The organism is Streptomyces sp. CS113 (assembly GCF_002188365.1).
GTDB lineage: Bacteria > Actinomycetota > Actinomycetes > Streptomycetales > Streptomycetaceae > Streptomyces > Streptomyces tendae.
In genome coordinates this window covers 5475298-5588848 of the sequence record NZ_KZ195574.1, presented here as the reverse complement: position 1 = coordinate 5588848, position 113551 = coordinate 5475298, and the positions used below count along the sequence as shown (strand labels likewise).

At 72.5% G+C, this 113551-nt stretch carries 99 protein-coding genes, 1 tRNA gene and 1 pseudogene (2 of these 101 running past the window's edge); 57 read left to right on the top strand and 44 right to left on the bottom strand.

The features are described 5' to 3' along the window. Together B9W62_RS40300 and B9W62_RS25000 are read left to right on the top strand one after the other, a co-directional pair. On the top strand, window positions 1-16 hold the 3' portion of the coding sequence (locus tag B9W62_RS40300; RefSeq protein WP_133885645.1) for a helix-turn-helix transcriptional regulator. 176 nt of this gene lie to the left of the window's left edge; 16 of the gene's 192 nt are visible here — the last part of the coding sequence; its start codon lies beyond the left edge, outside the window; the stop codon is at window positions 14-16. 54 nt (window positions 17-70) lie between these two features. Next, entirely contained in the window at window positions 71-691 is a 621-nt protein-coding gene (locus B9W62_RS25000; protein WP_087809252.1) for a GNAT family N-acetyltransferase, read from the top strand. On the opposite strand, the gene B9W62_RS24995 is transcribed toward B9W62_RS25000, so the two are convergent. Then, the gene (locus tag B9W62_RS24995) at window positions 678-1715 is read right to left on the bottom strand and encodes a zinc-dependent alcohol dehydrogenase family protein (protein ID WP_087809251.1); all 1038 of its coding nucleotides are present in this window, start codon (window positions 1713-1715) and stop codon (window positions 678-680) included. The two genes, B9W62_RS25000 and B9W62_RS24995, sit on opposite strands and share 14 nt — an antisense overlap. Before the next feature lie 344 nt (window positions 1716-2059). Here B9W62_RS24995 and B9W62_RS24990 point away from each other — a divergent pair, with 344 nt between their 5' ends. Together B9W62_RS24990 and B9W62_RS24985 are read left to right on the top strand one after the other, a co-directional pair. After that, window positions 2060-2302, top strand: a complete 243-nt coding sequence (locus B9W62_RS24990; RefSeq protein WP_087809250.1) for a heavy-metal-associated domain-containing protein — start codon at window positions 2060-2062, stop codon at window positions 2300-2302. Between the two features lie 36 nt (window positions 2303-2338). Continuing rightward, a complete protein-coding gene (locus B9W62_RS24985; RefSeq protein ID WP_087809249.1) occupies window positions 2339-4642 on the top strand; it encodes a heavy metal translocating P-type ATPase in 2304 nt (767 codons plus the stop codon). 655 nt (window positions 4643-5297) lie between these two features. Here the strand turns inward: B9W62_RS24985 and B9W62_RS24980 are convergent. After that, the gene (locus B9W62_RS24980; protein WP_087809248.1) at window positions 5298-6596 is read right to left on the bottom strand and encodes a citrate synthase; all 1299 of its coding nucleotides are present in this window, start codon (window positions 6594-6596) and stop codon (window positions 5298-5300) included. Between the two features lie 237 nt (window positions 6597-6833). After that, a complete protein-coding gene (locus tag B9W62_RS24970; protein WP_087809246.1) occupies window positions 6834-9095 on the bottom strand; it encodes an SF1B family DNA helicase RecD2 in 2262 nt (753 codons plus the stop codon). Window positions 9096-9191: 96 nt separating this feature from the next. On the opposite strand from B9W62_RS24970, the gene B9W62_RS24965 reads away from it, so the two are divergent. Then, on the top strand, window positions 9192-9743 hold the full coding sequence (locus B9W62_RS24965; RefSeq protein WP_087809245.1) for a hypothetical protein: 552 nt from the start codon (window positions 9192-9194) through the stop codon (window positions 9741-9743). Window positions 9744-9787: 44 nt separating this feature from the next. On the opposite strand, the pseudogene tgmC reads toward B9W62_RS24965, so the two are convergent. From tgmC to B9W62_RS24935, 5 genes and pseudogenes are all read right to left on the bottom strand, one after another. Continuing rightward, a pseudogene (gene tgmC / locus B9W62_RS24960) lies at window positions 9788-10800 on the bottom strand (ATP-grasp peptide maturase system methyltransferase); the annotation flags it as partial. 54 nt (window positions 10801-10854) lie between these two features. After that, a complete protein-coding gene (locus B9W62_RS24955) occupies window positions 10855-11763 on the bottom strand; it encodes a barstar family protein (RefSeq protein WP_256976571.1) in 909 nt (302 codons plus the stop codon). 931 nt (window positions 11764-12694) lie between these two features. Continuing rightward, window positions 12695-13270: a DUF6193 family natural product biosynthesis protein gene (locus B9W62_RS24945; protein ID WP_087809244.1), complete on the bottom strand. Its 576-nt coding sequence runs from the start codon at window positions 13268-13270 to the stop codon at window positions 12695-12697. A gap of 25 nt (window positions 13271-13295) precedes the next feature. After that, window positions 13296-13484 (bottom strand): DUF397 domain-containing protein, encoded by a 189-nt coding sequence (locus tag B9W62_RS24940; protein ID WP_373433702.1) that lies wholly within the window; start codon window positions 13482-13484, stop codon window positions 13296-13298. Window positions 13485-13489: 5 nt separating this feature from the next. Next, window positions 13490-14326: a helix-turn-helix domain-containing protein gene (locus B9W62_RS24935; RefSeq protein WP_087809242.1), complete on the bottom strand. Its 837-nt coding sequence runs from the start codon at window positions 14324-14326 to the stop codon at window positions 13490-13492. 222 nt (window positions 14327-14548) lie between these two features. Between B9W62_RS24935 and B9W62_RS24930 the strand changes: the two genes are divergently transcribed. From B9W62_RS24930 to B9W62_RS24920, 3 genes are all read left to right on the top strand, one after another. Continuing rightward, window positions 14549-14959 carry an ATP-binding protein gene (locus tag B9W62_RS24930; protein WP_087812083.1) on the top strand — a complete coding sequence of 137 codons (411 nt, stop codon included), beginning with the start codon at window positions 14549-14551 and terminating at the stop codon, window positions 14957-14959. A 57-nt stretch (window positions 14960-15016) separates the two neighbouring features. Then, on the top strand, window positions 15017-16387 hold the full coding sequence (locus B9W62_RS24925) for a hypothetical protein (protein ID WP_087809241.1): 1371 nt from the start codon (window positions 15017-15019) through the stop codon (window positions 16385-16387). 78 nt (window positions 16388-16465) lie between these two features. Next, on the top strand, window positions 16466-17260 hold the full coding sequence (locus tag B9W62_RS24920) for an ArsR/SmtB family transcription factor (protein WP_087809240.1): 795 nt from the start codon (window positions 16466-16468) through the stop codon (window positions 17258-17260). Between the two features lie 9 nt (window positions 17261-17269). Here B9W62_RS24920 and B9W62_RS24915 read toward each other — a convergent pair whose 3' ends face one another. Continuing rightward, window positions 17270-18217, bottom strand: a complete 948-nt coding sequence (locus B9W62_RS24915) for an RNA polymerase sigma-70 factor (RefSeq protein WP_087809239.1) — start codon at window positions 18215-18217, stop codon at window positions 17270-17272. A 136-nt stretch (window positions 18218-18353) separates the two neighbouring features. Between B9W62_RS24915 and B9W62_RS24910 the strand changes: the two genes are divergently transcribed. The 6 genes from B9W62_RS24910 to rbsD all read left to right on the top strand — a co-directional run bounded on the left by B9W62_RS24910 (window position 18354) and on the right by rbsD (window position 24937). Then, window positions 18354-18839, top strand: coding sequence for a carboxymuconolactone decarboxylase family protein (locus tag B9W62_RS24910; protein WP_087812082.1), 486 nt, complete (start codon window positions 18354-18356; stop codon window positions 18837-18839). A gap of 196 nt (window positions 18840-19035) precedes the next feature. Continuing rightward, a complete protein-coding gene (locus B9W62_RS24905) occupies window positions 19036-20076 on the top strand; it encodes a LacI family DNA-binding transcriptional regulator (RefSeq protein ID WP_087809238.1) in 1041 nt (346 codons plus the stop codon). Beyond that, window positions 20073-21626, top strand: coding sequence for a sugar ABC transporter ATP-binding protein (locus B9W62_RS24900; protein ID WP_087809237.1), 1554 nt, complete (start codon window positions 20073-20075; stop codon window positions 21624-21626). Before B9W62_RS24905 ends, B9W62_RS24900 begins: the two co-directional genes overlap by 4 nt. After that, window positions 21616-23571 carry an ABC transporter permease/substrate-binding protein gene (locus B9W62_RS24895; RefSeq protein ID WP_087809236.1) on the top strand — a complete coding sequence of 652 codons (1956 nt, stop codon included), beginning with the start codon at window positions 21616-21618 and terminating at the stop codon, window positions 23569-23571. Before B9W62_RS24900 ends, B9W62_RS24895 begins: the two co-directional genes overlap by 11 nt. 59 nt (window positions 23572-23630) lie before the next feature. Further along, complete coding sequence (locus B9W62_RS24890; protein ID WP_087809235.1) at window positions 23631-24551, top strand: ribokinase; 921 nt, start codon at window positions 23631-23633, stop codon at window positions 24549-24551. After that, window positions 24548-24937: a D-ribose pyranase gene (rbsD, locus tag B9W62_RS24885; RefSeq protein ID WP_087809234.1), complete on the top strand. Its 390-nt coding sequence runs from the start codon at window positions 24548-24550 to the stop codon at window positions 24935-24937. The genes B9W62_RS24890 and rbsD overlap by 4 nt, the downstream gene beginning before the upstream one ends. A gap of 177 nt (window positions 24938-25114) precedes the next feature. Here rbsD and B9W62_RS24880 read toward each other — a convergent pair whose 3' ends face one another. The 3 genes from B9W62_RS24880 to B9W62_RS24870 are packed head-to-tail and all read right to left on the bottom strand — an operon-like array spanning window position 25115 to window position 28283. After that, window positions 25115-25969: a sugar phosphate isomerase/epimerase family protein gene (locus tag B9W62_RS24880; RefSeq protein WP_087809233.1), complete on the bottom strand. Its 855-nt coding sequence runs from the start codon at window positions 25967-25969 to the stop codon at window positions 25115-25117. After that, window positions 25966-27135 carry a dihydrodipicolinate synthase family protein gene (locus B9W62_RS24875; RefSeq protein WP_087809232.1) on the bottom strand — a complete coding sequence of 390 codons (1170 nt, stop codon included), beginning with the start codon at window positions 27133-27135 and terminating at the stop codon, window positions 25966-25968. Before B9W62_RS24875 ends, B9W62_RS24880 begins: the two co-directional genes overlap by 4 nt. Continuing rightward, complete coding sequence (locus tag B9W62_RS24870) at window positions 27132-28283, bottom strand: Gfo/Idh/MocA family protein (RefSeq protein ID WP_179235654.1); 1152 nt, start codon at window positions 28281-28283, stop codon at window positions 27132-27134. Before B9W62_RS24870 ends, B9W62_RS24875 begins: the two co-directional genes overlap by 4 nt. Before the next feature lie 217 nt (window positions 28284-28500). Between B9W62_RS24870 and B9W62_RS24865 the strand changes: the two genes are divergently transcribed. Continuing rightward, the gene (locus B9W62_RS24865; RefSeq protein WP_087809231.1) at window positions 28501-29547 is read left to right on the top strand and encodes a LacI family DNA-binding transcriptional regulator; all 1047 of its coding nucleotides are present in this window, start codon (window positions 28501-28503) and stop codon (window positions 29545-29547) included. A gap of 221 nt (window positions 29548-29768) precedes the next feature. Continuing rightward, a complete protein-coding gene (locus B9W62_RS24860; RefSeq protein ID WP_179235653.1) occupies window positions 29769-30569 on the top strand; it encodes a sugar phosphate isomerase/epimerase family protein in 801 nt (266 codons plus the stop codon). Here the strand turns inward: B9W62_RS24860 and B9W62_RS24855 are convergent. Both B9W62_RS24855 and B9W62_RS24850 read right to left on the bottom strand, forming a co-directional pair. Beyond that, window positions 30553-31206 carry a GNAT family N-acetyltransferase gene (locus tag B9W62_RS24855; protein WP_087809229.1) on the bottom strand — a complete coding sequence of 218 codons (654 nt, stop codon included), beginning with the start codon at window positions 31204-31206 and terminating at the stop codon, window positions 30553-30555. The two genes, B9W62_RS24860 and B9W62_RS24855, sit on opposite strands and share 17 nt — an antisense overlap. Next, complete coding sequence (locus B9W62_RS24850; RefSeq protein WP_087809228.1) at window positions 31203-32141, bottom strand: EamA family transporter; 939 nt, start codon at window positions 32139-32141, stop codon at window positions 31203-31205. The genes B9W62_RS24855 and B9W62_RS24850 overlap by 4 nt, the downstream gene beginning before the upstream one ends. 108 nt (window positions 32142-32249) lie before the next feature. On the opposite strand from B9W62_RS24850, the gene B9W62_RS24845 reads away from it, so the two are divergent. The 3 genes from B9W62_RS24845 to B9W62_RS24835 all read left to right on the top strand — a co-directional run bounded on the left by B9W62_RS24845 (window position 32250) and on the right by B9W62_RS24835 (window position 36102). Then, window positions 32250-33191 (top strand): LysR family transcriptional regulator, encoded by a 942-nt coding sequence (locus tag B9W62_RS24845; RefSeq protein WP_087809227.1) that lies wholly within the window; start codon window positions 32250-32252, stop codon window positions 33189-33191. Between the two features lie 193 nt (window positions 33192-33384). Further along, the gene (locus tag B9W62_RS24840) at window positions 33385-35232 is read left to right on the top strand and encodes a glycoside hydrolase family 3 protein (protein ID WP_087809226.1); all 1848 of its coding nucleotides are present in this window, start codon (window positions 33385-33387) and stop codon (window positions 35230-35232) included. 255 nt (window positions 35233-35487) lie between these two features. Then, window positions 35488-36102, top strand: coding sequence for a hypothetical protein (locus B9W62_RS24835; RefSeq protein WP_087809225.1), 615 nt, complete (start codon window positions 35488-35490; stop codon window positions 36100-36102). A 41-nt stretch (window positions 36103-36143) separates the two neighbouring features. Here the strand turns inward: B9W62_RS24835 and B9W62_RS24830 are convergent, their stop codons facing one another. From B9W62_RS24830 to B9W62_RS24815, 4 genes are all read right to left on the bottom strand, one after another. Further along, entirely contained in the window at window positions 36144-37568 is a 1425-nt protein-coding gene (locus tag B9W62_RS24830) for a S28 family serine protease (protein ID WP_087809224.1), read from the bottom strand. Between the two features lie 64 nt (window positions 37569-37632). Beyond that, window positions 37633-38025 carry a hypothetical protein gene (locus B9W62_RS24825; protein ID WP_087809223.1) on the bottom strand — a complete coding sequence of 131 codons (393 nt, stop codon included), beginning with the start codon at window positions 38023-38025 and terminating at the stop codon, window positions 37633-37635. Window positions 38026-38108: 83 nt separating this feature from the next. Next, window positions 38109-41840 carry an ABC transporter ATP-binding protein gene (locus B9W62_RS24820; RefSeq protein ID WP_087809222.1) on the bottom strand — a complete coding sequence of 1244 codons (3732 nt, stop codon included), beginning with the start codon at window positions 41838-41840 and terminating at the stop codon, window positions 38109-38111. A gap of 123 nt (window positions 41841-41963) precedes the next feature. Next, window positions 41964-43001 (bottom strand): esterase-like activity of phytase family protein, encoded by a 1038-nt coding sequence (locus B9W62_RS24815; RefSeq protein ID WP_087809221.1) that lies wholly within the window; start codon window positions 42999-43001, stop codon window positions 41964-41966. Window positions 43002-43190: 189 nt separating this feature from the next. Between B9W62_RS24815 and B9W62_RS24810 the strand changes: the two genes are divergently transcribed. The 3 genes from B9W62_RS24810 to B9W62_RS24800 all read left to right on the top strand — a co-directional run bounded on the left by B9W62_RS24810 (window position 43191) and on the right by B9W62_RS24800 (window position 45940). Then, complete coding sequence (locus B9W62_RS24810; protein ID WP_087809220.1) at window positions 43191-43997, top strand: SDR family oxidoreductase; 807 nt, start codon at window positions 43191-43193, stop codon at window positions 43995-43997. Between the two features lie 26 nt (window positions 43998-44023). Continuing rightward, window positions 44024-44911 (top strand): helix-turn-helix transcriptional regulator, encoded by an 888-nt coding sequence (locus B9W62_RS24805; protein ID WP_087809219.1) that lies wholly within the window; start codon window positions 44024-44026, stop codon window positions 44909-44911. A gap of 186 nt (window positions 44912-45097) precedes the next feature. Next, window positions 45098-45940 (top strand): endonuclease I family protein, encoded by an 843-nt coding sequence (locus B9W62_RS24800; RefSeq protein WP_087809218.1) that lies wholly within the window; start codon window positions 45098-45100, stop codon window positions 45938-45940. A gap of 4 nt (window positions 45941-45944) precedes the next feature. Here B9W62_RS24800 and B9W62_RS24795 read toward each other — a convergent pair whose 3' ends face one another. The 7 genes from B9W62_RS24795 to B9W62_RS24765 form a co-directional block, all read right to left on the bottom strand. Continuing rightward, window positions 45945-46571: a class F sortase gene (locus B9W62_RS24795; protein WP_087809217.1), complete on the bottom strand. Its 627-nt coding sequence runs from the start codon at window positions 46569-46571 to the stop codon at window positions 45945-45947. Between the two features lie 62 nt (window positions 46572-46633). Further along, window positions 46634-47425 (bottom strand): hypothetical protein, encoded by a 792-nt coding sequence (locus B9W62_RS24790; protein WP_087809216.1) that lies wholly within the window; start codon window positions 47423-47425, stop codon window positions 46634-46636. A gap of 153 nt (window positions 47426-47578) precedes the next feature. Beyond that, the gene (locus B9W62_RS24785) at window positions 47579-49801 is read right to left on the bottom strand and encodes a tetratricopeptide repeat protein (RefSeq protein WP_087809215.1); all 2223 of its coding nucleotides are present in this window, start codon (window positions 49799-49801) and stop codon (window positions 47579-47581) included. Continuing rightward, a complete protein-coding gene (locus B9W62_RS24780; RefSeq protein ID WP_087809214.1) occupies window positions 49798-50217 on the bottom strand; it encodes a hypothetical protein in 420 nt (139 codons plus the stop codon). Before B9W62_RS24780 ends, B9W62_RS24785 begins: the two co-directional genes overlap by 4 nt. 59 nt (window positions 50218-50276) lie before the next feature. After that, the gene (locus B9W62_RS24775) at window positions 50277-51962 is read right to left on the bottom strand and encodes a thiamine pyrophosphate-binding protein (RefSeq protein WP_087809213.1); all 1686 of its coding nucleotides are present in this window, start codon (window positions 51960-51962) and stop codon (window positions 50277-50279) included. Further along, entirely contained in the window at window positions 51959-52930 is a 972-nt protein-coding gene (speB, locus tag B9W62_RS24770) for an agmatinase (protein ID WP_087809212.1), read from the bottom strand. Before speB ends, B9W62_RS24775 begins: the two co-directional genes overlap by 4 nt. A 52-nt stretch (window positions 52931-52982) precedes the next feature. Next, window positions 52983-54452 carry a sodium:solute symporter family protein gene (locus B9W62_RS24765; RefSeq protein WP_087809211.1) on the bottom strand — a complete coding sequence of 490 codons (1470 nt, stop codon included), beginning with the start codon at window positions 54450-54452 and terminating at the stop codon, window positions 52983-52985. 196 nt (window positions 54453-54648) lie between these two features. Here B9W62_RS24765 and B9W62_RS24760 point away from each other — a divergent pair, with 196 nt between their 5' ends. Beyond that, window positions 54649-56169: a PucR family transcriptional regulator gene (locus B9W62_RS24760; protein ID WP_256976568.1), complete on the top strand. Its 1521-nt coding sequence runs from the start codon at window positions 54649-54651 to the stop codon at window positions 56167-56169. 61 nt (window positions 56170-56230) lie between these two features. Further along, on the top strand, window positions 56231-57019 hold the full coding sequence (locus B9W62_RS24755; RefSeq protein ID WP_087809209.1) for a phosphatase: 789 nt from the start codon (window positions 56231-56233) through the stop codon (window positions 57017-57019). Between the two features lie 29 nt (window positions 57020-57048). On the opposite strand, the gene B9W62_RS24750 is transcribed toward B9W62_RS24755, so the two are convergent. From B9W62_RS24750 to B9W62_RS24735, 4 genes are all read right to left on the bottom strand, one after another. Then, entirely contained in the window at window positions 57049-58032 is a 984-nt protein-coding gene (locus B9W62_RS24750) for a cation diffusion facilitator family transporter (protein ID WP_087809208.1), read from the bottom strand. Between the two features lie 5 nt (window positions 58033-58037). Next, the gene (locus B9W62_RS24745) at window positions 58038-58910 is read right to left on the bottom strand and encodes an acyl-CoA thioesterase (protein ID WP_087809207.1); all 873 of its coding nucleotides are present in this window, start codon (window positions 58908-58910) and stop codon (window positions 58038-58040) included. Between the two features lie 10 nt (window positions 58911-58920). Further along, window positions 58921-60078 (bottom strand): acyl-CoA dehydrogenase family protein, encoded by a 1158-nt coding sequence (locus B9W62_RS24740; RefSeq protein WP_007449784.1) that lies wholly within the window; start codon window positions 60076-60078, stop codon window positions 58921-58923. Between the two features lie 130 nt (window positions 60079-60208). Next, window positions 60209-60835 carry an SACE_7040 family transcriptional regulator gene (locus B9W62_RS24735; RefSeq protein ID WP_087809206.1) on the bottom strand — a complete coding sequence of 209 codons (627 nt, stop codon included), beginning with the start codon at window positions 60833-60835 and terminating at the stop codon, window positions 60209-60211. Between the two features lie 106 nt (window positions 60836-60941). Between B9W62_RS24735 and B9W62_RS24730 the strand changes: the two genes are divergently transcribed. The 10 genes from B9W62_RS24730 to desD all read left to right on the top strand — a co-directional run bounded on the left by B9W62_RS24730 (window position 60942) and on the right by desD (window position 73966). Continuing rightward, window positions 60942-62558: a carboxyl transferase domain-containing protein gene (locus tag B9W62_RS24730; RefSeq protein ID WP_087809205.1), complete on the top strand. Its 1617-nt coding sequence runs from the start codon at window positions 60942-60944 to the stop codon at window positions 62556-62558. A 38-nt stretch (window positions 62559-62596) separates the two neighbouring features. Then, window positions 62597-64549 (top strand): acetyl/propionyl/methylcrotonyl-CoA carboxylase subunit alpha, encoded by a 1953-nt coding sequence (locus B9W62_RS24725; protein WP_087809204.1) that lies wholly within the window; start codon window positions 62597-62599, stop codon window positions 64547-64549. Continuing rightward, complete coding sequence (locus B9W62_RS24720; RefSeq protein WP_087809203.1) at window positions 64546-65499, top strand: hydroxymethylglutaryl-CoA lyase; 954 nt, start codon at window positions 64546-64548, stop codon at window positions 65497-65499. Before B9W62_RS24725 ends, B9W62_RS24720 begins: the two co-directional genes overlap by 4 nt. Before the next feature lie 5 nt (window positions 65500-65504). After that, entirely contained in the window at window positions 65505-66665 is a 1161-nt protein-coding gene (locus B9W62_RS24715) for an acyl-CoA dehydrogenase family protein (protein ID WP_087812080.1), read from the top strand. 129 nt (window positions 66666-66794) lie between these two features. Next, on the top strand, window positions 66795-67844 hold the full coding sequence (gene desE / locus B9W62_RS24710; RefSeq protein ID WP_087809202.1) for a siderophore-binding protein DesE: 1050 nt from the start codon (window positions 66795-66797) through the stop codon (window positions 67842-67844). A gap of 38 nt (window positions 67845-67882) precedes the next feature. Beyond that, a complete protein-coding gene (locus B9W62_RS24705) occupies window positions 67883-68779 on the top strand; it encodes a siderophore-interacting protein (protein WP_179235652.1) in 897 nt (298 codons plus the stop codon). Window positions 68780-68924: 145 nt separating this feature from the next. Further along, window positions 68925-70367, top strand: a complete 1443-nt coding sequence (desA, locus tag B9W62_RS24700; protein ID WP_087809201.1) for a lysine decarboxylase DesA — start codon at window positions 68925-68927, stop codon at window positions 70365-70367. Next, window positions 70351-71631, top strand: coding sequence for a lysine N(6)-hydroxylase/L-ornithine N(5)-oxygenase family protein (locus B9W62_RS24695; protein ID WP_179235651.1), 1281 nt, complete (start codon window positions 70351-70353; stop codon window positions 71629-71631). Before desA ends, B9W62_RS24695 begins: the two co-directional genes overlap by 17 nt. Further along, window positions 71628-72185, top strand: coding sequence for a GNAT family N-acetyltransferase (locus B9W62_RS24690; RefSeq protein ID WP_087809200.1), 558 nt, complete (start codon window positions 71628-71630; stop codon window positions 72183-72185). The genes B9W62_RS24695 and B9W62_RS24690 overlap by 4 nt, the downstream gene beginning before the upstream one ends. Next, window positions 72182-73966 (top strand): desferrioxamine E synthetase DesD, encoded by a 1785-nt coding sequence (gene desD / locus B9W62_RS24685; RefSeq protein WP_087809199.1) that lies wholly within the window; start codon window positions 72182-72184, stop codon window positions 73964-73966. The genes B9W62_RS24690 and desD overlap by 4 nt, the downstream gene beginning before the upstream one ends. Before the next feature lie 68 nt (window positions 73967-74034). Here the strand turns inward: desD and B9W62_RS24680 are convergent, their stop codons facing one another. Next, a complete protein-coding gene (locus B9W62_RS24680) occupies window positions 74035-75642 on the bottom strand; it encodes a beta-N-acetylhexosaminidase (protein WP_087809198.1) in 1608 nt (535 codons plus the stop codon). Between the two features lie 114 nt (window positions 75643-75756). Between B9W62_RS24680 and B9W62_RS24675 the strand changes: the two genes are divergently transcribed. The 3 genes from B9W62_RS24675 to glmS all read left to right on the top strand — a co-directional run bounded on the left by B9W62_RS24675 (window position 75757) and on the right by glmS (window position 78898). After that, complete coding sequence (locus tag B9W62_RS24675) at window positions 75757-76665, top strand: DUF4429 domain-containing protein (protein ID WP_087809197.1); 909 nt, start codon at window positions 75757-75759, stop codon at window positions 76663-76665. A gap of 88 nt (window positions 76666-76753) precedes the next feature. After that, complete coding sequence (locus B9W62_RS24670) at window positions 76754-77011, top strand: hypothetical protein (RefSeq protein WP_003976012.1); 258 nt, start codon at window positions 76754-76756, stop codon at window positions 77009-77011. A 69-nt stretch (window positions 77012-77080) separates the two neighbouring features. Further along, entirely contained in the window at window positions 77081-78898 is a 1818-nt protein-coding gene (glmS, locus tag B9W62_RS24665; RefSeq protein ID WP_087809196.1) for a glutamine--fructose-6-phosphate transaminase (isomerizing), read from the top strand. Window positions 78899-78928: 30 nt separating this feature from the next. Here the strand turns inward: glmS and B9W62_RS24660 are convergent, their stop codons facing one another. Next, entirely contained in the window at window positions 78929-79456 is a 528-nt protein-coding gene (locus B9W62_RS24660; RefSeq protein WP_052838015.1) for a universal stress protein, read from the bottom strand. 280 nt (window positions 79457-79736) lie between these two features. Here B9W62_RS24660 and B9W62_RS40295 point away from each other — a divergent pair, with 280 nt between their 5' ends. The 4 genes from B9W62_RS40295 to B9W62_RS24640 all read left to right on the top strand — a co-directional run bounded on the left by B9W62_RS40295 (window position 79737) and on the right by B9W62_RS24640 (window position 82588). After that, window positions 79737-80039: a hypothetical protein gene (locus tag B9W62_RS40295; protein WP_256976786.1), complete on the top strand. Its 303-nt coding sequence runs from the start codon at window positions 79737-79739 to the stop codon at window positions 80037-80039. A gap of 386 nt (window positions 80040-80425) precedes the next feature. Continuing rightward, window positions 80426-81619, top strand: coding sequence for a helix-turn-helix domain-containing protein (locus B9W62_RS24650; protein WP_087809195.1), 1194 nt, complete (start codon window positions 80426-80428; stop codon window positions 81617-81619). 171 nt (window positions 81620-81790) lie between these two features. Next, complete coding sequence (gene orn, locus B9W62_RS24645; RefSeq protein ID WP_003976007.1) at window positions 81791-82393, top strand: oligoribonuclease; 603 nt, start codon at window positions 81791-81793, stop codon at window positions 82391-82393. Window positions 82394-82515: 122 nt separating this feature from the next. Continuing rightward, window positions 82516-82588 (top strand) — tRNA-His (locus B9W62_RS24640). A gap of 121 nt (window positions 82589-82709) precedes the next feature. Here B9W62_RS24640 and B9W62_RS24635 read toward each other — a convergent pair. Next, window positions 82710-83765 (bottom strand): LacI family DNA-binding transcriptional regulator, encoded by a 1056-nt coding sequence (locus tag B9W62_RS24635; protein ID WP_087809194.1) that lies wholly within the window; start codon window positions 83763-83765, stop codon window positions 82710-82712. A 365-nt stretch (window positions 83766-84130) separates the two neighbouring features. Between B9W62_RS24635 and B9W62_RS24630 the strand changes: the two genes are divergently transcribed. From B9W62_RS24630 to B9W62_RS24615, 4 genes are all read left to right on the top strand, one after another. After that, on the top strand, window positions 84131-85456 hold the full coding sequence (locus B9W62_RS24630; protein WP_087809193.1) for an ABC transporter substrate-binding protein: 1326 nt from the start codon (window positions 84131-84133) through the stop codon (window positions 85454-85456). A gap of 5 nt (window positions 85457-85461) precedes the next feature. Next, window positions 85462-86475 (top strand): carbohydrate ABC transporter permease, encoded by a 1014-nt coding sequence (locus B9W62_RS24625; RefSeq protein WP_087809192.1) that lies wholly within the window; start codon window positions 85462-85464, stop codon window positions 86473-86475. 12 nt (window positions 86476-86487) lie between these two features. Then, window positions 86488-87405 (top strand): carbohydrate ABC transporter permease, encoded by a 918-nt coding sequence (locus B9W62_RS24620; protein ID WP_087809191.1) that lies wholly within the window; start codon window positions 86488-86490, stop codon window positions 87403-87405. Window positions 87406-87519: 114 nt separating this feature from the next. Further along, complete coding sequence (locus B9W62_RS24615) at window positions 87520-88959, top strand: GH1 family beta-glucosidase (RefSeq protein ID WP_087809190.1); 1440 nt, start codon at window positions 87520-87522, stop codon at window positions 88957-88959. Window positions 88960-89074: 115 nt separating this feature from the next. Here the strand turns inward: B9W62_RS24615 and B9W62_RS24610 are convergent, their stop codons facing one another. The 3 genes from B9W62_RS24610 to B9W62_RS24600 form a co-directional block, all read right to left on the bottom strand. Next, complete coding sequence (locus tag B9W62_RS24610) at window positions 89075-90544, bottom strand: glycoside hydrolase family 18 protein (protein WP_087812077.1); 1470 nt, start codon at window positions 90542-90544, stop codon at window positions 89075-89077. A 175-nt stretch (window positions 90545-90719) separates the two neighbouring features. Further along, window positions 90720-92162 carry a sensor histidine kinase gene (locus B9W62_RS24605; protein WP_256976567.1) on the bottom strand — a complete coding sequence of 481 codons (1443 nt, stop codon included), beginning with the start codon at window positions 92160-92162 and terminating at the stop codon, window positions 90720-90722. Beyond that, window positions 92159-92863 carry a response regulator transcription factor gene (locus tag B9W62_RS24600; RefSeq protein WP_179235649.1) on the bottom strand — a complete coding sequence of 235 codons (705 nt, stop codon included), beginning with the start codon at window positions 92861-92863 and terminating at the stop codon, window positions 92159-92161. Before B9W62_RS24600 ends, B9W62_RS24605 begins: the two co-directional genes overlap by 4 nt. 119 nt (window positions 92864-92982) lie before the next feature. On the opposite strand from B9W62_RS24600, the gene B9W62_RS24595 reads away from it, so the two are divergent. Further along, a complete protein-coding gene (locus B9W62_RS24595) occupies window positions 92983-93561 on the top strand; it encodes a hypothetical protein (protein WP_179235648.1) in 579 nt (192 codons plus the stop codon). 28 nt (window positions 93562-93589) lie between these two features. On the opposite strand, the gene B9W62_RS24590 is transcribed toward B9W62_RS24595, so the two are convergent. Next, window positions 93590-94459, bottom strand: coding sequence for a spermidine synthase (locus tag B9W62_RS24590; RefSeq protein ID WP_087809187.1), 870 nt, complete (start codon window positions 94457-94459; stop codon window positions 93590-93592). A gap of 44 nt (window positions 94460-94503) precedes the next feature. Further along, window positions 94504-94884 carry a hypothetical protein gene (locus B9W62_RS24585; protein ID WP_179235647.1) on the bottom strand — a complete coding sequence of 127 codons (381 nt, stop codon included), beginning with the start codon at window positions 94882-94884 and terminating at the stop codon, window positions 94504-94506. Window positions 94885-95168: 284 nt separating this feature from the next. Here B9W62_RS24585 and B9W62_RS24580 point away from each other — a divergent pair, with 284 nt between their 5' ends. Beyond that, window positions 95169-96617 (top strand): NsdA family TPR-like regulatory protein, encoded by a 1449-nt coding sequence (locus B9W62_RS24580; RefSeq protein ID WP_087809185.1) that lies wholly within the window; start codon window positions 95169-95171, stop codon window positions 96615-96617. A 76-nt stretch (window positions 96618-96693) separates the two neighbouring features. Here B9W62_RS24580 and B9W62_RS24575 read toward each other — a convergent pair whose 3' ends face one another. After that, window positions 96694-97290, bottom strand: coding sequence for a histidine phosphatase family protein (locus tag B9W62_RS24575; protein WP_087809184.1), 597 nt, complete (start codon window positions 97288-97290; stop codon window positions 96694-96696). 213 nt (window positions 97291-97503) lie between these two features. Between B9W62_RS24575 and B9W62_RS24570 the strand changes: the two genes are divergently transcribed. From B9W62_RS24570 to B9W62_RS24555, 4 genes are read left to right on the top strand one after another with little or no spacing between them, the layout of a single operon-like run. Further along, window positions 97504-98493: a phosphatase PAP2 family protein gene (locus tag B9W62_RS24570; RefSeq protein ID WP_087809183.1), complete on the top strand. Its 990-nt coding sequence runs from the start codon at window positions 97504-97506 to the stop codon at window positions 98491-98493. Then, window positions 98390-99646 (top strand): hypothetical protein, encoded by a 1257-nt coding sequence (locus B9W62_RS24565; RefSeq protein ID WP_373433701.1) that lies wholly within the window; start codon window positions 98390-98392, stop codon window positions 99644-99646. The genes B9W62_RS24570 and B9W62_RS24565 overlap by 104 nt, the downstream gene beginning before the upstream one ends. Continuing rightward, window positions 99637-101310: a hypothetical protein gene (locus tag B9W62_RS24560; protein ID WP_179235646.1), complete on the top strand. Its 1674-nt coding sequence runs from the start codon at window positions 99637-99639 to the stop codon at window positions 101308-101310. The genes B9W62_RS24565 and B9W62_RS24560 overlap by 10 nt, the downstream gene beginning before the upstream one ends. Further along, on the top strand, window positions 101307-102668 hold the full coding sequence (locus B9W62_RS24555) for an AAA family ATPase (protein ID WP_087809181.1): 1362 nt from the start codon (window positions 101307-101309) through the stop codon (window positions 102666-102668). Before B9W62_RS24560 ends, B9W62_RS24555 begins: the two co-directional genes overlap by 4 nt. A 107-nt stretch (window positions 102669-102775) precedes the next feature. On the opposite strand, the gene B9W62_RS24550 is transcribed toward B9W62_RS24555, so the two are convergent. Continuing rightward, window positions 102776-103762, bottom strand: coding sequence for a helix-turn-helix transcriptional regulator (locus B9W62_RS24550; RefSeq protein WP_087809180.1), 987 nt, complete (start codon window positions 103760-103762; stop codon window positions 102776-102778). A 130-nt stretch (window positions 103763-103892) separates the two neighbouring features. On the opposite strand from B9W62_RS24550, the gene B9W62_RS24545 reads away from it, so the two are divergent. Further along, complete coding sequence (locus B9W62_RS24545; protein ID WP_087809179.1) at window positions 103893-104258, top strand: VOC family protein; 366 nt, start codon at window positions 103893-103895, stop codon at window positions 104256-104258. A 182-nt stretch (window positions 104259-104440) separates the two neighbouring features. Here B9W62_RS24545 and B9W62_RS24535 read toward each other — a convergent pair whose 3' ends face one another. Beyond that, complete coding sequence (locus B9W62_RS24535) at window positions 104441-105037, bottom strand: TetR/AcrR family transcriptional regulator (protein ID WP_087809178.1); 597 nt, start codon at window positions 105035-105037, stop codon at window positions 104441-104443. Between the two features lie 119 nt (window positions 105038-105156). Between B9W62_RS24535 and B9W62_RS24530 the strand changes: the two genes are divergently transcribed. Further along, the gene (locus tag B9W62_RS24530; RefSeq protein WP_087809177.1) at window positions 105157-106011 is read left to right on the top strand and encodes an NAD(P)H-binding protein; all 855 of its coding nucleotides are present in this window, start codon (window positions 105157-105159) and stop codon (window positions 106009-106011) included. Window positions 106012-106021: 10 nt separating this feature from the next. Here B9W62_RS24530 and B9W62_RS24525 read toward each other — a convergent pair whose 3' ends face one another. Then, on the bottom strand, window positions 106022-106906 hold the full coding sequence (locus tag B9W62_RS24525) for an SDR family NAD(P)-dependent oxidoreductase (RefSeq protein ID WP_087809176.1): 885 nt from the start codon (window positions 106904-106906) through the stop codon (window positions 106022-106024). 195 nt (window positions 106907-107101) lie between these two features. On the opposite strand from B9W62_RS24525, the gene B9W62_RS24520 reads away from it, so the two are divergent. Further along, window positions 107102-107980 carry a helix-turn-helix transcriptional regulator gene (locus tag B9W62_RS24520; RefSeq protein WP_087809175.1) on the top strand — a complete coding sequence of 293 codons (879 nt, stop codon included), beginning with the start codon at window positions 107102-107104 and terminating at the stop codon, window positions 107978-107980. Window positions 107981-108049: 69 nt separating this feature from the next. On the opposite strand, the gene B9W62_RS24515 is transcribed toward B9W62_RS24520, so the two are convergent. Beyond that, window positions 108050-108376 (bottom strand): ArsR/SmtB family transcription factor, encoded by a 327-nt coding sequence (locus B9W62_RS24515; protein ID WP_087809174.1) that lies wholly within the window; start codon window positions 108374-108376, stop codon window positions 108050-108052. 92 nt (window positions 108377-108468) lie between these two features. Here B9W62_RS24515 and B9W62_RS24510 point away from each other — a divergent pair, with 92 nt between their 5' ends. Then, complete coding sequence (locus B9W62_RS24510) at window positions 108469-109719, top strand: MFS transporter (protein ID WP_087809173.1); 1251 nt, start codon at window positions 108469-108471, stop codon at window positions 109717-109719. 61 nt (window positions 109720-109780) lie between these two features. After that, window positions 109781-110347, top strand: a complete 567-nt coding sequence (locus B9W62_RS24505) for a dihydrofolate reductase family protein (RefSeq protein ID WP_087809172.1) — start codon at window positions 109781-109783, stop codon at window positions 110345-110347. Window positions 110348-110373: 26 nt separating this feature from the next. Here B9W62_RS24505 and B9W62_RS40835 read toward each other — a convergent pair whose 3' ends face one another. Next, the gene (locus B9W62_RS40835) at window positions 110374-110817 is read right to left on the bottom strand and encodes an alkyl sulfatase C-terminal domain-containing protein (RefSeq protein ID WP_087809171.1); all 444 of its coding nucleotides are present in this window, start codon (window positions 110815-110817) and stop codon (window positions 110374-110376) included. A gap of 169 nt (window positions 110818-110986) precedes the next feature. Here B9W62_RS40835 and B9W62_RS24495 point away from each other — a divergent pair, with 169 nt between their 5' ends. Beyond that, window positions 110987-112087: an LLM class flavin-dependent oxidoreductase gene (locus tag B9W62_RS24495; RefSeq protein WP_087809170.1), complete on the top strand. Its 1101-nt coding sequence runs from the start codon at window positions 110987-110989 to the stop codon at window positions 112085-112087. Here the strand turns inward: B9W62_RS24495 and B9W62_RS24490 are convergent. Beyond that, window positions 112063-113551: the 3' portion of a putative bifunctional diguanylate cyclase/phosphodiesterase gene (locus B9W62_RS24490; protein ID WP_087809169.1), read on the bottom strand. The gene runs 428 nt beyond the window's last position; only the last 1489 of its 1917 coding nucleotides appear in the window; its start codon lies off the right edge, out of view — the gene reads right to left on this strand; it ends in the stop codon at window positions 112063-112065. The two genes, B9W62_RS24495 and B9W62_RS24490, sit on opposite strands and share 25 nt — an antisense overlap.

Genomic DNA, 113551 nt, shown 5'->3' with positions numbered 1-113551 from the left:
CAACCGGAACAAGTAGGGGCGGCCGGAAAACCGTTCGGTGCCCCCGGCGGCGTGGGGCACAGTTCGGGCCATGGACTTCTCCGTCAAACCCCTGCTGACCGGTGACAAGACCGTGCTGCGGCCGTTCACCGAGGCGGACGCCGAGCGCATGTGGGAGATCGTCAACGATCCCGAGGTCACGCGCTTCACCGGCTCCCCGCCGCGCGAACTCACCCCTCAGGTGCTGCGCGACTGGTACGGCACCCGCGGCGCCCGGCCCGACCGCCTGGACCTCGCCGTCACCGACCTCGCCGACGGGGAACTGCTCGGCGAGGTCGTGCTGTACGACTGGGAGCCCGAGAACCGTTCCTGCACCTTCCGCACCCTGATCGGCCCGCGCGGACGCGGCCGCGGCGTCGGCACCGAGGCGACCCGGCTGATCGTCGGCCACGCCTTCGAGGAACTCGGCCTGCACCGCGTCCAGCTGGAGGCCTACGCCCACAACCACCGGGCGCTGCGGGTCTACGAGAAGACCGGCTTCGTACGCGAGGGCGTGCGGCGCGAGGTGGAGCGGCGGGACGGGGTGTGGGTGGACGAGGTCCTGATGGCCGTCCTCGACCACGAGTGGGCCGTGCACCGCGGGCACCCCGCCGCGCACCGGCACGGCGACTCCGTCCCCGGGCGCCCCGGGGCAGCCGTCACGGCTCGATGACCGTCACCCCGGCGCCGGGCGCCGTCCCCATCGCCGCGAGGGCCGCCGGGACCGCCTCGAGGCCGATGGTGGACGTCACCAGCAGGTCGGGCCGGAGCACGCCGGCGCGGACCAGCTCCAGCATCGGCGGGTAGGTGTGCGCGGCCATCCCGTGGCTGCCCAGGAGCTCCAGCTCCAGGGCGACCGCGCGGGCCATCGGCACCGGTGTGGTGCCGTCCGCCGAGGGCAGCAGCCCGACCTGGACGTGCCGGCCGCGGCGGCGCAGGCCGGCCACGGACGCGGCGCAGGTGACGGGCGAGCCGAGGGCGTCCAGCGAGAGGTGGGCGCCGGAGCCGGTGAGGTCGCGGACGGCCGCCGCCGTGTCCGGCGTCCGGGAGGCGTCCACGCACTCCGCCGCGCCGAAGGCGCGCGCCAGCTCCAGCGCGCGGGCCGACACGTCCACGGCGACCACGCGCGCGCCCGCCGCCGCGGCGATCATCACCGCGGACAGCCCGACGCCCCCGCAGCCGTGCACCGCGACCCACTCCCCCGCCGCGACGCGCCCCTGCTGCACCACGGCCCGGAACGCGGTGGCGAACCGGCAGCCGAGCGAGGCGGCCGTGGCGTACGACATGCCGTCGGGCACCGCGACGAGGTTGACGTCGGCGTGGTCGAGCGCCACGTACTCGGCGAAGGAACCCCAGTGGGTGAAGCCCGGCTGGGTCTGGCGCTCGCACACCTGCTGGTCCCCCGCCGCGCACGCCCCGCAGCTCCCGCAGGCGCAGACGAAGGGCACGGTCACCCGGTCACCGGGCCGCCACCCGGTCACCCGGTCACCGACCGCCTCGACGACACCGGCGAGTTCGTGACCGGGCACGTGCGGCAGCACGATGTCCGGGTCGTGGCCCTGCCAGCCGTGCCAGTCGCTGCGGCACAGCCCGGTGGCCTCGACGCGCACCACGACGCCGTGCGGCGCGGGCGCGGGGTCGGCGACCTCGCGTGCCTCGGCCGGCTCCCCGAACCGCTCGAACACGACCGCGCGCATCCGTCACCCTCACTTCCGTAGTGTCGTGACCGTGGTGGTCGCGACTGTCGACGACCGTGGTGGTCGCGACTGCCGACGACCGTGGTGGTCGCGACTGCCGACGACCGTGGTGGTCGCGACTGCCGACGACCGTGGTGGTCGTGACTGTCGACGACCGTGGTGGTCGTGACTGCCGTGACCGTGGTGGTCGTGAACGTCGTGGCGGTGTTTCCGCCTTTCGCCCCTCATCTCACGGCAGACCCATTCGAAGCCATACCCCCTAGGGGTACAGTGGACGGTGAGTGGTCCAGCCCGGACCCGCGGGTACCCGCCCGCGCACGCCCCCTCCACCGAGGAGTAACGACATGACCGCCCAGACCGACACCACCCAGGGCTCCGTCACCACCGTCTACAAGGTGAGCGGAATGAGCTGCGGCCACTGCGAGGGCGCCGTGTCCGGCGAGATCTCCGAGATCGCGGGCGTCGGTTCCGTGCAGGCCGTCGCCTCCACCGGCGAGGTCACCGTCGTCTCCGAGGCCCCCCTCGACGACGCGGCCGTGCGCGCCGCGGTGGACGAGGCGGGCTTCGAGCTCGTCGGCCGGGTCTGATCCCGGCACCCCCGCCCCCGTCCTGGAGCCCGGACCATGACCAGCACCACCGCGGACACCCGCACCGCCCCGACGGCCACCGACCCCGCCCCCGGTGCCGATTCCGGTCCCGGCCTCGCGGAGGTCGAGCTACTGATCGGCGGGATGACCTGCGCCTCCTGCGCGGCCCGCGTCGAGAAGAAGCTCAACCGCATGGACGGCGTCACCGCCACGGTGAACTACGCGACGGAGAAGGCCCGGGTCAGCTACCCGGCGACCACCCGGGTCGCCGACCTGATCGCCACCGTCGTGAAGACCGGGTACACGGCCGAGGAACCGGCGCCGCCCCCGGAGCCGTCCGCCGACGAGGCGGGCACCGGGGACACGAGCACCGGGGACGGCGACGACGACCCGGAGCTGTCCGCCCTGCGTCAGCGCCTGCTGGTCTCCGCCCTCCTCGCCGCGCCCGTGGTGCTGCTGGCGATGGTCCCGGCGCTCCAGTTCGACAACTGGCAGTGGCTCTCGCTCACCCTGGCCGCGCCCGTCGTGGTCTGGGGCGGGCTGCCCTTCCACCGCGCCGCCTGGAGCAATCTGCGGCACGGCGCGGCCACCATGGACACGCTGGTCTCGCTCGGCACGCTGGCGGCGTTCGGCTGGTCGCTGTGGGCGCTGTTCTTCGGGGACGCGGGCATGCCGGGGATGCGGCACGGCTTCGACCTCACCGTCTCCCGCGCCGACGGCGCCTCCGCGATCTACCTGGAGGCCGCCGCGGGAGTCACCGCCTTCCTCCTGCTCGGCCGCTGGCTGGAGGCCCGCTCCAAGCGCCGCGCCGGCGCCGCGCTGCGGGCGCTCATGGAGCTGGGCGCCAAGGACGTCGCCGTCCTGCGGGACGGACGCGAGGTGCGCATACCGGTGTCCCGCCTGGCGGTGGGCGACCGGTTCGTCGTACGGCCCGGCGAGAAGATCGCCACCGACGGCACGGTGGCCGAGGGCGCCTCGGCGGTGGACGCCTCCCTGCTCACCGGCGAGTCCGTGCCGGTGGACGTGTCCGTGGGCGACGCCGTCACCGGGGCCACGGTGAACGCCGGGGGCCGGCTGGTCGTCGAGGCGACCCGGGTCGGCGCGGACACCCAGCTGGCGCGGATGGCGAAGCTGGTGGAGGACGCGCAGAGCGGCAAGGCCGAGGTGCAGCGCCTCGCCGACCGGATCTCGGGGGTCTTCGTCCCGGTCGTCCTGCTGATCGCGGTCGCCACCTTCGGCGGCTGGCTGGGGACCACCGGTGACACGGTCGCCGCGTTCACCGCGGCCGTCGCCGTACTGATCATCGCCTGTCCCTGCGCACTGGGCCTGGCCACGCCGACCGCGCTGCTGGTCGGCACCGGGCGCGGCGCCCAGCTCGGCATCCTCATCAAGGGCCCGGAGGTGCTGGAGTCCACGCGGCGCGTCGACACCGTCGTCCTGGACAAGACCGGCACCGTCACCACGGGCCGCATGACCCTGCACGAGGTGTACGCCGCCGAGGGCACCGGCGAGGAGGAGCTGCTGCGGCTCGCCGGGGCCGTGGAGCACGCCTCGGAGCACCCCGTGGCCCGTGCCGTCGCGGCCGGCGCCGAGGAGCGGCTCGGCACGCTGCCGGGCGTCGAGAGGTTCGAGAACGTCCCCGGGCGGGGCGTACGGGCCCGCGTGGCGGGCCGTGAGGTGGCCGTGGGGCGCCTCTTCGACGCCGTCCCGCCCGAGGTGTCCCGCGCCGTGGACGAGGCCGAGCGGCGGGGCCGTACGGCCGTCCTCGTCGGCTGGGACGGCGAGGCGCGCGGCGTCGTCGCCGTGGCGGACGCGGTCAAGGAGACCAGCGCCGAGGCGGTGGCCGGGCTGCGCCGGCTGGGCCTGACGCCCGTCCTGCTGACCGGCGACAACCGACGGGTGGCCGAGTCGGTCGCGGCGGCCGTCGGCATCGACGAGGTGATCGCCGAGGTGCTGCCCGAGGAGAAGGTCGCGGTGGTGGAGCGGCTGCGGTCCGAGGGCCGTACGGTCGCCATGGTCGGCGACGGCGTCAACGACGCGGCCGCGCTCGCCGTCGCCGATCTGGGTCTGGCGATGGGCACGGGGACGGACGCGGCGATCGAGGCGGGGGACCTGACGCTGGTGCGCGGGGACCTCAGGGTGGCGGCGGACGCGATCCGGCTGTCCCGGCGCACCCTGTCCACCATCAAGGGCAATCTCGTGTGGGCCTTCGGCTACAACGTGGCCGCGCTGCCGCTGGCCGCCGCCGGGCTGCTGAACCCGATGATCGCGGGCGCGGCGATGGCCTTCTCCTCGGTCTTCGTCGTCACCAACAGCCTCCGTCTGCGCGCCTTTCGCTAGCTTCGGACCGGTCCGCATTTCACGCAGGTCGAGGGTCTGCGCCTCTGGAGTCCGGCACGTCCCTCACATAAGCTCTTCACAAGGCTCGCGCATCTTCCTTACGCTGGATCCCCGTCCGACGTACGGGGCTCTTGCGCTCCTAACGGACATATGCAAGAGACGCAGATCACAGTGATGCGAACGTAACCATCGAAGGGGTTCGAAGGTCTAAGTTGGCGATGTCAGGCAGCGTCTTGGGGGGCGCCACCTGGCATCTGGGGATGTCTTGGGGGACTTTCCCAGAGCTGCGTTGCCGGGACACGTACACCGGGAAGCTTTGAGCGGCCCTCCCGGGCGTGCGCTGTCCCGGCAGACCGCACGGCACGCACCACCAGCGAGACGAGCACCACCAGCACGGCACGCACCATCAGCACGACACAGCGAATTCAGGCGCTGTCCTCACAGACGCCCGGCCGGATCCCGTGGGGGGAATCCGCACCGGGACATGGGAAGGCGCCCTGGATCGTCGGCCCGTGGGGGGACCGGCGCCAGGGCGCCTTCTGCTGTCCCGGCACCGTTCAGGGGTCCGGGCACGGAAAAGTCCCGTACCACTCGGGGCGGTACGGGACTCACCGGATGCGCGGCGACCGGGTGCGCTGCGGGGGTGCCTTACGGCTCAGCGCGCCTCGACGGGGACGAAGTCGCGCTCGACGACGCCCGTGTAGATCTGGCGCGGGCGGCCGATGCGGGAACCCGGCTCCTTGATCATCTCGTGCCACTGGGCGATCCAGCCCGGCAGGCGACCGAGGGCGAACAGGACCGTGAACATCTCGGTCGGGAAGCCCATGGCCCGGTAGATCAGGCCGGTGTAGAAGTCGACGTTCGGGTAGAGGCTGCGCGAGACGAAGTAGTCGTCGGAGAGCGCGTGCTCCTCCAGCTTGAGCGCGATGTCCAGCAGCTCGTCGGACTTGCCGAGGGCGGAGAGGACGTCGTGCGCGGCGGCCTTGATGATCTTGGCGCGCGGGTCGAAGTTCTTGTAGACCCGGTGGCCGAAGCCCATCAGGCGGACGCCGTCCTCCTTGTTCTTCACCTTGCGGATGAAGGAGTCGACGTCGCCGCCCGCGTCGCGGATGCCTTCCAGCATCTCCAGCACCGACTGGTTGGCGCCGCCGTGCAGCGGGCCCCACAGGGCGTTGATGCCGGCGGAGATCGAGGCGAACATGTTCGCCTGCGAGGAGCCGACCAGGCGGACCGTGGAGGTCGAGCAGTTCTGCTCGTGGTCCGCGTGCAGGATCAGCAGCTTGTCGAGCGCCGCGACGACCGTCGGGTCCAGCTCGTACTCCTGCGCCGGCACCGAGAACGTCATGCGCAGGAAGTTCTCGACGTAGCCGAGGTCGTTGCGCGGGTAGACGAACGGGTGGCCGATCGACTTCTTGTACGCGTAGGCCGCGATCGTCGGAAGCTTCGCGAGCAGCCGGATCGTGGAGAGGTTGCGCTGCCGCTCGTCGAACGGGTTGTGGCTGTCCTGATAGAAGGTGGACAGCGCCGAGACCACCGAGGACAGCATGGCCATCGGGTGGGCGTCGCGCGGGAAGCCCTTGTAGAAGTTCTTGACGTCCTCGTGCAGCAGGGTGTGCTGCGTGATCTCGTCCTTGAACGCGGACAGCTCGTCGACGGTCGGCAGCTCACCGTTGATCAGCAGGTAGGCCACCTCCACGAAGGAGGAGCGCTCGGCCAGCTGCTCGATCGGATAACCGCGGTACCGGAGGATGCCGGCTTCGCCGTCGAGATAGGTGATGGCGGATTTGTAGGCGGCGGTGTTGCCGTACCCGCTGTCCAGCGTCACCAGGCCGGTCTGGGCGCGGAGCTTCCCGATGTCGAAGCCCTTGTCACCGACGGTGCTGTCGATCACCGGGTAGGTGTACTCGCCGTCGCCGTACCGCAGTGTTACCGAGTTGTTGGTGTGCTCGCTCACGTCTTCCCTCACCGACGTAGTGCCTCATCTTCGAGGTGCCCTGACTGTCTCTACCATCCCCCACTTGGCTCAGGAGAGTGCACTCGGGGTCGACCATCGGGCCTATTGGCGGCACTCAGTGCCGCCAACTTGCTCATCCTGCCCCCTCCGAGGCCCATCCGGAAGTGCTGTGTGACCTTTGCGACTCGTTTGATCGATCATTTTTTTCACACGGGTGGACAGGTTTACCGCAAGGTTTCACGGCCGGGGCCCGGCCAGCCGGAAGTCGAGCGCCGTACACCGCCTCCCGGCCGACACCGTACGCACCGCCTGCCCGATCGCCTTGCGCGAGCCGACCAGGACGACCAGCTTCTTCGCCCGGGTGACGGCCGTGTACAGCAGGTTCCGCTGGAGCATCATCCAGGCGCCGGTCGTCACGGGGATCACGACGGCCGGGTACTCGCTGCCCTGGGACCGGTGGATGGTGACCGCGTACGCGTGGGCCAGCTCGTCCAGTTCGTCGAAGTCGTACGGCACCTCCTCGTCCTCGTCGGTCAGCACCGTGAGGCGCTGGTCCACCGGGTCGAGCGAGGTGACGACGCCCACGGTGCCGTTGAAGACGCCGTTCTCGCCCTTCTCGTAATTGTTGCGGATCTGGGTGACCTTGTCGCCGACCCGGAAGACCCGGCCGCCGAACCGTTTCTCGGGCACGTCCGGGCGCCCCGGGGTGACGGCCTGCTGGAGCAGTCCGTTCAGCGTCCCGGCGCCGGCGGGTCCGCGGTGCATGGGCGCCAGCACCTGCACGTCCCGGCGCGGATCGAGCCCGAACTTCGCGGGGATGCGCCGCGCGGCGACGTCGACGGTGAGCCGCCCCGCCTCCTCGGTGTCGTCCTCGACGAAGAGGAAGAAGTCCTTCATCCCGTCGGTGACGGGGTGCTGTCCGGCGTTGATCCGGTGCGCGTTGGTGACCACGCCGGACTGCTGGGCCTGCCGGAAGACCCGGGTGAGGCGCACGGCGGGGACCGGGCTGCCGGGCGCCAGCAGGTCCCGGAGCACTTCCCCGGCCCCCACGCTGGGCAACTGGTCGACGTCGCCGACGAGGAGCAGATGGGCGCCGGGCGGCACGGCTTTCGCGAGCTTGTTGGCGAGGAGCAGGTCCAGCATCGACGCCTCGTCCACCACCACCAGGTCGGCGTCGAGGGGCCGCTCCCGGTCGTAGGCCGCGTCGCCGCCGGGTTTCAGCTCCAGCAGCCGGTGCACGGTGGACGCCTCGGCGCCGGTCAGCTCGGCGAGCCGTTTGGCGGCCCGGCCGGTGGGCGCGGCGAGCACGACCTTCGCCTTCTTGGCCCGCGCCAGCTCCACGATCGACCGCACGGTGAAGGACTTGCCGCAGCCGGGCCCGCCGGTGAGCACGGCGACCTTCTCGCTGAGCGCGAGCTTGACGGCGGCCTCCTGCTCGGGCGCGAGATCGGCACCCGTGCGCCGCTTCAGCCATCCGAGCGCCGTGTCCCAGTCCACGTCCTGGAAACCGGGCATCCGGTCCTCGTCCGTGTGCAGGAGGCGGCGCAGCTGGCCGGCGAGCGCCAGCTCGGCCCGGTGGAAGGGCACGAGGTAGACGGCGGTGACGGGCTCGCCGCCCTCGGGATGGGGCACCTTCTCCCGCACCACCCCGGGGTCCTCACCGTCCTCCGCCGGCTCGGCGGCCAGCTCCCCCAGGCACTCGATGACGAGCCCGGTGTCCACCTGGAGCAGCTTCACCGCGTCGGCGATCAACTTCTCCTCGGGGAGGTAGCAGTGCCCCTGGTCGGTGGCCTGCGACAGCGCGTACTGCATCCCGGCCTTGACCCGCTCCGGGCTGTCGTGCGGGATCCCGACGGACTGGGCGATCTTGTCGGCGGTGAGGAAGCCGATGCCCCAGACGTCGGCGGCGAGCCGGTAGGGCTGGTTCTTCACGACGGAGATCGAGGCGTCCCCGTACTTCTTGTAGATGCGGACGGCGATGGAGGTGGACACCTCGACCGTCTGGAGGAACAGCATGACCTCCTTGATCGCCTTCTGCTCCTCCCAGGCGTCGGCGATCTTCTTGGTCCGCTTGGGCCCGAGACCGGGCACCTCGATGAGCCGCTTGGGCTCCTCCTCGATGATGGTGAGGGTGTCGAGCCCGAAGTGCTGTGTGATCCGGTCCGCGAAGATCGGCCCGATCCCCTTGACCAGTCCGGACCCCAGATAGCGCCGGATGCCCTGCACGGTGGCGGGCAGCAGCGTCGTGTAGTTCTCCACGTGGAACTGCTTGCCGTACTGGGGGTGCGACCCCCAGCGCCCCTCCATCCGCAGCGACTCCCCCACCTGCGCACCGAGCAGCGCGCCGACGACGGTCAGCAGGTCACCGGCGCCTCTGCCGGTGTCGACGCGGGCGACGGTGTAGCCGTTCTCCTCGTTGGCGTACGTGACGCGCTCCAGGACGCCTTCGAGGGTGGCGAGCCGCCGCTCGCCGGAGGCCGCGGGGGGCTGGGTGGGCATGATCCGACGGTACCGGTGAGGTGTGACAGCGGTGCACGGTCCGGCAGGATCACGCGTGCGGTGCGATACGGCCGACGCCTACGAAAAGGGGGACACATGGGGCTGACCTACGGCTACGACGTCTATCTGCGCCCGCGGAACGTCGCCGGGGCGCTGACCGCCGTGGCCGGGCTGGCGCCCCCGTCCCGGGACGTGCCCCCGCTCGACGTCACGCTGCCCGGCGGCGAGCGGGTCACCCTCCCCTTCACGTCCGGCTTCGGCAGCGAGCCGGTCGACTGCGCCGGCAGCGAGACGCTCGACCTGGACACGTCCCTCATGTTCCCGGTGGACGACGCGGTGCGGGCGTACGCGGAGTCGTACGGACTGCCGCCCGAGGAGAACGGGCGGGTCCGGATCGGGTACGTCTACCTGACCGTCCGGTTCCGGTCCTTCCTGGACCCCGGGTACGCGGCCCTGGAGTTCTGGGCGCCGACCTCCGGCATCAGCCGCCTGTTCGAGCGGTCGGCGAGCATCAGGAAGACGTTCACCGACCTCGCCGCCGCCGTCGGCGCCGCGTGCTGCCAGTTCGACCGGGGCGACGGCAGCCCCGGGGAGGTGTGCTGGGTCAGCGGCGAGGCGGATTTCCCTCCGGCTCCGTCATCACCGTGAGGAAGCAGGTGAAGGCGGCGCAGCCGTCCGGGCTTGGGGGGGGTTCAGGCCAGTCGGTGTTCCCAGCGCAGCGAGGGGCTGCCATCGATCCAGTAGACGTGCGATCTGTCGGTGACACGGAGCCGCACCCCCTCGATCCCCGGGCTGCCCTCGTCCTGCCAGGCGATCAGTGCGCGCTCGACGTCGTCCCAGAGAGACGCGGGACCGCCCTGTCGGACGATCCAGCCGTCGCCGTCGGCGCAGAACTCGGCGAACGACTCCCGCTCGGGTCGAAGAGATACCGCAGCGGCGCGCCGTCGCTCCAGGTGGCCCGTACGAACTGGGCTCCCGGTGCGGCGAGCTGGGCGAGGAAGGCCGGCATCCACTCCTCCAGAGCGAAGGGGGACACGAACGCGGGCCGTTCCCCGTCCGCGTACGCGGTGCGTGCCGACAGGTCACCGCCCAAGGGCGTCAGCGCCTGGGCACGCGCCTGCATGAAAGAGGAGGGCCCGACGATCACGCCGTCGGCGGTCTCGTCGTCGCCGACGGTGACCTTCGCCAGTCCGGTTCCCCAGGGCCAGGAGCCGACAGTGCTGAGGATGATGCCACCCGGCTTCGTCTGCCGGACCCACGTGTACGGAATACGGCGGACCGCACAGGTGGCGATGACCCTGTCGTACGGTGCCCGGGGCGGATGTCCGAGGAGCCCGTCACCCGTCACCGTCCACGTCGAGCAACCGGCGGCCTCCAGGGCGGCATCGGCGCGCGCCGCCACCTGCGGGTCGACCTCGACCGTCGTGACGTTGTCCTCGCCGACCCGACGGCACATCAGGGCGGTCGAGTATCCGGTGCCCGTGCCGATCTCCAGGACACGGTGCTCCGCCGAGAGGTCCAGGGCCTCGATCATGCCGACGACTGTGGCCGGGTCGGTCGAGGACGAGGTGGGCACGCCCTCGACGGGTCCGACGGTCCGGTCGGCGGTGAGGTGTCCGTCGAGCTGGGTGGTGAGCGTGCCGACACGGTAGGCGAGACGCAGCCATTCCCGCGGGTCGGTTTCGCGTGCGGTGACGGGCCGCCAGGCCCGCGTCCGCTCGGCCTGTCCCGGAGTCGTACTCGTTCGGGCGCCTGCGGCTCACCGGAGTACGACCGTGACGCCGCACCGTTCGAGGAGCCGCACGATGTCCTCGAAGTAGGAGAGCCCGTCCTCCGGATCCTCCACGACGTCCGCCAGCGCGCGGCGTGCGATCTCGGAGTCGTGCCAGGTCAAGGTGAACGGCGGGGTCACTCCGAATCCACCGCCCAGGCAGTCCTTGAACGCGTTCCACTCCCGGCCGAAGTAGTGGCCGGGTCCGAGCAGGGCCTCGGCGATCGCGCAGTGCAGCCCGGGGACGTCCGTGACGAACCGGCCGTCGAGGTGGTACTCGCCGCCGGAGTGGTCCGGCCGGGGCGCGGGCACCCGCCAGGCACGGGTGGTGAGGTCCAGCCACGCGGCTCTGCCCTGCGAGTCGTACGGCGCCCACAGGTTGGGCTCTGCCGACGGGCCCTGGTACCACTCTGCCCAGATCGGGCGGGCCGCCGGCGATGGCCGATCGTCGCCGCCGTCGGTGAGGGTGATGTCGACGAGTGTGCCGCCGAGCACGGACGGTCGAGCTTCGGTGATGGCCAGGCCCACGGTGCGGGAGGCCATCACGGCCCCATGACGATCCAGCACCAGGAGGCAGCCCCAGTCCCGCTCCGACCGACGGGGCCGTCGCAGCGCCGCGAGCAGGGGCTCTGAAGGCTCGCAGCCGATCAGCTCCATAGGAACGGGGGCCGGGTCCGCTCGCGGTTTGAACAGGCCGTCCACGGCGGAGCACCGACCTGCACTCGCCGCAGCGACCGTCGTCCCCGCGAAGAGCTCGAAGCGCGGCGCCGCAGGTAGTTCGAAGAAGCTCTCCTCGCTGCTGACGCCGGTGCCGAGCACGATGTCGTACCGCGCCGGATCAACCGAGTGGGGCTGATGGGCCACCACGACCGCATCGACGAGAGTCCACCACTGCACGGGCTTCTCGTCGTCCCAGACCTCGACGCATACGTCGCCCAGACCTCGTAGCGAGCCGTGGGGCTCGGCCAGGACCTCGCTCAGGAGACCATCGGGGCGACATCCACGAAGAGTGAGGACCTCCCGTGGCGGCGGGACCGGGTCAACGAACATCCCTTCGACGCCCGCGCACCTCGCCCAGAGCTGTTCCACCCCGTCTTCGTCCTCCTGAACCAGGAGGTACTTCACCGGAAAGCCCCGGTCCCATCTGGCGAGATCTGCGATGCGCACCCAACCCCCGAACATGTGAGCGACCTTCGTGCCTACGATACGGACCCGCCTGGCCCGGAGAAGCCGGAGGACGGTTGCTCGCCCTCGATCACGTCTCGTCGGCGGCGCTCAGATCGCGCAGGGGACGCAAGCCGCCGGGCAGTTCCGGCAGGCCCTTCATCACGGACTCCATCCTCAACGGCCTGCCACCTCACATCGCCCAGGTCATCGCTGGTCACGACCACATCGGAACGACGATGGGCATGCGGAACTGACTGTGCTCATGAACATGCTTGTGTCCGATGCGCCGTCCTGATCGTCCACGCGACAGAGCGTCCCCGGCTTGTCGAAATCCGCGACAACCTCCTCACGCGGATCTTGGAAGCCGAAAGGGAAGGATGGCTCGGCGAGATCGAAGGGCTGCAGAGCAGCCTGACCCACGCCGAGGAGAAGCTAGCCCAACTCGACGCCCAGATCTCCCGGAAGCAGGAGTCTGTCGACCTGGGGCTCCCTACCTTCCGCGAGATTACTGCTCGCGCTACCGCAGTCTCCACACCGCCGGAGCCTTCGTAAACGGCATGCCGCCCATGGGGAACCAGTTGGATCTCCCCGCCTGTGGCCACCTGATGGGAAGCCAACTGGTCACGGGGTCGGTGACAGTCGGTGCCTCGATTCAGGCGCGTCACTCATCTCGTTCGGCGGATCCCGCGACAGCCGGGCCGAGGCCGGCGGGAATATGGGACACCGCCAGGACGACGGCATCCTCGGCTGTGGCGGCCTCTCCGATGGTGTCGGCGTGCGGGTGCTTCATCACGCGGTAGGGGCTGCCATTGTGTGCCGGGGCTACGGCGATCTCATTCCGGAAGGGGAAACCGGTGCAGGAGCTGAAGCCAAGCGTCCAGTGGCTGGAGTACACGTAGAGCTGCCGCAGCCTCGGGTTGGCGTGAGCCGCTTCCACCAGTGCGCCGAACCCTGACAAATCCGGGGCTTCGGTCGCCTCCGCCCGCGTCTTCCGCCATTGCAGCTCTACTACCGCCACCGGCCCGCGTTCGTGTGCCTCGGCGCGTTCACTGGAGTGCAGAAAGGGCAGGTCAGCCTGCAGCTCCCGCAGGCTCCTGCCCTGCCCCCACGCCACGCCGGCTCTGACGACATCCGCCAGGTCCGACGTGGCTCCGGTAATCATCTCGACGCCCTGTGCCCACCCCGAGACCATGAACGAGCGGCTGTCTACTCCGATGTAGATGGACAGCGACCGCATCGAGCAGGTCGTCTGACCCGACGCATCAGGACCTGTCCAAGGGCTCCTTCAGAGCGTCGAGAAACGGGGCGAAGGCTTCCGGCGGGAAGGTGAGGGTGGCTCGGGCGGGGGCCTTGGAGTCGCGGACGGCGACGTGGGTGGTCGAGGTGGCTATCTCCACGCATTCGTTGCCGTCGTCAGGACCCGAGTACGACGACTTCCGCCAGTTGTCCATGCGCCTCACAGCTCCTTCGACAGCCGGTTGATGAGGTCACGCGAGCGTTCGGGGTCGAGCGATGCGGCTTCTACTTTACGGAAGCGAGTTCGAAAGGCCCCGAGTTGGGCTTCGGAGTCGATGAAAGCCGAACCATGCGGTACGTCACGCACCACGGTGTCCAACTTGGATACTGCGCCGCCCACGTACGTCATGGTGCTGGCAGCTCTGGCAAAGCCGTCCAGGTCGAAGGGGATGACACGCACCGTGACGTTGTCTGCCGTCGAGCACTCCAGGAGCTTGGCCAGTTGGGCTCTGGAGGCCGCACGGTCGCCGACCCTGATACGGAGAGCAGCCTCGTGGACCACCAACTCGTACGGAACGGTGATCTGCTGAGACGCCATGCGATGCCGGACCCGCAAGTCAAGCTCTTCGCTGGTGAGTTCGGGAACCCGCCCGGAGAAGACCGCACGGGCGTAGTCCTCCGTTTGCAACAACCCAGGCACGTACAGAACTGCCACGTCACGTCGGAATGTGGCGTGGTGGTTGAGTTCGGACAGGTCCAGGAACGACGTGGGGAGCAGGCCTCGGTACTCCTCCCACCAGCCGCGTGTCCGGTCAGTTGCCATCTCCACGAGGGCGTGGACGAACTCTTCGTCCGCACAGGCGTAGTGAGACGCCAGACGCCGCAGCCGCTGCTCACTCACCCCTGACAACCCGGACTCGATCTGGCTGATCTGCACGTTACTCACGCCGAGCATGGCCGCCGCCCGCCGAGCGGTGAGGCCGGCCGCCTCACGCAGTCTGCGCAGTTCCACCGCCAGGCGCAGTTGTCGCGCTGTTGGTTCGCGCCTCGTGGGCAATGGCCGCTCCTCACCTCAACGCGTCCGCCGACACGACTCGTTCGGGGTGAAGATTACGCGACCGACTTGCTCCGCCGAAACTTTCAGGTCTACCGTCAGTGACGCAACGCACACCGTGCGACACCGGGTCACCGGAAGCGCACCGCCCCGTCCTGCCATGACGGCTGCGGCATGGACACCGGGACCGTCTCTCACCCCACCGCCCTCCGCGAGGAGTCACGCATGTCCGAATCCGAAGCCTGGGAATACTCCCTCTACATCCCCAACGACCTGCGCGCCGTCACCATCAGCCGCCGCACCCTCCGCCTGGTCCTCACCATGCACGGGCTGATCCGCCTCGTCGACGTCGCCGAACTGCTCGCCACGGAGCTGGTCTCCAACGCCGTACGGCACACCAAGGGCCCCGCCGCCCTCCGCATCCGCTGGTCGCCGCCGGGCACCCTGCGGATCGGGGCGTGGGACGCGGACCCCGAACCGCCCGAGCCGCCCGCGCGGTTCGAGAGGGTGACGGAGCTGGAGGAGGGGCGGGGGCTGGCACTCGTGCGGGCCTGCGCCGACGTGTGGGGATGGCATCCGCTGGCCAGACACGGCAACCGGGGGAAGTACGTGTGGTGCGAGCTGGCGGCGGCCTGAAAGGGGCGGCCCTGTTATTCACTTGCCCGGCCCGGGGATCTTCCGGACGCTCGGCGCATGACGGGAAGCGAACTCGATCGCCGGCTGGTCTCGGCGGCCCTGTCGGGTGACGCCGACACCGTGCGGGACCTGCTGCACGAAGGGGCGGATCCGAACACGCCGGCCCCCGAAGGGAGACTGCCGATCCTGTGCGCGGCCGTCGCGGCCTACGACGCGCCGGTCACCGAAGCGCTGATGGACGGCGGGGCCGATCCGGACCGGGAGCTGCCGGACGGGGGTACGCCGCTGTGGCGGGCCCTGGACGGCGGATCCCCGGCCGTCTTCGCGTCGGTGCTCGGCAAGGAACCCCGGCTGCGGCTGCCGGAACAGGAGCGTGAACGGCTGCTCGCCCGCGCGCGGAGCTGGTACGAGACGGGCCCGATCGAAGGGCTGCGGCACAGGACGGGGGCACGAGGTCCCGCGGTGTCGGTCCGGGTCACGGACGGCGACTACGACTGGGTCGACCAGTACACGCTCGGCGGCCTCGTCGTGCGGGCCGGGCACGGCGCCATCCTGACCTCGCTGGAGTGGTCGTTCCGCATCCCGACTCCGGTCGGCGAGCTGATCGACCGTGCCGTCCTCATACCGGACGAAGAGCATGTGGACTGGTCGGCGGTGTGGCTCACGCTCGTGCGGCGCCACTGCGAGGAAGTCCTGTCGGCCACGCTGGCACACCGCGACCATCCCGATCCGGCGCACCGCCGCTTCGTCGCGGACTACCTGCGTGCGCGCGGGATCATCGCGTGCGACTCCCCGTCCGCGGAGCGGGAGAGCGGGGTCCTCGCCGCGTGGGCGACGCGGGAGACGGACGGCGCGGTGCTCGCGAAGGTGCTGGAGGCCTTCGCGGAGTACGAGCATCCCGGCATGGAGGCGACCGGGCTGCGCCACGCCGCGCACCAGGACCCCCGCGTACGGCTGCGCGCGACCACCGTCCTCGACGCCTCGGAATCCCGGTCGCGCGAGGCCCGGGCGACCCTCCTCGCCCTCCTCGGCGACCCGGACGCCCGCGTACGGCTGGAGGCGTGCCGGGCGGGCCTGCGGGACGACGCCCTGCTCGCCCCCGCCGCCGAGGAGCTGGTCCGCCTGGCCGAAGGGCCGTACGCGGAGCTGCGAGGCGGGGTGGCGGAGGCGCTGGCCTCCTCCCGGGACCGTACGCCCGCCGTCGCCGACGCCCTGGCCGCTCTGCTGGCCGACGGCAACCAGCTCGTACGCCTGGAGGCCGCCTACGGCCTCGCCCTGCGCGACGATCCGCGCACCGGCGAGGCGATCGAGCGGGTCGGGCCGCTCGGCACCGGCTTCGAGCACGACCACCGGGTCAACGCGCTGTGGGACTGGAACCGTGACGGCAAGCGGCCGTGGCGGCTCTCGGCGGGTGCGGGAAACGCGTAGGCGGTGGACTTTGACATGCAACCCGTTGGCTGCCTAACGTGGAAGGCAGCCAATGGGCTGCATGTCAGAGGGGCGGAGATGGACGAGGTCTTCAAGGCGCTGGCCGACGGCAGCCGGCGACGGCTGCTGGACAGTCTGAACGCGCGCAACGGGCAGAGCCTGCGCGAGCTGTGCGCCGGGCTGGACATGGCCCGGCAGTCGGTGAGCAAGCACCTGGCGGTGCTGGAGGCGGCCCGCCTGGTCACCACCGTGCGGCGGGGCCGGGAGAAGCTGCACTACCTCAACGCCGAACCGATCAACGCCATCGCCGAACGCTGGATCAGCCGCTACGACCGCGAGCGGGTGCACGCACTCGCCGACCTCAAGCACGCGCTGGAGGACACCGCCATGGACAGCGACGCCTTCGTCTACACGACCTACATCAAGAGCACCCCGGAGAAGGTGTGGCAGGGGCTCACCGACCCGGCCTTCACGCGCCGCTACTGGGGGCTTGAGTTCGGTACCGACTGGGCGACCGGATCGCCCGTGGTGTGGCGGGAGCGGGGGGCCGAGACCGCCCACCCCGAGCAGGTCGTCCTCGAGTCCGACCCGCCCCGCCGCCTGTCGTACACCTGGCACACCTTCACGCCGGAATGGGCCGCGGCCAACGGGATCGACGACGCGACCCTCGCCAGGCTCTCCGCCGAGCGGCGGTCGAAGGTCGCCTTCGACATCGAGGACCTCGGCGGCGGCTCGGTGAAGCTGACCGTCGTCCATGACGGATTCGAGCCCGGCAGCACCGCCCGCGAGATGATCCAGCACGGCTGGCCGGCCCTGATGTCCAGCCTCAAGACGCTGCTGGAGACCGGTCAGGCGCTTCCGGAACCGCGGTGAGCCGGGGGCTCACCGGCTCAGGGTGGTCGCCTCCTCGCGCATGTACGACAGCTTCTCCGGGTTGCGCACCGCGTAGAGCCCCGTGATGCGGCCCTCGTCGAAGCGCACCGCCACCACCGTGTCGAGTTCGCCGTCGAGCCGGACGACCAGGGCCGGGTGTCCGTTGACCTGGGCCGGGTCCATCGTCATCACGACGGGCAGCTTGCTCAGGCCGCCGAGCATGAGGCGGGCCACCTTGTCGGCGCCCACGACGGGCCGCAGCACGGCCTGCTTGATGCCGCCGCCGTCGCCGAGCAGGACGACGTCCGGGGAGAGGACGTCGAGCAGGCCCTGGAGGTCGCCCGTCTCGACCGCCCGCTGGAAGGCCGCGAGCGCTTCCTGGGACTCGGTCGCCGACACCGCCCCGCGCGGCCGGCGTGCCGCGACGTGCGCGCGGGCCCGGTGCACGGTCTGGCGGACGGCGGCCGGGCTCTTCTCGACGGCCTCGGCGATCTCGTCGTAGTCGAGTTCGAACACCTCGCGCAGGACGAACACCGCCCGCTCGGTGGGCGAGAGCGTCTCCATGACCAGCATCATCGCCATCGACACGCTGTCGGCCAGCTCGACGTCCTCGGCCACGTCGGGGGTGGTGAGCAGCGGCTCGGGCAGCCAGGAGCCGACGTAGGACTCCTTGCGGCGGCCGAGCGTGCGCAGCCGGTTCAGGGCCTGGCGGGTGGTGACGCGGACCAGGTACGCGCGGCGGTCGCGCACCGTGTCGAGGTCGACGCCCGCCCACTTCAGCCAGGTCTCCTGGAGCACGTCCTCGGCGTCGGCGGCCGAGCCGAGCATCTCGTAGGCGACGGTGAAGAGCAGGTTGCGGTGGGCGACGAAGGACTCGGTGGCGTCGCCCTGTTCGCCGCTGTTCTCGCTGGTCACCAGCTTCTCCCGTTCGTTCGGTTCCGGCGGTGTCTCGTGCACGGGACACCGGCCGCCGGGCTTCTGTGACACCCGGCGGTGGTGGCCCGGGTCACGTCCGCGTCCTGTCACAGGGTGCGGGTCGGCGGCGTCTTGTGTGCGTCACCGAGGCACCGAGAACGAGGACGAGGACGAGATCATGGACACCCGATTCAATCTGTTCGAGAACGAGTTCGCCGGTCGGTTCGCGAAGCGCTTCGCCGGCATCGGCATGCTGATGCACGAGTCGCCGCTGCCGAAGGCCACGCAGGAACTGGTCTCGCTGCGGGCCAGCCAGATCAACGGCTGCGGCCACTGCATCGACATGCACGTCAAGGAGGCCGCGGCCGCCGGGGAGAGTGCGGTCCGGCTGCACCTGGTCGCCGCCTGGCGCGAGTCCACGGTGTTCACCGAGGCCGAGCAGGCCGCGCTGGCCCTCGCCGAGGAGGGCACCCGGCTCGCCGACGCGCACGAGGGCGTGTCCGACGAGACGTGGGCGCTGGTGCGCAAGCACTACGACGACGACCAGGTCGCCGCGCTGATCTGCCTGGTCGCCATGATCAACGCGGCCAACCGGCTCGCCGTGATCACGCACCAGAAGGGCGGCTCGTACGAGGCGGGGATGTTCGCGGCGGCCGTGAGCTGAGCGTCACGGCTCAGGGCCTCGCGAGGGCGCCGACGGCGATCCGGCCGTCGGCGCCCTCCCGCATGTCCGGGTCCCGAACGGATCCGCAGGGGCGGCGGTCACGATTCGGCATCGGCGCCGTCCCACCCCTTGAATCCGCCCGTGTAATCGTTTCCAATCCTCCGTGTAATCGATTCCACGAGGAGGTGGAACGACGATGGCGAGCATCAAGGACGTCGCCGCCGAGGCGGGTGTCTCCGTCGCGACGGTCTCGCGGGCGCTCAACGGCCACCCGTCGGTCAGCGCCGCCGCACGCGCCCGCGTGCTGGCCGCCGTCGAGACGCTGGGCTACCGCCCGAACGCCGTCGCCCGGTCGCTGCGCACCGACCAGACCCGCACCCTCGGCCTGGTCATCAGCGACGTGATGAACCCGTACTTCACCGAGCTGGCCCGCTCCGTCGAGGAGGAGGCCCGCGCGCTCGGCTACAGCGTCATCATCGGCAACGCCGACGAGCGGCCCGACCTCCAGGACCACCACGTCACCACGCTCCTTGACCGGCGGATCGACGGGCTCCTCGTCTCCCCCACCGACGGGGGTTCCCCGCGCATGCTGGACGCCGCGCGGGCCGGGACGCCGATGGTCTTCGTCGACCGGTGGATCCCCGGCGTGGACGTGCCCGTCGTCCGGTCGGACGGGCGGGCGGCCGTACGGGACCTGGTCGCGCACCTGCACGGGCTCGGGCACCGGCGGCTCGCGATCATCGCCGGGCCCGCCGCCACGACCACCGGACGCGAGCGCGTCGGCGCCTTCCGCGAGGCGCTCGCCGCGTACGGGCTTCCCCTCCCGGACGCCTACATCGGCCAGGGCGACTTCCAGGCCGGCAGCGGGCGCCGGGTCACCGAGGGCTTCCTCGACCTGCCCGAGCCGCCCGAGGTCGTCTTCGCCGCCGACAACCTGATGGCGCTCGGCGCGCTGGACGCCGTACGCGCACGCGGCCTGCGGGTCCCCGAGGACATCGGGCTCGCCGCGTTCGACGACATCCCGTGGTTCGTGCACACCGATCCGCCCGTCACCGCGATCGCCCAGCCCACCCGCGACCTCGGACGGGCCGCCGTACGTGCGCTCGTCGAGCGGATCTCGGGGCGGGCCGGTGAGTCCGTGACCCTTCCGGCACGGCTCGTCGTGCGCCGCTCGTGCGGCGAGCCCCCCGACGACCCCGCACAGTCCCCGTCCCCCGTACAAAGGAGTACGCCGTGAGCAGCCGCAGTCCGGACGAGTTGCTGCGCATCGAGGGCATCCGCAAGACCTTCCCCGGCGTGGTCGCGCTCGACAGCGTCGACTTCGACCTGCGCCGGGGCGAGGTGCACGTGCTCCTCGGTGAGAACGGCGCGGGCAAGAGCACCCTCATCAAGATGCTCTCCGGCGCCTACACGCCCGACGCCGGGCGGATCCTGGCCGGTGGCGAGGAGGTGCGCATCCACGGTGCGCAGGACTCCGAGCGCCTCGGGATCGCCACCATCTACCAGGAGTTCAACCTCGTCCCCGACCTGACGGTCGCCGAGAACATCTTCCTGGGGCGCCAGCCCCGCCGGTTCGGCATGATCGACCGGAAGAAGATGGACGCGGACGCCGAGGTGCTGCTGGAGCGGGTCGGGGTCAAGGTTTCGCCGCGGGCGCGGGTGCGGGAACTGGGCATCGCCCGGCTCCAGATGGTCGAGATCGCCAAGGCGCTCAGCCTGGACGCGCGGGTGCTCATCATGGACGAGCCGACCGCCGTGCTCACCTCCGACGAGGTGGAGAAGCTGTTCGCCATCGTGCGGCGGCTGCGTGAGGACGGCGTCGGCATCGTCTTCATCACCCACCACCTGGAGGAGATCGCCGCCCTCGGGGACCGCGTCACCGTCATCCGGGACGGCCGGAGCGTCGGGCAGGTGCCCGCCTCCACGCCGGAGGACGAACTGGTCCGGCTCATGGTCGGGCGGTCCATCGAGCAGCAGTACCCGCGCGAGCGCACCGACGCCGGTGAGCCCCTGCTCAAGGTGGAGGGGCTGACGAGGGACGGTGTCTTCCACGACGTCGGCTTCGAGGTGCGGGCCGGTGAGGTCGTCGGCATCGCGGGGCTGGTCGGGGCCGGGCGGACGGAGGTGGTGCGGGCGGTGTTCGGCGCCGATCCGTACGACGCCGGAACCGTGCACGTCGCAGGGGCGCCGCTGCGCCGGCACGACGTGAACGCCGCCATGGCCGCCGGGATCGGACTCGTCCCCGAGGACCGCAAGGGGCAGGGCCTCGTGCTCGACGCCTCCGTCGAGGAGAACCTCGGTCTCGTCACGCTGCGGTCCACCGCCCGCGCCGGGCTCGTCGACCTCAAGGGGCAGCACGCGGCGGCCGAGCGGATCGCCGGGCAGCTCGGCGTGCGGATGGCCGGGCTCGGGCAGCACGTGCGCACCCTGTCCGGCGGCAACCAGCAGAAGGTCGTCATCGGCAAGTGGCTGCTGGCGAACACCAAGGTGCTGATCCTCGACGAGCCGACGCGCGGTATCGACGTCGGCGCCAAGGTCGAGATCTACCAGCTCATCAACGAACTGACGGCCGCCGGTGCCGCCGTGCTCATGATCTCCAGCGATCTGCCGGAGGTGCTCGGCATGAGCGACCGCGTGGTCGTCATGGCGCAGGGCCGCGTCGCGGGCGAACTCCCCGCCGAACAGGCCACCCAGGACGCCGTGATGGCGCTCGCCGTCAGCACGCACACCAGCGACTCCCCGCACACCGACGGAACGGACGGAACGGAGGCCTCCCGTGGCCACTGACACGCTCAAGAGCAAGCCGGGCGCGCAGGGCGCCACGGGCGGGCTGCGCCGCCTGCTGCTCGACAACGGCGCGCTGACCGCGCTGATCGTCCTCGTCATCGCCATGTCGGCGCTGTCCGGGGACTTCCTGACCGCCGACAATCTCCTCAACGTCGGCGTCCAGGCCGCCGTCACCGCGATCCTCGCCTTCGGCGTCACCTTCGTCATCGTCTCGGCGGGCATCGACCTGTCGGTCGGCTCGGTCGCCGCGCTGTCGGCCACCGTGCTGGCCTGGAGCGCCACCGAGGCCGGGATGCCGGTGGTGCTCGCGGTGCTGCTGTCCGTCCTGACGGGCATCGCGTGCGGTCTGGTGAACGGTTTCCTCATCTCGTACGGGAAGCTGCCGCCGTTCATCGCGACGCTCGCCATGCTGTCGGTGGGGCGCGGTCTGTCGCTGGTCATCTCGCAGGGCTCGCCGATCGCCTTCCCGGACTCGGTCTCGCACCTCGGCGACACGCTCGGCGGCTGGCTGCCCGTGCCGGTGCTGGTGATGATCGTGATGGGCCTGATCACCGCGTTCGTCCTCGGCCGGACCTACATCGGCCGGTCCATGTACGCCATCGGCGGCAACGAGGAGGCCGCGCGGCTGTCCGGGCTGCGGGTGAAGCGGCAGAAGCTCGCCATCTACGCCTTCTCCGGTCTGTTCGCCGCCGCCGCGGGCATCGTGCTCGCCTCCCGGCTCTCCTCCGCGCAGCCGCAGGCCGCGCAGGGCTACGAGCTGGACGCCATCGCCGCCGTCGTCATCGGCGGCGCCTCGCTCGCGGGCGGCACCGGCAAGGCGTCCGGCACGCTGATCGGCGCGCTGATCCTCGCGGTGCTGCGCAACGGCCTCAACCTGCTGTCCGTCTCGGCGTTCTGGCAGCAGGTCGTCATCGGTGTCGTCATCGCGCTGGCGGTGCTCTTCGACACGCTGCGGCGCAAGGCGGGCGCGGTGACTCCGGCGGCCGGGGCGTCGGGCGGCGGCAACCGGGGCAAGCAGGCACTCACGTACGTGATCGCGGCCGTCGTCGCGGTGGCCGTGGTCGGCGCGACCTCGCTGCTGCACAACGGCTCCTCCGGCGGCAAGGACCAGAAGATAGGGCTGTCGCTGTCCACGCTGAACAACCCGTTCTTCGTGCAGATCAGGAACGGCGCGGAGGAGGAGGCGAAGAAGCTGGGCGTGGACCTGACGGTCACGGACGCCCAGAACGACGCCTCGCAGCAGGCCAACCAGCTCCAGAACTTCGTCAGCGGCAGCCTGTCCGCGGTCATCGTCAACCCGGTGGACTCCGACGCGGCCGGTCCCTCGGTGCGCTCGGCGAACAAGGACGACATCCCGGTCATCGCCGTGGACCGCGGCGTCAACAAGGCGGACACCTCCGCGCTGGTCGCCTCCGACAACGTCGAGGGCGGTGAGCTGGGCGCCAAGGCGCTCGCCGAGAAGCTCGGCGGCAAGGGCACCATCGTCATCCTCCAGGGCCAGGCCGGCACCTCCGCCAGCCGGGAGCGCGGGGCGGGCTTCGCGGCCGGGCTGAAGCAGTACCCGGGCATCAAGGTCGTCGCCAAGCAGCCCGCGGACTTCGACCGCACCAAGGGCCTGGACGTGATGACGAACCTGCTCCAGGCGCACCCGGACGTCGACGGCGTCTTCGCGGAGAACGACGAGATGGCGCTGGGCGCGATCAAGGCGCTGGGTTCCAAGGCCGGCAAGTCGGTCCAGGTCGTCGGCTTCGACGGCACCCCGGACGGGCTGAAGGCGGTCCAGGGCGGCACGTTGTACGCCTCCGTGGCGCAGCAGCCGAAGGAACTGGGCAGGATCGCCGTACAGAACGCGGTGCGGGCTGCCGAGGACAAGAAGGTGGAGCAGACGGTGAAGGTGCCCGTAAAGGTCGTCACCAAGGAGAACGTGGCCGGCTTCGAGGGCTGAGACCGGTCCTCGGGACCCGGCGGGAACCAGTGGGAATCACTCGAATCGGAGAGCGACTGATGTACGACTACGACCTGCTGGTCGTCGGGTCGGCCAACGCCGACCTGGTGATCGGTGTCGAGCGGCGGCCGGGGGCCGGGGAGACGGTGCTCGGCTCCGACCTGGCCGTCCACCCGGGCGGCAAGGGCGGCAACCAGGCCGTCGCCGCCGCCCGGCTCGGTGCCCGTACGGCCCTGCTGGCCCGGGTCGGCGACGACGACTACGGGCGGCTGCTGCTGGACTCGCAGCGGGCGGCCGGTGTCGACACGGTCGGTGTGCTGGTGGGCGGCGCCCCGACCGGCGTCGCGCTGATCACCGTCGACCCGTCCGGGGACAACAGCATCGTGGTCTCGCCGGGCGCCAACGGCCGGCTGGCACCGGGCGACGTCCGCGCCGCCGCGAGCCTCTTCCACGCCTCCCGGGTGGTCTCCACCCAGTTGGAGATCCCGTTGGAGACGGTCGTGGAGGTGGTCCGCTCGCTCGCGCCGGACAGCCGCTTCGTGCTGAACCCGTCGCCGCCGCGCCCGCTGCCGCAGGAGGTGCTGGCCGCCTGCGACCCGCTGATCGTCAACGAGCACGAGGCCAAGGTGCTCCTCGGGGACGCGCTGGTCGGCGAGGGGCCCGAGGACTGGGCCCGCGTCCTGCTGGCCAAGGGCCCGCGCTCGGTGGTCGTGACCCTGGGCGCCGAGGGCGCGCTGGTCGCGTCGGCCGCCGCGGGCGTGGTCCGGGTGCCGTCCGTGAAGGTGGCGGCGGTGGACACCACGGGCGCGGGCGACGCGTTCACGGCGGCGCTGGCCTGGCGGCTCGGCACCGGCGAGTCGCTCGCCGAGGCGGCGGCGTACGCGGCCCGGGTGGGCGCGGCGGCGGTCACGAAGGCGGGCGCGCAGGAGTCGTACCCGACGGCGGCCGAGGCCGAGGCACTGGAGGCCGGGGCGCTGTGAAGAAGGCCGGGATACTCAATCGCCACCTCTCCGGCGCCCTCGCCGAACTCGGGCACGGGGACGGCGTCCTGGTGTGCGACGCGGGCATGCCCGTGCCGGACGGGCCGCGCGTCGTCGACCTGGCCTTCCGGGCCGGGGTGCCGTCCTTCGCGGAGGTCCTCGACGGCCTGCTGGCCGAGCTGGTCGTGGAGGGCGCGACGGCGGCGGCGGAGGTCCGGGAGGCGAACGCGGAGTGCGCGGCGCTGCTCGACGGGCTCTTCCCCGCCCTCGAACTCGTCCCGCACGAGCGGCTCAAGGAGCTGTCGGCGGGCGCGCGGCTGATCGTGCGCACCGGGGAGGCGCGGCCGTACGCCAACGTGCTGCTGCGGTGCGGGGTCTTCTTCTGAGGCGCTGAGGTCCGCCCGGGTGCGGGACACGTTTGAGGGGGCCCGGTCGACGACCGGGCCCCCTCGGGGTCCCCTCCCCTTCAGAACCCCGGGAATTCCCCCCCAGGTACCCCCACGGGAGTTCTGATGCCAAGTACGACCCGCCGAAGGGCGGAAGGGTTGCACGGGTCGGCGGAATTATTTTCCGGGCGCCCCGTCCCCCGCGTGCTCGGCGAACCGGGCCGCCGTCTCGGCGAGCACCTCACGCCCGTCCCGTGCCCACAGCCCCTCGTTGAACAGCTCGACCTCGATGGCGCCGGTGTACCCGGCCGCCTCGACGTACCCCTTCCACTCCCGCATGTCGATCGCGCCGTCGCCGATCTGGCCGCGGCCGTTGAGGACGCCCTCGGGCAGCGGAGTCGTCCAGTCGGCGAGCTGGAAGGTGTGGATACGGCCGCCCGCGCCGGCCCGGGCGATCTGCTCGGGCGCCCGGTCGTCCCACCAGATGTGGTACGTGTCGACGGTGACGCCGACCTGCCGGGCCGGGAAGCGTTCGGCGAGGTCCAGGGCCTGGGTGAGGGTGGAGACCACGCAGCGGTCCGAGGCGTACATGGGGTGCAGCGGCTCGATGGCCAGGCGTACGCCGTGCCGCTCGGCGTAGGGGCCCAGCTCGGCCAGCGCGTCCGCGATGCGTTCGCGGGCGGCCCGCAGGTCCTTGTCGCCGTCCGGGAGGCCGCCGGAGACCAGCACGAGGGTGTCGGTGCCGAGGACGGCGGCCTCGTCGACGGCGCGGCGGTTGTCGGCCAGGGCCCGGGCGCGTTCGCCGGGGTCGACGGCCGTGAGGAAGCCGCCGCGGCACAGGGTGGTGACGGTCAGGCCCGCTTCGCGGACCAGCTTGGCGGCCGCCTCGACACCGTAGGACTGCACGGGGGCGCGCCACAGGCCGACGTTGCCGATGCCCAGTTCGCCGCAGGCTGCGGTCAGTTCGGGCAGGGAGAGCTGCTTGACGGTCATCTGGTTGATGCTGAAGCGGGTGAGGCCGGGGTCGCTCATCGGGTCACTCCGTAGAGGCTCAGCAGGTTCCGCATGCGTTCCTCGGCCAGCTTCGGGTCCGGGAACAGGCCGAGTCCGTCCGCGAGTTCGTAGGCGCGGGCGAGGTGCGGCAGGGAGCGGGCCGACTGGAGGCCGCCGACCATCGTGAAGTGGCTCTGGTGGCCGGACAGCCAGGCCAGCAGGACCACGCCCGTCTTGTAGTAGCGGGTGGGGGTCTGGAAGAGGTGGCGGGAGAGTTCCACGGTGGGGTCGAGCAGGGCGCGGAAGCCGTCCGTGTCCCCGGTGTCGAGGACGCGGACCGCCTCGGCGGCCAGCGGGCCCAGCGGGTCGAAGATGCCGAGCAGGGCGTGGCTGAAGCCCTGTTCGTCGCCCGCGATCAGCTCCGGGTAGTTGAAGTCGTCGCCGGTGTAGCAGCGGACGCCCTGCGGGAGGCGGCGGCGGATGTCGATCTCGCGCCGGGCGTCCAGGAGGGAGACCTTGATGCCGTCGACCTTGTCGGGGTGGGCGGCGATGACCTCCAGGAAGGTGTCGGTCGCCGCGTCCAGGTCGGACGAGCCCCAGTAGCCCTCCAGCGCCGGGTCGAACATCGGGCCCAGCCAGTGCAGGATCACGGGTTCGGCGGCCTGGCGCAGGAGGTGGCCGTAGACCTCCAGGTAGTCGTCCGGGCCCTCGGCGGTGGCGGCGAGGGCGCGGGAGGCCATGAGGACGGCCCGGGCGCCCGACGCCTCGACGACGGCGAGCTGTTCCTCGTAGGCCGCGCGGACCTCGGCGAGGGTGGTGCCGGTGGTCGCGGTCAGCTGGTCGGTGCCGACGCCGCAGGCGATGCGGCCGCCGGTCGTCCTCGCCTCGGCGGCGGAGCGGCGGATCAGCTCGGCGGCTGTGGCCCAGTCCAGGCCCATGCCGCGCTGGGCGGTGTCCATCGCCTCGGCGACGCCGAGCCCGTGGGACCACAGGTGGCGGCGGAAGGCGAGGGTGGCGTCCCAGTCGACGGCGGCGGGCCCGTCGGGGCTGGTGTCGGCGTACGGGTCGGCTACGACGTGCGCGGCCGAGAAGACCGTACGGGAGGTGAAAGCGCTTCCCGGGGCCGACCGGAGCGCCGGCAGCGGCTCGGTGCGCGGTTCGTAGGCGCGCAGGGCGCCGTGCGCGTCGGGGAGGTGGAGGGTCACAGCGCGATCTCCGGTACGTCGAGGCGGCGGCCCTCGGCCGAGGACTTCAGGCCCAGCTCGGCGAGCTGGACGCCGCGGGCGCCGGCCAGCAGGTCCCAGTGGTAGGGGGCGTCGGCGTAGACGTGGCGCAGGAACAGCTCCCACTGGGCCTTGAAGCCGTTGTCGAACTCGCCGTTGTCCGGGACCTCCTGCCACTGGTCGCGGAAGACCTCGGTGGCGGGGATGTCCGGGTTCCAGACCGGCTTGGGGGTGGCCGAGCGGTGCTGCACGCGGCAGTTGCGCAGTCCCGCGACGGCGGAGCCCTCGGTGCCGTCGACCTGGAACTCGACCAGTTCGTCGCGGTGGACGCGGACCGCCCAGGAGGAGTTGATCTGCGCGATCGCACCGCCGTCGAGTTCGAAGACGCCGTACGCGGCGTCGTCGGCGGTGGCGTCGTAGGGCTTGCCCTTCTCGTCCCAGCGCTCGGGGATGTGGGTGGCGGTGAGGGCCTGGACGGACTTCACGCGGCCGAACAGCTCGTGCAGGACGTACTCCCAGTGCGGGAACATGTCGACGACGATGCCGCCGCCGTCCTCGGTGCGGTAGTTCCAGGACGGGCGCTGCGCCTCCTGCCAGTCGCCCTCGAAGACCCAGTAGCCGAACTCGCCGCGCACCGACAGGATCCGGCCGAAGAAGCCGCCGTCGATGAGGCGCTTCAGCTTGAGCAGGCCGGGGAGGAAGAGCTTGTCCTGGACGACGCCGTGCTTGATGCCGGCCGCGTTCGCCAGGCGGGCGAGTTCCAGGGCGCCGTCCAGGCCGGTGGCGGTGGGCTTCTCGGTGTAGACGTGCTTGCCCGCGGCGATCGCCTTCCTGATCGCCTCCTCGCGGGCCGAGGTCACCTGGGCGTCGAAGTAGAGGTCGATGGTGTCGTCGGCCAGGACCGCGTCCAGGTCCGTGGAGACGTGGTCGAGTCCGTGGCGTTCGGCCAGCGCCCTGAGCGCGTGCTCGCGGCGGCCGACCAGGACCGGCTCCGGCCACAGCACGGTGCCGTCGCCGAGGTCGAGCCCGCCCTGTTCGCGCAGGGCCAGGATGGAGCGGACGAGGTGCTGGCGGTAGCCCATGCGCCCGGTCACACCGTTCATGGCGATACGCACCGTCTTGCGTGTCACGTCATTCCCTTCGTACGAGCCGTACCGCGAGCCCCGGATCAAGTTCGAGCCGTACAGCAAGCGCTTTCTATGTAGGACGAAGCTAGCCTGTGAACGGTGGTCTGGACAAGACCGCGACCGGGGCGAGTTGTTCGAGGGGGCGAACGGCGGCGGGCGGTGGCCGTAAGGTCAGCCGGTACGGCGTTCGGCTCACACGCGCGATGCGGAGGACGAGGACATGACGGTGACACTGGCGGACGTGGCGGCCCGCGCCCAGGTCTCCCCCGCGACGGTGTCGCGCGTACTGAACGGCAACTACCCGGTGGCCGCCTCCACCCGGGAGCGGGTGCTCAAGGCCGTCGACGAGCTGGACTACGTGCTCAACGGCCCCGCGAGCGCGCTGGCGGCGGCCACGTCCGACCTGGTCGGCATCCTCGTCAACGACATCGCCGACCCCTTCTTCGGCATCATGGCCGGCGCCGTCCAGTCCGAGATCGGCGGGCCGGGCGGCCGGGCGGGCGGCGAGAGACTCGCCGTGGTCTGCAACACCGGCGGCACCCCGGAGCGCGAGCTGACCTACCTCACGCTGCTCCAGCGCCAGCGCGCGGCGGCGGTCGTGCTGACCGGCGGCGCGATGGAGGACGAGGCCCACCAGACGGCCGTGGCGGCCAAGCTGCGCAAGCTCACGGAGGCCGGAACGCGGGTGGTGCTGTGCGGGCGGCCGCCGGCGCCGGACACCGGGGCGATCGCGCTCACCTTCGACAACCGCGGGGGCGGCCGGGAGCTGACCGAGCACCTGATCGGGCTCGGCCACCGGCGGCTCGGCTACATCGCGGGCCCGGAGGAACGGACCACGACGCGGCACCGGCTGGAGGGGCACCGCACCGCGCTCGCCGCGCACGGCATCGAGGAGGACCCCCGCTGGACGGTCCACGGCCGCTACGACCGGCAGGCCGGGTACGAGGCCACGCTGGAACTGCTGCGCAGGGACCCGACACTGACCGCCGTCGTCGCCGCGAACGACTCCGTCGCGCTGGGCGCGTGCGCGGCGCTGCGCGACTCGGGGCTGCGGATCCCGGACGACGTGTCCGTGGCCGGCTTCGACGACCTGCCGTTCAGCATCGACGCGGTGCCCGCGCTGACCACGGTGCGGCTGCCGCTGGCGGAGGCGGCGGCGCGGGCGGGGCGGGTCGCGACGGGGCGGGAGGAGGCGCCGGTGGGCGGAATCGCGATGGTGCGGGGGGAGTTGATGGTACGGGGGTCCTCCGGACGGCCGCGGTCTTGAACGGACCGTTGCTGACACGGTGGGCCCGCGTCGGTGTGGCCGCCCTGGGGGCTGCGCCCCCAGACCTCCCTTCGGCCTGAACGGCCTCGTCCTCAAGCTCTCCCAGAGGGGGCACCCCCAACGGGCTGGTGGTACCGGTCGGCGTCCCCCATGCGGCCGGGCCGATTTCACCGGCCTGCGTCGACAGGTAAAACGCGTGATCGCGGGTACGCTCCGTGGGCATGAAGCTGGCGTTCTCCACTCTCGGTGTTCCCGGACTGCCCCTGGCCGATGTGCTGGGGCTCGCTGCCGCGCACGGCTATCACGGTGTCGAGTTGCGCGCCCATCCGGAGGAACCGGTCCACCCGGGCATGGGTCCGGACGAACGGGCCGCGGTGGCGGCCGAGTTCAAGGCGGCCCGGGTCGAGCCGCTGGGGCTCGCGGGGTATGCGCGGGTCGCCGCGCCCGGGGACGACGAGGCGGTGATCGCCGAGGTGCGCGGCCTGCTGGACCTCGCCCGGGACCTGGGCGCACCGTATGTCCGGGTGTTCCCCGGCGGCGGGACCGAGCAGAGCGCCGAGGAGGCCGACGCGGTGGCCGCGCGGCGGCTGGGCACGGCCGCCGAGTACGCCGCCGAGCTGGGCGTGCGCATCCTGCTGGAGACCCACGACTCGCACCGCACGGGCGCCGACGCGATGCGCGTCCTCGGGCTGGTCGGGCACCGGCAGGTCGGCGCCCTGTGGGACGTGATGCACACCTGGCTGGGCGGGGAGCAGCCCTTCGAAACGTACGCGGCGCTCTCCCCGCACCTGGGCTACGTCCAGGTCAAGGACATCGCCTCCGCCGAGGACACCACGCCGCTGCCGTTGGGCGCGGGGGTGCTGCCGCTGACCGAGGTGGTGGACGTGCTGTCCCGGCACGGCTGGGACGGCTGGCTGTGCTGGGAGTACGAGAAGCGCTGGTACGAGTCGGCGGCGCCGCTGCCCGAGCTGCTGGGGCAGGGGCGCGAGCACCTCGCCCGGCTGCTCACGGACGCGGCGTGAACGTGGGCGCGGACGCCGCGGCAGCCGACCGGACCCGGTGCTCCAGCCGCTCCCGGCACCCCGGCCACTCCGCCGCCGTGATCGAGTAGATCGCGGAGTCGCGCAGCCGGCCCTCCTCGCCCGGCGCCCAGGAGCGGGACCAGTTGCGCAGGACGCCCTCGAAGCGGGCGCCCGTCTTCGCGATCGCGGCGCGGGAGCGCTGGTTGCGGGCGTCGGTCTTGAGGTCGACGCGGGACACGCCGAAGACCTCGAAGGCGTGGCGGAACAGCAGCAGCTTGGCCTCGGCGTTGACGCCCGTGCCCTGGGTGGAACGGGCCAGCCAGGTGAAGCCGACCTCGACGGCGTCGAGCGCGTCGTCGGTGAGCCAGGAGCGGGGCTCCCAGAAGGCGGTGGCGCCGACCGCACGGCCGGTGGCGAGGGACACCTGGGCGTAGGGTGCCAGCCTTCCGGTGGCCGCGGTGGCCAGGTGGGCGTCGATGTAGGCGCCGACCTCGTCGGTCCTCGGTACCGAGGTGAAGTCGTAGGTGCCGCGGTCCTCCTCCGCCGCCACCGCCAGGTCGGCCGCGTGCCGGTGGTCCAGCGGCTCCAGTCGTACCAGCGTGCCTTCGAGGACCGGGCCCTTCAGTGTGAACGTCACCGCACGGATTCTTCAGCCGGAGCGGGGAGCCGTCCAGCGAATTCCGGGGAGGTGCGGACGGTCAGCCGCGGCCCGCGTCCGCGTGCGGGGGTGAGCGTCGTCAGCGCCACCCCGCCCACCAGCAGGGCCGCCGCGCACCAGCGCAGGGGGGTCACCGACTCGCCGAGGAAGAGGGCCGCCGACGACATGCCGAAGACCGGGACCAGGAGGGAGAACGGGGCGACCGTCGAGGCGGGGTGACGGCGCAGCAGCCAGCCCCAGGCGCCGAAGCCGAAGACGGTCGAGACCCAGGCGACGAAGAGGATCGTGCCCGCTCCCTGCCAGTCCAGGGCGCGCAGGGCCGCGAGGTCCTCGGCGGGGCCCTCGGTGAGCAGGGAGAGGGCCAGCAGGGGGAGTACGGGGACGGTGGACACCCAGACCATGAAGTTCAGCGCGTCGGGCGGGGACGCCTTGCGGGTCAGGACGTTGGACAGGCCCCAGGCCGCCGCGGCGCCGACGACCATCAGGAACGCGCCCAGCGGTCCCGAGGTGCCCTCGTCCAGCGCCGCCACGCCGATGCCGGCCAGCGCGACCAGCATGCCGAGGGCCTGGACGCGGGAGGGGCGTTCGGCGAGGACCGCGGCGGCGAACACCGCGGTGAACACCGCCTGGATCTGGAGGACGAGGGACGACAGGCCGGCCGGCATGCCCGCGTCCATGCCGACGAAGACCAGGCCGAACTTGGCCACGCCCAGCACCAGCCCCACCGCCGCGATCCACTTCCACGCCACCTTGGGGCGGCCCACCAGGAAGACGGCGGGCAGCGCGGCCGCCAGGAAGCGCAGGGCGGAGAACAGGAGCGGCGGGAAGTGGTCGAGGCCGATCTCGATGACCGTGAAGTTCACGCCCCAGACGGCGGCGACGAGCACGGCGAGGAGGAGGTGGGAAGGTCGCATGCGTCGAGCATCGACCGGACGGACCGTGTAGCACCAGCGATGATTACTGCATGGTTGGATGAAGCATCGCTGTTCAATCGTCCTCCGTCCCTTTCCCCGGGAGCCGTCATGCTCGACCTCCAGCGGCTGCGCGCCCTGCACGCCGTGTCCGTGCACGGAACCGTCGGGGCGGCCGCCGCCGCGCTGGGTTTCACACCGTCCGCCGTGTCGCAGCAGATCGCCAAGCTGGAGCGGGAGACCAGGACGGTGCTGCTGGAGCGCGAGGGCCGCGGCGTGCGGCTCACCGACGAGGCGTGGCAACTGGCGGCCACGGCAGCGGAGTTGCTGGCCCTCGTGGAGCGGGCCGAGACCCGGCTCGAGGAGCGCCGCGGGGTGCCGTCGGGGCGGCTGACCATCGCCGCGTTCGCGTCGGCGGCGCGCGGGCTGCTGCCGTCCGTGCTGGCCGACCTGGCGGTTCGCCACCCCGCGCTGGACGCGCGGCTCACCGAGGTCGACCCGCACCTGTCCGTGGACCTGGTGGCCAAGGGGGCCGTCGACCTGGTGGTGGCGCACGACTGGGACATCGCCCCGCTGCCGGCCCCGGCCGGGGTCGAGCAGGCCTCGATCGGGGAGGACCTGTGCGACCTGCTGGTGCCCGAGGGTCACCGTTTCGCGGGCCGGGCGGCCGTGCGGCGGGACGAGTTGGGCGGGCAGCGGTGGATCTGCCAGCCGCCCGGCCGGGTCTGCCACGACTGGCTGATGCGCACGCTGCGGGGCGCCGGGCACGAGCCGGACATCGTCCACCAGGCGGACGAGAACCCGACCCTGGTCGCACTGGTCGCGGCCGGCCTCGGCGTCGCCCTCATCCCCCGGCTGGGGCGCGGCCCCCTGCCCGCGGGGGTGGTCGAGGTCCCGCTCGACCCGATGCCGGTACGCCGCCTGTACGCCCTGTGGCGCACGGGCGCGGCCCGCCGCCCGGCCATCGCGGAAACGGTCCGCACCCTCCGCGCCCACTGGCCGACGATCGCGACCCGCACCGGCCCGCCGCGCCAGGCCGCCGCCCCCGCCTGACCCCGCGCCGGCCGCCCGCCCGACGGGGCCCCAGGAGCAAGCGCCTTCTGAGCGCTTGGCCGCACTCGGGCCCCCGCCGGGTGCCCCGGCTCCCTTCGGGCGACTCCTGTGCGGTCCCTTGACTGGCAGAAACTTCCCGGATATTGGTGACTCCTTGGCAGTTTCCTTCACCAGCCCTCCGGAAGGAGCGCACGTGCACCACAGCAGCACGGCCGGCACGGGAAGCACCGCACAGCCCTCCAGACGTACCGTCCTCGCCGCGACGGCGGTCGTCACCGCGGCCCTCGCGGCCGGGGGCGGCACGGCGTACGCCGACGCCCGCAGGCCCGACGACGACAAGCTGCGCGGCCTGATCTCCCGCATGACGCTGGAGGAGAAGGTCGGCCAGCTCTTCGTCATGCGGGTCTACGGCCACTCCGCCACCGAACCCGACCAGGCCGACATCGACGCCAATATGGAGGAGATCGGCGTCCGCACCGCGGCCGAGCTGGTCGCCCGGTACCGGGTCGGCGGCATCATCTACTTCGCCTGGGCGCACAACACCCGCGACCCGCACCAGATCGCCGACCTGTCCAACGGCATCCAGAAGGCCTCCCTGGAGCAGCCGCGCGGCCTCCCGGTGCTCGTCTCCACCGACCAGGAGTACGGGATAGTGGCTCGCGTGGGCGAGCCGGCGACCCTCTTCCCGGGCGCGATGGCCGTCGGCGCGGGCGGGTCGCGGTCCGACGCCCGCACCCTCGGCAGGGTCGCGGGCGCCGAGCTGCACGCCATGGGCATCCGCCAGGACTACTCGCCGGTGGCCGACGTGAACGTCAACCCGGCCAACCCGGTGATCGGCGTACGGTCCTTCGGCGCCGACCCCGAGGCCGTGGCGGGGCTGGTGGCGGCCGAGGTGACGGGGTATCAGCGCTCCGGCGTCGCCGCGTGCGCCAAGCACTTCCCCGGGCACGGCGACACCGCCACCGACAGCCACACCGGCCTCCCGGTGATCACGCACAGCCGGGAGCAGTGGGAGAGGCTGGACGCGCCGCCCTTCCGCGCCGCGATCGAGGCGGGCATCGACGCGATCATGACCGCCCACCTCGTGGTCCCGGCGCTCGACGACTCCGGCGACCCGGCCACCCTCTCCCGCCCCATCCTCACCGGCATCCTGCGCGAGGAACTGGGCTACGACGGGGTCGTGGTCACCGACTCCCTCGGCATGCAGGGCGTACGCACGAAGTACGGCGACGCGCGGGTGCCGGTGCTGGCCCTGAAGGCCGGTGTCGACCAGTTGCTCAACCCGCCGGACCTGCCGCTCGCCTGGAACGCCGTCCTGACGGCCGTACGGGAGGGCGAACTCACCGAGGCGCGGCTCGACGAATCGATCCTGCGGGTGCTGCGGCTGAAGGCCAAGCTGGGGCTGTTCCGGGACGCGTACACCAGCCGCCGGGACGTCGACCGGACCGTCGGCACCCGGGCGCACCTGGCCGCGGCCGACCGGATCGCCGAGCGGAGCACCACGCTGCTGGTCAACGAAGGGGCGCTGCTGCCGCTCTCGCGCCGCGAGCACCGCAGGCTGCTGGTGGTGGGCGCCGACCCGGCCTCGCCGTCGGGCACCACCGGGCCGCCCACCGGCGTACTCGCGGGCGCGCTGACGGAGCTGGGCTTCACGGCCACCGCGCTGTCCACCGGCACGGCGCCCTCCGCCGCCGTGATCGACCGCGCCGTCGCGGCGGCCGGGGACGCCGACGCGGTGGTGGTCGCCACGTACAACGTGACCGCGGGCAGCAGCCAGCGGACCCTGGTCACGCGGCTGCTGGAGACCGGGAGGCCGGTCGTGGCGGTCGCCGTCCGCAACCCGTACGACGTCGCCCAGCTGCCCGGCGTGCCCGCCTTCCTCGCCGCCTACTCCTGGACCGACGTGGAGGTACGGGCGGCGGCCCGGGTGATCGCCGGGCGGGTGCGGCCGCGCGGAAAGCTGCCGGTGCCGGTGGTGCGGGCGGAGGATCCGGACACGGTGCTCCTCCCGCTCGGGCACGGGCTGGCCTACCGGTCGTAGCCCGGGGCGCGGTCCGGTGTCGCAGCCTGCGTCGTAGGCCGGGTCGCAGGCAGGGCCGTAGGCCGGGTGGCGGTCCGTCGTAGGCCGGGTGACGGTCCGTCTTAGCCGGGGCGCGGTCCCGCCGCGGCCGGGCGTAGCGCGGCCTACGACGCGCGCCGGGGGCGCTCCCGGCGACCGGGCCCGAAGCCTCCCGCGCGTCTGGCGTGCGCCCGCTCCGGCGGGCCACGCTGGACCGGGGAATCCGGGGGGACGGCGATGCGTGAGCGAGGAGCCGCGGGGGTGGTGCACGCCCTGCTGTGCGCCGTACTGCTGACGGGCTGCCAGGTCCCGTCGGGGCAGGGGGAGGTGGCGGACTCGTCGGCGGCCCGGGCGCTGCCGTCCGGGTACGGCGAGGTGTTCCTGGCGGTCGACGAGTGCAGTTCGTTCGGCACGGTCGCCCCCACCGAGGTGCCCTGCGACAGCGAGCGGGCCGCGGCCCGGGTGGTGGCCCGGGAGGACGGCCGCGCGCGCAACGGTCCGCCGTGCCCCGCCACCACCGACTTCGTCCTGCACATCAGTGAACGGCGGCCGGCCGCCGACGAGGACGGCGACGGGGCCGTGCCCCGGGGGTACGCCTGCATGCGCAAGCTGCGGCCGCCGCACCCCGGCGATCCGGGCGGCGGGGGCGGCCCGCGCACGATCGTCGGCGACTGCGTCCGCGAGATCGGCGCCGGCAGGGTCCGCGAGGCCGTCTGCGACGGCGGGGCCGGGCAGGCACCCCGGTTCAAGGTGGTCGAGGCGGTCGCCGACCGGGCGGACTGCCCCGCCTCGACCGGTCTGTACGTCCGGCTCGGCGGCGAACGCCCGGTGGGCTGTGCCCGGCCGCTGTGAGCGGCCGGGCACAGCCCGCCTTCGCGGAGTCGGTCCCGCCCTTACGGGCGCAGTGCCGACTCGCGCTCGACGTCCCGCTCGTCCAGCTTGGCGTCGAAGGCCGCCAGCGGCCTGGCCGCCGACGGGTCCTCCTGGACCTTGGCGGGGGCGACGTCCGCCCAGTCCAGGATGCGGGCCGTGGCCAGGGCCTTCTGGTCGGGCACCAGACCGGCCACGTTCGCACCGTGGTTCATGCCGGGCGCGGTCATGACGTAGGAGTCACGGGCGCCGTGGCCGAGGCGGAAGGGCTCGGCTCCCCACGGGTCGTTCTCGCCGTACACGAACAGCATGTGCCGGGCGTTGTGCTTCACCCAGTTGTCGACGTCCCGCATCGCCCACGGCTCGAACTTCATCGGGATCGAGCGGGGCACGAAGTTGCGCGGCGGCTGGTAGCCGTAGCGGATGTACTTCTTCTCGACGTGCGGGAAGTGGATGGTCGGCGCGCCCAGCTGGGTGCCCGCCTGGTAGTAGTACGGCGTGTAGGTCTCCAGGCCCTGGTCGGTGTAGGCGGAGAAGCCGGAGATCGTGTCGACGGAGTCCCAGATCGCCTCGTCGGTGGCGTTCTTCGCGTCGGCCGGGATGTCCGCGCAGTCGGCGAGGGTGCTGTACTGCCAGAAGCCCCACACGTAGTCGAGGACGACGGCCTCGTAGGCGCGGTCGAGGCTGCCGATGGTGTCGAAGGTGTAGCCGTTGTCGGCCGCGTACGCCGCGTACTTCTTCTCCAGCGGCGCCCGGCGCACCAGCGCCTCGCGCTGCACGCCGTTGAGCTTGTCGCGGCACTCCTCGGTGCCGACCCGGGCGAAGAAGCGGTCGTAGGCCGAGTCCTCCTTGTTCACCACGTCGTTGGGGGCGACGTAGGCGACGACGCCGTCCATGTCACGCGGGTAGAAGCGCTCGTAGTAGGTGGCGGTCATGCCGCCCTTGGAGCCGCCGGTGGAGATCCAGTTCTCCGAGTAGACCGGCTTCAGGGCCTTGAAGATGCGGTGCTGGTCGCTGGCGGCCTGCCAGATGTCCAGCTTGGACCAGTCGGCCGGGGCGGGCCGGGACGGCGTGAAGTAGCGGTACTCCATGGAGACCTGGTTGCCGTCCACGATCTGGGTCGGCTCGCGCCGGCTCGGGTTCGTGGAGACGTTGTAGCCGCCGGTGTAGAAGACCGTCGGCCGGTTCACGTCCTTGTGCAGCACGGTGATCCGCTGCTGGAACGTGCCCTTGGACGGGTGCCGGTGGTCCACCGGCTGGGTGTAGTTGAGGACGAAGAAGCGGTAGCCGGTGTACGGCTTCTCCTCGATCAGGCTCATGCCCGGTATGGACAGCAGCCGGTCCTTGATGTCGACGGCCTTCGGCTCGGCGGCGGTGGCCGCCCCCGCCGTGCTGACGGTGCCTATGAGCACCACGAACGCCAGCAGCCATCTGAGCGCCTTGCGCATGCACCCTCCCTGTGAAACCGATGTCCGCCGGAAGCTATCGGAGCAACTCCCGCGAGCACCAGGGTCAGCAGAGGATCCAGCCGGAGCTGACCGAGGACGCGGACACCTTGCCGGTCACCCACACGCAGCGCTTTCCGGCGTGCACGGTCACCGGTCCGGCCCGGTAGGCGAAGCGGCCCGAGTCCACCACCGCGCGGCCGCCGCGGGCCCGCACGCTCACGGACATCTGCCGCTTGGTGCCCGGCTTCTTGGGGACGGTGACGGCGCAGACGTAGCCGCCGCGTCTGTGGACCAGGACGGAGCCGGTGGCGAAGTGGAGGGTGCGCACCTTGCGGCCGGCGCACCCGGTGGCGGCCTGTGCCTCCTGCGGCGTCGCGACGGCGAGCAGCGCGGCGGCGCTCAGCACGGCCGTGCCGAGCGCCAGCCGACGGCGGGTTGCGGCACCGGCCCGGCCCACTGCGGTCCCCCTCCGTCGGGCGATCACTGACGACGTACGGATGTACGGACGCGTGACAGGTGTCGCACGGTTGCGCGAAAACCTCAGTGCAGTGCGCCGACCGGCTCCTCCGGTCCGGACGCGCCGACGAAGGTCCGCCACAGCCGTGCGTACCGCCCGTCGAGGGCGAGCAGTTCGTCGTGCGTGCCGTCCTCGGCGACCCGCCCGCCGTCCATGACGACGACCCGGTCCGCGCGGGCGGCCGTGGTGAGCCGGTGCGCGACCACGAGCGTCGTACGGCGTCCCGCGACGCGGTCGGTGGCCTGGTTGACCTGTGCCTCGGTGGCCAGGTCCAGGGCCGCCGTGGCCTCGTCGAGGAGCAGCACGTCGGGGTCGACGAGTTCGGCGCGGGCCAGCGCGATCAGCTGCCGCTGCCCGGCGGAGAGGTTGCGGCCCCGCTCGGCGACCTCGTGCAGGTAGCCGCCGGTGAGCGTGGCGATCATCTCGTGCGCGCCGACCGCCCGTGCCGCCGCCTCCACCTGGGCGTCGGTGGCGTCCGGACGGCCGTAGGCGATCGCGTCCCGGACGGTGCCGGGGAAGAGGTACGCCTCCTGCGGGACGACGCCGAGGCGGTGCCGGTAGGAGGTGAGGTCGAGGGCGCGCAGATCCTGCCCGTCGACGGTGACCCGGCCGCCGGTCGGGTCGTAGAACCGGGCCACCAGCTTCACCAGGGTCGACTTGCCGGCGCCGGTCTCGCCGACGAAGGCGACGGTCTGCCCGGCGGGGATGCGCAGGTCGATGCCGGTGAGGGCCGCTTCGTCGTCGCCGTACCGGAAGTGCACGTCCTCGAAGGCGATCTCGCCGCGCAGCGCGGTGACCTCGGACGGCTTCTCGGCGGCCCGCGTCGAGGTGGGCTCGCGCAGCAGCTCCTGGATGCGGCCCAGCGAGACGGAGGCCTGCTGGTAGCCGTCGAAGACCTGGGAGAGCTGCTGGACCGGTGCGAAGAACAGGTCGATGTAGAGCAGGTACGCCACCAGCGCGCCGGTGGTGAGGGTCGCGTCGTCGATCCGCGCGCCGCCCACGACCAGCACGGCCGCGGCTGCGGCCGACGACAGCAGCTGCACGAACGGGAAGTAGATGGAGATCAGCCACTGTCCGCGGATGCGGGCCTGCCGGTAGCTGTCGCTGCGCTCGGCGAACCGCCGTCCGCCGTCGTGCTCGCGCCGGAAGGCCTGCACGATCCTGAGGCCCGCGACCGACTCCTGGAGGTCGGCGTTGACCGTGGACACCCGCTCGCGGGCCAGTTCGTAGGCCTTCACGCTGGCCTTGCGGAAGAAGTACGTGGCGATGATCAGCGGCGGCAGGGTCGCGAAGACGATCAGGGCGAGTTCGACGTCGATCACCAGCAGGGCGACCATGATGCCGAAGAAGGTGACGACCGAGACGAAGGCGGTGACGAGTCCGGTCTGGAGGAACGTCGACAGCGCGTCCACGTCCGTCGTCATCCGGGTCATGATCCGGCCGGTCAGCTCGCGCTCGTAGTAGTCGAGGCCGAGGCGCTGGAGCTGGGCGAAGATCTTCAGGCGGAGCGAGTACAGGATTCGCTCGCCGGTCCGCCCGGTCATGCGGATCTCGCCGGTCTGGGCCGCCCACTGGGCGAGGACGGCGACCAGGCCGAGCAGCGAGGACGCCCACACCGCGCCGAGGGCGACCTGGGTGACGCCGTCGTCGATGCCGTTGCGGATCAGCACCGGCAGCAGCAGGCCCATGCCCGCGTCCACGGCCACCAGGGCGAGGCTGATCAGCAGCGGGGTGCGGAAGCCGTGCAGCAGGCGCCGCAGGCCGTACGACGACTCGGGGCGCACCGCCTGTGCCTCGTCGATGTCCGGGGTGCCGTTCGCCGGGGGCAGCGCGTCGACCTGGGCGAGCAGTTCCGGGGTGGCCGGGGTGCCGGCGAGGGCGGTGTCCTTGGGCGCGCGGTCGCCGGTCCACAGCCGGGGCGTGACTCCGCGCTCGGCGTCGAACTCGGCGTCCAGCTCGTCCCGTACGGAGGTGTCCTCGGTCTGCTCGGCGGGGCGGGTGTGGCCGGGCGAGACGCCGCCCAGCTCGTCGGGGTCGGTGAGCAGCCGCCGGTAGAGGGCGGAGCGCTCCTGGAGCTCCTCGTGGGTGCCGAGGTCGGCGAGGCGGCCGTGGTCGAGGACGGCGATGCGGTCGGCGAGACCCAGGGTGGAGCGGCGGTGGGCGATCAGGAGCGTGGTGCGGCCCCGCATGACCTGCTTGAGCGCCTCGTGGATCTCGTGCTCCACGCGGGCGTCCACGGCGGATGTGGCGTCGTCCAGGACCAGCAGCCGGGGGTCGGTGAGGATCGCCCGGGCGAGCGCGACGCGCTGGCGCTGGCCGCCGGAGAGGGTCAGCCCGTGCTCGCCGACGGTCGTGCCGTAGCCGTCGGGCAGCTCGGTGATGAACCCGTGCGCCTGCGCGGCCCGCGCGGCGGCCTCGACCTCCTCGTCGGTGGCGTCCGGACGGCCGTAGGCGATGTTGGCGCGGACGGTGTCGGAGAAGAGGAAGGAGTCCTCGGGCACCAGGCCGACGGCGGCCCGCAGCGAGTCGAGGGTCAGTTCGCGCACGTCGTGGCCGCCGACCAGGACGGCGCCGCGCGTGACGTCGTAGAAGCGCGGCAGGAGCAGCGAGACGGTGGACTTGCCGGAGCCGGAGGAGCCGACGACGGCGAGGGTCTCCCCGGCGCGGATCTCGAAGGAGAGCCCGTCCAGGACCGGCCGCGGCTCCCCGTCGCCCGTGTCGTAGCCGAAAGCCACGTCGTCGAACTCGACGGTCGCGGGCGCGTCGGCCGGGAGGGTCTTGGTGCCGTCCTCGATGGCCGGCTCGGTGTCGATCAGCTCCAGGACGCGCTCGGTGCCGGCGCGGGCCTGCTGGCCGACGGTGAGCACCATGGCGAGCATGCGGACCGGGCCGACCAGCTGGGCGAGGTAGGTGGAGAAAGCGACGAAGGTGCCGAGGGTGATGTGCCCGCGGACGGCCAGCCAGCCGCCGAGGGCGAGCATGGCGACCTGGCCGAGCGCGGGGACGGCCTGGAGGGCCGGGGTGTAGGTGGCGTTCAGCCTGATCGTGCGCAGCCGCCCCGCGAAGAGCCTGCGCCCGACCTCGCGGAGCTTCCCGGTCTCCTGCTCCTCCTGCCCGAAGCCCTTCACCACGCGGACGCCGCTCACCGAGCCGTCGACCACCCCGGCGACCGCGGCCGCCTGCGCCTGCGCGTACCAGGTGGCGGGGTGCAGCCGGGTGCGGCTGCGGCGGGCGATGAACCACAGGGCGGGCGCGACGGCCAGCGCGACCAGGGTGAGCGGCAGGGACAGCCACGCCATGATCACCAGGGAGATCAGGAAGAGCAGGACGTTCCCGATGGTCATCGGGAGCATGAAGAGCAGGCCCTGGATCAGCTGGAGGTCGCTGGTCGCCCGCCCGACCACCTGCCCCGTGGACAGCTCGTCCTGCCGCCGGCCGTCGAGCCGGGTGATCGTCCCGTACATGTCGGTGCGCAGGTGGTGCTGGACGTCGAGGGCGAGCCGCCCGCCGTAGTAGCGGCGGATGTAGGTCAGGACGTAGACGACGAGCGCGGCGCCGATCAGCAGGCCGGCCCAGACGGCCATGTCCCGGGTCTTGTCGCCGATCACGTCGTCGATGATCACCTTGGTGATCAACGGGACGAAGGCCATGACGGCCATGCCGCCCAGCGAGGCACCGAGAGCCAGGACGACGTCCTTGGGGTTGCGCCAGGCATACCCCGCCAGTCGTCGTACCCATCCCCGTTGCGCGTCCACGCCGTGCCCTCCGGTCGGTCGTCCTGCTCACCTGATCTGCCGGAAGGCACCAACGCCTGCGAGCGGGGATTTCATCCCGGCGCAACAATCGAGGACGGGTGCGAGGGCTCCTCGGGGCCGGGGTCAGGCGCGGACGCGGAGCCTGAGGAAGCGGGTGGTCTGTACGGCGTTCTGGTTGTCGTCGCTCACGACCAGCACCTCGAGGCGGCCCCCGGAGCGGCCGGTGACGGCCATCCCCTCGAAGTTGTCGAGGAGCGGGTTGGGCTGCGGCTGCTTGGCGGTGGCGCCGAGGGTGGGGCAGTCGGCGAGGTCGGCGAGGAGCCGCTTGTGCAGTGCGCCACCGCCGCGGCCGGGCCGGTCGGCCAGCTGGAGGCGGACGGTGTTGCCGACGCCGGCCGTGAAGCCGCGCTCCAGGACGAGGAGGCGCCCGTCGGGGGTCGCCGTGACCTCGGAGACGCCGAGGCCGGGGTCGGTCCGGTAGGTGTACTGGGCACCGAGCCGGAAGCCGCCGTGCCGCGTCCGCTGCCAGGTCTGGAAACGGACCAGGTCGGCGGGGTCGCCGTCGAGCGGGTACTCCATCGAGGCGAGCAGGGTCCGGCCGCCGGGCAGCAGCGTCAGCCCCTCGAAGCTCCCGTTGGCCCGGCCGCGGCCCTCGGGGGCGGTGCGCAGGTCGTCCGGCACGGGCAGGCGGCCGAGCAGCTCGCCGGCCGGGGAGTAGCGGCGGACGGAGGGCTCCGTCTCGGAGGAGACGAGGTAGGTGCCGGCGGGGGTCCCCCCGCTCGGGCGAGGCCGGGAGCGGGGGAGGTCGGCGACCAGCCCCTCGGCGTCCAGCGCGGCGCCGTTCTCGTCGGCGAGCGTGACCGCACCGCGCGGCTGAAGGGTCCGCGCGTCCAGCCGGAACAGCTGCGACCGGTCGGAGAGGGCGGCCAGGGAGCCGCGCCGGTCGGGGGCGAGCGCGGAGAGGTTGCCGACGTAGGTGCCGTCGTACGTCGTCTTGTCGAGGGCGTCGGTGAAGCCGGTGAGGGAGACGGCGGGCGAGCAGGCGTTCGCCGGGGGCCGCTCCCGCGCGGCGGCGGCCGGTCCCGCGGCGGTCAGGCAGCCCGCCGCGGCGAGGCTCGCGGTGAGGGTGGCGAGGGCGGTACGTAGGGTTCTCGGGCGCATGCCGGTCACCCTAGGGCGGGGGGATGGACGGAAGTTGGCCGCTTTTCGAAAGCTCGGCCACGGCCACCGGGGAAGGGGGGTCTCCCAGTACCCGGATCACCAGGATCTCCCCGATGCCCGAAACCCTTGCCAGCCTGGTCGAGTCGCAAGCGCCGACAACACTCCACGGACACGCGAGGTACGGAGCCCATGGCGGACCACCGATTCACCACTCACGCAGCACTTTTCGACCTGAGCGGGAAGTACGCCCTCGTCACGGGCGGCACCAAGGGCATCGGCATGATGATCGCGCGCGGCCTTCTCCAGGCGGGCGCCCGCGTCGTCATCAGCTCACGCGACGCGGACACGTGCGCGGAGGCACAGCGACTGCTGTCCGCGTTCGGCGACGTCCGAGCCGTCCCCGCCGACCTGTCCCGGCACGACGAGTGCCGGCGCCTCGCCGGCCTCGTCATGGCGGACTCGGAACGGCTGGACATCCTGGTCAACAACGCGGGAGCGATGTGGCGCGAGCCGCTGGAGACGTTCCCGGACGAGGCCTGGGACACGGTGCTCGACCTCAACCTCAAGTCGCCGTTCTGGCTGGTGCAGGCGCTGCTCCCGGCACTGCGCGCGGCCGGCACCGCCGACGACCCCGCGCGGATCATCAACATCGGCAGCATCGCCGCCATCCACGTCGCCCAGTCGCCCAACTACTCGTACGCCAGTAGCAAAGCGGCACTCCACCAGCTCACCCGAGTGCTCGCCAGGGAACTGGGCCCACAGCACGTCTCGGTGAACGCGGTGGCACCGGGAGTGTTCCCGTCGCGGATGATGGCGGCCACGCTCGACGCCGTCGGCGACACGCTCGCGGCGGCGACCCCGCTGCGCCGGCTCGGCCGCGACGACGACATGGCGGGTGTCGCCGTGTTTCTCGCCGGCCGGGCCGGGTCCTACCTCAACGGCACCGTCATCCCGGTGGACGGCGGCATCGCGACGACCGCATCGGGTACCCCCTGACTCCGGGACGGGCTTACGGTGAGGGGATGACCACGAGGGATCCGCGCACCGAGATCCGGGAGTTCCTCAGCTCGCGGCGCGCCCGCATCACACCCGAGAGGGCCGGCCTGCCCGCCTACGGCGGTAACCGCCGGGTCAAAGGTCTGCGCCGCGAGGAGGTGGCGCTGCTGGCGGGGGTGTCGGTCGACTACTACGTACGCATGGAGCGCGGCGGCCTCGCCGGTGCCTCCGACGGCGTGCTCGAGGCGCTGGCCTCGGCGTTGCGACTCGACGAGGCCGAGCGCGACCACCTGTTCCACCTCGCCCGCCGGTCCGCGGCGCCCAGCGGCCCCCGCCGGTCCGGGCCCGCCGTGGCGGTGCGCTCGACGCTGCGGCAGGTGCTCGACGCGATCTCCGACGCGCCGGCCTGGATCGGCAACGGCCGGTACGACGTGCTCGCCGCGAATCACCTCGCTCACGCGCTGTACGCACCGGTGCTGGCCGACCCGCGACGGCCCGCGAACACGGCGCGGTTCGTCTATCTGAATCCCGAGGCGGCCAGGGAGTTCTTCGTCGACTACGACGAAATCACCGGTGACGTGGCCGCGAAGCTGCGCATGGAGGCCGGCCGCCGTCCGCACGACGACGAGCTGAGCGCCCTGATCGGCGAACTGTCCTCGCGCAGTGAGCTGTTCCGGCAGCGGTGGGCCGCTCAGGACGTGCGGCTGCGCCGGTCCGGCCGCAAGCGGGTGCGCCATCCGGTGGTGGGCCGGTTCGACCTGGACGTCGAGTCGCTGGAACTGCCCGCCGAACCCGGCCTGCACCTCAACGTGTACACCGCGCCCGCGGGCACACCGACCGCCGACAACGTGGCACTCCTGGCCTCGTGGGCGGCCACCCGGCAGCTCGCCCCGTGGGCGGCCACTGACGAGTGACCCCGGCGGCACCCACGGCTGCCCCCCGGGCCGAACACAGCGCGTGCCCGTCGACCCCGGACCCGCGGTGACCCTCGGTGCGGGCACCGTCACGCAATCGACACGTTCCGTACACACCACCTCCAACATGTCCATGTCACGCTCGGTCTACCGCTCCATTCCACACGCGTAGATCGGACACCCCACATGCTCGCGATACGCACCCGGCGCCGGAAGGCGGTCGCCCTCGCCGCGGCCGCCGTCCTCGCCGGACTCACCGCACCCTCCCTGACGGCGAGTCCGGCCACGGCGACCACGACGACCACCGCGGCGACGACGACCGCGGCGACGACGACCACGGACTACGACGACACGTACTACAAGGACGCGATCGGCAAGACGGGCGCGAGCCTCAAGTCGTCCCTCCACACCATCATCAGCGACCAGACGAAGCTCTCCTACTCGGCGGTCTGGGACGCGCTGAAGGCGACCGACGAGGACCCGGACAACAGCGGCAACGTGATCCTGCTCTACTCGGGCGTCTCCCGCGGCAAGTCGCTCAACGGCGGCGACAGCGGCGACTGGAACCGCGAACACGTGTGGGCCAAGTCCCACGGCGACTTCGGCACCTCGACCGGACCCGGCACGGACATCCACCACCTGCGCCCCTCGGACGTCGGGGTCAACAGCGTCCGCGGCAACAAGGACTTCGACAACGGCGGCAGCGCCGTCAGCGAGGGCGGCGGCAGCCTCACCGACGCCGACTCCTTCGAGCCCCGCGACGCGGTCAAGGGCGACGTGGCCCGCATGATCTTCTACATGGCGGTCCGCTACGAGGGCGGCGACGGCTTCGCCGACCTGGAGGTCAACGGCCAGGTCGACAACGGCAGCAACCCGTACATCGGCAAGCTCTCCGTGCTGAAGGCGTGGAACGACGAGGACCCGCCGGACGCCTTCGAGGAGCACCGCAACCAGGTCATCTACGACGACTACCAGCACAACCGCAACCCGTTCGTCGACCACCCGGAGTGGGTGGAGTCGATCTGGTAGGCGGTCAGCCCACGAGAGCGGCGTAGACGATGACGTTGTCCGGGCGGTGGCCGTCGGTGATCTCGCCGCCGCAGGTGATCAGGCGCAGTTCGGGGCGGTCGGTCCTGCCGTAGACCTTCTCGGTGGGGAAGGCGTCCTTGTCGACCTGTTCCAGCGCGGTGACGGCGAAGACCGCCCGGGTGCCGTCCGCGCGGGCGACGTCGATCGTGTCGCCGGGCTTGATCTTCCCCACGTCCCTCATGACCGCCGGGCCGTTCACGGTGTCGAAGTGGCCGACGAGGACGGCCGGTCCGGTCTCGCCGGGGGTGACGCCCTTCTCGTACCAGCCGATGCGGTCGGCCTGGGCGACGGAGGGGACCTCGATGGTGCCGTCGCCGTTCAGGCCGAGCCGGAGCAGGGGGCCGGTGTCGACTCCGGCGGCGGGGACGGTGACCCGCACGGGCACGGAGGCGGGCATCGCGGCCGCTGCGGCCGTACCGCTCGGCGCGGGGGTGACGGGGGCGGTGGCGGACGGGGTGATGTGCGGGGCCGGGGTGGCCGCGTGCCCGTCACCTCCGCAGCCGGCGAGGGCCGCGGCGAAGAGCGGGACGAGCAGAGCCGCGGCCGCACGACGTCCGGCGGTCAGGCGCATGGTCGGGTCTCCTGGAAGGCCCTGGTCCGGCGGACCGGACCAGGGCGCGGGTGGGGCTCGCTTCAGCGCGTGGCGGCCGACCGGCGGCGGCGCAGTGCGACGAAGGCCAGACCGGCGGCACCGGCGGCCGCGGCGGCTCCGCCGATCGCCACGAGCGGCGAGTCGCCGCCGTCCGACGCCTCGTAGCCCGCCGCGACACCGCCCTTGGGAACGACGGAGGTCTGGACGGCGCCCCCCTGACCCGACGTGCCGGACTGGCCCGACTCGTCGGTCGGGTAGGTGAAGCTGCATCCCTCCGGCAGGCCGGGGAACGCCGTGACCGACGCCGGGTGGCCGCCGCCCTCCATGTTCGTCCGCAGCTGCGGGTGGCTGCTGCTGGGCTGGAGAATCTCCGCCAGGAAGCCCGCGCTCGCGGGCAGCTTCGGATGCGCGCGGTCCAGGAACAGGCCCGGCAGGTACCCGTCCTCGCCCGCGCCCTGGAAGCGGACGGACGGCCCCGACGGGCCGATGGACAGGACCGCGGCGGTGCCGGCGCCTATGTTCTGGGTCTTCGTCGCCACGCAGCGGACCGGCGTCACCGGCCCCTGACCGTCCGAGCCGCCGTCGGTGACGGAGGGCGTCGGAGTCGGCGAGGTCACCGGCGTCACCGGCCCCTGACCGGGCGAACCGGCGTCGGTGACCGAAGGCGTCGGAGCCGGTGAGGTCACCGGCGTCACGGGGCCCTGGCCGGGCGATTCGGCGTCGGCCACCGAGGGCGCAGGAGCCGGAGTGGGAGAGGAGTCGGCGACGGCGGTCACCGCCGAGGCGAGGACGGCGCCGGTCACGGCGACGGTGCCGACGGCCGCGCGCAGCACGCGTCGGCGGTGGGAGGACTGGCGCGAAGCAACAAAAGAGGGCACAACGGTCTTCTGCAAGGAAGGACAGCCTTTCCGGTCGAAGTAACCCCTTGACGCTATAAATCGCCTATCGGTGGAACCGGGTCCTCCGCGTCACAGCACTGTCACAGCTCACGCGCCGGGCCCGGGCGGCGCCGCGCTGACCTCGGTGTACCAGGTGCGGGCCGCGACGGTCTCGGGGTGGTCCTCGCCCAGGACCGCGGCCCGTCCCTCGGCCACCTCACGCGCGCTCTCGGCGGCCTGTTCCCGGTTGCCCTGCGCGTACTGGGCGCGGCTGAGCTGGATGAGCACCCCGTAGACCAGGGGATGGTCGTCCCCGTACCCCGCCCGTTGTCCGGCCAGCACCCGGCGGAAGAGCTGCTCGGCCTCGGCGCCCCGGCCGGAGCGCAGGAGCCCTCGCGCCAGCGCGTCGCGCGCCCACACGGTCACCAGGTGCTCGGGGCCGAGACGGCGTTCGCACTCCCCCGTCAGTTCCTCGGCCGCCGTCGTGTAACCGCCGAACTCGTCCTGCGCGAGGCGGAGTTCCAGCAGCTCGCAGCGGGTCTTGAGGGTGGCGACATGGTCCTCGCCGAGCGCCTGGCGGCGGCCGTCCAGGACGCTGTCCAGCAGCGTACGCGCTTGCCCCAGGTCGCCCAGGCGGTGCAGCACCCGTTGCAGTTCGTAGGCCGCGTCCAGGGTGCGCTCGTCGTGGGGGCCGAGCGTGCGCAGCGCCTCCTGGTGGACCGGCCGCAGCAGGTCGGCGGCTTCGGCGTACCGGCCCAGTCGGAACAGGACGGTGCCCTGGCCCGCTCGCGCCTCGATGGTGGCCGGGTGCTCGCCCCCCAGATGCTCGGCAGCTGCCTTCGCGGCGGTGGAGGCCAGGGCCAGCGCGGCGGTCCAGTCCCCCGCCTCGTACACCAACCGGGCGAGACGGACCGCCAGCCGTACGGATTCCGCCGTCACCAAGTCGTGGCGGTGACAGCGGTGCAGCAGACCGGTCGCGTGCGGTGCCAGGAGCCGCACCTGGGAACGGGCCCGCCCGGACACGGCGCCTTCCTGCGGCAGCGCCGCCCGCAGCAGCCGGCCCGCCGCTGCCGCCAGGAGTTCGCGCTCCGCGTCGGGCACGTCCCCGGCGACACTGTCCAGCAGGACACCGTGGGCCTTCACACAGCGGTGCCCGTCCGTCTCCACCAGCTCGATCAGCGAGTGGCCGAGGAGCGCGCGCAGGGCCGGTTCGACCCGGGGCGCGGCCAGCGGCGGATGGAGGTGTTCGAGGCCGACCCCGTCCTGTGCCGCCGGCATGAGCAGGGACAGCGGCACGGGGTCCGCCGCCCAGAAGGACAGCAGCCGCAACAAGGCCGTCGCCTCTGGCAGGCCATCCTCCGCCAGGCTGTCCAGCGACAACTGCCACGTGCGGCCCACGAGGTGACGGGACTGTCCGCCGCCGGTCACGGACGCCCCCTGGTCGACCAGGGACGTCGACTCCTCGGTCAGTTTCCGGTCGTACTCGTCCATGGACCACGACTCCAGGAGCTGATGGGCCAGATGTCCGCCGGCCAGGGTCAGCGCCAGGGGCAGGCAACCCAGGCGGCGGGCGACCTTCCGCGCGGACTCCCGGGTGCCCGCGTCCGGAGCCAAGTCACACAGGACCAGGGCCGCGTCCTCCAGAGGGAGCACGCCGAGCCGGTGACTGCTCGCCCCCGGGGCGTGCCACAGCGCAGAGGTCGCGTGACGGGTGGTGACCAGCACCGTGCCCGCGGGGCTCGGGCGCAGCCAGGCGCCCTCCTCCAGGACGGCGGGGTCGTCGGCGTTGTCGAGGACCAGCAGCCAGGGTTGTGCCGAGTGGTCCAGGTAGTGCCAGACCAGGTCGGCCGCGGCGCGCCGGCCGCCGGCCGCGGCGGCCAGTTCGGCGGCGGTGGCACCGCGGTCACCGGCCACGGCGAGCAGGCCGGCGCGCAGGGACACGCGTTCCGAGGCGTTGACCCACAGGCCGACGCGGCCGTGGTCCCGTATGGCCTCGTGGAACAGGGCCTGGGCGACGGCCGTCTTGCCGCAGCCGCCCATTCCGTGCAGGACCTGGATGTCGCCGCCGGGCCCGGCCACGGCGGCCCGCAGCCGCTCCATGAGGTCGCTGCGGTCCCGCAGGACCCGGGGCGCGCGACCGACCAGGGGCATGCGGACGGAGTCGGGTGCGGTCCCCCGGGGTTCGGCCGGGCCCGTCCACGGATGTCCGAACAGCGGGGCCGATCCCGGGGCGTGGTGGTGGACGTGTTCCTCGATGTACTGGTCGCCACCGCTCTGGTAGATCCGGGCGCTGCCCGAGGCACGGCCCTCCATCGGGCTCGGCACGCTCATCGTTCGGTGATGTGCTGGTCGCGGCCCGCCTGGTAGATGCGGGCGCTGCCCGACGCGCGGGCCCGCAGGTGGACGTGGTGCGCGTCCGGTTCCTCCGGCATCGAGGGCGCCAAATCGTCCAGGAGGGCGCGCAGTTCGTCGGCGACGTCGGGGCGGGCGAGGAGCAGGCGCCGTACGCGTCCCTGCCATTCGGCGGTCAGCCCGGCCTCGGCCTCGTCGTCGCCCGCCTGCCGTGCGAGGAGCAGCTCCTCGCGGCCCGCTTCCAGCTCCTCGCCGACGCCCTCGGCTCGGGCGGGCTGGAAACGGCGCCACAGGGCGACCATCCCGTCCCTCGCCGATTCCCAGGCGTTCGTGACCATCAGCGTGACGACGGTCGTGCCCGCCGTCCCCGCCAGCGCGGCGATCTCCGGATCCACGGTCCCCCCTACGGTCGGCTCCCGATCTTAGGCCCCCCGGCCGTCGGCGGCACGGTGTTTCATCCCGTGTGCGTCGGCGCGAACATCCGCAGCACGGCCGGGAGGACGACCACCGACGGCCCCGGTGCGGCCAGGGCCTTCGCGAGGTCGGCCGCCAGGGTCTGCGGGGACGTCCGTACGCCCGGCACGCCGAAGGACTCGGCCAGGGCCACGTAGTCGGGGCGGGTCAGCTCCGTCGCCGTCGGCGCGCCGAAGGCGTCGGTCATGTACTCGCGCAGGATGCCGTAGCCGCCGTCGTCGACGATCAGCCAGGTGACGTTCAGGTCGTACTGGCGGGCGGTGGCCAGTTCCGCGATGGAGTACAGGGCGCCGCCGTCGCCGGAGACCGCGAGGACCGGGTGGGTGGGGTCGGCGGCCGCGGCCCCCAGGGCGGCCGGGAAGCCGTAGCCGAGGCCGCCGGCGCCCTGGGCGGAGTGCATGGTGTTCGGGGCCTTGGCGTCGAAGGCCGACCACGCCCAGTAGGCCAGGATCGTCATGTCCCAGAAGGACGGGGCGCCGGACGGGAGGGCCTCGCGGACGGCGGCCAGGACGTCCTGCTCCAGGGTGAGTTCCTGGGCGGCGATGCGGTCGCGGACCCGGTCCAGTACGGCGCGGACCCGCTCCGGGGCGCCCGGGTCGGTGCGCTCCCCCACCGTCTCCAGCAGCGCCTGGAGGGCGAGCCGGGCGTCCGCGTGGATGCCGAGGGCCGGGTGGTTCGACTCCAGTTTGCCGAGGTCGGCCTCGATCTGGATCACCCGGCCGCGGGGCTTGAACGTGTGGTAGTTCGAGGAGAGTTCGCCGAGGCCCGAGCCGACGACGAGGAGGACGTCCGCGTCCTCCAGGAAGTCCGTGGTGTGGCGGTCCTCCAGCCAGGACTGGAGGGAGAGGGGGTGCGTCCAGGGGAAGGCGCCCTTGCCGCCGAAGGTGGTGACGACGGGGGCCCGGAGGCGTTCCGCGAGTTGGCGGAGCTTCTTGGAGGCGTCCGCCCGGACCACTCCCCCGCCCGCGATGATCGCGGGGCGCTCCGCGCGCGTCAGCAGGTCGGCGGCGACCGCGGTCAGTTCGGGGCGCGGGGGCAGTTCCTCGGGGAAGGTGTCGCCGCCGGTCACGACCGGGATCGGCGTCTCGGCCAGCAGGACGTCCTGCGGGATCTCCACCCACACGGGGCCGTGCGGGACGGTCAGGACCGACGTCCACGCCTCGGCGATCGCGGACGGGATCTGGGACTGGGTGCGGACCGTGTGGACGGACTTCACCACGCCGCGGAAGGACGCGGCCTGGTCGGGGAGTTCGTGCAGGTAGCCGTGGCGTCCGCCGCCCAGGCCGGCCGTCGGGACCTGGCTGCCGATCGCCAGTACGGGGGCGGAGGCCGCCCGTGCCTCCTGGAGCGCGGCGAGGGAGGTGAGGGCTCCCGGACCGGTGGACAGCAGCAGCGGGGCGGCCTCGCCGGTGACGCGGCCGTACGCGTCGGCGGCGAAACCGGCGTTGTTCTCCACCCGCAGGCCGATGTAGCGCAGGTCGGAGCGGCGCAGGGCGTCGAACATGCCGAGGGCGTGCTGGCCGGGCAGGCCGAAGACGGTGGTCGCGCCGAGCCCGGCCAGGGTCTCCACGACCAGGTCCCCGCCGTTGCGGCCGGGAGGAGGATTCAGTGCGGCCTCCGTCTGGGCGGCGGTCGGACGGAGCACCAAGTCGTGGTCGTGGGTCACTTCGCTGCCTTCTCCTGAGCGATCCGGCGGGACATGATCGTGGTCAGTTCGTACGCGGTGTGGGACGCGGCGACGGACGTGATCTCCGCGTGGTCGTAGGCCGGGGCGACCTCGACGACGTCGGCCGACACCAGGTTGCAGGACGCCAGGCCGCGCAGGATCTCCAGCAGCTCGCGGGAGGTCATGCCGCCGGCCTCGGGGGTGCCGGTGCCGGGCGCGTGGGCGGGGTCCAGGCAGTCGATGTCGATGGAGATGTACAGCGGGCGGTCCCCGATGCGCTGCCTGAGCTGGTCGGCGACCTCGTCGGCGCCGCGGCGGTAGACGTCCGCCGACGTGACGATGCCGAAGCCCATCTTCTCGTCGTCGGTGAGGTCCTTCTTGCCGTACAGCGGGCCGCGGGTGCCGACGTGGGAGAGGGCGGAGGTGTCGAGGATGCCCTCCTCGACGGCGCGGCGGAAGGGGGTGCCGTGCGTGTACTCGGCGCCGAAGTAGGTGTCCCAGGTGTCCAGGTGGGCGTCGAAGTGGAGCAGGGCGACCGGGCCGTGCTTCCTGGCGACGGAGCGCAGCAGCGGCAGGGCGATGGTGTGGTCGCCACCCAGGGTCATCAGGCGGGCGCCGGTGCCGAGGAGGTCGTCGGCGGCGGCCTCGATCGTCTCGACGGCCTCGTTGATGTTGAAGGGGTTGACGGCTATGTCACCGCCGTCCGCGACCTGGGCCAGCGCGAAGGGGGAGGCGTCCTGGGCCGGGTTGTAGGGGCGCAGCAGGCGGGAGGCCTCGCGGATGGCGTTGCCGCCGAAGCGGGCGCCGGGGCGGTAGGAGACGCCCGAGTCGAACGGCACGCCCACGACGGCGACATCGGCGGCCGCGACCTCGTCGAGGCGGGGCAGCCGGGCGAAGGTGGCGGGGCCCGCGTACCGCGGGACGCGGGAGGAGTCGACGGGGCCGCGGGGCGTCTCGTTGCTGCTCATGTACTGCCTTCCTTCTTACGCTTCGTCGCGTATGTACTACTGCTGTCCGACTCTACTGGTGAGCCGGGACCGCCGGTTCGGGGTGGGGTTCGCCGGCCCGGCCGGCGAGGCGTTCGCGCCAGGCGGCGAGGGTCGCCTCGTCGGTGGGGCGGGTCGCCAGGGAGACGGCGACGTAGACGGCGAGGGAGGCCAGGAGGCCGTAGTAGACGGGCTCGTTGGCGAGGATGCCGTAGCCCGCCATCAGGCCGACGACGGCGAGTCCGCCGACGGCGACGGCGGCGAGGGCGCCCTGCGCGGTGCCGCGCTTCCACAGGAGTCCGCCGAGGATGGGGACGAGGAGGCCGCCGACGAGGAGGTTGTAAGCGACGGTGAGGGCCTCGACGACGTCGTTCAGGGCGATGGAGATGAGGATCACCGCGACGCCCATGGCGAGGATGAAGACGCGGTTGCCCTTCACCTCGTCGTGCCCCTCCGCGCGCTCCCCTCCCCGGACCGCGCCGCGCAGCCGGGACCAGATGTCGTTGTTGGCGACGGTGGCGCAGGCGATGAGGGCGCCGGAGGAGGTGGACATCACGGCGGCCAGGGCGGCGGCCAGTACCAGGCCGCGCACGCCGATCGGCAGCTCGTCCTTGACGATGGTGGCGAAGGCGTCGTCGGGACTGGCGAGCTTGGGGTAGAGCACCTTGGCGGCCGTACCGATCACGGCGCCGGCCACCGCGTAGACGAGGCAGTAGGTGCCGGCGACGGTGCCGCCCCACTTGGCGGTGCGGTCGCTGCCCGCGGTGAAGACGCGCTGCCAGATGTCCTGACCGATGAGCATGCCGAAGGTGTAGATCAGCACGTAGGTGAAGATGGTCTCGCCGCCGATGCCCAGCGGGTCGAAGTACTCGGTGGGCAGCTGGGCCTTCATCGCGCCGAAGCCGCCGGCCTTGACGACCGCGATGGGCAGCAGCAGGAGCAGCACGCCGATGGTCTTCACCACGAACTGCACCATGTCGGTGAGGGTGATGGACCACATGCCGCCGAGCGTGGAGTAGGCGACGACGATGGAGCCGCCGAGGACGATCGCCAGGGTGCGGTTCACGTCGAAGAGGACGTCGAAGATCGTGGCGTAGGCGATGGTGGAGGTGACGGCCAGCATCAGGGTGTACGCCCACATGACGACGCCGGAGATGACGCCGGCCCGGCCGCCGTAGCGCAGGTCGAGCATCTCGGAGACGGTGTAGACCTTCAGGCGGGCGATGCGCGCGGAGAAGAAGACGGACAGCGCGAGGATGCCGAGGCCGATGGTGACGACCATCCAGGCGCCGGAGAGGCCGTACTGGTAGCCGAGGCCGACGCCGCCGATGGTGGACGCGCCGCCGAGGACGATGGCCGCCATCGTGCCGGAGTACATGCCGGGGCCGAGGCGCCGTCCGGCGACGAGGAACTCGCTCTTGGACTTGGCGCGGCGCATGCCCCACCAGCCCATCGCCAGCATGCCGGCGAGGTAGACGACGATCACGGTGTAGTCGACGGCCATGAGGGGCCCTCCTTCGCGCACTCTCGGTGGCGTGTCGTGCGACGGGGTTGTCCGGTGGCGCTGCGCGGGGACATCCGCCCGTACCCGCGGCTGCCGGTGGGGATTCCGGTTCGGGTCGACACTAGGTGGCCGGAAAGCGACTGCGAAGTGTACGTTTCATCCAGTGGGGGGCACCTGAGTGGAGGAATCGTCCATCGTGCAGGATTCGGCCGTCCCCGCCGCGCCGCCCACTCCCCCGGTCTCCCTGGCCGCGCTGCTGTCCCGCGAGGACCTGGGGCTGCGCCAGATCGCCGGGCCCCCGGCGGCGGACGTGACGATCCACTGGGCGCACACCTCGGAGATGTCCGACCCCTACCCGTACCTGCTGGGCGGTGAACTGCTGCTGACGGCGGGCGTGCACATTCCGGAAGCGGCCGGGCCGGAGACCTTCGACTTCGACGGCTACGTCGCCCGGATCGTGGCGGCGGGCGGCGCGGCGCTCGGCTTCGGGGTGGCGCCGGTGCACGACACGGTGCCGCACGGGCTGGTCGCGGCCTGCGAGGCATACGGGCTGCCGCTGGTGGAGGTGGAGCCGCGCACGACGTTCTCGGGCGTGGCCCGGGCGGTGTGGCAGCTGATGGCGCAGGCCAGGCTGGCCGAGCTGCGCCGGATCACGGAGGCCCAGCAGGGCCTGGCCGCCGCGGCCTCGCGTCCCGACCCGGTGCCGTCGGTGCTGCGCCGGCTGGCCGCCCGGCTGGAGGGGCGGGCGGTGCTGTACGGCCCGGAGGGCGCCGAGATCGCGGCGGCGGGGCGGGACCCCGGGGACACGGTGCGGCGGGCGCTGGCGGAGCTGGCCCGGTTCGTCACCGGGCACGCCTCCAGCACCGCCACGGACACGGCCGCCGGGACCCGTCTCGCCGCGTACGCGCTCGGCACCGGGCGGGGCTTCGTCCTCGGGGTCGCCGCCCCGCACCGGGACTCCGGGGACCACGCCGTCGCGTCGATCGCCGCCGTGCTGCTCTCCCTGCTCACCGGCGAGCACCGGAGCGGCACGGGCGCGGCCCGCACCTCGGCCCTCGTACGGCTGCTGCTGGGCGCCCGGCGCGAGGAGGTCGCCCCGCTGCTCGGCGGCGGGGAGGGCGACGGCGACGTCACCCGCTGGCACGTGGTGCACGCCCGCCCGCACACCGGCGCCGCCGACGGGGTCTCCGCCTCGGCCCTGGGGGCGGCCCTGGGCTCGCCGCTGGTCGACGCGGCGGAGGACGTCGTACGGGTCCTGGTGCCGGCCGGCCCCCGGTCCGGGGCGGGGGCCGGCCCGGCGCACCCCGCCGCCCAGCCCGGCTGGACGATCGGCGTGAGCGCCCCCGTCGCCCCCGCCGAGTGGCCGGTCGCCGACGGGCAGGCGGCGCGGGCGCTGGCGCGGGCCGGGGCCACCCGGGCCCCGGTGGTCCGGCATGCCGAACGGCCGGCGTTCGCCGGCCTCGTGCCGGCCGGGGCGGCCGAGGCGCACGCGCGGGCGCTGCTCGCGCCGATCGACGCCGTGCCGGCGCTGACCGAGACGCTGCGCGCCTGGCTCTCCCTGCACGGCGGCTGGGACCGCACCGCCGTCGCCCTGTCCGTGCACCGCAACACCGTCCGGCAGCGCATCGCCCGCTGCGCCGCCCTGCTGGAGGCCGACCTCGACGACCCGGACGTGCGGATGGAACTGTGGTTCGCGCTGCGGCACCTGCCGGGGTGACCCGCGTCCCAGCGGGTGACATGCCGAAGACGCCCACGGGCGGCTGCCCCACAATGGAGCCATGCCGATACCCGGGACACCCAGCCGCGCCGAACTCGCCGAGCACCTCGTCAGGACGCGTATCGCGGGCGACGTCGCCACGCCCCGCGAGAACAACCTCTCCCACTACCGGAAACTGGCCAACGGCGACCGGGGCTTCTGGCTCGGTCTGGAGCTGGGCGACCGCTGGAGCGACGAGCAGGACGTGCTCGCGGTGATGGCGGAGCGGGTCGGTGTCAACGACGACCCCGAGCACCGGTACGGGCAGGACACCATCGATCCCGAGCTGACCGTTTCGGCGCTGGAGCGGATGGCGGGGCGGCTGCGCAAGGCGGCCGACGGCGGGCAGCGGGTGCTGTTCGCGACCGGTCACCCCGGCGGGCTGCTCGACGTGCACCGCGCCACGGCCGCCGCGCTGCGGGCCGCGGGCTGCGAGATCGTGGTGATCCCGGAGGGGCTGACCACGGAGGAGGGGTACGTCCAGCAGTTCGCGGACGTCTCGGTGCTCGAGCACGGCGCCTCGCTGTGGCACACGCACTCGGGCGAGCCGATGAAGGCGATCCTGACCGGTCTGGAGCGCGAGGGCCGTCCGCTGCCCGACCTGGTGGTCGCCGACCACGGCTGGGCCGGGTACGCCGCCCAGCACGGCGTGGACTCGGTCGGCTACGCGGACTGCAACGACCCGGCCCTCTTCCTCGCCGAGTCCGAGGGCACCCTCCAGGTGGCGGTGCCGCTGGACGACCACGTGGTCAGCCCGCGCTACTACGACCCGATGACGGCGTACCTGCTGTCGGAGGCCGGGCTGGAGTAGCCCGCCCGGCGGCTCGGCCGCCGCGGCTTTCACGGCCAGGGGTTCAGCCCCTCCGAGCGGCGTTGCGCGAAGCCCGGCGTCGGGTCCAGGTAGACCCGGCGCACGATCGGGAACTCCTCACGCAGCCGCTGCTCGGCCCGTTCGCAGGCCCACTCGATCTGGGCCGCCGTCGACACGTCCCGGAAGTCGACCTTGGCGGCGACCAGCGCCTCCCGCGGCCCCTGCACGAGGGTGGTCAGCTCCAGTACCGCCTCGATGTGCTCGACGGCCACCAGCTCCGCCCTGATCCGCTCCCGGACACCGCGCGAGAGCGGGCGGCCGACCAGGAACTCGGCGTTGGAGCGGCCCAGCACCCAGGCGACGTACAGCAGCAGGGCGCCGATGCACAGCGAGGCGACGCCGTCCCAGACGCCGGACCCGGTGAGCTGCCCGCCGAGCAGCCCGCCCGCGGCCAGCAGCAGGCCGGCCAGGGCGGCGGAGTCCTCCATGACGACGGCCTTCACGGCGGTGTCGGGGGTGCGGCGCAGGTAGCGGCCGAAGGACACCCGGTGGTGGGCGGCCTCGCCGCGGACCTGCCTGAGGCCGGTGCGCAGCGAGTAGCCCTCCAGGACGAAGGCGACGGCCAGGACGATGTACGACACCAGCGGGTCGCCGAGGTCCTCGCCGTGGGTGAGGGTGTGGACGCCGTCGTAGAGGGAGAAGACGGCGCCGCCGACGAAGGTGGCGACGGCGGCGAGCAGCGCCCAGATGTAGCGCTCGGGGCCGTGGCCGAGCGGGTGGTCCTCGTCGGCGGGGCGGACGCTGCGTTTGAGCGAGGTCAGCAGCAGTACCTCGGTGACGGTGTCGGCGACCGAGTGCGCGGCCTCGGACAGCATGGCGCTGGAGCCGCTGATCACGCCGGCCACCGCCTTGGCGACGGCGATGCCCAGATTGGCGAAGGCGGCGACGAGCACCGTGAAGGTGCTGTCGCCGCCGCCGTTCTTCGCGTCCGCTGTGTCCCCGGTGTCCGCCATGCCCCTCAGTGTTCCCGAGGGACGCGCACCACGCCTTCCTGGACGACCGATATGGCGAGCCGCCCGTCCTGGGTGTGGATGCGGGCCTGGCCCAGGCCCCGGCCGCCGGACGCGGACGGCGACTGCTGGTCGTACAGCAGCCATTCGTCGGCGCGGAAGGGCCGGTGGAACCACATGGCGTGGTCCAGCGAGGCTCCGACGACGTCGCCGACGGCCCAGCCGCCGCGGCCGTGCGCGAGCAGGACCGAGTCGAGCAGGGTCATGTCGGAGACGTAGGTGGCGAGGACGACGTGCAGCAGGGGGTCGTCCGCGAGTTTGCCGTTGGTGCGGAACCACACCTGGGAGTGCGGCTCGCGCGGGGTGCCGAAGTCGCCGAAGGGCGGGTCGTCCACGTAGCGCAGGTCGACGGCGGCGCGCGCCTCCAGGAAGCGCTCCACGGTCTCGGCGGGCAGGTGCGGGTAGCTCCGCAGCCGTTCCTCGCCGGTGGGGAGGGTCGCCGGGTCCGGGGCGGGCGGCATCGGGGCCTGGTGGTCCAGGCCCTCCTCGTACGTCTGGAAGGACGCCGACAGGGTGAAGATCGGCTTGCCGTGCTGGACGGCGACGACGCGGCGGGTGGTGAAGGAGCGGCCGTCGCGCAGCCGGTCGACGTTGTAGACGATGGGGGCGCCCGGGTCGCCGGGGCGCAGGAAGTACGCGTGCAGGGAGTGCGCGTGCCGGTCCGCCGGGACCGTGCGGCCCGCGGCGACCATGGCCTGGGCCGCCACCTGTCCGCCGAAGACCCGGGGGACGACGGCGGACCGGGAGCGGCCGCGGTAGATGTCCTCCTCGATCCGCTCGAGGTCGAGCAGGTCGAGGAGGGACTGGAGTGCTTCGCTCATGACCTGTGGTCTACAGGCCCATGTTCTTCGCGATGATCGACTTCATGATCTCGCTGGTGCCGCCGTAGATGCGGTTGACGCGGTTGTCCGCGTACAGGCGGGCGATCGGGTACTCGTTCATGTAGCCGTAGCCGCCGTGCAGCTGGAGGCAGCGGTCGATGACGCGGTGCGCGACCTCGGTGCAGAACAGCTTGGCGCTGGCGGCCTCGGCGGGGGTCAGCTCGCCCGCGTCCAGCGCCTCGGTGGCGCGGTCGACGACGGCCTCGGCGGCGTCCACCTCGGCCTGGCAGGCGGCCAGCTCGAACTTGGTGTTCTGGAAGTGGGCGACCGGCTTGCCGAAGACGGTGCGGTCCTGCACGTACTGCTTGGCGAACCGGACGGCGGCCTTGGCCTGGGCGTAGGCGCCGAAGGCGATGCCCCAGCGCTCGGAGGCCAGGTTGTGGCCGAGGTAGTAAAAGCCCTTGTTCTCCTCGCCGAGCAGGTCCTCGACGGGGACCTTGACGTCGACGAAGGCCAGCTCGGCGGTGTCGGAGGTGCGCAGGCCCAGCTTGTCGAGCTTGCGGCCCACCGAGTAGCCCTCGGACTTGGTGTCCACGGCGAACAGGGAGATGCCGTGGCGGCGGTCCTCGGCCGTGGGCGCGTCGGTGCGGGCGCAGACGATGACCTTGTCGGCGTGCACGCCGCCGGTGATGAAGGTCTTGGCGCCGTTGAGGACATAGTGGGTGCCGTCCTCGGAGAGCTTGGCGGTGGACTTCATGCCCGCGAGGTCGGAGCCGGTGCCGGGCTCCGTCATCGCGATGGCCCACATCTCCTCGCCGGTGACGAACTTCGGCAGGTAGCGCTTCTTCTGCTCGTCGGTGGCCAGCATGTTGATGTAGGGCAGGGCGAGCAGCACGTGGACGCCGGAGCCGCCGAACTGGACGCCGGCGCGGGCGGTCTCCTCGTACAGGACGGCCTCGAACTTGTGGCTGTCCATGCCGGCGCCGCCGAACTCCTCGGGCACGTTGATGCCGAAGATGCCCAACTCGCCGAGCTTGTAGTAGAACTCGCGCGGCGCCTGGCCCGCGGCGAACCAGTCGTCGTAGACGGGGACGACCTCGGCCTCGATGAAGGCGCGGAGGGTCTCCCGGAACGCCTCGTGGTCCTCGTTGAACACCGTACGGCGCACCGCGCCACCTCCAGGGGTACGAATATCTAAGCGCTTGCTCAGACTTCACGGTACCGGTGAGTAGGGAGGAGCGTCCAGACCGGGACCCGGGTAACCCTCGTCACTCCCCCGCACCCGGAGGGGGCGCCCGCTACGCCTCCCCCACCGCCGCGAACGCCCCCCGCGCCATCCGGTGCAGCAGCGACGCCGTCACCGCGCGGCCGGGCAGGGAGCCGGGGCGCCCCAGGTGGGGGGTGGAGTTCAGGAGGCCGAAGACCGAGTGGACGGCGGAACGGGCGGCGGGCTCGGCGAGGGCCGGGTAGACCTCCCGGAGCACCCCGACCCACAGCTCGACGTACTGCCGCTGCAACTGGCGCACCATCTTGCGGTCGGCGTCCCGCAGGCGGTCCAGCTCGCGGTCGTGCAGGGTGATGAGCGGGCGGTCGTCGAGCGCGAAGTCGATGTGCCCCTCGATGAGCGAGTCGAGGACCGCCCCGGGCCCCTCCGCGCCGGCCCCCGCCCCGGAGCCGGCCGCCCCGTCCGCCTCCGCCAGCCGGCGCTTGGCGCCGGTCAGCAGCGAGTCGCTGATCCCGACCAGCAGCTCGGCGAGCATCGCGTCCTTGCCGGGGAAGTGCCGGTACAGGCCGGGGCCGCTGATGCCGACCGCGGCGCCTATCTCGTCGACGCCCACCCCGTGGAAACCGCGCTCGGCGAAGAGCCGGGCGGCCTCCTTGAGGATCTGCTCGCGGCGGGTGGGGGCGTCGGTTCTGGTGGCCATGGGACCAATTCTAGACAGGGCGGTTAGCGGTCGTTAACCTAAGGGAAAATGCGTTAACGCTCATTAACCGATCGACCGATCGACCATCGGGTGAGGGGACCGCAGGATGCACGAGGCACCGGAGCTGACGACGGCGGCGGATCCCGCGTCGGAGGCCTTTCGGGCCAACGAGGAGGCGCACGCCGTCCTCGTTCAGGAACTGCGCGCCAAGCTCGCGGCGGCCCGACTGGGCGGCGGCGAGCGGGCGCGGGCCCGGCACACCGCGCGGGGCAAGCTGCTGCCGCGCGACCGCGTGGACACGCTGCTCGATCCGGGTTCGCCGTTCCTGGAGCTGGCGCCGCTCGCGGCCGACGGGCTCTACGACGGAGCGGCCCCGGCGGCCGGCGTCATCGCCGGGATCGGCCGGGTCAGCGGCCGGGAGTGCGTGATCGTCGCCAACGACGCGACCGTCAAGGGCGGCACGTACTACCCGATGACCGTGAAGAAGCACCTGCGGGCGCAGGAGGTGGCGCTGGAGAACCGGCTGCCGTGCCTCTACCTGGTGGACTCGGGGGGCGCCTTCCTGCCCATGCAGGACGAGGTCTTCCCGGACCGCGAGCACTTCGGGCGGATCTTCTACAACCAGGCCCGGATGTCGGGCGCGGGCATCCCGCAGATCGCCGCCGTCCTCGGCTCCTGCACGGCGGGCGGCGCGTACGTCCCGGCGATGAGCGACGAGGCGGTCATCGTCCGGGGCCAGGGCACGATCTTCCTGGGCGGCCCGCCGCTGGTGAAGGCGGCCACCGGCGAGGTGGTCACGGCGGAGGAGCTGGGCGGCGGCGAGGTCCACTCGCGGGTGTCCGGCGTGACCGACCACCTCGCCGAGGACGACCCGCACGCCCTGCGCATCGTGCGGCAGATCGTCGCCACCCTGCCGGAGCGCGGCACCCTCCCCTGGGGCGTGCGGGCGGCCGTCGAGCCGAAGGTGGACCCGCAGGACCTGTACGGCGTGGTGCCGGTCGACTCCCGCACCCCCTACGACGTCCGCGAGGTCATCGCGCGCGTGGTGGACGGCTCCCGGTTCGCCGAGTTCAAGTCCGAGTACGGCCAGACCCTGGTCACCGGCTTCGCCCGCATCCACGGCCACCCGGTCGGGATCGTCGCCAACAACGGCATCCTGTTCTCCGAGTCGGCGCAGAAGGGCGCCCACTTCATCGAGCTGTGCGACCAGCGCGGCATCCCGCTGGTGTTCCTCCAGAACATCTCCGGGTTCATGGTGGGCCGGGACTACGAGGCCGGTGGCATCGCCAAGCACGGCGCCAAGATGGTGACGGCGGTGGCGTGCACGCGGGTGCCGAAGCTGACGGTGGTCGTCGGCGGCTCGTACGGCGCGGGGAACTACTCGATGTGCGGGCGGGCGTATTCGCCGCGCTTCCTGTGGATGTGGCCCAACGCCAAGATCTCCGTGATGGGCGGCGAGCAGGCCGCCTCCGTGCTGGCCACGGTCAAGCGGGACCAGCTGGAGGCGCGCGGGGAGGAGTGGCCGGCCGAGGAGGAGGAGTCCTTCAAGGCGCCGGTCCGCGCCCAGTACGAGCGCCAGGGCAACGCCTACTACGCGACCGCCCGCCTGTGGGACGACGGCGTGATCGAGCCCGCCGACACCCGGCAGGTGCTGGGCCTGGCCCTGACCGCGTGTGCCAACGCGCCGCTGGGCGAGCCCCGGTTCGGCGTCTTCCGGATGTGAGGAGGGGACCCATGCAGAACACGAACGGAACACCACGCATGTTCGACACCGTGCTCGTCGCCAACCGCGGCGAGATCGCCGTCCGCGTCATCCGGACCCTGCGCGCGATGGGCGTGCGCTCGGTGGCGGTCTTCTCCGACGCCGACGCCGACGCGCGGCACGTGCGGGAGGCCGACGAGGCGGTGCGGATCGGCCCGGCCCCGGCGACGGAGAGCTATCTGTCCGTCGAGCGGCTGCTGGAGGCCGCCGCCCGCACCGGCGCGCAGGCCGTCCACCCCGGGTACGGCTTCCTCGCCGAGAACGCCGCCTTCGCGCGGGCCTGCGAGGAGGCGGGGCTGGTCTTCGTCGGGCCGTCCGCCGACGCGATCGCCCTGATGGGCGACAAGATCCGCGCCAAGGAGACGGTGAAGGCGGCCGGGGTGCCGGTCGTGCCCGGCTCCAGCGGCAGCGGGCTCACCGACGAGCAGCTCGCCGACGCCGCCCGCGAGATCGGCACCCCGGTGCTGCTCAAGCCCTCGGCGGGCGGGGGCGGCAAGGGCATGCGGCTGGTGCGGGACGCGGCCGTGCTGGCCGACGAGATCGCCGCCGCACGCCGCGAGGCCCGCGCCTCCTTCGGCGACGACACGCTGCTGGTGGAGCGGTGGATCGACCGTCCCCGGCACATCGAGATCCAGGTGCTGGCCGACGGCCACGGGAACGTGGTGCACCTGGGCGAGCGCGAGTGCTCGCTCCAGCGCCGGCACCAGAAGGTGATCGAGGAGGCGCCCAGCGTCCTGCTGGACGAGGCGACCCGCGCCGCGATGGGCGAGGCGGCCGTGCAGGCGGCCCGCTCCTGCGGCTACCGGGGCGCGGGCACGGTGGAGTTCATCGTGCCGGGCGGCGACCCCTCCCAGTACTACTTCATGGAGATGAACACCCGTCTCCAGGTCGAGCACCCGGTGACCGAGCTGGTGACCGGCCTGGACCTGGTGGAGCGGCAGCTGCGGGTGGCGGCCGGTGAGCCGCTCGGGTTCGGGCAGGAGGACGTACGGCTGACGGGGCACGCGATCGAGGCCCGGCTGTGCGCCGAGGACCCGGCCCGCGGCTTCCTCCCGTCCGGCGGCACGGTGCTGCGGCTGCGCGAGCCCGAGGGCGACGGCGTGCGCACCGACTCCGGGCTCAGCGAGGGCACCGAGGTCGGCAGCCTCTACGACCCGATGCTGTCCAAGGTGATCGCCTACGGCCCCGACCGGGAGACCGCGCTGCGCAGGCTCCGGGCGGCGCTCGCCGGGACGGTCACCCTGGGCGTGCCGACCAACGCCGGGTTCCTGCGGCGGCTGCTGGCGCACCCGGCGGTGGTGGCGGGCGAGCTGGACACGGGTCTGGTGGAGCGCGAGGTCGACGGCTTGGTCGCCACGGACGTACCGGAGGAGGTGTACGAGGCGGCGGCGGCCGTACGGCTGGAGGCGCTGCGTCCGCGCGGCGACGGCTGGACGGACCCGTTCTCGGTGCCGAACGGCTGGCGCACCGGGGGCGAGCCCAGACCGGTCGCCTTCCCGCTGCGTGCGCCGGGACTCGAACCCGTCACGCACACCCCGCGCGGCACCCACACCGTCACCGACGACCACGTCGCCGTCACCCTGGACGGCGTCCGGCACACCTTCCACCGCGCCGCCGACTGGCTGGGCCGCGACGGCGACGCCTGGCAAGTGCGCGACCACGATCCGGTCGCCGCGTCCCTCGACCGGGCCGCCCACGCGGGCGCCGACTCGCTGACCGCGCCGATGCCGGGCACGGTGACGGTGGTGAAGGTCGCCGTCGGCGACGAGGTGAGCGCCGGGCAGAGCCTGCTGGTGGTGGAGGCGATGAAGATGGAGCACGTCGTCTCCGCCCCGCACGCGGGCACCGTCGCCGAGCTGGACGTGGCGCCGGGCACGACCGTCGCCATGGACCAGGTGCTCGCGGTCATCACGCCCGCCGACGACGCGGACGCGAAGGAGGAGACGGCGTGAACACCCCGGAACTGGGCCTGCCCATGACCGTACCGGCCGAGGGCCTGCCCGCCCGCGTCCGTATCCACGAGGTCGGCGCGCGCGACGGGCTGCAGAACGAGAAGGCGACCGTGCCGACGGCCGTCAAGGCGGAGTTCATCCGCCGGCTGGCCGGCACGGGCCTGACCACGATCGAGGCGACGAGCTTCGTCCACCCCAAGTGGGTCCCCCAGCTGGCGGACGCCGAGGAGCTGTACCCGCAGGTCTCCGACCTGCCGGTGGCGCTGCCGGTGCTGGTGCCGAACGAGAGGGGCCTGGACCGGGCCCTCGCGCTCGGCGCGCGCCGCGTCGCGGTCTTCGCCAGCGCCACGGAGTCCTTCGCCAAGGCCAACCTCAACCGCACGGTGGACGAGGCGCTGGCCATGTTCGAGCCGGTGGTGTCCCGGGCGAAGGCGCAGGGCGACGACGTCCACGTGCGGGGCTACCTCTCGATGTGCTTCGGCGACCCGTGGGAGGGCCCGGTCGCCGTCCCCCAGGTCGTGCGGGTCTGCCGGGCCCTGCTGGACCTGGGCTGCGACGAGCTGAGCCTGGGCGACACCATCGGGGTGGCGACGCCGGGCCACGTCACGGCCCTGCTCGCCGCGCTGACCGGGGCGGGCGTGCCGGTGTCCGCGCTGGGCGTCCACTTCCACGACACCTACGGCCAGGCCCTGGCCAACACGCTGGCCGCGCTCCAGCAGGGCGTCACCACGGTCGACGCCTCCGCCGGCGGGCTGGGCGGCTGCCCCTTCGCGAAGTCCGCCACCGGCAATCTCGCCACCGAAGACCTCGTGTGGATGCTGCGGGGCCTCGGCATCGACACCGGGGTCGACCTCGGCCGTCTGGTCGCCACAAGCGTCTGGATGGCCGCGCACCTGGGCCGGCCGAGCCCGTCCCGCACCGTTCGAGCCCTCTCCCACCAGGAGTCGTGAACACCATGGACCACAAGCTCTCCCCCGAACTGGAAGAACTGCGCCGCACGGTCGAACAGTTCGCGCACGACGTGGTGGCGCCGAAGATCGGCGACTTCTACGAGCGGCACGAGTTCCCGTACGAGATCGTCCGCGAGATGGGCCGCATGGGCCTGTTCGGGCTGCCGTTCCCGGAGGAGTACGGCGGCATGGGCGGCGACTACTTCGCCCTCGGGGTGGCCCTGGAGGAGCTGGCCCGGGTCGACTCGTCGGTGGCGATCACGCTGGAGGCGGGGGTCTCGCTGGGCGCGATGCCGCTGCACCTGTTCGGCACCGAGGAGCAGAAGCGCGCGTGGCTGCCCCGGCTGTGCTCGGGCGAGATCCTGGGCGCCTTCGGCCTCACCGAGCCGGACGGCGGCAGCGACGCGGGCGCGACCCGGACCACGGCCCGCCTGGACGAGGCCACCGACGAGTGGGTGATCAACGGCACCAAGTGCTTCATCACCAACTCCGGCACGGACATCACGGGCCTGGTCACGGTCACCGCGGTGACCGGCCGCAAGCCCGACGGCAGGCCCCTGATCTCGTCGATCATCGTCCCCTCGGGCACCCCCGGCTTCACGGTGGCCGCCCCGTACTCGAAGGTCGGCTGGAACGCCTCGGACACCCGTGAGCTGTCCTTCGCCGACGTCCGGGTCCCGGCGGCGAACCTGCTGGGCGAGCGGGGGCGCGGCTACGCGCAGTTCCTGCGCATCCTGGACGAGGGCCGGGTCGCCATCGCCGCGCTGGGCACGGGGCTCGCGCAGGGCTGTGTGGACGAGTCGGTCGCCTACGCGAAGGAACGTCACGCCTTCGGCAAGCCCATCGGCGCCAACCAGGCCATCCAGTTCAAGATCGCGGACATGGAGATGAAGGCCCACACGGCCCGCCTGGCCTGGCGGGACGCCGCCTCGCGGCTGGTGGCGGGCGAGCCGTTCAAGAAGGAGGCGGCGCTGGCGAAGCTGTACTCGTCGACGGTCGCGGTGGACAACGCCCGGGACGCCACCCAGATCCACGGCGGCTACGGCTTCATGAACGAGTACCCGGTGGCCCGCATGTGGCGGGACGCGAAGATCCTGGAGATCGGCGAGGGCACCAGCGAGGTCCAGCGGATGCTGATCGCACGGGAGTTGGGGCTGGTGAGCTGAGCCCCCGGCGCGGTGGGGGTGGGTGCCGCCCCGCCCCCACCCCTGGACAAGATCTGAGGTTAGGCTAACCTACCTTCGAATTGTCCCGCAGAGCACCACGCTCCGCACCGTTCGAAGGCAGCCACCACCATGTCCAACGCCAGCGCTACCCACCCGACCCGCCGCGGAATCCTCGCCGCCGGCGGCGCCCTCGGCCTCGGCGCCGTGCTCGCGGCCTGCGGCGACGACGACGGCAAGAGCGGTGGGTCGGGCGACGGGTCGGGCGGCGCCGCCAAGTCCGGCCCCTGGTCCTTCAAGGACGACCGCGGCACGACCGTGAAGCTGGACGAGGTGCCGACGGGCATCGTCGCCTTCACCGGCGTCGCCGCCGCCCTCTTCGACTACGGCGTCCAGGTCAAGGGCGTCTTCGGCCCGACCACCACCAAGGACGGCAAGCCCGACGTGCAGGCCGGCGACCTCGACGTCGACAAGGTCACCGTGCTCGGCAACGAGTGGGGCAAGCTCAACGTCGAGAAGTACGCCTCCCTCGCCCCCCAGGTGCTCATCACGACCACCTTCGACACCGCGGGCACCCTGTGGTCCGTCCCGGAGGAGTCGAAGGACAAGATCGCCAAGCTCGCGCCGAGCGTCGCGATCTCGGTCTTCGACCGTCAGCTCACGCAGCCGCTCCAGCGCATGTGGGAGCTGGCCGAGTCGCTCGGCGCGGACATGAAGGCCAAGAAGGTCACCGACGCCAAGGCCGCCTTCGACAAGGCCGCCGCCCGGCTGCGCGCCGCCGCCAAGGCCAGGCCCGAGATCCGGGTGCTGGCCGGCTCCGCGAGCCCCGACCTGTTCTACGTCTCCGGCACCAACCTCTCGGTGGACCTGGAGTACTTCAAGGCCCTCGGCGTGAACTTCGTGGAGCCCTCCGAGGCGGCCAAGAAGGCGACCGGCGGCTGGTTCGAGTCCCTGAGCTGGGAGAACGTCGACAAGTACCCGGCCGACGTCATCATCATGGACGACCGCGCCTCGACCATCCAGCCCGCGGACATCAGCGAGGGCACCTGGAAGCAGCTGCCCGCGGTCAAGGCCGGCCAGGTCATCGCGCGCTCCCCCGAGCCGATCCTGTCCTACGACAAGTGCACGCCCCTGCTGGACAACCTGGCCGAGGCGATCGAGAACGCCAAGAAGGTCGGCTGACCCTCCGCCCCGTGCCCCCTCTCCCTCCGGAGCACTCCATGACGACGGCCGTGGCCGCCCCGTTCCGTTTCTTCGCCCTCCAGGTCGTACGGACGAGGCGGCTCGGCCCGTCCCTGGCCCGGGTCACCTTCGCCGGGCCCGACCTGCGCGCCTTCCACTCCGACGGCCTCGACCAGTCGCTGTCGCTGTTCCTGCCCCACCCGGGGCAGGCGGAGCCCGCGGTGCCGGTGGAACTGGGCTGGGGGTCCCCCCGCTCGAGCGAAGCCGAGAGTGGGGGAGGCTGGTGGCAGGGCTGGCGGGAACTGCCGGACGACGTGCGGGCGGTGATGCGCTCGTACACGCTGCGGGCGCTGCGCCGGGACGCCGACGGGCACACCGCCGAGATCGACGTCGACTTCGTCCTGCACGGCCTCGAACCGGACTCGGGGATCCAGGCAGGCCCCGCCGCCCGCTGGGCCGCCGACGCCGCCCCCGGCGACCGCGTGCTGGTGCTCGGCCCGGCAGTGGCCGACAACCGGGCGATCCGCTTCCGGCCGCCCGAGGACACCGACCTGGTGGTGATCTGGGGCGACGAGACCGCCGTACCCGCCGCCTGCGCGATCGTGGAGGCACTGCCGGCCGGCACCCGCGCCCGGGTCTGGCTCCAGGTGCCGCACGCCGAAGACGCGCAGGACCTCCGGACGGCCGCGGACGCCGAGATCACCTGGCTGGTCGGGGACGATGCCGGCGGGCCCGAGGCGACCCTCGCCACTCTCCGGGCCGCCCAACTGCCGCCCGCCGGACACCCCTACGTCTGGATCGCGGGCGAGTCCGGCTGCGTCAAGCGACTGCGGCGGCACTTCGTGGGTGAGCGCGGCGTCGACCGGCGGCGCGTCACCTTCGTCGGCTACTGGCGCCGGGGCCTGACGGAGGAACAGCTCCGCGAGCAGGGCTGACGTCGGCCCCTGGGGCCACAGTGACGGCAGTCACCCACAGGCACGCGTTTGATCGACTCAACTTAGGTTAGGCTCACCTAAGTCGAAGCGAGGGCTCCGGCCCTCCCCACCCCCTCTCGGACCGTCCCCACCGGAGGACCCCCACATGCGCTCGCACCTGCTCAACGACACCACCGCGGAGCAGTACCGCCGCTCCGTGACCGAAGGAGTCGAGCGGGTGGCCGCCAAACTCGCCACCACCGACCGCCCGTTCACCGGTGTCACGGTCGACGCCCTCTCCCCCCGCATCGACGGGATCGACCTCGACAAGCCGCTGCACGACACGGCCGCGGTCCTCGACGAGCTGGAGGACGTCTACCTCCGCGACGCCGTCTACTTCCACCACCCCCGCTACCTCGCCCACCTCAACTGCCCGGTCGTCATCCCGGCCGTGCTCGGCGAGGCGGTGCTCTCCGCCGTCAACTCCTCCCTGGACACCTGGGACCAGTCGGCCGGCGGCACGCTCATCGAGCGGAAGCTGATCGACTGGACCTGCGCCCGGATCGGCCTCGGCCCGGCGGCCGACGGCGTGTTCACCTCCGGCGGCACCCAGTCCAACCTCCAGGCGCTGCTGCTGGCGCGCGAGGAGGCGAAGGCCGAATCCCTCGCCGACCTGCGGATCTTCGCCTCCGAGGTCAGCCACTTCAGCGTCAAGAAGTCCGCGAAACTGCTCGGCCTCGGCCCCGACGCCGTCGTGTCGGTCCCGGTCGACCGCGACAAGCGGATGCAGACCGTCGCCCTCGCCCGCGAGCTGGAGCGGTGCGCGCGGGACGGCCTGGTCCCCATGGCCGTCGTCGCCACCGGCGGCACCACCGACTTCGGCTCGATCGACCCGCTGCCGGAGATCGCCGGGCTGTGCGAGCAGTACGGCGTGTGGATGCACGTCGACGCGGCCTACGGCTGCGGGCTGCTCGCCTCCCTGAAGTACCGGCACCGCATCGACGGCATCGAGCGGGCCGACTCGGTCACCGTGGACTACCACAAGTCCTTCTTCCAGCCGGTCAGTTCCTCCGCCGTACTGGTCCGCGACGCCGCCACCCTGCGGCACGCGACCTATCACGCGGAGTACCTCAACCCGCGCCGCATGGTGCAGGAACGTATCCCCAACCAGGTGGACAAGTCCCTCCAGACCACCCGCCGCTTCGACGCGCTCAAGCTGTGGATGACGCTGCGCGTGATGGGCGCCGACGGCATCGGCGAACTCTTCGACGAGGTGTGCGACCTGGCCGCCGAGGGCTGGAAACTGCTCGCCGCCGACCCGCGCTTCGACGTGGTGGTCGAGCCGTCGCTGTCCACCCTGGTCTTCCGCCACATCCCGGCGGACGTCACCGACCCCGCCGAGATCGACCGCGCCAACCTGTACGCCCGCAAGGCCCTGTTCGCCTCCGGCGACGCCGTGGTCGCGGGCACCAAGGTGGCCGGTCGCCACTACCTGAAGTTCACCCTGCTCAACCCCGAGACGACCACGGCCGACATCGCCGCCGTCCTCGACCTGATCGCCGGCCACGCCGAGCAGTACCTGGGAGACTCCCTTGACCGCGCTTCCTGAAGCCAGCGCCCCGTACGACTTCGTGGGCATCGGCCTCGGCCCCTTCAACCTCGGCCTGGCCTGCCTCACCGAGCCCGTCGCGGAGCTGAACGGCGTCTTCCTGGAGTCCAAGCCGGACTTCGAGTGGCATGCCGGGATGTTCCTGGACGGCGCCCACCTCCAGACCCCGTTCATGTCGGACCTGGTGACGCTGGCCGACCCGACCTCGCCGTACTCCTTCCTCAACTACCTGAAGGAGAAGGGCCGGCTGTACTCCTTCTACATCCGGGAGAACTTCTACCCCCTGCGGGTCGAGTACGACGACTACTGCCGCTGGGCCGCGCACCGGCTGAGCAGCGTCCGCTTCTCCACCACGGTCACCGAGGTCACCTACGACGAGCGCGAGGAGCTGTACACCGTCGCCACCACCTCCGGCGACACCTACCGCGCCCGCCGCCTCGTCCTCGGTACCGGCACCCCGCCGCACATCCCGGACGCCTGCCGGGGCCTGGCCGGCGACTTCCTCCACAACTCCCGGTACGTGCGGCACCGGGCGGAGCTGGTGAAGAAGAAGTCGATCACGCTGGTCGGCAGCGGCCAGTCCGCCGCCGAGATCTACCTGGACCTGCTGAGCGAGATCGACGTCCACGGCTACCGGCTGAACTGGGTGACCCGCTCCCCGCGGTTCTTCCCCCTCGAATACACCAAGCTCACCCTGGAGATGACGTCCCCGGAGTACGTGGACTACTACCACGCGCTGCCCGAGGACACCCGCTACCGCCTCACGGCCGAGCAGAAGGGCCTCTTCAAGGGCATCGACGGCGACCTGATCAACGAGATCTTCGACCTGCTCTACCAGAAGAGGCTCGCCGGTCCGGTCCCCACCCGCCTGCTCACCAACTCGGCGCTGACCGAGGCCCGGTACGCGGACGGCACCTACACGCTGGGCTTCCGCCAGGAGGAGCAGGGCAAGGACTTCGAGATCGAGACCGAGGGCCTGGTCCTCGCCACCGGCTACCGCTACACCGAGCCGGAGTTCCTCAAGCCCGTCCGGGACCGCCTCCGCTACGACTCCCGCGGCAACTTCGACATCGGCCGCAACTACGCCGTCGACGTCACGGGAAGCGGCGTGTTCCTACAGAACGCGGGGGTCCACGCGCACAGCGTCACCAGCCCCGACCTGGGCATGGGCGCCTACCGCAACAGCTGCATCGTCCGGGAGCTGCTCGGACGCGAGTACTACCCGGTCGAGCAGTCGATCGCGTTCCAGGAGTTCGCCGTATGAGCCGCTCGAGCACCACCACCACCGCCGTCGGGGCACTGACCCTGCGCCCCGTCGACCCGCTGACGGACGCCGAGCTGCTGCACGGCTGGCTCACCCACCCCAAGTCCGCGTTCTGGATGATGCAGGACGCCCGGCTGGTGGATGTCGAGCGGGCCTACATGGAGCTGGCCGCCGACGAGCACCAGCAGGCCCACCTCGGCCTGCACGACGGCGTCCCGGCCTTCCTGATGGAACGCTACGACCCCGCCCACCGCGAACTGGTCGGGCTGTACGAGCCCGAGCCGGGCGACGTCGGCATGCACTTCCTGGTCGCGCCGACCGACCGGCCCGTGCACGGCTTCACCCGGGCCGTGATCACCACCGTGATGGCCGAGCTGTTCGCCGACCCGGCGACCCGGCGGGTCGTCGTCGAACCGGACGTCACCAACACCGCCGTCCACGCCCTGAACGCAGCCGTCGGATTCGTGCCCGAGCGCGAGATCCAGAAGCCGGAGAAGAAGGCGTTGCTGAGCTTCTGCACCCGCGAGCAGTTCGCGAAGGCGGTGTCCGCATGAGCCTCGCCGACGCCGTCGCCCACCTGTCCCCCGAACGCTGGGAGGAGGCCAACCGCCTCCTGGTCCGCAAGGCACTGGCCGAGTTCACCCACGAGCGGCTGCTGACCCCCGAGCGGGAGCCGGACGCCGGGGGCGGGCAGACGTACACCGTCCGCAGCGACGACGGCCAGACCGCGTACCGCTTCACCGCCACCGTCCGCGCCCTGGACCACTGGCAGGTGGACGCCGGCTCGATCACCCGCCACCGCGACGGCGCCGAACTTCCGCTCGCCGCGCTGGACTTCTTCATCGAGCTGAAGCAGACCCTGGGCCTGAGCGACGAGATCCTCCCGGTGTACCTGGAGGAGATCTCCTCCACCCTCTCCGGCACCTGCTACAAGCTGACCAAGCCGCGGCTCACCTCCGCCGAGCTGGCCCGCAGCGGCTTCCAGGCCGTCGAGACCGGCATGACCGAGGGCCACCCCTGCTTCGTCGCCAACAACGGGCGCCTCGGCTTCGGCATCCACGAGTACCTGTCGTACGCCCCCGAGACCGCGAGCCCGGTCCGGCTGGTGTGGCTGGCCGCGCACCGCTCGCGGGCCGCGTTCACGGCGGGCGTGGGCATCGAGTACGAGTCCTTCGTCCGCGACGAACTGGGCGCGGCCACCGTCGACCGCTTCCACGGCGTGCTGCGCGAGCGCGGCCTGGACCCGGCCGACTACCTGCTCATCCCGGTCCACCCCTGGCAGTGGTGGAACAAGCTCACCGTCACCTTCGCCGCCGAGGTCGCCCGCGGGCTCCTGGTCTGCCTCGGCGAGGGCGACGACGAGTACCTGGCCCAGCAGTCCATCCGCACCTTCTTCAACGCCTCGCACCCCGAGAAGCACTACGTGAAGACGGCCCTGTCCGTCCTCAACATGGGCTTCATGCGCGGTCTGTCGGCGGCGTACATGGAGGCCACCCCGGCCATCAACGACTGGCTCGCCCGGCTGATCGAGGGCGACCCGGTGCTGAAGGAGACGGGGCTGAGCATCATCCGGGAGCGGGCGGCCGTCGGCTACCGGCACCTGGAGTACGAGCGGGCCACCGACCGCTACTCGCCCTACCGCAAGATGCTGGCGGCGCTGTGGCGGGAGAGCCCCGTGCCGTCCCTCCGGGACGGGGAGACGCTCGCCACCATGGCCTCCCTGGTCCACGTGGACCACGAGGGCGCCTCCTTCGCGGGCGCGCTGATCGAGCGGTCCGGGCTCACCCCCGCCGAGTGGCTGCGGCACTACCTGCGGGCCTACTACGTCCCGCTGCTGCACAGCTTCTACGCCTACGACCTGGTGTACATGCCGCACGGCGAGAACGTGATCCTCGTGCTGGAGGACGGGGTGGTGCGGCGGGCGGTCTACAAGGACATCGCCGAGGAGATCGCGGTGATGGACCCGGACGCGGTGCTGCCGCCGGAGGTCTCCCGCATCGCGGTGGACGTGCCGGACGACAAGAAGCTCCTGTCGATCTTCACGGACGTCTTCGACTGCTTCTTCCGCTTCCTGGCGTCGAACCTCGCGGGCGAGGGGATCGTCACGGAGGACGCCTTCTGGCGGACGGTCGCGGAGGTCACCCGGGAGTACCAGGAGTCGGTGCCGGAGCTGGCCGACAAGTTCGAGCGGTACGACATGTTCGCGCCCGAGTTCGCCCTGTCCTGCCTCAACCGGCTCCAGCTGCGCGACAACCGGCAGATGGTGGACCTGGCCGATCCGTCCGGCGCGCTCCAGCTCGTCGGCACCCTGAAGAACCCCCTGGCAGGCCGGTAGCCACCGGCCCCACGGACGGGCGGGCACCCCGGAGACGGTCCTCCGGGGTGCCCGTCGTGCCGTCCGGGTCAGGTCCAGGGCACCTGCGGCGAGCGGTAGTAGTCGATCCCCATCGCCTCCCAGCGCGGTGCCTGCTCGGCGAGCCGCACCTTGTAGGTGTCCCAGTCGTGCGTCGACGCCGGGGACCAGCCCAGCTCGGCGACGCCCGGCAGCCTCGGGAAGGCCATGAAGTCCAGCTGGTCCGGGTCGGACAGGGTCTCCGTCCACAGCGGGGCCTCGACCCCACGGACCGCCTCGGCCGGGGCGCCCGGCAGATAGGCGGCCGGGTCCCAGTCGTAGGACCGCTGCACCTCGACGTAGCCCGCCCAGGACAGCCCCAGCGGGGTGTCCTTGGTGTACTTCATGTCCAGGTACGTCCGGTCGGCCGGGGAGAGGATCAGCCCGGTGCCGTTCCTGGCGGCCGCGGCGACCTCGGCCTTCTCGGCGTCGCTGGTGCGGTCCAGGCCCCAGTACTGGACGAGCGCACCCTCGACCGGTTCGGCGCCGGCCAGCTGGTGCCAGCCGACGACCGTCTTGCCGTACTTGGCGACGATCGGCTGCACCCGCTTCATGAACGTCACGAAGTCGGCCTTCGGCGTGGAGTGCGCCTCGTCGCCGCCGATGTGCAGGTAGCGGCCGGGGGTGAGCGCGGCGAGTTCACCGAGGACGTCGTCCACGAAGTCGTAGGTGACCTCCTTGTCCACGCACAGCGTGCTGAAGCCGACCTTGGTGCCGGTGTAGAGCGGGGGTGCCACGCCGTCGCAGTTCAGCTCGGCGTAGGAGGCGAGGGCGGCGTTGGTGTGGCCGGGCATGTCGATCTCGGGCACGACCTCCAGGTGCCGGGAGGCCGCGTAGCGGACGATCTCCTGGTAGTCCGCCTTGGTGTAGTAGCCGCCGGGTCCGCCGCCGACCTCGGTGGAGCCGCCGTAGGTCGCCAGGCGCGGCCAGGAGTCGATGGCGAGGCGCCAGCCCTGGTCGTCGCTGATGTGCAGGTGGAGCTTGTTGTACTTGTAGAGGGCGACGCGGTCGATGTAGCGCTTGACCTCGTCGACGCTGAAGAAGTGCCGGGAGACGTCGAGCATGGCGCTGCGCCAGGCGTAGCGCGGGGTGTCCTCGACGGTGCCGCCCGCGACCAGCCAGGGGCCGGGCTGCGCGGTGTCCTTCTCGACGGCCGCGGGCAGCAGCTGACGCAGCGTCTGGACGCCGTGGAAGAGCCCGGCGGCCTTGCGGGCGGTGATGGTGACGCCCGAGCGTCCGCTGTCGAGGCGGTAGCCCTCGTCGCCGTACGGGCCCTCGGCCAGGCGCAGCCGGATGCCGCCGTGGCCGTGGGAGGTGACGGGCAGCCGGTAGCCCGTGGCGGGCCGCAGGAGGTCCGCGAGGTAGTCGCCGACACGGCGGGCCTCGCGCGACTCGTCGACGCCGATGTGGGTGCCGCGGGTGATGCGGTACGGGGCGCCGCCGGGGTCGACCGAGGCGGGGGCCGGGATCACCCGGTCCAGGGGGGTCGGTTCCGCGGCCGTCTTCCGGACCGGGGCGGCGCCGGTGGTCATGGCGCCGACCGCGGCCACCAGCAGCAGCGATCCCAGCAGCCGGGTGATGCGGGGAGTCGTTCTGTGGTGCCGTCGATGAGGTCTCACGTGCGCTCCCTTCGCGAGGTGTGCAATCAGGGGTCCTAGGAGGGGGGTTGGGGACGGGTGCGGACCACTCTCCCGCACCATCACCGCCCGCGGCGGCGATGAAACAATCCCCGCATGGCGGAAATCATCCAGAAGGACGGAACGTGGGTCTTCGACGGCGACGCCCTGCGGCTGACACCGGGGCGGGACAAGAACGTCAGTCTGCTCCGCAGGGAACTGGGTGAACTGCTCGTGCCGCTCGCGGCGTTGGCGGGCATATCGTTCGAGCAGGGGAAGAAGTCCGGGCGGCTCAGGCTGCGGCTGCGGGACGGCGCCGACCCGTTGCTGCACGCGGCGGGCGGCCGGCTGACCGAGCCGCACGACCCGTACCAGCTCCTGGTGGAGTCCGACCGGTACGGGGTGGCCGAGTACTTCGTGGACGAGGTGCGCAACGCGCTGCTCCTCGACCAGGTCCCGTCCGGCCCGGTGGACGCCTATCTGCTGCCGGGGCCCCCGGTGCCGCTGTCGGTGTCGGCCGGGGACGGGGTCGCGAGCTTCGACGGGGAGCGGGTGCGCCTGGAGTGGAAGTGGCAGGCGGAGGACGCCAAGTCGGCCGCGGGTCCGCGCACGCTGCCCCTCGCGGACATCGTCGCGGTGGAGTGGCAGCCGACGGTCGGCCTGGAGAACGGCCACCTCCGGTTCACCGTGCGGGCGGCGCCGAGCAAGGTGCCGCCGAAGTACGACCCCAACGCGGTGGAGCTGTGGGGCTTCAAGAAGGACCCGCTGATGGCCCTGGTGGCCGCGGCCGTCCAGGCCCGCCTGCCGCACCCGGCCGCCCGCGCGGCCCTGGAGGACGCCCGCGCGGGCGAGGACACCTCCACACCCGCGCCCGCGCCACGGGCACCGGCACCGGCACCGGCCGCCGAGGACGACCACGACGCGCTGCTGCGCCGGCTGCGGGAGCTGGGCGACCTGCACCGCTCCGGGGTGCTCACGGACGAGGAGTTCACCCTGGCGAAGCAGGCGGTACTGAAGCGCATGTAGTCAACGCGCCGCACAGCTTCCGCCTACACCTGCCCGATATCGGGCAGGATTCTTGCGCAAGCACCTCTCTTACTCCAGGATCTACCGGGTGCACGACGAACTCGTTGATCATCTGACGCGGTCCACCCCGCTGAGCCGGGGCGAGGCGCTGCGCGTGGTCCAGGACGTGCTCGCCTACTTCGACGAGACGACCGAGGAGTACGTCCGTCGCCGCCACCGCGAGCTCCAGGCCCAGGGCCTGGTGAACGCGACGATCTTCGAGCGGATCGAGGCGGAACTGAAATACCGGGCGGTCGCGCCGCCGGAGCTGTCGCTCCGTCAGCTGCGCCGCATCGTCTACGGCTGAGCGGCCGCCTGCGGCCGGAAGGCCCGTCTACGGCCGAGAGGCCGAAGAGAGACAGAGGTTTACGTATACATGTGCGGAATCGTCGGATACATCGGCAAGCGTGACGTCGCCCCCCTGCTCCTGGAGGGTCTCCAGCGCCTGGAGTACCGCGGGTACGACTCGGCGGGCATCGTGGTGACCTCCCCGAAGGCGGCCGGCCTGAGGATGGTCAAGGCCAAGGGCCGGGTGCGCGACCTGGAGGCCAAGGTCCCGGCGCGCTTCAAGGGCACCACCGGCATCGCCCACACCCGCTGGGCCACCCACGGCGCCCCCTCCGACGTGAACGCCCACCCGCACATGTCGGCCGACAACAAGGTCGCCGTCGTCCACAACGGCATCATCGACAACGCCGCCGACCTGCGCCGCAAGCTGGAGGCGGACGGCGTCGAGTTCCTCTCCGAGACCGACACCGAGGTCCTCGTCCACCTCATCGCCCGCTCCGAGGCGGAGAAGCTGGAGGACAAGGTCCGCGAGACCCTCCGGGTCATCGAGGGCACGTACGGCATCGCCGTGATGCACGCCGACTTCCCCGAGCGCATCGTCGTCGCCCGCAACGGCTCGCCGGTCGTCCTCGGCATCGGCGAGAAGGAGATGTTCGTCGCCTCGGACATCGCCGCGCTGGTCGCCCACACCCGGCAGATAGTCACGCTCGACGACGGCGAGATGGCCACCCTCAAGGCCGACGACTTCCGCACCTACACCACCGAGGGCACCCGCACCACGTCGGAGCCCACCACCGTGGAGTGGGAGGCCGCCTCCTACGACATGGGCGGCCACGACACCTACATGCACAAGGAGATCCACGAGCAGGCCGAGGCCGTGGACCGCGTGCTGCGCGGCCGGATCGACGACCGCTTCTCCACCGTGCACCTGGGCGGCCTCAACCTGGACGCCCGCGACGCGCGCGCCGTGCGCCGCGTGAAGATCCTGGGCTGCGGCACCTCGTACCACGCGGGCCAGATCGGCGCCCAGATGATCGAGGAGCTGGCCCGCATCCCCGCGGACGCCGAGCCCGCCTCCGAGTTCCGCTACCGCAACGCGGTCGTCGACCCCGACACCCTGTACATCGCCGTCTCCCAGTCCGGTGAGACGTACGACGTGCTGGCCGCCGTGCAGGAGCTCAAGCGCAAGGGCGCCCGGGTCCTCGGCATCGTCAACGTCGTGGGCTCGGCGATCGCCCGCGAGGCCGACGGCGGCATGTACGTGCACGCCGGCCCCGAGGTCTGCGTGGTGTCGACCAAGTGCTTCACCAACACCTGCGTCGCCTTCGCGCTGCTCGCCCTGCACCTGGGCCGCACCCGCGACCTCTCCGTCCGCGACGGCAAGCGGATCATCGAGGGGCTGCGCAAGCTGCCCGCGCAGATCGAGGAGATGCTGAAGCAGGAGGAGGACGTCAAGAAGCTGGCCGCGCAGTACGCCGACGCCCGCTCGATGCTCTTCATCGGCCGCGTCCGGGGCTACCCGGTCGCCCGCGAGGCCTCCCTGAAGCTCAAGGAGGTCTCCTACATCCACGCCGAGGCCTACCCGGCCTCCGAGCTGAAGCACGGCCCGCTCGCGCTGATCGAGCCGGCCCTGCCGACGGTCGCGATCGTGCCGGACGACGACCTGCTGGAGAAGAACCGCGCGGCCCTGGAGGAGATCAAGGCCCGCAGCGGTCAGATCCTCGCCGTCGCCCACCAGGAGCAGGAGAAGGCCGACCACACGATCGTCGTCCCGAAGAACGAGGACGAGCTGGACCCCATCCTCATGGGCATCCCGCTCCAGCTCCTCGCGTACCACACGGCCCTGGCCCTGGGCCGGGACATCGACAAGCCCCGCAACCTCGCCAAGTCGGTGACGGTGGAGTAGCCGGACCGGGCGCGGCCCGTCGGAGGTTGTTCAGGGAATGACCACCACGGGCCGCTTCGCCCGCTTGGCGAGCCGGCCGGCGACGGAGCCGAAGAGGCGGCCGACCAGGCCGTGGCTGGAGCCGACGACGATGGCGTCCGCCTCGTACTCCCGCCCCACCTCCTCGAGTTCGTGGCAGATGTCGCCGCCGCGCTCGACCAGGATCCAGGGCACCTCGGCCAGGTAGTCCGCGCACGCCAGCTCCAGACCGAGCACCTCGGTGCGGTGGTCGGGCACATCGACGAAGACCGGGGGTTCGCAGCCGGCCCACACCGTGGTGGGCAGCCGGTTGGCGACATGCACGATGACCAGGCCGGAGCCGAGCCTGGAGGCCATGCCGATGGCGTAGGCGAGAGCGCGCTCGCTGGAGGTGGAGCCGTCGAAGCCGACGACGACGCCGTGCTTGAAGGCTGGGTCGCACGACTGGCGTGGCTCGTCGGCCGCCAGGGGCTCGGCCGCCGTAGGTTCGGCGACGGGCCGCTTGCGGTCCGCGGGTTCGAAGAATTCGTGACCGGCCATGGCTGTCTCGGCGTTTTTATCCTCTATGGGGGACAACAGGGTGCGGCGGAGCTGTGTCCGGTGTGTGTCCGGGAATGGTCTTCCCAAGCCCATACCCCCAAGGGTACGGCGGCACGCCTCCTTCGCCCAGATCCCGCGGAGGGTCCCCCGCGGGATTCACCGGAGCATGCCCGAGAGGGCGCCCGTAACGCAATGGTTGCTGCTCTGTACAGGCGGTTTGCACAGGATTCAACTGTCCGTGACCGGTCGTGACCGACGCGCCGCGCGGGCGTTGATCTCCATGCCGCCACCCCAGGGAGCACCCGTGCCAGGATCGCACCACCGCGCCGAACCGACGTCCGGCCCGTCCGGCCGGGACGGCGTCACCGATCTCGTCCGCTGGGCCGCTTTCAGTTGCTTCCTCGTCCCCGTCGCGCTCCTCTGGTACGGCGCCTCCTTCGCGGGCGCTGCCGGCACGGCCCTGGGCCTGGCCGCCGTCACCGGCGTGTGCCGTCTGCTGCTGCGGCGTTCCGAGCGGGTGGCGGCCCGGCCGCGGGCTCGCAGGGGTGGTCGGCACGCTGGGGAAAACACACCGGTCGACTGACCGGTTTCCGCGCACAGTTCCGCTTCTTTTCAGCCAACTTCCCAAGGTGGCGCATCCGCACCCCCCACCACCCCCAAACCCCCGTTCCACCTGCACGGAAAGGGTCTCGGGACCCCTTCGCACCCTACGTGGATTGGCCACTGACACAAGGCGCACTTCCCAGGGGCGCCCCGGAGTGCAACGCTTCGTGATCGACTGCTTCACGCCAAGTTGCCATGTCGACAATGTCCCAAGTGCCGAACCAGCCACCTCGGCGCGGCGGGACACAGTAGATTCGATCTTGACCGTCTACGGCGGGGGACTCGTGCAGGACCGAGGGGAAACGTGTTGGAGCGACAGACCCGAAGGGTGAAGGGCGCCGCGACCACCGAGGGGGGCTTAGCAGTATGAGCCACGACTCCACTGCCGCGCCGGAAGCCGCGGCCCGGAAGCTTTCCGGGCGACGCCGCAAGGAGATCGTCGCGGTGCTGCTGTTCAGCGGCGGCCCCATCTTCGAGAGTTCCATACCGCTGTCGGTGTTCGGAATCGACCGCCAGGACGCCGGCGTGCCGCGCTACCGGTTGCTGGTGTGCGCCGGCGAGGAGGGCCCGCTGCGGACCACGGGGGGCCTGGAACTCACCGCGCCGCAGGGGCTGGAGGCGATCTCGCGCGCGGGCACGGTCGTCGTGCCGGCCTGGCGCTCGATCACCTCGCCGCCGCCGGAGGAGGCGCTGGACGCACTGCGCCGGGCGCACGAGGAGGGTGCCCGCATAGTCGGACTGTGCACGGGTGCCTTCGTCCTCGCGGCGGCCGGCCTGCTGGACGGCCGCCCCGCCACCACGCACTGGATGTACGCGCCGACGCTGGCCAAGCGCTATCCGTCGGTGCACGTCGACCCGCGCGAACTGTTCGTGGACGACGGCGACGTGCTGACGTCCGCGGGCACCGCGGCCGGGATCGACCTGTGCCTGCACATCGTGCGCTCGGACCACGGCAACGAGGCGGCCGGCGCGCTGGCCCGCCGGCTGGTGGTCCCGCCGCGCCGCAGCGGCGGCCAGGAGCGCTACCTCGACAGGTCTTTACCGGAGGAGATCGGCGCCGACCCGCTCGCCGAGGTCGTCGCCTGGGCGCTGGAGCACCTCCACGAGCAGTTCGACGTGGAGACGCTGGCCGCGCGCGCCTACATGAGCCGCCGCACCTTCGACCGCAGGTTCCGCTCGCTGACGGGCAGCGCCCCGCTCCAGTGGCTGATCACCCAGCGGGTGCTCCAGGCGCAGCGGCTCCTGGAGACGTCGGACTACTCGGTGGACGAGGTCGCGGGCCGCTGCGGCTTCCGCTCGCCGGTCGCCCTGCGCGGCCACTTCCGCCGCCAACTGGGCTCGTCCCCGGCCGCCTACCGGGCGGCCTACCGGGCCCGCCGCCCCCAGGGCGACCGCCAGCCGGACCCGGACACCACCGCCGGAGCCTCCCGGCCCCTCCCCCCGTCCGACCCGCCGGCCGCCCTCACCCCGGAGAACGCGGTCCCGTTCCAGACCCGCCGCACCGCCACCCCGATGCCGGCGGGCGCGGCGAGCGTGCCGGGGCAGCGCAGCGCACCGTGAGGTGAGGTGACGCGGCACTCAAAACGCCGGACGGGCTGTTCCAGCCCGTCCGGCGTTTGAGGACGAGGCCCGTTCAGGGCCGAAGCGGGGGCCTGGGGGCGGCAGCCCCCGGCAGGTCCAGCACGGACGCCGGGGGCCACATAAACAGGCGCCCCCCGTACAGTGGCCCGCATGAACGATCGCATGGTGTGGATCGACTGCGAGATGACCGGCCTCTCGCTGTCCGACGACGCGCTCATCGAGGTTGCCGCCCTCGTCACCGACTCCGAGCTGAACATCCTCGGCGAGGGCGTCGACATCGTCATCCGCCCGCCGGAGCGGGCCCTGGAGACGATGCCGGAGGTGGTGCGCGAGATGCACACCGCGTCCGGGCTGCTCGCGGAGCTGGACGGGGGCACGACCCTGGCGGACGCCGAGGCCCAGGTCCTGGCGTACGTGCGCGAGCACGTGAAGGAGCCCGGCAAGGCCCCGCTGTGCGGCAACTCGGTCGGCACCGACCGCGGCTTCCTGTTGCGGGACATGGCGACGCTGGAGGGCTACCTCCACTACCGGATCGTCGACGTCTCCTCGATCAAGGAGCTGGCCCGCCGCTGGTACCCGCGGGCGTACTTCAACAGCCCCGAGAAGAACGGCAACCACCGGGCGCTCGCCGACATCCGCGAGTCCATCGCCGAACTGCGCTACTACCGGGAGGCGGTCTTCGTCCCGCAGCCCGGCCCCGACTCCGACACGGCCAGGGCGATCGCCGCGAAGCACGTCGTGTCCGCCGGTTAGGGGCGCGGGCCCGCCGGGCGGCGCCCTCCGGAAAGCCGGGCGCGAGCACCCCTTCGGACCCTGTACACTTTTTCTCAGCCGGTCGGGAAACCCCGCCACGCGGGATTCGAGCACCGGCCTTGGTGGGTGTAGCTCAGCTGGTAGAGCACCTGGTTGTGGTCCAGGATGCCGCGGGTTCAAGTCCCGTCACTCACCCTGAGTAATCAGCCGGTGGCTCTCGCGAGAGCCACCGGCTGATTGCGTGAGAGCACTCACCACACGCGCACGGGGCACCGGCCGGGGCCGCGCCCCCCGGCACGCGGCCCCCGTACCGGCGTCAGGACGACCTGCGCTCCACCAGCTCCGTCGCCAGCACCACCTGGTGCCGTTCCAGGCCCCGTGAGACGGCCGGGCGGCGGTCGGCGATCTCGGTCAGGAGCAGGTCGATCATGGCGCGGCCCATCTCCTCGATGGGCTGGCGCACGCTGGTGAGCGGCGGCTCCATGTGGCGGGCGATGGCCGAGTCGTCGTAGCCGACCAGCGCCACGTCGTCCGGGATGCGCCGGCCCGCCTCGCGCAGGACCTGGCCGGCGCCCGCCGCGGTGACGTCGGAGGCGGCGAAGACCGCGTCGATGTCGGGGTGGCGGCGCAGCAGCTCGGCCATCGCGCGGCGCCCGCCGTCCTCGGTGAAGTCGCCCGGCTCGATCAGCGCCTCGTCCACCTCGTGGCCCGCCTCCCGCAGGGCGTCGCGGTAGCCGTCGACGCGTCGCTGGGCGCCGTAGACGGCGAGGTGACCGGTGATGTGGGCGATGCGGCCGCGGCCCCGGGACAGCAGGTGCTCGACGGCCGACCGGGCGCCGCCGTAGTTGTCCGAGTCCACGGACGCCAGCGGTTCGGCGGCCGAGCGCGGGCCGCTGATCACCGCGGGGATCTCCAGCTGGGTCAGCAGGTCCGGCAGCGGGTCGTCGGCGTGCACCGAGACCAGCAGGACGCCGTCCACCCGGTGCGCCGCGAGGTACTGGGCGAGCCGCTCCCGCTCCCGGTCGCTGCCCGCGAATATCAGCAGGAGCTGCATCTCGGTGTCGGACAGCTCCGAGCCGACGCCCTTCAGCATGTCCGAGAAGTACGGCTCCGCGAAGAACCGGGTCTCCGGCTCCGGCACCACGAGGGCGATCGCGTCGGTGCGGTTGGCCGCCAGCGCGCGGGCCGCCGTGTTCGGGACGTAACCGAGTTCCGCGACCGCCGCCTCGACGGCCGCCCGGGTCGCGTCGCTGACCCGCGGCGAGCCGTTGATCACGCGGGAGACCGTGCCGCGGCCCACGCCCGCGCGGGCCGCGACCTCTTCGAGGGTGGGCCGGCCACCGCTCCGACCACGCACTCCGTGGCTTGCCATCGGCTCCGCCTCCCGTCGTCACCCCCGCACTCTGCGGCTGGCCTGGAATTTAACAGGCCGGTCGGGTGTACTGACCGACTCCGGCCCCTCCCCGCGCGGTACGGGGGTGTCTCCGCGTCGCTCGCAACGTCCAGTTAACAGGCCGATAACTGAACGCAATTCGTCGCGTCCGTTCCCTTGACACCCCCGCCCGGACCGACGACTCTTCAACACATCACTTGTGGGAGCGCTCCCACACTACCTGGCACTTACACATCCCGCACGTTCCCCGCCCGAGCCGCAGCGACGAACGAAACACATGAAGCAGCGAGTCCAACCATGTAGTTGGCCGGGGGGTCGGCACGTCAGGGCAACAGGAGGACGCAATGCGAGCAGCACGCAGAGGATCGGCCCGCAGGGTGGTGGTCATGGCGGCCATCGCGTCGCTGGGCGCCGGGCTGCTGGCCGGCTGTGCCGACGACGGGAACGACGAGGACAGCTCGTCGTCGGGCGACAGCAGCGGCAAGACCACCATCACCCTCGGTCTGTTCGGGACGATGGGCTTCAAGGAGGCCGGTCTCTACGAGGAGTACGAGAAGCTCAACCCGGACATCAACATCGAGGAGAACGTCACCGAGCGGAACGAGAACTACTACCCCGCTCTGGTCAACCACCTCACCACCAACAGCGGCCTCCAGGACGTGCAGGCGATAGAGGTCGGCAACATCGCCGAGGTCGTCGCCACCCAGGCGGACAAGTTCGAGGACATGTCCAAGGCCGCGGGTGTCCAGAAGAGCAACTGGCTCGACTGGAAGTGGCAGCAGGCCACCACCAAGGACGGCGCCACGATCGGTCTGGGCACCGACATCGGCCCGATGGCCATCTGCTACCGCAAGGACCTGTTCGAGAAGGCCGGCCTGCCGACCGACCGCGAAGAGGTCTCCAAGCTGTGGGCCGGGGACTGGAACAAGTTCATCGAGGCCGGTGAGAAGTACAAGAAGGGTGCCGGCAAGGACACCTACTTCATGGACTCCCCCGGCGGCCTGATCAACGCCGTCCTCAGCAGTGAGGACGAGAAGTTCTACGACTCCTCCGGCAAGGTCATCTACAAGACCAACCCGGCCGTCAAGGACGCCTTCGACCTGACCGCCGAGGCGGCCGAGAAGGGACTGGTCCAGTCGCAGACCCAGTTCCAGCCGGCCTGGGACCAGACCATCTCCAACAGCCTGTTCGCCACCGTCGCCTGCCCGCCGTGGATGCTCGGCACCATCAAGGCCAAGTCCCAGCCGGACTCCGCCGGCAAGTGGGACGTCGCCCAGGCCCCCAAGGCCGGCAACTGGGGCGGCACCTTCCTGGGTGTGCCCAAGGGCGGCAAGCACGTGAAGGAGGCGCAGAAGCTGGTGACCTGGCTGACCGCGCCCGAGCAGCAGGCCAAGCTCTTCTCCAAGATGGGCAGCTTCCCGAGCGCGCCCGCCGCGTACAAGCTTCCCCAGGTGACCGGCGGCAAGAACGACATGACCGGTGACGCGCCGATCGGCGAGCTGTTCGCCAAGGCCGCCGAGCAGATCCCGACCCAGGTGATCGGCCCGAAGGACCAGATCGTCCAGCAGGGTCTGACGGACAACGGCGTCATCCTCGTCACCCAGGGCAAGTCCGCCAAGGAAGCCTGGGACAACGCCGTGAAGACCATCGACAACAACCTGGAGAAGTGACCGGAATGACCACCCGGCACGACACCGCCGCGTCCCCCGTCAAGGGGGGCGCGGCCCCGGGCCGCCCGCCCGGCGGCAGGGCGTCCGCGGAGGCGGACCGCAAGAAGCGGGCCAAGCTCTCCCGCCGCTGGCAGCGGGACATCCGCTGGAGCCCGTACGCGTTCGTCTCGCCGTTCTTCCTGCTCTTCGTCGCCTTCGGCCTGTTCCCGCTGATCTACACCGGCTGGGCCTCGCTGCACACGGTGGAGCTGACCGCGCCCACCGACATGAAGTGGACGGGCCTGGACAACTACACCCGCATCTTCGACGACGAGTTCTTCTGGAACGCCGCGAAGAACACGCTGTGGATCGGCATCATCTCCACGGTGCCGCAGCTGCTGATGGCGATGGGCCTGGCGCACATCCTCAACTACAAGCTGCGCGCCTCGACCTTCTACCGGGTCGTGATGCTGGCGCCGTACGCGACGTCGATCGCGGCGGCCTCGCTGGTCTTCGTCCTGCTCTTCGGCCGCGACTACGGCATGATCAACTGGGCCCTCGACCTGGTGGGCCTGGACAAGATCGACTGGCAGAACGGCTCGTGGGCGTCGAAGTTCGCCGTGTCCTCGATCGTCATCTGGCGCTGGACCGGCTACAACGCGCTGATCTACCTGGCCGCGATGCAGGCGATCCCGCAGGACCTGTACGAGTCGGCGGCGCTGGACGGCGCGAGCCGCTGGCGGCAGTTCATCCACGTCACGCTGCCCTCGCTGCGTCCGACGATCCTGTTCACGGTCGTCGTGTCGACCATCGGCGCCTCGCAGGTCTTCGGCGAGCCGCTGCTGTTCGACGCGAACAAGGGTGCCTCGGGCGGTTCCCAGCACCAGTTCCAGACGCTCGGCCTGTACCTGTACGAGCAGGGCTGGGTCAACCAGCACCTGGGCCGCGCCTCCGCGATCGCCTGGGCGATGTTCCTGATCCTGATCGTGATCGGGGTCCTCAACGCCGTCATCTCGCGCCGGCTGCGCGCCAGTAGTTAAGGAGAACCGGCCGTGACGACGACCATGACGAAACCCCCGGCCGACGCGGCACCCGAGCCGCCCCGCAAGGGCAAGGGCCGACGAGGCTCCAAGTCCTCCCGGGCCGGCGGACACCTGCACGCGGGGCCGATCGCCTACATCATCCTCGCCCTGTTCACCATCGGCTCGCTGTTCCCCCTGGTGTGGACGGCGATCGCCGCCTCGCGCGACAACCAGCGCCTCGCCCAGACGCCGCCGCCCTTCTGGTTCGGCGGCAACCTGTTCGACAAGCTGGAGATCGCCTGGAACGACGCCAACCTCGGCGAGGCGTTCCTCAACACCACCATCGTGGCCGGGATCTCGGCGTTCACGATCGTCTTCCTGTCGACGATCGCCGGGTTCGCCTTCGCCAAGCTGCGCTTCCGCGGCCGCAACGCGCTGATGCTGATCGTCATCGGCACGATGATGGTGCCGCCCCAGCTGAGCATCATCCCGCTGTACATGATGGTCGCGAAGCTGGACTGGTCCGACCAGCTCCAGGCGGTGATCCTGCCGTCCCTGGTGAACGCGTTCGGCGTGTTCTTCATGCGGCAGTACCTGCTCCAGGCGCTGCCCGACGAGATCATCGAGGCCGCGCGCGTGGACGGCGCCAGCAGCTGGCGGGTGATCTGGCACGTGGTGTTCCCGGCGGCGCGCCCCGCGATGGCCGTGCTCGGCATGCTGATGTTCGTGCAGTCCTGGAACGACTTCCTGTGGCCGTTCCTGGTGCTGACGCAGAACGGCAGTCCGACCGTGCAGGTCGCCCTCGCCGGACTGGGCCGCGGCTACACCCCGGACCAGTCCCTGATCATGGCCGGCGCGCTGCTCGGCACGCTGCCGCTGCTGCTGGTGTTCGCGATCTTCGGCAAGCAGATCGTGGGCGGCATCATGCAGGGCGCCGTCAAGGGATGACCGCCGTCCCGGGGGCCGGGCCACCGCAGTCCCGGCCCCGCCTTCCCCCCTCGTACCTCCACGTGTCGGTCGTCCACGAACCGACCTGCCACGACCCGCAATGGGAGCGCTTCCATGCCTGAGTCCGCAACGCCGGCGACCCCGGTGACCTTCCCCCCCGCCTTCCTCTGGGGCGCCGCCACCTCGGCGTACCAGATCGAGGGCGCGGTGCGGGAGGACGGCCGCACCCCCTCGATCTGGGACACCTTCAGCCACACGCCCGGGAAGACGGCCGGCGGGGACACCGGGGACGTCGCTGTCGACCACTACCACCGCTACCGCGACGACGTGGCGCTGATGAAGGACCTGGGCCTCGGCGGCTACCGCTTCTCGGTCTCCTGGACCCGGGTGCAGCCGACCGGCCGCGGCCCCGCCGTCCAGCGCGGCCTGGACTTCTACCGCCGCCTGGTGGACGAGCTGCTGGCCGCCGGGATCAAGCCGGCCGTCACCCTCTACCACTGGGACCTGCCGCAGGAGCTGGAGGACGCGGGCGGCTGGCCCGAGCGCGACACGGCCTACCGGTTCGCCGAGTACGCGCAGATCGTCGGCGAGGCGCTCGGCGACCGGGTGGAGCAGTGGATCACGCTGAACGAGCCGTGGTGCGCCGCCTTCCTGGGCTACGCCTCCGGGGTGCACGCCCCCGGCCGCACCGACCCGGCGGCCGCGCTGCGCGCCGCGCACCACCTGAACCTGGCGCACGGCCTGGGCACGGTCGCGCTGCGTTCGGTGATGCCGGCCCGCAACTCGGTGGCGATCAGCCTCAACACGTCCGTTGTACGGCCGCTCTCGCAGACCCCGGCCGACCTGGCGGCGGCCCGGAAGATCGACGACCTGTCCGGCGGGATCTTCCACGGCCCGATCCTGCACGGCGCCTACCCGCAGTCGCTCCTGGAGGCCACCGCGCCGGTGACGGACTGGTCCTACGTCCAGGACGGCGACCTGGGCCAGATCCGCCAGCCGATCGACGCGATCTGCCTCAACTACTACACGCCCACGGTGGTGTCGGCAGCCGACGCCGACTCGCGTGCGCCGCGCGCCGACGGCCACGGCGCGAGCGACCACTCGCCGTGGCCCGCGGCGGACGACGTGGCGTTCCACCAGCCGCCGGGCGAGCGCACCGAGATGGGCTGGAGCGTCGACCCGACCGGCCTGCACGAGCTGATCATGCGGTACAACCGCGAGGCTCCCGGCATGCCGCTGTACATCAGCGAGAACGGCGCGGCCTACGACGACAAGCCCGGCGCGGACGGCTCGGTGCACGATCCCGACCGCGTCGCGTACCTGAACGGCCACCTCGCCGCGGTCCGGCAGGCCATCGCCGACGGCGCCGACGTCCGGGGCTACTACCTGTGGTCCCTGCTGGACAACTTCGAGTGGGCGTACGGCTACGAGAAGCGCTTCGGCGCGGTGTACGTCGACTACGCCTCCCAGCAGCGCACCCCGAAGTCGAGCGCCCTGTGGTACGGCCGGGCGGCCCGCACGGGGACGCTGCCGCCGCTGGACGCGGTCGGGTAACCCCTCCGGGGAGCGAAACGGGGGACTGAAGCGGGGCGCGGCATCCCACGGGGGGATGCCGCGCCCCGCTCGTAGGGCCGGTGTGGGGCCCGGCCCTACGGGGAGGGAGCCCGGCCTACTCGTAGGCGGCGAACGCCTTGGCGAAGGCGTTCGGCTCCTGGTCCACGGAGCTGCACGTGGCGTCGGCCGAGGGCTTCGGGCCGCCGGGGCAGGCCTTGTCGCGGGTCGCGGACCACATGGACAGGGCGCCCAGGCCCTTGGACCGGGCGAACTCCACCAGCTGGGTGGCGTCGTCGACCTGGAAGACCTCGCTGGCGACGTCGTTGACGCCGATCATCGGGGTGACGGCGACCGTCTTCCAGGCGTCCGCGTCGGACCGGCCGAGGACGCCCTTGACCTGGGCCTGGGTGGCGGTGGCGGCCTGCTCGGCGTAGGTGCCCATGTCGCCGCTGTACGCGGGGCCGTAGTCCATCGCCATGATGTTGACGGCGCCGATGTCCACGCCGTTCTTCTTCGCGTCGGCGAGGAGGTCGACGCCCGCCTGGGTGAGGCCCTCGGGCATCACCGGGAGGGTGAAGGAGACGTCCAGGCCGGGGTGCTCCTTCTGGAGCGCGGCGATCGCCTGGGCGCGGCGGGTGTTGGCGGCCGTGTCGGGCAGTGCGCCGCCCTCGACGTCGAAGTCGACCTTGGTGAGCCCGTAGGCGTCGACGACCTTGCCGTACGCCGCCGCCAGCGCGTCGGCCGACGTGCAGGTCGTGCCCAGTTCGGAGCCGGAGGCGCCGCCGAAGGAGACCCGGACGTCGCCGCCCTTCGCGCGCAGGTCGCCTATCTGGTGCGCGACGGCGTCGCTGCCGAGGTCGGTGACGCCGCCCCACTTCGGGGTGCAGCCGCCGCCGTCGGTGACGAAGGCGAGGTTGTACTCCTTGACGCCGGTCGCCTCGGCGTGCGCGAGCAGGTCGAAGGCCGGGTAGAGGGAGGTGTCGACGTACGGCGCGAAGCCGGCGCCCGCGTCGGTGCCGTTGCCGGGGGTGCCGGTGGGCGCCGGGGCTGTGCCGGTCGGGGTCGGCGTCGGCTCCGTGCTGTCGGTTGCCGTGGGGGTCGGCGTGGGCGTGGGGGCCGGGGGCTCGGTGGGGCGGCCGCTGGGCTCGGGGGTGGCGCCGCCGTCGGTCGAGCAGGCGGCGTCGTCGACGAGGCAACCGGTCGGGTCGGCGGTGCCGTTGACGACGAAGCCCACCGTGACGGACTCGCCGGCCTTCAGCCCGTCCGTGTCCCAGGCGGGCGGCGTCACGGTGACGTGCTGTCCGCCGACCTTCGACTCGGCGTTCCACAGGGAGCCGAGCTTCGCGCCGGAGGGCAGGTCGAACTCCAGGGTCCAGTCCGCCTTCGCCGCGCCGCTGTTGTTGGTGACGACGTACTGGGCGGTGTAGCCCGTCGACCACTCGCTGGTCTTCGTGTACACGGCGCCGACCGGGGCGGCCTGGGCGGTGCTGGTGAACAGCAGCGCCCCGCCACCGGCCACGGCCGCCGCGACGAGGGCGCCGATCGCCTTGTTCCTGCCACTGACCTTGCGTCGGTGCGTGCGCATCACGTGCCTGCCTTCGCTGTTCACGGTGCCCCCGCGCGGGAGGTGCGGGGGCGGGGTGGGGGTGAGCAGCACGCTAGCGACCCGGAAACGGGCAAAGAGCCTGATCCGGGCGGGCGTTGGCGATCTTAGGGTGGGCTTAAGGAAGGGATCGGGGCCGATTAATGGTGGTGGCCGGTCAGTGCTCGCGCCCGGCCCGGACCGCCGACGTCGGCGTCGGCGTCTGCGTCTGCGTCTGCGTCTGCGCACGGCGCTGCCGTCGTCGGCGTACCGTCCCCCGGTGTCCGCGCCGCACGGGCGCCGTCCGGCCGTCCAGCTGGATCCAGATCCGCACCTCGGTGCCGCCCAGCACGGAGGAGCCGATGCGCACGTCGCCGCCGGTCGACTCCGCCATCCGGCGCACGATGTCCAGGCCGAGCCCGGTCGAGCCGTCGGTGCCCGAACCCCGGCCGCGGGCCATGGCCGCCTCGGGGTCGGCTATCCCGGTGCCCGCGTCGGAGACCAGCACGATCACCGCGTCCTCGCCGTTGTGCAGGTCGACGGCGAAGGCGGTGCCCTCCGGGGTGTGCCGGAAGACGTTGCCGAGCAGCGCGTCGAGGGAGGCGGTCAGGTCGGCGCGGGCCACGGGTATGCGCACCGGCCGGTCGGCGCCGGCCACCCGCCACTTGCGACCCTCGTCCTCGGCGAGCGCCGACCAGAACCCCATCCGCTCCCGGACCACCTCGGCCGCGTCGCACCCGGCGCCCGGTCCGGCGGCGGCGGTCTGCGGCTTGGCGTCCCGGGCGGTGCGGATGATCGTGTCGACCTCGCGCTCCAGCTGCTCGACGGCGGCCCTGGTCTGCTCCGCGGCCGGGCCGTCGCCGAGCGAAGCCGCGTTGAGGCGCAGCACGGTCAGCGGGGTGCGCAGACGATGGGACAGGTCGGCGGCCAGCTCCCGTTCGTTGGCGAGGAGCTGGACGACCTGGTCGGCCATGGAGTTGAACGCGACGGCCGCGCGCCGCAGTTCGTCCGGCCCCTCCACGGGCACCCGCGCGCCCAGCTTGCCCTCCCCCAGCTCGTGCGCGCCGTCGACCAGGCGCCGCGCGGGCTGCACCATCCGTACGCCCAGCCGGTCGGCGACCGCGACCGAGCCGACGATCAGGGCGGCGCCGACCGCGGCCAGCACCGCCCAGGCCGTGCCGACGCCGTTGGTCACCTCGGACTCGGGGACGTACACCTCGACGACGGCGATCTGGCCGGAGCTGAGCGCGACCGGCTGGAGCAGGGTGGAACCGCCGCCCACCTCGGTGGTGGAGGCCCGTCCCATCCGCCGTACGGCGGCGATGTCCTCGTCGGTGGCGCGCTGCCGCCCGATGTCGGTGGCGCCCTCGCTCCGGTCCCCGGGCGCCGGTATGTGCACGGCCATCCCGGCGTCCGAACCGGCCGAGGCGACGACGCGTTCCAACTGCTCGCGGTCGGTGGTGATGGACAGGGCCGGGGCGACGGCGGCGGCCTCCCGTTCGGCGTTGGAGAAGGCGCGGTCGCGGGCCATCTCCCGGATGACGAGTCCGAGGGGGACGGCGAAGGCGACCACGACCATCACGGTGACCGCCAGCGAGACCTTGACCAGGGCCCATCTCATCGTGGTGGCTCCAGTCGTGGTGGCTCCAGCTTCACGCCGACGCCGCGCAGGGTGTGCAGATAGCGCGGCCGGGCCGCGGTCTCGCCCAGTTTGCGGCGCAGCCAGGACAGGTGGACGTCGATGGTCTGGTCGTCTCCGTAGGACTGCTGCCAGACCTCGGCGAGCAGCTCCTTGCGGGGGACGACGACCCCGGGGCGGCCGGCCAGGAAGGCGAGCAGGTCGAACTCGCGGCGGGTCAGGTCGAGGGCCGCGCCGTCCAGTTCGGCCTGGCGGCGCAGCGGGTCGACGGTGAGGCCGCCGACCCGCAGGACGGTGGGCGCCGCCGCCTCGGGGGCACCGCCGCGGGCACGGCGCAGGACGGCCGCCATCCGGGCCGACAGGTGCTCCACGGAGAACGGCTTGGTGAGGTAGTCGTCCGCGCCCGCGTTCAACAGCCGTACCGTCTCCGCCTCGTCGTCCCGGGCGGTGGCGACGATCACCGGCACGTCGGTGATGCCGCGCAGCATCTTCAGTGCCTCGGAGCCGTCCAGGTCGGGCAGTCCGAGGTCCAGGATCACCACGTCGAACCGGAAATGGGCGACCTCGCGCAGCGCCTCCAGTGCCGTGCCCACGCTGCGCACGGTGTGCGAGGCGTCGGTCAGCTGCCGGATGAGCGCCGAGCGTACGAACTGGTCGTCCTCGACCACGAGCACACTTGCCATGGGCGGCACCGTACGCCATACGGACCGACCCGGTCGGGGCCTGTGGACAACTCCGCCCCGACCCGCGTCACACCGCTTTCGGGCGACACGCACGGGGCGGGTGAGGCAGTATGGCCGCGATGCGCAGAGGACTCGTCCACGTGATCGCCTGGCTGCTCGCCACCGGCGCGGCGGTCACGCTGTCCTGGTGGGGCGTGCACACGGTGATGGCGGGCACGGCCTACGACGCGCCGCGGGCGCTGCCGATCACGGCGGCCGACGCGAGCGTGCGGGACGGGGAGAGCGACGGCGGGGAGAGCGACGCCGGGGATTCCCTGGCGTCGTCCACCAGCCGGCCGTCGCCCTCGCCGTCGCCGTCGGACAGCGCGTCGCCGACGCCGAGCCGCACGTCCCGCGAGCCCGGCCCCGCCCCGTCGCGCACCGCGCCGTCCAGCACCCCGCCCGCGGACCCGGCGAGCCCGGCACCCGACACGTCCGGCCGGGTCAGGAGTTACGACACCGACGGGGGTCGCGCGGTCTTCGACCTCGGCACGTCGTCCGCGTCCCTGGTGTCGGCGACACCGGGCGCGGGCTGGTCGATGCAGGTGTGGAAGACGGAGTCGTGGATCCGGGTGGAGTTCACCTCGGGCGCCGACCGGGTGTCGGTGTTCTGCACCTGGCACGACGGGCCGCCGCGGGTGGAGATCGGCAGCTACTGAACCGCCGCGCTCGGCAGTTGGCGGAGACCTACTCGAAGACGGACTCCGGCGGCGCGGGCGAGTCCACCGCCGCCGCGTCCGTCACCGGCGGGGCGCCCCCGGTGAAGTCGGTGAGCGCGCGGCCGTGTTCCACGCGCGCGGAGTGTGCGTCGGAGGCGGCCCTGCGGGTGAGTTCGGCGACCGGCAGCGGGCGGTCGGCGGCGACCAGGATCGCGTTGCCGAAGCGTTTGCCGCGCAGTACGGCCGGGTCGGCGACGAGCGCGAGTTCGGCGAACCGGGCGGCGGCGGTGGCGATCTGGCCGCGCAGGTGGGCCAGCGGCGGGCCGTCGGCGAGGTTGGCTGTGTAGACCCCGCCGGGCGCGAGCGCGCGCCGCACTTCGTCGAGGAACTCGGTGGAGGTCAGGTGGGCCGGTGTGCGGGCGCCGGCGAAGACGTCCGCGACGACCAGGTCCGCCCAGCCGTCGGGCACCTTGGCGAGACCGGCGCGGGCGTCGGTGGAGCGCACCCGGATCCGCGCGACGGGGTCGAGGGGAAGCTCCCGGCGGACCAGCTGGACGAGGGCGGCGTCGCGCTCGACGACCTGCTGGGTGGAGCGGGGGCGGGTGGCGGCCACGTAGCGGGCCAGGGTGAGGGCGCCGCCGCCGAGGTGCACGGCGTGCACGGGCCGGCCCGGCGGGGCGGCCAGGTCGATGACATGGCCGATGCGGCGCTGGTACTCGAAGGACAGGTACGCCGGGTCGTCGAGGTCGACGTGCGACTGCGGGGCGCCGTCGATCAGCAGCGTCCGGGCCCGGGGCCGGTCCCGGTCGGGCACCAGCTCGGCGCGCCCTCCGTCGACGTCCTCGACGACGGTTTCGGCGGCAGCGCGCCCGCGGCGGGCGTTCCTGGACTTTCCCATCGGTCCATTGTCCCGGTCCGTCGCCGGACCGGGACCGGCGGTGCTCAGCGGCAGCTGTCCGCGGCCCTGATCAGCCGGGCCGCCTCGCCCAGCGCGGCCCGCAGGACGGCGGGGTCGGTCGCCAGGTCCGCCTCGCCGGGCGGCAGCAGCCAGTCGGAGCCCTCCACGGGCGGCTCGGGCGCCGGGACGATGCTCAGTCCGCGGCCGTCCGTCTCCGTGCAGGTGCTGCCCGGCACGTCCCAGGCGGCGGCGGTGCCCGGCGGCACCAGGAAGCCCAGGGTGTCGCAGCCGTCGTCGTGGATGACCGGGCCCACCCCCTCACCGGCTCCCCGCCTCAGGATGTCGACCGCCTCCAGACCCTGCCGGGCCGGCACGGTGACGACGTCACAGGCGTCGCAGGGGGGAACGCTGACACTGGTGTCCATCCCGGCCTCCACCACGGAACTCCTCCTCGGACGAGCGGCTCGGGAGTCGGGGGCCTCCCGGTCCACCCGGTTCAACGCGGCGGTCCGTCAACGGCTACGGCCAAGGCCGCCGCAAAGGATGGCACTTCATGGCAGATCGTGGATGAGATATCCGGTTTGTAGCCAAACAGCGCGTGGCCGATCCGTCACAGCCGGTACGTTCTTGCTCGCCGGAAACAGGGCCGCCAGCGTTGCTCGCCCCTTTTCCCGGCATGGTTCGACGGTTCGCACGAGAGGACCCGGCCATGGCGTCGTCAACGGTGACCTCCGCCCAGCCCGAACGGCCACCGCGGCCGAACCTCGCCTTCAGGCGGTTGCGCGGCAAGCGCTCCCCGGCGGAGTTCGCGGCGGCGGTCCGCCGGGCCGCGCGCGAGATCGGCGAGCGGGTCAGCTGCGACGCGCGCTACGTCGGCCGGGTCGAGGCGGGCGAGATCCGCTGCCCCAACTACGCGTACGAGCGGGTGTTCCTGCACATGTTCCCCGGCCGCACGCTCACCGACCTGGGGTTCGTGCCCCGCTCGTCGGTGCGCGGACGCCAGGCGCGCTCCACGGGTGAGTCGCGAGGGGCGGGTGCGCCGTATGAGACGTATGACACGCGAGACCCGCACGACCCGCACGACCAGCACGACACGCACCACCCGCACCACCTGTACGAGACGCACGACAACACCGAGGAGAGCGACGTGCTGCGTCGCGCATTCATGACGAGCGGAGCCACGGTGGCCGCCGCCTCGCTGGGCCCCCTGGGACTCGCCTTCGACGCCGCGGCGGCCGAGCGCGTCGCGCGCCGGGCCGGGACGGGCGAGGCCGGCGCCCTCGAAGAAGCCGTCCGCCGGATCCGGCTGCTCGACGACCGGCACGGCGCGGACGGCCTCTACCGGCGCGCGGCGGCCCCACTGCGCACCGCGTACGCGCTCCTGGACGCCGGCGCGTCCCGGCAGGCGACCGCGGACCGGCTCTACACGGGCGCCGGTGAACTGGCGATCTCCGTCGGCTGGCTGGCGCACGACTCGGGGCGCTTCGACGACGCGCGCTCCCACTACGCCGAGGCTCTGGCCACCGCCCGGATGAACGGCGACGCGGGCCTGGAGGCGCACGCCTTCTGCAACATGGCGTTCCTGGCCCGCGACGCCGGCCGCCCGCGCGAGGCGGTACGGGCGGCCCAGGCCGCGCAGCGCGCCGCCCGCCCGCTGGGCTCGGCCCGGCTGATGTCCCTGCTCGCGCTGCGCGAGGCGGGCGGCTGGGCGGGGCTCGCGGACCGGGTCGGCTGCGAGCAGGCGCTGGTCCGCGCGCAGACCTTCTTCCAACGGGGCCCCTCGGACGCCGACCCCGAGTGGATGAGCTTCTACGGCGAGGCCGAGCTGGAGGGGCTCGAGGCGCAGTGCTGGTCGACCCTGGGCGACTGGCCGCGGGCCGCACGGCACGCGCGGCGGGCGGGCGATCTCCAGGACCCGCACTTCACCCGGAACCTCGCGCTGTACTCGGCGGAGCTGGCGGACGACCTGGCCCGCGGGGGCCGCCCCGACGAAGCGGCGGGGGCGGGCATGCGGTGCCTGGACCTGCTGGGCGAGGTCCAGTCCTCCCGCATCCACACGATGCTGGCGGGCACGGCCCGGGTGCTCCTCCCCCACCGCCGGGCGGCGGACGTCTCCGCCTTCCTGGACCGCCACGGAGCGCTGCCGCGACCGGCGTGACATCGATCGCGGGGTTCCGTGGGGTGGGTGCGCAACCCGGCGTGGCGGGGTGCCTCCCCCACTCTCGGCCCGGCCGTCAGCCGACCAGGTGCCCCAGGTCGTTCCAGCTCTCCACCGCCGGCTCCCCGTACGCCCACCCCAGCACCGACAGCGACGTCGGGTTCAGCCGTATCCGCGCGCCGAAGGCCACCGGCAGCCCCAGCCACCGGGCCCCGATCGCCCGCAGGATGTGCCCGTGGGCGAAGACGAGCACGTCCCGCTCCGCCTCCCGCGCCCACGCCACCACCTCGTCCGCGCGCGCGGTGACATCCGCCACACCCTCCCCCTCCGGGACCCCGTCCCGCCAGATCAGCCACCCGGGCCGCACGGCCTGGATCTGCTCCGGCGTCATGCCCTCGTACGCCCCGTAGTCCCACTCCTGGAGCGTGTCCCACGCGCGTGCGCGCTCGCCGAAGCCGGCCAGCTCGCAGGTCTCACTGGCCCGCACCAGCGGACTGGTCCGCACCTCCACGCCGGGCAGCCCGTCCAGCGGCACCCGGTGCAGCCGCTCGCCCAGCAGCTTCGCGCCGCGCCGGCCCTCCTCCAGGAGCGGCACGTCGGTCCTGCCGGTGTGTCTGCCGGACAGCGACCACTCCGTCTGTCCGTGGCGTGCCAGCAGGATGCGCGGTGCCATGAAGGGGCCCTTCCGGGAGAAATGTCTGAGGGGACCTCTCCATCATCCCGTACTGTCCGTGCGGGCAACCCGAGGGGCGGTGCCCGCGTCTATCCGGTCCGAGGGCGCTTGGCGGGGCCGTCGCGGCGAGGCCGTAAAGTGGCTCGCCCGTGTCCGTCCGGGCGTACGGGTGAGCGAGAAGTGAGAAGCGTGAGAAGGGGGAGGGCGATCGGATTGCGGCACACCGAGACACCGGGCACCGAGGCGGCCCCGCACCCTCGGCTGCGCTGGTGGACCGAGCTGCCGCTCATCGTCCTCGTCTACGCCTGCTACAGCGCGGGGCGCCTGCTCGTCCGGGGCGACGTCTCCGACGCCGTCGACCACGGCCTGGCCATCCTGGACATCGAGAAGGCGCTCCACCTCAACGCGGAGCACCCCCTCAACCGCCTCTTCACGCGCGAGCCGTGGATCGGCGTACCGGCGGACTTCTGGTACGCGTCGCTGCACTACGTGGTCACCCCGGCGATCCTGGTCTGGCTCTTCCGCTCCCGCGCGGTGCGCTACCGGGCCGCCCGCACCTGGCTGATGACGTCCACGTTCATCGGTCTCATCGGCTTCACCCTGCTGCCGACCTGCCCGCCCCGGCTGCTGGACGCCGGTCACGGGTTCGTCGACACCATGGCCCAGTACAGCTCGTACGGCTGGTGGGGCGGCGAGGCGAGCGCCCCACGGGGCCTGGGCGGGATGACCAACCAGTACGCGGCGATGCCGAGCCTGCACGTGGGCTGGGCGCTGTGGTGCGGGGTGATGCTGTGGCGCCACGGCGGCACGCGCACGGCCAAGGTGGCGGGTGTCGTCTACCCGCTGGTGACCACGATCGTCGTCATGGGCACCGCGAACCACTACTTCCTGGACGCAGTCGCCGGTGCGGCCGTGATGGGCGCGGGGCTGTTGCTGACGCCGTTCGTGCTGCGGACCGCGGAGCGGGCGCGGACCCGGCTCGCGGCCCGTTTCACACCGGCCGCGGCCGACTCCGCGGGCGCCTCCGCGTCCACCCCCGACTCCGCCCGGGACGACGCGGGTTCCGCGATTGTCAGTGGTGGATGCCAGACTTCCGCGGGTGAGCGATTTCCACGGCAGCGCGAGCAGCGGTTCCCAGCAGGGGCCGAGCCGGACCCCGCCCCCTCGGACGCCGGGGACGAGACTCCGGCACCGACTCGCTGAGCTGCGCGGTCCCGACGTACCGGCCAAGGCGCTGGACGCCCGGGCCCTGGCCGCCCTCGCCGCCAACCCGGGGTGCCGCCGGCGCGCGATCCTCGACGGCGCGGGGGTGGACAAGGCCGCCCTGGCCAGTGCGCTGGGCTCGCCGTCGGCCTTCGGGCAGTCGCAGTTCGCCCTCACGCGGGGCAACGCGTTCGAGGCGAAGGTCAAGGCGGACGGCGGCGCCGAGTTGCTGCGGCTCGTGCACGAGAGGCTGGACCGCGCTGCCGAACCGCCCGCCGAGGCCCGGGTGGAGGTGCCCGACCTGTCGGCGACCGGACCCGAGGGCCGTACGGCGCGCACGGCCCTGGCCCTGCGCGAGGCCGCCGGCACGCCCGGCGCGTGGACGCTGCTGGACCATCCGATGCTCGCCCTCGACGTCGCCGGTTCGCCCGCCTTCCTGGAGCCGGACGCCGTGGTGGTGCATCCGGACGGCAGCTGGACGGTCGTCGAGATCAAGTCCTTCCCCATGCTGGACGGCGCCGCCGACCCGGCGAAGGTGGGCGCCGCCGCCCGGCAGGCCGCGGTGTACGTGCTGGCGCTGGAGCGGGTCGCCGCCCGGCTCGACCCGGCCCCGCGCGTGCGCCACCGGGTGCTGCTGGTCTGCCCCAAGGACTTCTCCAACCTGCCCACCGCGTCCGCCGTCGACGTGCGCAAGCAGCGCGCCGTCACCGACCGCCAGCTCGCCCGGCTGACCCGCGTCGAGGACATCGCCGACGCGCTCCCGGAGGGCGTCTGCTTCTCCCCCGGGCTGCCGGCCGAGGAGCTGGCTGCGGCGGTCGAGGCGGTCCCGGCGGCGTACGCGCCGGAGTGCCTGTCCGCGTGCGAGCTGGCCTTCCACTGCCGTGCCGGGTCCCGCGAGGCGGGTGCGGTCACCTGTCTGGGCCGCCCGGTGCGGGCCGAGCTGGGCGGTCTCGCCACGGTCGAGGACGTGCTGGCCGCGGCCCGCGGGGAGGCCGGTGATCCGGACGACCCGGCGGTGGCCGCGCTGCGCAGGGCGGCCCGGCTGCGTGCGGAGGCACTGGCGACGGCCGGTGCGGGGACCGCCGGAGCGGCGGGCCACGGCAGCGGTGCCGGAACCGGGACCGGCGTCGGCGAGGTGTCCGCGTGTCGCTGATCACCACGCTCGCCCGGCTGGAGGCCGTGCGCACCGGCCGGGCCCAGCCCGCCGCCACCGTCCGGCACCGGCACCTGTCCGACCGTCCGCTGGTCTTCGTGCCGCTGACCACCGCCGGTGAGGCCGGGGCCCCGCTCGGCGCGCTGGTCGGCACCGACCGGGACGCGCCGCACCTGCTGGTCGTGCCGCAGCCCCGCGACCGCGACCTGCGCTTCGCGTTCCTGGCCGAGCTGGCCGACATCGTGCTGCCGTACGTCGAGGCGTACGCGGAGAGCGTCGAGGCCGCCGAGCGCACCGAGACCGACCCGCAGACGGGCAAGCGGGTCAAGGTCGAGGTCGACCTGTGCGCCGACGCCGCGCAGCTGATCGTGCCCAGCCGCGCGGGCGTCGACTTCGTACGGCTGCTGGGCCGGTCCATGCGCTTTCGGCGTACGGCGGAGCAGGACCCGCAGACCCCGCACCCCGCGCCGCCCCGGGTGCCGCTGCTCGGCCGGTGGCTGACCCACTACGGCGAGCGGGCCCGCGTGCCCGGCTCCTCCCTCCTGCTCGCCATGACCGACCTGCTGGGCCGGCACTGGGCGACCGGGCAGTCCACGCTGGAGGACCAGCACCTGGGGGCCCTGCTCGCGTGGATCGCGCCGGAGTTCTCGCGGGAGCCCGCCCTGACCGGCGCGGAGGCCGCCCGCCGGGCCGAGCTGGCCCGCGACGCCGACGGCCAGCTGCTGTGCCCGCCCGCGGGCCCGGCGACCGACCCGGCCTTCGACAACAAGCTGCTCGCCCCCGCCATCGAGCGCCACCACCGCGCCCGCACCGCGCTGGCCGCCGCCGAGGACGGCCTGGAGGCCGACGAGCGGCTCGGCGCGCTCACCGCCGCCGAGCGGGAGATCCGCGCGCTGGTCGACAGCCGTACCCGGCCCACCTGGGACGCGGTGTGGCGGGGCATCGACCTGCTGCGGGAGCTGCCCGAGGGGGCGCACGCCGAGGAGCGCTGGACCCGCGACCGCTGGTCGTTCACGTCCCACCGCGACCGCATCCTGGCCGGCGAGCCCCCGCAGCCGCGCCGCGACGACGCCGTGACCGCGGCGAACAAGCTGGCCACGCGCGAGCGCGAGCAGGCCCGTCTGGAGGCCCAGGAGGCGCTGGACGATCCGCTGGTGATGGCCGGGCGGCGGCTGTCCGGGGAGGCGTTCGCGGGCGAGGTCGTCGACGTGGTGATGGCGTACAGCGAGAGCAAGCGGCCCAGTCCGCGCCCGCTGGTCACGGTGCGCACGGACGACCGCCCGCACCTGGGCGAGCGGGTGAAGGTCTACCGCTCACTGGGCGGCAGGCCCCAGACGGCCGAGTACGTCGGCCTCGCGGCCACCGACGGCACCGACGGCACCGACGGCACCGACGGCACCGACGACGGGACCGGTACGGGGGCCGACGACGGCACGCTGGTCCTGCGGATCATGGACAAGATGGGCCGGGGCAAGGAGCCCGAGGCGGGGTCGGTGCCGGAGAAGGGCGACCTGGTCTGCTTCACGCTGTTCGAGCACGAGCAGCGGGGCGGTGCGAAGCTCCCCGACCCGGAGCAGACGCCGTGGACCCACGGCGGCCCGCCGGGTGAGGCGGCCGCCGTGCCGGAGGCCGCCGACGCCCAGACCGAGGAGGACGTGCTGTGACCGCCGAGGCCCTCGCCGCTCCCGCCGCCGCGGCCTTCGACCCGGGCGCCGAGGCCGCCCGCGCCACCGCGGCGATCCTGCGCGACACCCTGCACGGCACGGAGCGCGGTGTCGTCGTCGACTCCCCGCCCGGCGCCGGCAAGTCCACGCTCGTGGTGCGGGCGGCGCTGGAGCTGGCCGAGTCCGGCCGCCCCCTGATGGTGGTGGCGCAGACCAACGCCCAGGTCGACGACCTGGTGCTGCGCCTGGCCGAGAAGAATCCGGACCTCCCGGTGGGCCGCCTGCACAGCAGTGACGCCGACCCGTACGACAAGGCGCTCGACGCGCTGGAGAACGTCCGCAAGTCGGCGAAGGCGGCCGACCTCGCCGGGCAGGCCGTCGTCCTGTCGACGGCGGCGAAGTGGGCGCACGTCACGGTGGACGAGCCGTGGCGGCACGCGATCGTCGACGAGGCGTACCAGATGCGCTCGGACTCCCTGCTCGCGGTCGCCGGGCTCTTCGAGCGGGCGCTGTTCGTAGGCGACCCGGGCCAGCTGGACCCGTTCGCGACGGTGGGCAGCGAGCAGTGGGCGGGCCTGGCCTACGACCCGTCGTCCTCGGCCGTGACGACCCTCCTCGCCCACAACCCGGGCCTGCCCCAGCACCGCCTCCCGGTGTCCTGGCGGCTCCCGGCGTCGGCGGCCCGGCTGGTCTCCGACGCCTTCTACCCGTACACGCGGTTCCGCAGCGGCACGGACCACGGCGACCGGCGCCTGGCCTTCGCGGTGCCGTCGGACGGCTCGGGCCCCGACCGGGTGATCGACGAGGCCGCCGCCTCCGGCTGGGGCCTGCTGGAGCTGCCCGCCCGGCACACCCCGCGCACCGACCCGGAGGCGGTGCGGGCGGTGGCGGCGGTGGTCCGGCGCCTCCTCGACCGGGAGGGCCGGGCGACCTCCGAGCGCTCCCCGGATCCCGCACCTTTGACGGCCGCCCGCATCGCCGTGGGCACCGCGCACCGGGACCAGGCGGCGGCGGTCCGTGCGGCGCTGGCCGACCTCGGGGTGCACGACGTGACCGTCGACACGGCCAACCGCCTCCAGGGCCGCGAGTACGACGTCACGGTCGTCCTGCACCCGCTCTCCGGCCGCCCCGACGCCACCGCCTTCCACCTGGAGACCGGCCGCCTGTGCGTCCTGGCCTCCCGGCACCGGCACGCGTGCGTCGTGGTCTGCCGCGAGGGCGTCGGCGACCTGCTGGACGACTACCCGTCGACGGAACCGGTCCAGTTGGGGACGCTGGTGAAGTTCCCCGACGGCTGGGAGGCGAACCACGCGGTGCTGGCGCATCTCGCGGAACACCGGGTGGCCTGGCGGCCCTGACGCGATGCCGCCTCAGCCCATCAGGATGCCGGTGACGTCAGGGTGTCGTGGTCGGGCATGCCGCGGTAGTGCACGGCCCGCACGCAGGCCCCGGCCCGGCCTCACGTTCATGGACCGGGTCGAGGACCGTCGGCAGCGTGCGCACGAACGATTATGGCCGCCAGCCGTCCGACCAGTCGCCGCGCGGACTCCGGGGCGACGACCTCGATGTGCTCGCCGAACTGGAGCAGTTGCCGCACCCCGTCGAGCCCGCCGTACGCCACGGTCACCTCGGCCCGCCCGTCCTCCCCCGGCTCACCCACCGTCCTGAGCCGGGCGCCCAGGATCCGCCGGGCGAGGTCGAGGCTCACGACGTCGACGCGCGCCGTGACCACGACATGCTCCTCGCTCTCCAGGGCCTCACCCAACTCCCGGGCGACACCCGCGAGATCGGCACCGGCGCGCAGGCGGCGCGCGCCGTCGAGCACGGCCCAGCGCCGAAGCCGGGTGAGCGCGAACATCCGGGGCCGCCCGTCCCGGTCGGCCACGAGGTACCAGCGCCCGCCCCGCTGGACCAGCCCGTAGGGGTCGACCACGAGTTCACGTGCGGCGGCGTCCCCGCTCCTGCGGTAGACGATCCGCAGCCGCCGCCCCGTACGCACGTCCCGCACCAGCCCCGCGACGTCGGGCAGGGGCGCGGCATCCTCGAACCAGGGCCGGTTGTCGATCGCGATCACATCGGTCAGCGCGAGCGGCAGGTCGTCCCGGACGGGCGGCAGGGCCCGACGGGGCGTGAGCTTGCGCAGCGCCGACCGGGCGGCCGCCTCACCGCCGAGCTGACGGGCCCGGTCGAGGTCGAGCCCGACGGCCCGCAGCAGGTCCGCCTCGCCCCTCGTCAGTTTCGACAGGTCGGCCTGGTCACCGGGGAGCAGGCTGATGCCGCCGTACTTGCCCCGCTCGGTGACGACGGGAATCCCGGCGTCGACCAGCGCCCGGACGTCCCGCAGGACCGTCCTCGTCGACACCCCCAGCTCCTCGGCCAGCGCCTCGGCGGTGGTCCGCGGACGTGCCTGGAGGGCCGCGAGAAGCTCGATCAAGCGCTGCGGCCGGCTCATGCGACAGCTCCCTCATCCGAAGGCCCGAAGACCCGAAGACCCGAAGGCCCGAACACGACAACCCCTGTCATGTTCTCAGGCGAGGCTTTCACCAGCGGCCGAACGGCCCGCTCGGAAGGAGCCGATACCCATGTCCGCACCCAACCTCTTCCTCGTCTACGTCACCGACGTCGAGCGCGCGACCGCCTTCTACTCCGGCCTGTTCGCCATCGAGCCGGTCGTGACGACACCGCGCTACGTCCCCTTCGAAGTCGCCCCCGGCGTCCTCTTCGCCCTCTGGAGCGGCCGCGCGGACCGGCTCACCCCGCAGACCCCGCGCACCTCGGAGGTCGGCCTCATGGTCCCGGGCTCCTCGGCCGCCATCGACGCACTGCACGCCGAGTGGGTCGCCAAGGGCGTCACGGTGGTGGAGGAACCCCACGACGAGCCCTTCGGCCGCACCTTCGCCATCACGGACCCGGACGGCAACCTGATCCGGGTCGCGCCGGTCGACTAGGGGGTGTCGTTTGGATCTTGCCGGGGTCGCGGGGTCTGGCACGCACATCTGCGGCGTTGTCGTCGGTTGCCAACGCTCCGCGTTGTCGCCCTCCTCCGCCTTGCAGCTGCACGCACCAGACCCCGCTCGGGTCGGCCACAAGGCACCGTCGGCCGCGGCCGGCCTGATCCAAACGACACCCCCTAGAACCCGCCGGGCGAGCGCCCGCGGATGCCGTCCAGGAGGTACGTCGTGCGGCGGTCGTAGTCGTCCCGGGGCGGCCGCTCGCCGTGCTTGAGGGCGAGGGCGTTGTCGAGGACGAGTGCGTGGAGGTCGCCCGCCGTGAACTCCGGCCGCAGCGCACCGCGGGCGCGCGCCGCCGCGACGAACTCCTCGTTGGCCACGCTCCCGGCCCGGCAGATCTCCATGAGCTGCGGCGAGTGCGGATAGGTCTGCAACAGGACGTCGTTGAAGGCGGGCTGGCGGTACTGGAGGTCACGGATCGCGGTGAGGTAGTACGCGATCCGCTCGCCGGCGTCGTCGACGGTCCGCGTGCGGTCGATGAGGGCGAACAGCTCACGGGCGACGACCTCCTCGATGACGGCCTCGATGAGGCCGACCCGCCCGCCGAACCGGTTGAAGATCGTGGCCTTGCTCACCCCCGCCGCCCTGGCGACCTCCTCCAGCGGCACCGTCAGGCCCTGCCCCTGGAAGGCGCCGATCGCGGCGGCGCGGATCTGCTCGGAATTGCGCCGGGCGTCGGCACGCAGCCGGGGTCCCGGAGGCACCGCACCGGCCATGGTCCTCACCGTCTCTTCCTGTCTCCACCGACACAACTTGACTCGCCGAGTCAGCTTACCTACGGTCGTCGGCGGAGCGAAAGTGACCCATGTGGTCAACTTACGGGAAGGCCAGAAACATGATCGTTGTCACCGGCGCCACCGGTGGGCTGGGCGGCGCCACCGTCGAGTACCTCCTCGGGCGCGTACCCGCCGACGAGATCGGCGTCAGCGTCCGCGACACCGCCAGGGCGCGGCACCTCGCCGACCGCGGCGTGCGCGTGCGGCAGGGCTCCTACGAGGACCCGGCCGCGCTGCGCGACTCCTTCGCCGGTGCCGAACAGGTCCTTCTGGTGTCCGGCAACGACCCGGCCGCCGACATCGTCGGCCTGCATCGCAATGCCGTCGAAGCCGCGGTCGCGGCCGGCGTCCGGCGCATCGTCTACACGAGCCAGCAGGGCGCCGTCCCCGGCAACCCGTACCCGCCGTCGGACCTGCACATCGCCACGGAGGCGATCCTCGCCGACTCCGGCATCGCCTGGACCGCGCTGCGCAACGGCGCCTACGGCCCGCTCGACCAGGTACTCGGACCGTGGCAGCGGACCGGCGCGATCGCCCAGCCGCAGGACGGCCCCGTGCCCTACACCGACCGTGACGACATCGCCGAGGCCACCGCGGCCGTCCTCGCCGGTGACCGGACCCTCGACGGACCGGTCGACCTCACGGCGCCGGCCGCCGTCACCTTCGACGACGTCGCCGCGATCGCCTCCGGCCTCACCGGCCGCCGCATCGAGCGCCTCGTCCTGGACGACGAACGGTGGGTCGCCGACCAGGCCGCGGCCGGTGTGCCGGAGCAGCTGGCCCGGTTCATGCTCACCTGGTACCAGGCGGCGCGCGCGGGCCGCTTCGCCGGCACCGGGCCGCTGCTGGCCGACCTCCTCGGCCGCGAGCCCCGCACCGTCGCGGACCGGCTCGCGGCCGGCCTCGCCGCCTGAAGCGCCCGGTTCAGGCCGCGGGGAAGTCGGTGCCGGGGGCGGAGGCGGCGGTGGCGTCGAGGTTGGCCCGCAGGGCGTCGACCTTCGCGGTGGCGAAGGCGTGCGCGTCCGAGCCCAGCAGCTGACGCAGGGGGCCGCCTTCGAGACCGGCGCGCTCGATGATGGCGGCGGCGCCCTTGACCGGGTCCCCGAGCTGGCGGCCGTGCAGCGCGAGGTGGTCCTCGACCATGGCCCGCACCGCCGGGTAGTGCTCCGTGGTCGCGCCGGGCAGGCTCAGGGAGTCCGAGCCGAGGAAGGACGTGCGGAAGTAGCCGGGCTCGACGAGGGTGACCTCGATGCCGAAGTCCGCGACCTCGGCGGCGAGCGCCTCGCTCAGCCCTTCGAGCGCGAACTTGCCCGCGCAGTACAGGGCCCAGCCGGGCATCGTGGTCAGACCCAGGATCGAGGACACGTTGACGACCCGGCCCGCCCGCTGCTCACGCAGGACGGGCAGCGCCGCGCGCAGCACGTTCCACACCCCGACGACCTGGACGTCCAGCATGTCTCGTACGGCCTCGTCGGTGGTCTCCTCGACGGCCGCGAGGTGGCCGTAGCCCGCGTTGTTGACGACGACGTCCAGCCGGCCGAATCGCTCGGTGGTCCGCTCCACGGCGCTGCGGACCTGGCTCTCGTCCGTCAGGTCCACGGTCAGCGCGAGGAGCCGGCTGGTGTCGGCCGCGCTCCCCAGCGCGGCCCGCAGGCGCTCGGCGGAGCGGGTGGTGGCGGTCACGTTGCCGCCCCGGGCGAGCAGCTGCCGGACCAGTTCGAGGCCCAGCCCGCGGGAGGCGCCGGTGACGAACCAGGTGGTGGGAGCCGTGGGGGTGGCAGGAGCCGTGGGGGTGGTGGGGGCAGACATGGGTGTCCTCTTCCATGGGGTGCGCGACGGGATGCCGGACCGGGCTGCCGATCCGGCGCTGATTCGATCGTGGACCGCGCGGGAGCGGTGCCGAGGGCCATGGCGGGCCCTGTTCGCCCTAGGCCGCGCGGGGGTAGGACCGGCAGACCCCCTTTGGCGGGCCCGTCGTCGTTCCACGCGGGACAGACTGCTCCTATGACCCGCACCAACCGAGAGCTCGCGGACTTCCTCAGGCGCTGCCGCGCCCAGTGCGATCCCGAGCAGGCCGGACTGCCGCCGGACGACCGCGTCCGGCGCGTGCCCGGCCTTCGGCGGGAGGAGGTCGCCCGCCTGGCCGGCGTGTCCGCCGACTACTACGCGCGCCTCGAACAGGGCCGCTCCGGCAACCCGTCGCCCGCCGTGGTCGAGGCCATCGGGCACGCCCTGGGACTGGACGCGGCGAGCCTCGCCCATCTCAAGGACCTCGTCGGCATCGCCGCCACCAGCCCCCCGTCGCGCACGCCGAGCGTGCAGCGTCTGCGCCCCGGGCTCCATCGGCTGCTGGATTCCCTGGACACCGCCACCCCCGCGCTCGTCCTGGGGCGGCAGTCCGCCGTCCTGGGGGCGAACCGGATGGCCAGAGCCCTGTTCGCGGACTTCGACGCCATGCCGGCCGTCGAGCGCAACTACACCCGCTGGCTGTTCCTCGACGAGGACGCGCGCGACCTGTTCGTCGACTGGGACGTCCAGGCCCGCGCCGCGGTGGAGAACCTGCGCCTGGACGCGGTCCGCGCCTCGGACCGGCAGGCCACCGAGGCGCTCGTCACGGAGCTGAGGGAGCGCAGCGACGACTTCGACCGCTGGTGGCAGCAGCACCGCGTGCACCAGCGCACCCACGGCTCCAAGCGGCTGCTGCACCCCTTGGTCGGCGAACTCACCGTGGAGTACGAAACCCTTTCGCTCCCCGGCGACAGCGACACCACGCTGTTCCTCTACACCGCCGAACCCCGCTCGGCGTCCGCCGAGGCGCTGAGCCTGCTGGCCTCGTGGACGCTGGCCGGACCTTCGACGACCCCGGGTCAGTCGCGCGACTGACCCGCGGGCGTCCGGCCCAGAGACACGCGACCGTCCGGCCCAGAGACACGCGACCGTCCCGCCCGGGGGTCAGTGCTCCCGGGCCAGCGCCCCCATCAGCGCGTCCAGCAGACCGGGTGCCGCCTCCTGCAAGGCGTCCCGCCGCAGGCGGTGGCCCCGGGAGGGGCCGACCATGACCGGATGGAAGGCGCCCGCTTCCACCAGGATCTTGAAGTGGTGGGTCGCGGTGGACTTGTTCAGTCCCTCGTAGAGGTCCGAGCAGGGCGCTTCGCCGGCCGGGTCCGCCGCCAGACGGCGCACCATTTCCAGGCGTACGGGATCGGCGAGCGCGCGCAGCAGTTTCTGGACCGCGGCGACGGGCGGCAGCTGGTCCGAGGGGATCTCCCAGGGCGGCATCAGACACCCCCAAGTTTGACGAGCATCATACTTCTCCTTAGCATCCTCGAAGTACGACGCACATCCTACTTCCCCTCTCCCCTGGAGTCCTCGTGCGGGAACTCTCCCAGGGCCGCCGCCCCCAGTCATGGAGCTACCCGGCCCTCCTCGTCCTGCTCATGCTCGGGCAGGCGACGTCCGCCATCCCCTCACCGCTCTACTCCCTGTACGCCGAGAAGTGGGACTACCCGCCCGTTCTCACCACCGTCGTCTTCGCCGCGTACGGGGCCGTCGCGGTCGTCGCGATCCTGCTGTCCGGCGCCCTGTCCGACCGCTACGGCCGCCGGCCCGTCCTCCTCGTCGCCGTCCTGCTGCTGCTCGCCGGGCTCGCCGTCTTCGTGCTGGCCGCGGGACCCGCGTACCTCGTCGTGGCCCGGATGCTCAACGGCCTGGGCATCGGCGCGATCGTGGTCGTCGGCGGAGCCGCCCTGCTGGACGTGAGCCCCGAGCGGGCGGCGCGCAGCGGGACGCTCACCGCCATCGCCTTCAACGTCGGCATCGCCGCCGCCGCACTCGGCACCGCCGCCCTCGCCCAGACCGGCTTCCACCCCCTGCTCCTGCCCTACCTCACCGACGCGCTGATCGGCCTCGTGCTGCTCGTCCTCCTCTGGGTGATGCGCGAACCGCACCCCTCGCCCGGTACGGCGCCCCTGGGGATCCCGCGTCCGCACGTGCCCAAGGAGATACGCGGACGCTTCACCTTCTCCGTGATCGGCGCCGGTGCCGCCTGGGCCGTCCTCGGGGTCTGCTTCTCACTGGAACCCGCGATCGCCGCCGACGCCGCGAACGTGGACGGCCCGTTCTTCGGCGGTGTCGTCATCGCGGCCGTGACCCTCGCCGCCGCCTGCACACAGATCCTCAGTGCCCGCCGTCCGGCTCGCACGGTGGCACTCGTCGGCGACTCCGCGCTCGCCGTGCTCATGCTGGCCGGAGTGGCGGGCTTCGCGACCGGCAACGCCGTCGTCATCGTCGTCACCGTCGCCCTCCAGGGCGCCGCGTACGGGCTCGCCTTCGGCGGCTCCCTGCGCCACCTCACCGCCGGCATCCCCGCCGAACGGCGCGGGGCCGTCATGTCGATGTTCTACCTGCTCGCCTACGGCGCGCTCATCACGCCCACGCTCCTCGTCGGCATCGGCGCGACCGTCTGGGCCGACACCACGGTCTTCTTCGCCTTCTCCGTGCTCACGGCACTGCTCTGCGCCTCGGCGGTGGCCGTCGAGCGGGTACAGGCGCGCCGGCGCCGGCACACCGAGGCGGTACCGGCACCGGGAACGCAGGTGCGAGCGGCGAACGCCGCCGACTGACCGGCGGCCGCCCGTACATGGCCGTACCGTCGGACCGGAGCGGCTACCGAGGAGGCTTGCGATGCGCAGCGTGACCTATTCGATGAACGTGTCCCTCGACGGCTGCATCGTCGACGCGAACGGCGACATCGACTGGAGCGACCCGGACGAGGCCGTCTTCCAGTACTGGACCGACGAGATCCGCGAGGCCGGCGTCCACCTGCTGGGGCGGCGGCTGTACGAGACGATGCTGTACTGGGAGACCGCCGGGCAGGACGAGCCGCTCGGCGCCGCGGAGCTGGAGTGGGCCGCGCTGTGGAAGGCACTGCCGAAGGTGGTGTTCTCCCGGACGCTGCCGACGGTACGGGGCACCAACACCCGCCTGGCCTCCGGCACCCTGGCGGAGGAGATCGGGCGCTGGCGGGCGGAACCCGGCGAGGGCGACATCGCCCTCGGCGGCGCGGCCCTCGCCGCCGAGGCCGCGGACGCCGGCCTGATCGACGAGTACCGGACCATGGTCCACCCGGTGCTGGTCGGCGGCGGCACCCCGTTCTTCCCGCACCACGGACGCCGGGTGAACCTCGAACTCGTCGAGTCCCGCACCTTCGGCCGGAATGTCATCCTCCTCCGCCACCGCGTGACCCGCTGATCAGGGCTTCCCACACGGGGCGAGTCTCATGGGGTGACGACGGGGAAGTCGGGGTCGAAGTCGTCGAGAAGGCCGGCGAGCGTGTGCAGGACGGTTTCGTCGCCGTCGAGCGTGATCTTCCCGGCCTGGACGAGTGGGGGCGCGCTCGCGGGCTTGAGGAGGGTGGCGACGAGGGCGGCCTTGGGTCCGGCGACGGTGAGGCGGGTGTCGGGGGAGGCACCGGAGATGACTCCGGCGCAGCGGGTGCGGGCTCCGGCGGAGACGGTGACGCCGGTGCGGGACATCGACCCGCCGGAGGGCAGGGCCTGGAACAGGCCGCCGAGGAGGTTGGCGCAGCCCAGGGAGCGGAAGTCGCCGTTCATGTCGGAGCGGGTGCCGTCCGGGTTCGGCATCGACGGCCCGATCCCGGCGGCCTGCGCGAGCGCCACCAGTGGCACCGAGGTGAGCATTGCACTGATCGCGTCTCCCATACCTCACTCGGATCCTTGCGCCAGATGACCCCAAACCCTGGGCCGCCGTGATCGAACCGGCGGCAGGGATTCACGTGGGTCCTAAACAGCGGGGAATAACCGGAGACCCCCTCCTGTTACGTCGCGAAGCGACCCGTACGAGCACGTCAAGCACAGGAGGCACCCCACCATGCCCGAAGACGCCGCCGAGGAGATCCGGGGCACCGCCCACGGCACCGCTCCCGTCCCCCTCTCCGTACTGGACCTGGTGACCGTCGGGGCCGGCCGGACCGCCACCGACGCGCTGCGGACCGGCGTGGACATCGTGCGGCTCGCCGAGGCACGCGGTTTCCAGCGGTACTGGGTCGCCGAGCACCACTCGATGCCCGGCGTCGCCTCGTCCTCGCCCGCGGTGATCCTCGCCCACCTGGCGGCCCACACCGACCGCATCCGGCTCGGGTCCGGCGGCGTCATGCTGCCCAACCACGCGCCGCTCGTCATCGCGGAGCAGTTCGGGACGCTGGAGGCCATGGCGCCGGGGCGGGTCGACCTCGGTCTCGGCCGGGCGCCCGGCACGGACGGGGCCACCGCCGCCGCCCTGCGCCGCACCGACCGGCTGAACGAGGGCGCCGACGACTTCCCGCAGCAGCTCGCCGAGCTGATCCGGTTCCTGGACGACGACTTCCCGGACGGGCACCCCTACGCCCGTATCCACGCCGTGCCGGGGCCGGTGCAGGCCACCTCGCCGGGAGGCGTGCAGTCGGCGCACCGGCCGCCGGTGTGGCTGCTCGGTTCCTCCGGGTTCAGCGCGCGGCTGGCCGGCACCCTCGGGCTGCCCTTCGCCTTCGCCCACCACTTCTCGGCGCAGAACACGATCCCCGCGCTCGACCTGTACCGGGAGTCCTTCCGGCCGTCCGCCGTCCTGGACGCGCCGTACGCCCTCATCGGCGTCTCCGCGCTCGCCACCGACGACGAGAAGGAGGCCCGCAGGCAGGTGCTGGCGGCCGCGCTGAACATGGTGCGGCTGCGCACCGGGCGCCCGGGGCTGGTGCCGACGCCGGAGGAGGCCGAGGCGTACGACTTCAGCCCCATGGAGCAGGACTTCGTCCAGTCCTGGAACGCCAACGTCATCCACGGCACCGCCGACGAGGTCCGGGCCGGCCTCGACGACCTGCAAAAGCGCACCGGTGCCGACGAGCTGATGCTCACCGCCAACGCCCACGGCGGCGACGTACGCCTGCGCTCCTACGAGCTGATCGCCGACGCCTACGGGTTGCCGACGCCCGCCTGAACCCCGGCGGGGCCGCCGGGCCCCGCGTGGCCCAGCAGCGCGGAGATGCGGTCCGGTGCCACCGGCCGGGAGTAGAGCCAGCCCTGGCCGGTGTCGCAGCCGATGCGGCGCAGCCGGGTCGCCTGGTCCGAGGTCTCCACGCACTCGGCGGTGACGGTCAGGCCGAGGCGGTGGGCGAGCTGGACCATCGCCTCGACGATGACCTCGTCGGCCGGGTTGGCCACCTCGCCGGACCCCGCGTCGGACACGGCCGCGTACTGGAAGCCCCGGACGAACGCGCCGTCCAGCTTCAGCACCGAGACCGGCAGCCGGCTGAGGTAGGCCAGGTTCGAGTAGCCGGTGCCGAAGTCGTCGATGGCGATGTGCACGCCCATGTCGCTGAGCGCCTTGAGGACCTGGAGCGGGCGCCCGGCCGAGCCCATCACCGCCGACTCCGTCAGCTCCAGCTGGAGGAGATGGGGCGCCAGGCCCGTCTCCTCCAGGGTGCGGGCGACGTCCGCCACCAGGTCGGAGTCCCAGACCTGGCGGACCGCGACGTTGACGCTGACGAAGATCGGCGGCTCGTCCGGATGGGCCAGCTGCCAGCGGCGGGCCTGGTGGCAGGCGGTGCGCAGGATCCAGCGGCCGAGGGGAACGATCGAGCCATCCTCCTCAGCCAGTGCGATGAACCGATTCGGCGCCAGTACGCCGAACTGAGGATGATTCCAGCGGATGAGCGCCTCGACGCCCCGCACCCGGCCGTCCTCCATGCCGACCAGCGGCTGGTACTCCAGGGCGAACTCGCCGCGTTCGATGGCGGGCCGGAGCGTGGCGGCCAGCGCCTGGCGGGTCATGCGGTTGGCGTTGCGCTCGGGGTCGAAGAGGGTCCAGCGGGCCCGGCCGTCGGCCTTGGCCCAGTACAGGGTGGTGTCGGCGGCCTGCATCAGCGCGGTGGGGGTGGTCCCGGCGGTGTGGCGTTCGACGACGCCGACCGAGGCGGTGACCGACAGGCGGCGGTCGGACAGCTCGAACGGCGGCTGGAGGGCCGCCAGGACCGCCCCGGCCAGGTCGGCGAGCTGGTCGGTGCCGGTGGAGTCCTCCACCAGGAGGGCGAACTCGTCGCCGCCGAGCCGGGCCACCAGCGGGGCGCCCGACCGGGCGTGGGCGGCCTCCTCCGCGCACCTGGTCAGCCGTTCGGCCACGGCGGCCAGGAGCCGGTCGCCGACCCGGTGGCCGTGGGTGTCGTTGACGGCCTTGAAGCCGTCCAGGTCCAGGTAGCACACGCCGATCCGGCCGGTGCCGCCGTGCTCGTACGACTCCGCCTCCAGCGCGGCCGTCAGGCGTTCGAAGAACAGCGCGCGGTTGGGCAGCCGGGTCACCGGGTCGTGCATCTGGAGGTGCCGCAGCCGGGCCTGGAGTTCGCGCCGGGCGCTGACGTCGGCGACGGAGAGCAGCAGCCCCGGGGCGACCCCGTCACCGGAGTCC

What these genes read in the sequence shown, in the direction of transcription:
- B9W62_RS25000 (WP_087809252.1), top strand. Translation starts at nt 71, where the DNA reads ATGGACTTCTCCGTCAAACCCCTGCTGACCGGTGACAAGACCGTGCTG.
- B9W62_RS24995 (WP_087809251.1), bottom strand. Translation starts at nt 1,715, where the DNA reads ATGCGCGCGGTCGTGTTCGAGCGGTTCGGGGAGCCGGCCGAGGCACGC.
- B9W62_RS24990 (WP_087809250.1), top strand. Translation starts at nt 2,060, where the DNA reads ATGACCGCCCAGACCGACACCACCCAGGGCTCCGTCACCACCGTCTAC.
- B9W62_RS24985 (WP_087809249.1), top strand. Translation starts at nt 2,339, where the DNA reads ATGACCAGCACCACCGCGGACACCCGCACCGCCCCGACGGCCACCGAC.
- B9W62_RS24970 (WP_087809246.1), bottom strand. Translation starts at nt 9,095, where the DNA reads ATGCCCACCCAGCCCCCCGCGGCCTCCGGCGAGCGGCGGCTCGCCACC.
- B9W62_RS24965 (WP_087809245.1), top strand. Translation starts at nt 9,192, where the DNA reads ATGGGGCTGACCTACGGCTACGACGTCTATCTGCGCCCGCGGAACGTC.
- B9W62_RS24945 (WP_087809244.1), bottom strand. Translation starts at nt 13,270, where the DNA reads ATGCGGTCGCTGTCCATCTACATCGGAGTAGACAGCCGCTCGTTCATG.
- B9W62_RS24940 (WP_373433702.1), bottom strand. Translation starts at nt 13,484, where the DNA reads ATGGACAACTGGCGGAAGTCGTCGTACTCGGGTCCTGACGACGGCAAC.
- B9W62_RS24930 (WP_087812083.1), top strand. Translation starts at nt 14,549, where the DNA reads ATGTCCGAATCCGAAGCCTGGGAATACTCCCTCTACATCCCCAACGAC.
- B9W62_RS24925 (WP_087809241.1), top strand. Translation starts at nt 15,017, where the DNA reads ATGACGGGAAGCGAACTCGATCGCCGGCTGGTCTCGGCGGCCCTGTCG.
- B9W62_RS24920 (WP_087809240.1), top strand. Translation starts at nt 16,466, where the DNA reads ATGGACGAGGTCTTCAAGGCGCTGGCCGACGGCAGCCGGCGACGGCTG.
- B9W62_RS24910 (WP_087812082.1), top strand. Translation starts at nt 18,354, where the DNA reads ATGGACACCCGATTCAATCTGTTCGAGAACGAGTTCGCCGGTCGGTTC.
- B9W62_RS24905 (WP_087809238.1), top strand. Translation starts at nt 19,036, where the DNA reads ATGGCGAGCATCAAGGACGTCGCCGCCGAGGCGGGTGTCTCCGTCGCG.
- B9W62_RS24890 (WP_087809235.1), top strand. Translation starts at nt 23,631, where the DNA reads ATGTACGACTACGACCTGCTGGTCGTCGGGTCGGCCAACGCCGACCTG.
- B9W62_RS24880 (WP_087809233.1), bottom strand. Translation starts at nt 25,969, where the DNA reads ATGAGCGACCCCGGCCTCACCCGCTTCAGCATCAACCAGATGACCGTC.
- B9W62_RS24865 (WP_087809231.1), top strand. Translation starts at nt 28,501, where the DNA reads ATGACGGTGACACTGGCGGACGTGGCGGCCCGCGCCCAGGTCTCCCCC.
- B9W62_RS24860 (WP_179235653.1), top strand. Translation starts at nt 29,769, where the DNA reads ATGAAGCTGGCGTTCTCCACTCTCGGTGTTCCCGGACTGCCCCTGGCC.
- B9W62_RS24850 (WP_087809228.1), bottom strand. Translation starts at nt 32,141, where the DNA reads ATGCGACCTTCCCACCTCCTCCTCGCCGTGCTCGTCGCCGCCGTCTGG.
- B9W62_RS24845 (WP_087809227.1), top strand. Translation starts at nt 32,250, where the DNA reads ATGCTCGACCTCCAGCGGCTGCGCGCCCTGCACGCCGTGTCCGTGCAC.
- B9W62_RS24835 (WP_087809225.1), top strand. Translation starts at nt 35,488, where the DNA reads ATGCGTGAGCGAGGAGCCGCGGGGGTGGTGCACGCCCTGCTGTGCGCC.
- B9W62_RS24830 (WP_087809224.1), bottom strand. Translation starts at nt 37,568, where the DNA reads ATGCGCAAGGCGCTCAGATGGCTGCTGGCGTTCGTGGTGCTCATAGGC.
- B9W62_RS24815 (WP_087809221.1), bottom strand. Translation starts at nt 43,001, where the DNA reads ATGCGCCCGAGAACCCTACGTACCGCCCTCGCCACCCTCACCGCGAGC.
- B9W62_RS24810 (WP_087809220.1), top strand. Translation starts at nt 43,191, where the DNA reads ATGGCGGACCACCGATTCACCACTCACGCAGCACTTTTCGACCTGAGC.
- B9W62_RS24805 (WP_087809219.1), top strand. Translation starts at nt 44,024, where the DNA reads ATGACCACGAGGGATCCGCGCACCGAGATCCGGGAGTTCCTCAGCTCG.
- B9W62_RS24800 (WP_087809218.1), top strand. Translation starts at nt 45,098, where the DNA reads ATGCTCGCGATACGCACCCGGCGCCGGAAGGCGGTCGCCCTCGCCGCG.
- B9W62_RS24795 (WP_087809217.1), bottom strand. Translation starts at nt 46,571, where the DNA reads ATGCGCCTGACCGCCGGACGTCGTGCGGCCGCGGCTCTGCTCGTCCCG.
- B9W62_RS24785 (WP_087809215.1), bottom strand. Translation starts at nt 49,801, where the DNA reads ATGAGCGTGCCGAGCCCGATGGAGGGCCGTGCCTCGGGCAGCGCCCGG.
- speB (WP_087809212.1), bottom strand. Translation starts at nt 52,930, where the DNA reads ATGAGCAGCAACGAGACGCCCCGCGGCCCCGTCGACTCCTCCCGCGTC.
- B9W62_RS24765 (WP_087809211.1), bottom strand. Translation starts at nt 54,452, where the DNA reads ATGGCCGTCGACTACACCGTGATCGTCGTCTACCTCGCCGGCATGCTG.
- B9W62_RS24755 (WP_087809209.1), top strand. Translation starts at nt 56,231, where the DNA reads ATGCCGATACCCGGGACACCCAGCCGCGCCGAACTCGCCGAGCACCTC.
- B9W62_RS24750 (WP_087809208.1), bottom strand. Translation starts at nt 58,032, where the DNA reads ATGGCGGACACCGGGGACACAGCGGACGCGAAGAACGGCGGCGGCGAC.
- B9W62_RS24745 (WP_087809207.1), bottom strand. Translation starts at nt 58,910, where the DNA reads ATGAGCGAAGCACTCCAGTCCCTCCTCGACCTGCTCGACCTCGAGCGG.
- B9W62_RS24735 (WP_087809206.1), bottom strand. Translation starts at nt 60,835, where the DNA reads ATGGCCACCAGAACCGACGCCCCCACCCGCCGCGAGCAGATCCTCAAG.
- B9W62_RS24730 (WP_087809205.1), top strand. Translation starts at nt 60,942, where the DNA reads ATGCACGAGGCACCGGAGCTGACGACGGCGGCGGATCCCGCGTCGGAG.
- B9W62_RS24725 (WP_087809204.1), top strand. Translation starts at nt 62,597, where the DNA reads ATGTTCGACACCGTGCTCGTCGCCAACCGCGGCGAGATCGCCGTCCGC.
- B9W62_RS24715 (WP_087812080.1), top strand. Translation starts at nt 65,505, where the DNA reads ATGGACCACAAGCTCTCCCCCGAACTGGAAGAACTGCGCCGCACGGTC.
- desE (WP_087809202.1), top strand. Translation starts at nt 66,795, where the DNA reads ATGTCCAACGCCAGCGCTACCCACCCGACCCGCCGCGGAATCCTCGCC.
- B9W62_RS24705 (WP_179235652.1), top strand. Translation starts at nt 67,883, where the DNA reads ATGACGACGGCCGTGGCCGCCCCGTTCCGTTTCTTCGCCCTCCAGGTC.
- desA (WP_087809201.1), top strand. Translation starts at nt 68,925, where the DNA reads ATGCGCTCGCACCTGCTCAACGACACCACCGCGGAGCAGTACCGCCGC.
- B9W62_RS24690 (WP_087809200.1), top strand. Translation starts at nt 71,628, where the DNA reads ATGAGCCGCTCGAGCACCACCACCACCGCCGTCGGGGCACTGACCCTG.
- desD (WP_087809199.1), top strand. Translation starts at nt 72,182, where the DNA reads ATGAGCCTCGCCGACGCCGTCGCCCACCTGTCCCCCGAACGCTGGGAG.
- B9W62_RS24675 (WP_087809197.1), top strand. Translation starts at nt 75,757, where the DNA reads ATGGCGGAAATCATCCAGAAGGACGGAACGTGGGTCTTCGACGGCGAC.
- glmS (WP_087809196.1), top strand. Translation starts at nt 77,081, where the DNA reads ATGTGCGGAATCGTCGGATACATCGGCAAGCGTGACGTCGCCCCCCTG.
- B9W62_RS24660 (WP_052838015.1), bottom strand. Translation starts at nt 79,456, where the DNA reads ATGGCCGGTCACGAATTCTTCGAACCCGCGGACCGCAAGCGGCCCGTC.
- B9W62_RS40295 (WP_256976786.1), top strand. Translation starts at nt 79,737, where the DNA reads ATGCCGCCACCCCAGGGAGCACCCGTGCCAGGATCGCACCACCGCGCC.
- B9W62_RS24650 (WP_087809195.1), top strand. Translation starts at nt 80,426, where the DNA reads ATGAGCCACGACTCCACTGCCGCGCCGGAAGCCGCGGCCCGGAAGCTT.
- orn (WP_003976007.1), top strand. Translation starts at nt 81,791, where the DNA reads ATGAACGATCGCATGGTGTGGATCGACTGCGAGATGACCGGCCTCTCG.
- B9W62_RS24635 (WP_087809194.1), bottom strand. Translation starts at nt 83,765, where the DNA reads ATGGCAAGCCACGGAGTGCGTGGTCGGAGCGGTGGCCGGCCCACCCTC.
- B9W62_RS24630 (WP_087809193.1), top strand. Translation starts at nt 84,131, where the DNA reads ATGCGAGCAGCACGCAGAGGATCGGCCCGCAGGGTGGTGGTCATGGCG.
- B9W62_RS24625 (WP_087809192.1), top strand. Translation starts at nt 85,462, where the DNA reads ATGACCACCCGGCACGACACCGCCGCGTCCCCCGTCAAGGGGGGCGCG.
- B9W62_RS24615 (WP_087809190.1), top strand. Translation starts at nt 87,520, where the DNA reads ATGCCTGAGTCCGCAACGCCGGCGACCCCGGTGACCTTCCCCCCCGCC.
- B9W62_RS24610 (WP_087812077.1), bottom strand. Translation starts at nt 90,544, where the DNA reads ATGCGCACGCACCGACGCAAGGTCAGTGGCAGGAACAAGGCGATCGGC.
- B9W62_RS24605 (WP_256976567.1), bottom strand. Translation starts at nt 92,162, where the DNA reads ATGAGATGGGCCCTGGTCAAGGTCTCGCTGGCGGTCACCGTGATGGTC.
- B9W62_RS24600 (WP_179235649.1), bottom strand. Translation starts at nt 92,863, where the DNA reads ATGGCAAGTGTGCTCGTGGTCGAGGACGACCAGTTCGTACGCTCGGCG.
- B9W62_RS24595 (WP_179235648.1), top strand. Translation starts at nt 92,983, where the DNA reads ATGCGCAGAGGACTCGTCCACGTGATCGCCTGGCTGCTCGCCACCGGC.
- B9W62_RS24590 (WP_087809187.1), bottom strand. Translation starts at nt 94,459, where the DNA reads ATGGGAAAGTCCAGGAACGCCCGCCGCGGGCGCGCTGCCGCCGAAACC.
- B9W62_RS24585 (WP_179235647.1), bottom strand. Translation starts at nt 94,884, where the DNA reads ATGGACACCAGTGTCAGCGTTCCCCCCTGCGACGCCTGTGACGTCGTC.
- B9W62_RS24580 (WP_087809185.1), top strand. Translation starts at nt 95,169, where the DNA reads ATGGCGTCGTCAACGGTGACCTCCGCCCAGCCCGAACGGCCACCGCGG.
- B9W62_RS24575 (WP_087809184.1), bottom strand. Translation starts at nt 97,290, where the DNA reads ATGGCACCGCGCATCCTGCTGGCACGCCACGGACAGACGGAGTGGTCG.
- B9W62_RS24550 (WP_087809180.1), bottom strand. Translation starts at nt 103,762, where the DNA reads ATGAGCCGGCCGCAGCGCTTGATCGAGCTTCTCGCGGCCCTCCAGGCA.
- B9W62_RS24545 (WP_087809179.1), top strand. Translation starts at nt 103,893, where the DNA reads ATGTCCGCACCCAACCTCTTCCTCGTCTACGTCACCGACGTCGAGCGC.
- B9W62_RS24535 (WP_087809178.1), bottom strand. Translation starts at nt 105,037, where the DNA reads ATGGCCGGTGCGGTGCCTCCGGGACCCCGGCTGCGTGCCGACGCCCGG.
- B9W62_RS24530 (WP_087809177.1), top strand. Translation starts at nt 105,157, where the DNA reads ATGATCGTTGTCACCGGCGCCACCGGTGGGCTGGGCGGCGCCACCGTC.
- B9W62_RS24525 (WP_087809176.1), bottom strand. Translation starts at nt 106,906, where the DNA reads ATGTCTGCCCCCACCACCCCCACGGCTCCTGCCACCCCCACGGCTCCC.
- B9W62_RS24520 (WP_087809175.1), top strand. Translation starts at nt 107,102, where the DNA reads ATGACCCGCACCAACCGAGAGCTCGCGGACTTCCTCAGGCGCTGCCGC.
- B9W62_RS24515 (WP_087809174.1), bottom strand. Translation starts at nt 108,376, where the DNA reads ATGCCGCCCTGGGAGATCCCCTCGGACCAGCTGCCGCCCGTCGCCGCG.
- B9W62_RS24505 (WP_087809172.1), top strand. Translation starts at nt 109,781, where the DNA reads ATGCGCAGCGTGACCTATTCGATGAACGTGTCCCTCGACGGCTGCATC.
- B9W62_RS40835 (WP_087809171.1), bottom strand. Translation starts at nt 110,817, where the DNA reads ATGGGAGACGCGATCAGTGCAATGCTCACCTCGGTGCCACTGGTGGCG.
- B9W62_RS24495 (WP_087809170.1), top strand. Translation starts at nt 110,987, where the DNA reads ATGCCCGAAGACGCCGCCGAGGAGATCCGGGGCACCGCCCACGGCACC.